Origin of the sequence: Streptomyces sp. PsTaAH-137 (assembly GCF_003259365.1) — a bacterium.
In the GTDB taxonomy this organism is placed as follows: domain Bacteria; phylum Actinomycetota; class Actinomycetes; order Streptomycetales; family Streptomycetaceae; genus Streptomyces.
In genome coordinates this window covers 1-112,654 of the sequence record NZ_QLLY01000010.1, presented here as the reverse complement: position 1 = coordinate 112,654, position 112,654 = coordinate 1, and the positions used below count along the sequence as shown (strand labels likewise).

The 112,654-nt window shown below is 72.0% G+C and carries 107 protein-coding genes; 56 read left to right on the top strand and 51 right to left on the bottom strand.

The features are described from left to right. Positions 1-97 precede the first annotated feature (97 nt). On the bottom strand, positions 98-790 hold the full coding sequence (locus K377_RS22765) for a metal-dependent transcriptional regulator (protein ID WP_111665324.1): 693 nt from the start codon (positions 788-790) through the stop codon (positions 98-100). A 226-nt stretch (positions 791-1,016) separates the two neighbouring features. Between K377_RS22765 and K377_RS22760 the strand changes: the two genes are divergently transcribed. Continuing rightward, entirely contained in the window at positions 1,017-1,784 is a 768-nt protein-coding gene (locus K377_RS22760) for an SIS domain-containing protein (RefSeq protein ID WP_111665323.1), read from the top strand. A gap of 149 nt (positions 1,785-1,933) precedes the next feature. Here the strand turns inward: K377_RS22760 and K377_RS22755 are convergent, their stop codons facing one another. From K377_RS22755 to K377_RS22740, 4 genes are all read right to left on the bottom strand, one after another. After that, entirely contained in the window at positions 1,934-3,268 is a 1,335-nt protein-coding gene (locus tag K377_RS22755) for a PAS domain-containing protein (protein WP_111665322.1), read from the bottom strand. Positions 3,269-3,710: 442 nt separating this feature from the next. Then, positions 3,711-5,300 carry a transporter gene (locus K377_RS22750; RefSeq protein WP_111665321.1) on the bottom strand — a complete coding sequence of 530 codons (1,590 nt, stop codon included), beginning with the start codon at positions 5,298-5,300 and terminating at the stop codon, positions 3,711-3,713. Further along, the gene (locus K377_RS22745; protein WP_111665320.1) at positions 5,297-6,085 is read right to left on the bottom strand and encodes an ABC transporter ATP-binding protein; all 789 of its coding nucleotides are present in this window, start codon (positions 6,083-6,085) and stop codon (positions 5,297-5,299) included. The genes K377_RS22750 and K377_RS22745 overlap by 4 nt, the downstream gene beginning before the upstream one ends. A gap of 58 nt (positions 6,086-6,143) precedes the next feature. After that, the gene (locus K377_RS22740; RefSeq protein WP_375605944.1) at positions 6,144-6,854 is read right to left on the bottom strand and encodes a bifunctional DNA primase/polymerase; all 711 of its coding nucleotides are present in this window, start codon (positions 6,852-6,854) and stop codon (positions 6,144-6,146) included. A 303-nt stretch (positions 6,855-7,157) separates the two neighbouring features. On the opposite strand from K377_RS22740, the gene K377_RS22735 reads away from it, so the two are divergent. Both K377_RS22735 and K377_RS22730 read left to right on the top strand, forming a co-directional pair. Further along, entirely contained in the window at positions 7,158-8,543 is a 1,386-nt protein-coding gene (locus K377_RS22735) for a transcriptional regulator (RefSeq protein WP_111665319.1), read from the top strand. Positions 8,544-8,719: 176 nt separating this feature from the next. After that, complete coding sequence (locus K377_RS22730) at positions 8,720-10,240, top strand: hypothetical protein (protein WP_111665318.1); 1,521 nt, start codon at positions 8,720-8,722, stop codon at positions 10,238-10,240. Positions 10,241-10,304: 64 nt separating this feature from the next. Here K377_RS22730 and K377_RS22725 read toward each other — a convergent pair whose 3' ends face one another. Continuing rightward, positions 10,305-11,600 (bottom strand): ABC transporter substrate-binding protein, encoded by a 1,296-nt coding sequence (locus K377_RS22725; protein ID WP_111665317.1) that lies wholly within the window; start codon positions 11,598-11,600, stop codon positions 10,305-10,307. 117 nt (positions 11,601-11,717) lie between these two features. Between K377_RS22725 and K377_RS22720 the strand changes: the two genes are divergently transcribed. Together K377_RS22720 and purU are read left to right on the top strand one after the other, a co-directional pair. After that, complete coding sequence (locus tag K377_RS22720) at positions 11,718-12,218, top strand: hypothetical protein (RefSeq protein ID WP_111665316.1); 501 nt, start codon at positions 11,718-11,720, stop codon at positions 12,216-12,218. A 70-nt stretch (positions 12,219-12,288) separates the two neighbouring features. Continuing rightward, positions 12,289-13,167 (top strand): formyltetrahydrofolate deformylase, encoded by an 879-nt coding sequence (gene purU, locus K377_RS22715; RefSeq protein WP_111665315.1) that lies wholly within the window; start codon positions 12,289-12,291, stop codon positions 13,165-13,167. A gap of 287 nt (positions 13,168-13,454) precedes the next feature. Here the strand turns inward: purU and K377_RS22705 are convergent, their stop codons facing one another. Then, positions 13,455-14,678 (bottom strand): zf-HC2 domain-containing protein, encoded by a 1,224-nt coding sequence (locus K377_RS22705; protein ID WP_181512628.1) that lies wholly within the window; start codon positions 14,676-14,678, stop codon positions 13,455-13,457. A gap of 68 nt (positions 14,679-14,746) precedes the next feature. Next, positions 14,747-15,322 (bottom strand): sigma-70 family RNA polymerase sigma factor, encoded by a 576-nt coding sequence (locus tag K377_RS22700; protein ID WP_111665312.1) that lies wholly within the window; start codon positions 15,320-15,322, stop codon positions 14,747-14,749. 347 nt (positions 15,323-15,669) lie between these two features. Between K377_RS22700 and K377_RS22695 the strand changes: the two genes are divergently transcribed. Both K377_RS22695 and K377_RS22690 read left to right on the top strand, forming a co-directional pair. Further along, positions 15,670-16,050 carry an STAS domain-containing protein gene (locus K377_RS22695; RefSeq protein ID WP_111665311.1) on the top strand — a complete coding sequence of 127 codons (381 nt, stop codon included), beginning with the start codon at positions 15,670-15,672 and terminating at the stop codon, positions 16,048-16,050. Between the two features lie 142 nt (positions 16,051-16,192). Further along, positions 16,193-16,696, top strand: coding sequence for an EF-hand domain-containing protein (locus K377_RS22690; RefSeq protein ID WP_111665310.1), 504 nt, complete (start codon positions 16,193-16,195; stop codon positions 16,694-16,696). A gap of 58 nt (positions 16,697-16,754) precedes the next feature. Here the strand turns inward: K377_RS22690 and K377_RS22685 are convergent, their stop codons facing one another. Next, the gene (locus K377_RS22685; RefSeq protein WP_111665309.1) at positions 16,755-18,290 is read right to left on the bottom strand and encodes a class I adenylate-forming enzyme family protein; all 1,536 of its coding nucleotides are present in this window, start codon (positions 18,288-18,290) and stop codon (positions 16,755-16,757) included. Between the two features lie 213 nt (positions 18,291-18,503). On the opposite strand from K377_RS22685, the gene K377_RS22680 reads away from it, so the two are divergent. The 4 genes from K377_RS22680 to K377_RS22665 all read left to right on the top strand — a co-directional run bounded on the left by K377_RS22680 (position 18,504) and on the right by K377_RS22665 (position 22,659). Continuing rightward, positions 18,504-19,697 carry an amidohydrolase family protein gene (locus K377_RS22680; protein WP_111665308.1) on the top strand — a complete coding sequence of 398 codons (1,194 nt, stop codon included), beginning with the start codon at positions 18,504-18,506 and terminating at the stop codon, positions 19,695-19,697. 5 nt (positions 19,698-19,702) lie between these two features. Continuing rightward, positions 19,703-20,842 (top strand): acyl-CoA dehydrogenase family protein, encoded by a 1,140-nt coding sequence (locus K377_RS22675; protein WP_111665307.1) that lies wholly within the window; start codon positions 19,703-19,705, stop codon positions 20,840-20,842. A 7-nt stretch (positions 20,843-20,849) separates the two neighbouring features. Next, positions 20,850-21,728: an acyl-CoA dehydrogenase family protein gene (locus K377_RS22670; protein ID WP_111665306.1), complete on the top strand. Its 879-nt coding sequence runs from the start codon at positions 20,850-20,852 to the stop codon at positions 21,726-21,728. Between the two features lie 442 nt (positions 21,729-22,170). Further along, the gene (locus tag K377_RS22665; protein WP_181512623.1) at positions 22,171-22,659 is read left to right on the top strand and encodes an ATP-binding protein; all 489 of its coding nucleotides are present in this window, start codon (positions 22,171-22,173) and stop codon (positions 22,657-22,659) included. Between the two features lie 234 nt (positions 22,660-22,893). Here K377_RS22665 and K377_RS22660 read toward each other — a convergent pair whose 3' ends face one another. Further along, positions 22,894-23,820, bottom strand: coding sequence for a cyclase family protein (locus K377_RS22660; RefSeq protein WP_111665305.1), 927 nt, complete (start codon positions 23,818-23,820; stop codon positions 22,894-22,896). A gap of 138 nt (positions 23,821-23,958) precedes the next feature. Here K377_RS22660 and K377_RS22655 point away from each other — a divergent pair, with 138 nt between their 5' ends. Genes K377_RS22655 through K377_RS22640 form a run of 4 tightly spaced genes read left to right on the top strand, consistent with a single transcriptional unit; the run spans position 23,959 to position 28,381 of the window. Then, positions 23,959-24,873, top strand: a complete 915-nt coding sequence (locus K377_RS22655) for an SDR family oxidoreductase (protein ID WP_111665304.1) — start codon at positions 23,959-23,961, stop codon at positions 24,871-24,873. Positions 24,874-24,901: 28 nt separating this feature from the next. Continuing rightward, positions 24,902-26,086: an acyl-CoA dehydrogenase family protein gene (locus K377_RS22650; protein ID WP_111665522.1), complete on the top strand. Its 1,185-nt coding sequence runs from the start codon at positions 24,902-24,904 to the stop codon at positions 26,084-26,086. Continuing rightward, positions 26,083-27,132, top strand: a complete 1,050-nt coding sequence (locus K377_RS22645; RefSeq protein ID WP_111665303.1) for an alcohol dehydrogenase catalytic domain-containing protein — start codon at positions 26,083-26,085, stop codon at positions 27,130-27,132. Before K377_RS22650 ends, K377_RS22645 begins: the two co-directional genes overlap by 4 nt. Before the next feature lie 19 nt (positions 27,133-27,151). Next, a complete protein-coding gene (locus tag K377_RS22640; protein WP_111665302.1) occupies positions 27,152-28,381 on the top strand; it encodes an MFS transporter in 1,230 nt (409 codons plus the stop codon). Positions 28,382-28,403: 22 nt separating this feature from the next. On the opposite strand, the gene K377_RS22635 is transcribed toward K377_RS22640, so the two are convergent. After that, the gene (locus K377_RS22635) at positions 28,404-29,396 is read right to left on the bottom strand and encodes a GlxA family transcriptional regulator (RefSeq protein ID WP_111665301.1); all 993 of its coding nucleotides are present in this window, start codon (positions 29,394-29,396) and stop codon (positions 28,404-28,406) included. 71 nt (positions 29,397-29,467) lie between these two features. Here K377_RS22635 and K377_RS22630 point away from each other — a divergent pair, with 71 nt between their 5' ends. Beyond that, positions 29,468-30,775, top strand: coding sequence for an MFS transporter (locus tag K377_RS22630; protein ID WP_111665300.1), 1,308 nt, complete (start codon positions 29,468-29,470; stop codon positions 30,773-30,775). A gap of 334 nt (positions 30,776-31,109) precedes the next feature. On the opposite strand, the gene K377_RS22625 is transcribed toward K377_RS22630, so the two are convergent. Next, positions 31,110-31,718 (bottom strand): flavin reductase family protein, encoded by a 609-nt coding sequence (locus tag K377_RS22625; protein WP_111665521.1) that lies wholly within the window; start codon positions 31,716-31,718, stop codon positions 31,110-31,112. Between the two features lie 128 nt (positions 31,719-31,846). Here K377_RS22625 and K377_RS22620 point away from each other — a divergent pair, with 128 nt between their 5' ends. Continuing rightward, positions 31,847-32,326 (top strand): HPP family protein, encoded by a 480-nt coding sequence (locus K377_RS22620; protein WP_111665299.1) that lies wholly within the window; start codon positions 31,847-31,849, stop codon positions 32,324-32,326. A 22-nt stretch (positions 32,327-32,348) separates the two neighbouring features. On the opposite strand, the gene K377_RS22615 is transcribed toward K377_RS22620, so the two are convergent. The 5 genes from K377_RS22615 to K377_RS22595 form a co-directional block, all read right to left on the bottom strand. Next, a complete protein-coding gene (locus tag K377_RS22615) occupies positions 32,349-33,152 on the bottom strand; it encodes an enoyl-CoA hydratase/isomerase family protein (protein WP_111665298.1) in 804 nt (267 codons plus the stop codon). A gap of 240 nt (positions 33,153-33,392) precedes the next feature. Next, positions 33,393-35,615, bottom strand: a complete 2,223-nt coding sequence (locus K377_RS22610) for an acetate--CoA ligase family protein (protein ID WP_111665297.1) — start codon at positions 35,613-35,615, stop codon at positions 33,393-33,395. A 211-nt stretch (positions 35,616-35,826) separates the two neighbouring features. Next, positions 35,827-36,462, bottom strand: a complete 636-nt coding sequence (locus tag K377_RS22605) for a glyoxalase (RefSeq protein ID WP_111665296.1) — start codon at positions 36,460-36,462, stop codon at positions 35,827-35,829. 71 nt (positions 36,463-36,533) lie between these two features. After that, positions 36,534-38,045: an FAD-dependent oxidoreductase gene (locus K377_RS22600; protein ID WP_111665295.1), complete on the bottom strand. Its 1,512-nt coding sequence runs from the start codon at positions 38,043-38,045 to the stop codon at positions 36,534-36,536. A gap of 657 nt (positions 38,046-38,702) precedes the next feature. Then, complete coding sequence (locus tag K377_RS22595) at positions 38,703-39,860, bottom strand: NAD(P)/FAD-dependent oxidoreductase (RefSeq protein ID WP_111665294.1); 1,158 nt, start codon at positions 39,858-39,860, stop codon at positions 38,703-38,705. Positions 39,861-40,022: 162 nt separating this feature from the next. On the opposite strand from K377_RS22595, the gene K377_RS22590 reads away from it, so the two are divergent. From K377_RS22590 to K377_RS22580, 3 genes are read left to right on the top strand one after another with little or no spacing between them, the layout of a single operon-like run. Continuing rightward, on the top strand, positions 40,023-40,472 hold the full coding sequence (locus K377_RS22590) for a DoxX family protein (protein WP_111665293.1): 450 nt from the start codon (positions 40,023-40,025) through the stop codon (positions 40,470-40,472). Further along, complete coding sequence (locus tag K377_RS22585; protein WP_111665292.1) at positions 40,472-40,894, top strand: Zn-ribbon domain-containing OB-fold protein; 423 nt, start codon at positions 40,472-40,474, stop codon at positions 40,892-40,894. The genes K377_RS22590 and K377_RS22585 overlap by 1 nt, the downstream gene beginning before the upstream one ends. Positions 40,895-40,934: 40 nt before the next feature. Then, a complete protein-coding gene (locus tag K377_RS22580) occupies positions 40,935-41,825 on the top strand; it encodes a GNAT family N-acetyltransferase (RefSeq protein ID WP_111665291.1) in 891 nt (296 codons plus the stop codon). A 344-nt stretch (positions 41,826-42,169) separates the two neighbouring features. Here K377_RS22580 and K377_RS22575 read toward each other — a convergent pair whose 3' ends face one another. Further along, positions 42,170-42,847, bottom strand: a complete 678-nt coding sequence (locus tag K377_RS22575; protein ID WP_111665290.1) for a pyridoxal 5'-phosphate synthase — start codon at positions 42,845-42,847, stop codon at positions 42,170-42,172. Between the two features lie 133 nt (positions 42,848-42,980). Between K377_RS22575 and K377_RS22570 the strand changes: the two genes are divergently transcribed. After that, entirely contained in the window at positions 42,981-43,403 is a 423-nt protein-coding gene (locus tag K377_RS22570) for a hypothetical protein (RefSeq protein WP_111665289.1), read from the top strand. Positions 43,404-43,443: 40 nt separating this feature from the next. Here K377_RS22570 and K377_RS22565 read toward each other — a convergent pair whose 3' ends face one another. Beyond that, the gene (locus K377_RS22565; protein WP_111665288.1) at positions 43,444-44,022 is read right to left on the bottom strand and encodes a dihydrofolate reductase family protein; all 579 of its coding nucleotides are present in this window, start codon (positions 44,020-44,022) and stop codon (positions 43,444-43,446) included. A 117-nt stretch (positions 44,023-44,139) separates the two neighbouring features. Further along, complete coding sequence (locus tag K377_RS22560) at positions 44,140-45,309, bottom strand: acetyl-CoA acetyltransferase (RefSeq protein WP_111665287.1); 1,170 nt, start codon at positions 45,307-45,309, stop codon at positions 44,140-44,142. Positions 45,310-45,425: 116 nt separating this feature from the next. On the opposite strand from K377_RS22560, the gene K377_RS22555 reads away from it, so the two are divergent. Next, positions 45,426-46,637, top strand: a complete 1,212-nt coding sequence (locus K377_RS22555) for an acyl-CoA dehydrogenase family protein (protein ID WP_111665286.1) — start codon at positions 45,426-45,428, stop codon at positions 46,635-46,637. Further along, on the top strand, positions 46,637-47,119 hold the full coding sequence (locus K377_RS22550; protein ID WP_111665285.1) for a nitroreductase family deazaflavin-dependent oxidoreductase: 483 nt from the start codon (positions 46,637-46,639) through the stop codon (positions 47,117-47,119). Before K377_RS22555 ends, K377_RS22550 begins: the two co-directional genes overlap by 1 nt. Before the next feature lie 100 nt (positions 47,120-47,219). On the opposite strand, the gene K377_RS22545 is transcribed toward K377_RS22550, so the two are convergent. Then, positions 47,220-47,867 carry a TetR family transcriptional regulator gene (locus K377_RS22545; protein WP_111665284.1) on the bottom strand — a complete coding sequence of 216 codons (648 nt, stop codon included), beginning with the start codon at positions 47,865-47,867 and terminating at the stop codon, positions 47,220-47,222. A gap of 173 nt (positions 47,868-48,040) precedes the next feature. Between K377_RS22545 and K377_RS41735 the strand changes: the two genes are divergently transcribed. From K377_RS41735 to K377_RS22525, 3 genes are all read left to right on the top strand, one after another. Further along, positions 48,041-48,892, top strand: coding sequence for a VOC family protein (locus tag K377_RS41735; protein WP_161195083.1), 852 nt, complete (start codon positions 48,041-48,043; stop codon positions 48,890-48,892). Positions 48,893-49,032: 140 nt separating this feature from the next. Continuing rightward, the gene (locus K377_RS22530) at positions 49,033-51,405 is read left to right on the top strand and encodes a PQQ-binding-like beta-propeller repeat protein (protein WP_111665281.1); all 2,373 of its coding nucleotides are present in this window, start codon (positions 49,033-49,035) and stop codon (positions 51,403-51,405) included. An 86-nt stretch (positions 51,406-51,491) separates the two neighbouring features. Continuing rightward, complete coding sequence (locus K377_RS22525; protein ID WP_309252243.1) at positions 51,492-52,025, top strand: hypothetical protein; 534 nt, start codon at positions 51,492-51,494, stop codon at positions 52,023-52,025. Here the strand turns inward: K377_RS22525 and K377_RS22520 are convergent. The 3 genes from K377_RS22520 to K377_RS22510 form a co-directional block, all read right to left on the bottom strand. Next, complete coding sequence (locus tag K377_RS22520) at positions 52,022-52,795, bottom strand: enoyl-CoA hydratase/isomerase family protein (protein WP_111665280.1); 774 nt, start codon at positions 52,793-52,795, stop codon at positions 52,022-52,024. The genes K377_RS22525 and K377_RS22520 overlap by 4 nt on opposite strands. Then, positions 52,792-53,244: a Zn-ribbon domain-containing OB-fold protein gene (locus K377_RS22515; RefSeq protein WP_111665279.1), complete on the bottom strand. Its 453-nt coding sequence runs from the start codon at positions 53,242-53,244 to the stop codon at positions 52,792-52,794. The genes K377_RS22520 and K377_RS22515 overlap by 4 nt, the downstream gene beginning before the upstream one ends. A gap of 160 nt (positions 53,245-53,404) precedes the next feature. Continuing rightward, positions 53,405-54,556, bottom strand: coding sequence for a lipid-transfer protein (locus K377_RS22510; protein ID WP_111665278.1), 1,152 nt, complete (start codon positions 54,554-54,556; stop codon positions 53,405-53,407). 119 nt (positions 54,557-54,675) lie between these two features. On the opposite strand from K377_RS22510, the gene K377_RS22505 reads away from it, so the two are divergent. Continuing rightward, positions 54,676-56,241, top strand: a complete 1,566-nt coding sequence (locus tag K377_RS22505; protein ID WP_111665277.1) for a FadD3 family acyl-CoA ligase — start codon at positions 54,676-54,678, stop codon at positions 56,239-56,241. Here K377_RS22505 and K377_RS22500 read toward each other — a convergent pair. Continuing rightward, entirely contained in the window at positions 56,216-56,875 is a 660-nt protein-coding gene (locus tag K377_RS22500; RefSeq protein WP_111665276.1) for a nucleoside/nucleotide kinase family protein, read from the bottom strand. The genes K377_RS22505 and K377_RS22500 overlap by 26 nt on opposite strands. A 37-nt stretch (positions 56,876-56,912) precedes the next feature. Next, a complete protein-coding gene (locus tag K377_RS22495) occupies positions 56,913-57,671 on the bottom strand; it encodes a DUF4232 domain-containing protein (RefSeq protein WP_111665275.1) in 759 nt (252 codons plus the stop codon). Between the two features lie 175 nt (positions 57,672-57,846). Here K377_RS22495 and K377_RS22490 point away from each other — a divergent pair, with 175 nt between their 5' ends. Next, on the top strand, positions 57,847-59,079 hold the full coding sequence (locus K377_RS22490; RefSeq protein ID WP_111665274.1) for a helix-turn-helix transcriptional regulator: 1,233 nt from the start codon (positions 57,847-57,849) through the stop codon (positions 59,077-59,079). 28 nt (positions 59,080-59,107) lie between these two features. On the opposite strand, the gene argS is transcribed toward K377_RS22490, so the two are convergent. Both argS and K377_RS22480 read right to left on the bottom strand, forming a co-directional pair. After that, positions 59,108-60,874, bottom strand: a complete 1,767-nt coding sequence (gene argS, locus K377_RS22485; RefSeq protein ID WP_111665273.1) for an arginine--tRNA ligase — start codon at positions 60,872-60,874, stop codon at positions 59,108-59,110. A 385-nt stretch (positions 60,875-61,259) separates the two neighbouring features. Then, positions 61,260-61,664 carry a PA14 domain-containing protein gene (locus tag K377_RS22480; RefSeq protein ID WP_309252242.1) on the bottom strand — a complete coding sequence of 135 codons (405 nt, stop codon included), beginning with the start codon at positions 61,662-61,664 and terminating at the stop codon, positions 61,260-61,262. Positions 61,665-61,743: 79 nt separating this feature from the next. Between K377_RS22480 and lysS the strand changes: the two genes are divergently transcribed. After that, complete coding sequence (gene lysS / locus K377_RS22475) at positions 61,744-63,567, top strand: lysine--tRNA ligase (RefSeq protein ID WP_237551642.1); 1,824 nt, start codon at positions 61,744-61,746, stop codon at positions 63,565-63,567. A 75-nt stretch (positions 63,568-63,642) separates the two neighbouring features. On the opposite strand, the gene K377_RS22470 is transcribed toward lysS, so the two are convergent. The 3 genes from K377_RS22470 to K377_RS22460 all read right to left on the bottom strand — a co-directional run bounded on the left by K377_RS22470 (position 63,643) and on the right by K377_RS22460 (position 67,099). Continuing rightward, positions 63,643-65,028: a DUF2637 domain-containing protein gene (locus K377_RS22470; RefSeq protein WP_111665270.1), complete on the bottom strand. Its 1,386-nt coding sequence runs from the start codon at positions 65,026-65,028 to the stop codon at positions 63,643-63,645. Between the two features lie 143 nt (positions 65,029-65,171). Further along, positions 65,172-66,077, bottom strand: coding sequence for a DUF3558 domain-containing protein (locus K377_RS22465; RefSeq protein ID WP_111665269.1), 906 nt, complete (start codon positions 66,075-66,077; stop codon positions 65,172-65,174). 161 nt (positions 66,078-66,238) lie between these two features. Beyond that, entirely contained in the window at positions 66,239-67,099 is an 861-nt protein-coding gene (locus tag K377_RS22460) for a DUF3558 domain-containing protein (RefSeq protein ID WP_111665268.1), read from the bottom strand. Between the two features lie 191 nt (positions 67,100-67,290). Here K377_RS22460 and K377_RS22455 point away from each other — a divergent pair, with 191 nt between their 5' ends. Continuing rightward, the gene (locus K377_RS22455; RefSeq protein WP_111665267.1) at positions 67,291-68,484 is read left to right on the top strand and encodes an RtcB family protein; all 1,194 of its coding nucleotides are present in this window, start codon (positions 67,291-67,293) and stop codon (positions 68,482-68,484) included. Between the two features lie 72 nt (positions 68,485-68,556). Here the strand turns inward: K377_RS22455 and K377_RS22450 are convergent, their stop codons facing one another. After that, entirely contained in the window at positions 68,557-69,447 is an 891-nt protein-coding gene (locus K377_RS22450; protein ID WP_111665266.1) for an NADP-dependent oxidoreductase, read from the bottom strand. Between the two features lie 144 nt (positions 69,448-69,591). Between K377_RS22450 and K377_RS22445 the strand changes: the two genes are divergently transcribed. Next, a complete protein-coding gene (locus K377_RS22445) occupies positions 69,592-69,999 on the top strand; it encodes a helix-turn-helix domain-containing protein (protein ID WP_111665265.1) in 408 nt (135 codons plus the stop codon). A gap of 53 nt (positions 70,000-70,052) precedes the next feature. Here K377_RS22445 and K377_RS22440 read toward each other — a convergent pair whose 3' ends face one another. Continuing rightward, on the bottom strand, positions 70,053-70,505 hold the full coding sequence (locus K377_RS22440) for a hypothetical protein (protein WP_111665264.1): 453 nt from the start codon (positions 70,503-70,505) through the stop codon (positions 70,053-70,055). A gap of 85 nt (positions 70,506-70,590) precedes the next feature. On the opposite strand from K377_RS22440, the gene K377_RS22435 reads away from it, so the two are divergent. Genes K377_RS22435 through K377_RS41730 form a run of 3 tightly spaced genes read left to right on the top strand, consistent with a single transcriptional unit; the run spans position 70,591 to position 71,908 of the window. Then, positions 70,591-70,926 carry a YnfA family protein gene (locus K377_RS22435; protein ID WP_111665519.1) on the top strand — a complete coding sequence of 112 codons (336 nt, stop codon included), beginning with the start codon at positions 70,591-70,593 and terminating at the stop codon, positions 70,924-70,926. 51 nt (positions 70,927-70,977) lie between these two features. Next, entirely contained in the window at positions 70,978-71,745 is a 768-nt protein-coding gene (locus K377_RS22430; RefSeq protein ID WP_111665263.1) for an SDR family NAD(P)-dependent oxidoreductase, read from the top strand. Continuing rightward, positions 71,735-71,908 carry a hypothetical protein gene (locus tag K377_RS41730; protein WP_181512621.1) on the top strand — a complete coding sequence of 58 codons (174 nt, stop codon included), beginning with the start codon at positions 71,735-71,737 and terminating at the stop codon, positions 71,906-71,908. Before K377_RS22430 ends, K377_RS41730 begins: the two co-directional genes overlap by 11 nt. A 309-nt stretch (positions 71,909-72,217) precedes the next feature. Here K377_RS41730 and K377_RS22425 read toward each other — a convergent pair whose 3' ends face one another. Continuing rightward, a complete protein-coding gene (locus tag K377_RS22425; protein ID WP_111665262.1) occupies positions 72,218-73,015 on the bottom strand; it encodes a helix-turn-helix domain-containing protein in 798 nt (265 codons plus the stop codon). A 109-nt stretch (positions 73,016-73,124) separates the two neighbouring features. Here K377_RS22425 and K377_RS22420 point away from each other — a divergent pair, with 109 nt between their 5' ends. Beyond that, positions 73,125-74,222 carry an LLM class flavin-dependent oxidoreductase gene (locus K377_RS22420; protein ID WP_111665261.1) on the top strand — a complete coding sequence of 366 codons (1,098 nt, stop codon included), beginning with the start codon at positions 73,125-73,127 and terminating at the stop codon, positions 74,220-74,222. Then, a complete protein-coding gene (locus tag K377_RS22415; RefSeq protein WP_111665260.1) occupies positions 74,219-74,875 on the top strand; it encodes a CE1759 family FMN reductase in 657 nt (218 codons plus the stop codon). The genes K377_RS22420 and K377_RS22415 overlap by 4 nt, the downstream gene beginning before the upstream one ends. On the opposite strand, the gene K377_RS22410 is transcribed toward K377_RS22415, so the two are convergent. Then, on the bottom strand, positions 74,858-76,189 hold the full coding sequence (locus K377_RS22410) for a hypothetical protein (RefSeq protein ID WP_111665518.1): 1,332 nt from the start codon (positions 76,187-76,189) through the stop codon (positions 74,858-74,860). The genes K377_RS22415 and K377_RS22410 overlap by 18 nt on opposite strands. Before the next feature lie 343 nt (positions 76,190-76,532). Next, positions 76,533-77,843 (bottom strand): glycosyltransferase family 4 protein, encoded by a 1,311-nt coding sequence (locus K377_RS22405; RefSeq protein WP_111665259.1) that lies wholly within the window; start codon positions 77,841-77,843, stop codon positions 76,533-76,535. A gap of 197 nt (positions 77,844-78,040) precedes the next feature. Between K377_RS22405 and K377_RS22400 the strand changes: the two genes are divergently transcribed. The 3 genes from K377_RS22400 to K377_RS22390 are packed head-to-tail and all read left to right on the top strand — an operon-like array spanning position 78,041 to position 81,072. After that, positions 78,041-78,724: a response regulator transcription factor gene (locus K377_RS22400; protein WP_111665517.1), complete on the top strand. Its 684-nt coding sequence runs from the start codon at positions 78,041-78,043 to the stop codon at positions 78,722-78,724. Beyond that, a complete protein-coding gene (locus tag K377_RS22395) occupies positions 78,721-80,160 on the top strand; it encodes a HAMP domain-containing sensor histidine kinase (RefSeq protein WP_111665516.1) in 1,440 nt (479 codons plus the stop codon). The genes K377_RS22400 and K377_RS22395 overlap by 4 nt, the downstream gene beginning before the upstream one ends. A 45-nt stretch (positions 80,161-80,205) precedes the next feature. After that, entirely contained in the window at positions 80,206-81,072 is an 867-nt protein-coding gene (locus K377_RS22390) for an LLM class flavin-dependent oxidoreductase (protein WP_111665258.1), read from the top strand. A 3-nt stretch (positions 81,073-81,075) separates the two neighbouring features. Here the strand turns inward: K377_RS22390 and K377_RS22385 are convergent, their stop codons facing one another. Together K377_RS22385 and K377_RS22380 are read right to left on the bottom strand one after the other, a co-directional pair. After that, entirely contained in the window at positions 81,076-81,597 is a 522-nt protein-coding gene (locus K377_RS22385; protein ID WP_375605948.1) for a DinB family protein, read from the bottom strand. Continuing rightward, on the bottom strand, positions 81,579-82,016 hold the full coding sequence (locus K377_RS22380; protein ID WP_111665256.1) for a hypothetical protein: 438 nt from the start codon (positions 82,014-82,016) through the stop codon (positions 81,579-81,581). The genes K377_RS22385 and K377_RS22380 overlap by 19 nt, the downstream gene beginning before the upstream one ends. 382 nt (positions 82,017-82,398) lie before the next feature. On the opposite strand from K377_RS22380, the gene hemL reads away from it, so the two are divergent. The 7 genes from hemL to ccsB all read left to right on the top strand — a co-directional run bounded on the left by hemL (position 82,399) and on the right by ccsB (position 90,152). Then, entirely contained in the window at positions 82,399-83,724 is a 1,326-nt protein-coding gene (gene hemL, locus K377_RS22375) for a glutamate-1-semialdehyde 2,1-aminomutase (protein WP_111665255.1), read from the top strand. After that, positions 83,721-84,413: a histidine phosphatase family protein gene (locus K377_RS22370; protein WP_111665254.1), complete on the top strand. Its 693-nt coding sequence runs from the start codon at positions 83,721-83,723 to the stop codon at positions 84,411-84,413. The genes hemL and K377_RS22370 overlap by 4 nt, the downstream gene beginning before the upstream one ends. A gap of 185 nt (positions 84,414-84,598) precedes the next feature. Then, the gene (locus tag K377_RS22365; RefSeq protein WP_111665253.1) at positions 84,599-85,897 is read left to right on the top strand and encodes a hypothetical protein; all 1,299 of its coding nucleotides are present in this window, start codon (positions 84,599-84,601) and stop codon (positions 85,895-85,897) included. 66 nt (positions 85,898-85,963) lie between these two features. Further along, positions 85,964-86,584, top strand: a complete 621-nt coding sequence (locus K377_RS22360; protein ID WP_111665252.1) for a TlpA disulfide reductase family protein — start codon at positions 85,964-85,966, stop codon at positions 86,582-86,584. Further along, a complete protein-coding gene (locus K377_RS22355) occupies positions 86,581-87,354 on the top strand; it encodes a cytochrome c biogenesis CcdA family protein (RefSeq protein ID WP_181512620.1) in 774 nt (257 codons plus the stop codon). Before K377_RS22360 ends, K377_RS22355 begins: the two co-directional genes overlap by 4 nt. Positions 87,355-87,357: 3 nt before the next feature. Beyond that, positions 87,358-89,067, top strand: coding sequence for a cytochrome c biogenesis protein ResB (locus K377_RS22350; RefSeq protein ID WP_111665251.1), 1,710 nt, complete (start codon positions 87,358-87,360; stop codon positions 89,065-89,067). Then, positions 89,064-90,152, top strand: coding sequence for a c-type cytochrome biogenesis protein CcsB (ccsB, locus tag K377_RS22345; RefSeq protein ID WP_111665250.1), 1,089 nt, complete (start codon positions 89,064-89,066; stop codon positions 90,150-90,152). Before K377_RS22350 ends, ccsB begins: the two co-directional genes overlap by 4 nt. Before the next feature lie 52 nt (positions 90,153-90,204). On the opposite strand, the gene K377_RS22340 is transcribed toward ccsB, so the two are convergent. Continuing rightward, a complete protein-coding gene (locus tag K377_RS22340) occupies positions 90,205-91,182 on the bottom strand; it encodes an isopenicillin N synthase family oxygenase (RefSeq protein WP_111665249.1) in 978 nt (325 codons plus the stop codon). A gap of 99 nt (positions 91,183-91,281) precedes the next feature. Between K377_RS22340 and K377_RS22335 the strand changes: the two genes are divergently transcribed. Next, positions 91,282-92,547 carry a PucR family transcriptional regulator gene (locus K377_RS22335; protein ID WP_111665248.1) on the top strand — a complete coding sequence of 422 codons (1,266 nt, stop codon included), beginning with the start codon at positions 91,282-91,284 and terminating at the stop codon, positions 92,545-92,547. Here K377_RS22335 and K377_RS22330 read toward each other — a convergent pair. The 6 genes from K377_RS22330 to K377_RS22305 form a co-directional block, all read right to left on the bottom strand. Continuing rightward, positions 92,496-93,086: a TetR/AcrR family transcriptional regulator gene (locus tag K377_RS22330; RefSeq protein ID WP_111665247.1), complete on the bottom strand. Its 591-nt coding sequence runs from the start codon at positions 93,084-93,086 to the stop codon at positions 92,496-92,498. The two genes, K377_RS22335 and K377_RS22330, sit on opposite strands and share 52 nt — an antisense overlap. Positions 93,087-93,280: 194 nt before the next feature. Beyond that, positions 93,281-94,249: a zinc-binding dehydrogenase gene (locus K377_RS22325; protein ID WP_111665514.1), complete on the bottom strand. Its 969-nt coding sequence runs from the start codon at positions 94,247-94,249 to the stop codon at positions 93,281-93,283. Continuing rightward, positions 94,132-95,715 carry a cytosine permease gene (locus K377_RS22320; protein WP_146614753.1) on the bottom strand — a complete coding sequence of 528 codons (1,584 nt, stop codon included), beginning with the start codon at positions 95,713-95,715 and terminating at the stop codon, positions 94,132-94,134. The genes K377_RS22325 and K377_RS22320 overlap by 118 nt, the downstream gene beginning before the upstream one ends. Positions 95,716-95,820: 105 nt before the next feature. Continuing rightward, the gene (locus K377_RS22315) at positions 95,821-96,279 is read right to left on the bottom strand and encodes a nucleoside deaminase (protein WP_111665246.1); all 459 of its coding nucleotides are present in this window, start codon (positions 96,277-96,279) and stop codon (positions 95,821-95,823) included. Between the two features lie 15 nt (positions 96,280-96,294). Continuing rightward, on the bottom strand, positions 96,295-97,686 hold the full coding sequence (locus tag K377_RS22310; RefSeq protein ID WP_111665245.1) for a cytosine permease: 1,392 nt from the start codon (positions 97,684-97,686) through the stop codon (positions 96,295-96,297). Between the two features lie 87 nt (positions 97,687-97,773). Then, positions 97,774-98,160 (bottom strand): PLD nuclease N-terminal domain-containing protein, encoded by a 387-nt coding sequence (locus K377_RS22305; protein ID WP_111665244.1) that lies wholly within the window; start codon positions 98,158-98,160, stop codon positions 97,774-97,776. Between the two features lie 102 nt (positions 98,161-98,262). Between K377_RS22305 and K377_RS22300 the strand changes: the two genes are divergently transcribed. Continuing rightward, positions 98,263-99,723 (top strand): menaquinone biosynthesis decarboxylase, encoded by a 1,461-nt coding sequence (locus tag K377_RS22300; RefSeq protein WP_111665243.1) that lies wholly within the window; start codon positions 98,263-98,265, stop codon positions 99,721-99,723. Then, entirely contained in the window at positions 99,720-100,625 is a 906-nt protein-coding gene (mqnP, locus tag K377_RS22295; RefSeq protein WP_111665242.1) for a menaquinone biosynthesis prenyltransferase MqnP, read from the top strand. The genes K377_RS22300 and mqnP overlap by 4 nt, the downstream gene beginning before the upstream one ends. Before the next feature lie 119 nt (positions 100,626-100,744). Here mqnP and K377_RS22290 read toward each other — a convergent pair whose 3' ends face one another. Continuing rightward, on the bottom strand, positions 100,745-101,500 hold the full coding sequence (locus K377_RS22290; RefSeq protein WP_111665513.1) for a hypothetical protein: 756 nt from the start codon (positions 101,498-101,500) through the stop codon (positions 100,745-100,747). 60 nt (positions 101,501-101,560) lie between these two features. Further along, entirely contained in the window at positions 101,561-102,181 is a 621-nt protein-coding gene (locus K377_RS22285; protein WP_111665241.1) for a rhomboid family intramembrane serine protease, read from the bottom strand. A 97-nt stretch (positions 102,182-102,278) separates the two neighbouring features. Here K377_RS22285 and K377_RS22280 point away from each other — a divergent pair, with 97 nt between their 5' ends. The 3 genes from K377_RS22280 to mqnE all read left to right on the top strand — a co-directional run bounded on the left by K377_RS22280 (position 102,279) and on the right by mqnE (position 104,762). Further along, entirely contained in the window at positions 102,279-102,968 is a 690-nt protein-coding gene (locus tag K377_RS22280) for a UbiX family flavin prenyltransferase (protein ID WP_258395100.1), read from the top strand. A 112-nt stretch (positions 102,969-103,080) separates the two neighbouring features. Continuing rightward, entirely contained in the window at positions 103,081-103,536 is a 456-nt protein-coding gene (locus tag K377_RS22275) for an Lrp/AsnC family transcriptional regulator (RefSeq protein WP_111665240.1), read from the top strand. Positions 103,537-103,598: 62 nt separating this feature from the next. Continuing rightward, positions 103,599-104,762, top strand: a complete 1,164-nt coding sequence (mqnE, locus tag K377_RS22270; protein WP_111665239.1) for an aminofutalosine synthase MqnE — start codon at positions 103,599-103,601, stop codon at positions 104,760-104,762. A gap of 209 nt (positions 104,763-104,971) precedes the next feature. On the opposite strand, the gene K377_RS22265 is transcribed toward mqnE, so the two are convergent. Further along, positions 104,972-105,493, bottom strand: coding sequence for a GNAT family N-acetyltransferase (locus K377_RS22265; RefSeq protein ID WP_111665238.1), 522 nt, complete (start codon positions 105,491-105,493; stop codon positions 104,972-104,974). 136 nt (positions 105,494-105,629) lie between these two features. Between K377_RS22265 and K377_RS22260 the strand changes: the two genes are divergently transcribed. From K377_RS22260 to K377_RS22250, 3 genes are all read left to right on the top strand, one after another. Next, complete coding sequence (locus tag K377_RS22260; protein ID WP_111665237.1) at positions 105,630-105,923, top strand: DUF4229 domain-containing protein; 294 nt, start codon at positions 105,630-105,632, stop codon at positions 105,921-105,923. A gap of 382 nt (positions 105,924-106,305) precedes the next feature. After that, positions 106,306-107,634 carry a dicarboxylate/amino acid:cation symporter gene (locus tag K377_RS22255; protein WP_161195082.1) on the top strand — a complete coding sequence of 443 codons (1,329 nt, stop codon included), beginning with the start codon at positions 106,306-106,308 and terminating at the stop codon, positions 107,632-107,634. A 213-nt stretch (positions 107,635-107,847) separates the two neighbouring features. Further along, on the top strand, positions 107,848-108,435 hold the full coding sequence (locus K377_RS22250; RefSeq protein ID WP_237551654.1) for a TetR/AcrR family transcriptional regulator: 588 nt from the start codon (positions 107,848-107,850) through the stop codon (positions 108,433-108,435). Here the strand turns inward: K377_RS22250 and K377_RS22245 are convergent. Together K377_RS22245 and K377_RS22240 are read right to left on the bottom strand one after the other, a co-directional pair. Then, positions 108,424-109,272 (bottom strand): MaoC family dehydratase, encoded by an 849-nt coding sequence (locus K377_RS22245; RefSeq protein WP_111665236.1) that lies wholly within the window; start codon positions 109,270-109,272, stop codon positions 108,424-108,426. The genes K377_RS22250 and K377_RS22245 overlap by 12 nt on opposite strands. Positions 109,273-109,615: 343 nt before the next feature. Continuing rightward, positions 109,616-110,932: a 3-oxoacyl-ACP reductase gene (locus K377_RS22240; RefSeq protein ID WP_111665235.1), complete on the bottom strand. Its 1,317-nt coding sequence runs from the start codon at positions 110,930-110,932 to the stop codon at positions 109,616-109,618. Positions 110,933-111,001: 69 nt separating this feature from the next. On the opposite strand from K377_RS22240, the gene K377_RS22235 reads away from it, so the two are divergent. Then, positions 111,002-112,324 (top strand): acetyl-CoA C-acetyltransferase, encoded by a 1,323-nt coding sequence (locus K377_RS22235; RefSeq protein ID WP_111665234.1) that lies wholly within the window; start codon positions 111,002-111,004, stop codon positions 112,322-112,324. An 8-nt stretch (positions 112,325-112,332) separates the two neighbouring features. Here K377_RS22235 and K377_RS22230 read toward each other — a convergent pair. Continuing rightward, a partial coding sequence (locus K377_RS22230; protein ID WP_111665233.1) for a hypothetical protein occupies positions 112,333-112,654 on the bottom strand: 322 nt, incomplete at its 5' end.

Below are 112,654 nucleotides of genomic sequence, written 5' to 3'. Positions count from 1 at the left end.
CGCGGAGGTTGACGCCGGCCCCCGGATCGTCGCCGCACGGGCTACCGCAGCCGCACCGGGCGCACTCGGCACACCCGGCGCAGTGGACGTACGCGGATCAGCGCTTGGCCACGAACACGTGCGAGGCGACCTCGGACTCCAGCTCCGCCGCCTCACCGCTGCTGCCCACGAGCACCCCGCCCGGCGACTGCGTCACGCTGACCACCGAGCCGGGCTGCACGCCCGCCCGGCGCAGCGTGTACATCAGCTGCGCGTCCGTCTGGATCGGCTCGCCGATGCGGCGGACGACGACGGTCATGCCGTCCCCGCTCGCGTCCAGATCGGCGAGCGAGACCATGCCCTCGTCCAGGAACGGGTCCGCGCCGTCCTTCTCGCCCAGCTCCTCCAGGCCCGGAATCGGGTTCCCGTACGGCGACTCGGTCGGGTGGCGCAGCAGCTCCAGCACGCGCCGCTCCACCGCCTCGCTCATCACGTGCTCCCAGCGGCAGGCCTCCGCGTGCACCTGCTCCCACTCCAGGCCGATCACATCGACCAGCAGACACTCGGCGAGCCGGTGCTTGCGCATGACGCGCGTCGCCAGGCGCCGCCCCTCGTCGGTCAGCTCCAGGTGCCGGTCGGCGGCGACGGCGACCAGGCCGTCCCGCTCCATCCGGGCCACGGTCTGGCTGACCGTCGGGCCGCTCTGGTCGAGCCGCTCGGCGATCCGGGCGCGCATGGGGACCACACCTTCCTCCTCAAGCTCGAGGATGGTGCGGAGGTACATCTCCGTGGTGTCGATCAGTCCGGACATACGTGCCCCTCGTATAGCTGTGTAGCTACGCGGCAGCCCCGCTGGCTGGCCGCACAGCGCGTGCGCTGGCCCTGACACCAATTCTGACGCATACCGCTGACAACCGTGCCGCGCCAGGGGAACCCCGGGGAAACAAGGGGTCCGGCGCGCTCCGGGGGTGTATTGACAGAGCCCTGGTCCAGACCGCACGGTGATCCGCGACACCGAGACCCAAGGGGCTACGCCGATGAGCGACAGCAGCACACTGGCCGCGCAGTACCTCGACGCCTCGATCGCCCTCCTGGAGCGGGTCAGGGACGAGGAGGCGGGGAACATCGAAGCGGCCGGCACCCTGCTCGCCGACACCGTGACCGCGGGCGGGCGCCTCTTCGCGTTCGGCGCGGGTCACTCCTCGCTCGCCGCCCAGGACGTCGTCTACCGCGCCGGAAGCCTCGCCCTGATGAACCTGCTGGCCGTGCCCGGCGCGGTCGGCGTCGACGTCATGCCGGCGACGCTCGGCTCGGCTCTGGAGCGGGTGGACGGGCTCGCGGCCGCCGTCCTGGACGCCAGCCCCGCCAAGGCCGGCGACGCCCTGGTGATCATTTCCCTCTCGGGGCGCAACGCCCTGCCGGTCGAGATGGCGGTCAACGCCCGCGCGCTCGGCCTGAAGGTCATCGGCGTGACCTCCCTGTCCTACGCGACCGGGCCCGACGCCCCCACGTCCCGGCACGCCTCGGGCACCTTCCTGCGCGACCACTGCGACGTGGTCCTGGACTCGAAGATCGCCGTGGGCGATGCCGAGCTGACCTACGAGGGCGTCGACGCACCCTTCGCCTCGGCCTCCACCGTCACGACCAGCGCCCTGATGCAGTCCACCCTGGCCACCTGCGCCGCCATCCTCGCCGACCGCGGCGTGCAGCCCCCGCTGCTGCGCTCGGGCAACGTGGACGGCGGCCACGCCTGGAACGCGAAGGTCTTCGCCGAATACCGGGACCGAATCTTCTACCAGCACTAGACCGCGCGGCGCCCCTGAGCGAGCGCAGCTCGCTCCAGGGGCGCGGGGAACTGCGCGAGAAGCGGCCACCGGCCCGCGGACGTGGTGCGACCCAGGGGCGCGGGGAACTGCGCGACCAGCCACGACGGCGCCGCACCCGGGACGACGGCTCAGCCCGCCAGATCGACCGCCCCCGCGATCAGCGCGGCCACGCTCTCCGCGTACATCGCGTCACTCCGTTCGAACCGCACCCGGCTGCCGCCCCGCAGAAACGTCACCACCCCCAGCGTCCGCCCCCGGCTGCGCAGCACCGCGCACAGCGCGTACCGGCTCCCCTCCGGCCACTGCCGCCCCGCGGCCCAGGCCACCTCGTCCTCGGTGCTCGCGGCAGCGGCCCGCACGGAACCGGCCCGCTCCACGCACTGCACCGCCGGATGCCCCTCCCCGTACCGCACCGGCAGCGCCCCGCGCGTCACCAGCAGCCCGGGCCCGCCGGACGGCGTCGCGGCGGCCCGCACCAGCCGCACCGGCTCCTCGCTCACCAGCAGATCGACCACGGCATGATCGGCGAACCCGGCCAGGGCGAAGTCCAGGTGCACCGTCGCCGCCTCGGCCGGATCCTCGCACTCGGCGGCGGCCCGCGCGGCCCGGTGCAGCTGATGCGCCCGGAACCGCAGCTGCGCGGCCTCCTGCTCGGTGTGCTTGGCCTCCGTGACGTCCTGGAACAGCCAGCCGACCCCGAGCGGCACCGGCTCCTCCGCGAGCGGCGAGGCGAGCCGCACGAACCCGCTGCGCCAGCACCGCCGCTCCTGCTTCCCGTCGGGCACCCGCACCGTCACCCACACCTCCATCGGCGACGGCGGCGCCCCCTCCGACAGCACGTGCGCGAGCGCGCCCTCCAGCTCCTCGACGCCCTGCGAGATCAGCTCGCCCAGGGGCCGCCCGAGCACGGCGGTGCGCCCGGAGCCGAGCGCCCGCGCCGCGTGCGCGTTGACCACGGCGGGCCGCAGGTCGGCGTCGACGAGCACCACACCCCACGCGGCGTCCTCGAACAGCGCCTCGCTCAGGGCGATGGACCGCTCCAGGTCGATCTGCGCGTGCACCTCGCTGAAGGCGCAGTACACCCCGGCGGGCTTCCCGTCGGACCCGCGTACGGCGGCGGACTGGGTCCGTACGAGAACCCGGCCGCCCTCCTTGGTGACGAGGGCGAACTCGTGGACCTGCCGCCCCGACGCGTGCATGGCGGCCAGCAGCCGCTCCTGGACCTCCTCGGCGTCGGCGGGCCGCACGGCCCACCCCGCGAACCCCTGCCGCCCGACGGCCTCCGCCGCCGACCAGCCGAGTATCCGCTCGGCCTCGCGGTTCCAGTGGGTCACCACCCCGTCGGCGTCGAACGCGCACAGCGCGGCGTCCATCCCGTCGAGCAGCGCGGCCAGCAGATCGGCCCCGTCCGGCTCGTCGGGCCCGAGCTCATCTGTGGTTCCACTACGCCGTGAAGCACTCACCTGGCACCCCCCGCAGGCTGTGTCGGCGTCCTGCTCAGATCATTCAACTCGAACGTGACGCATCCCACATGGAGTTCTGTCAACTTCGGAGAAATCGAGCGGCAGATGGAATCAGGTGAACACACGGGTCCAGCATGCAGTCCTGGACCGCGCTCCGCGCAACCCCCGACCGGGGCGTGAAAAACCGGTTGAGCGTGCTCCGGGGGCTCCCTAGGCTGTGTCGTACAGACTGAAAGGAGGTGGTTCGGAGCATGTATGCACACCGGACGTCTGAGGTGACTGCGGGCTAGAGCCCGACGTCGCATCACGTATTCGGCGCCGGACCAGCCGGCCCAATTCCACGCAGTCACCCGACCCGCGAGCTGCCGGTACGTCCGGCCGGCTTCCACCCGTCTCGACGGGGGAACCACGGCTCGCGGGTCGCCTGCGTCCCAGGGCCCGGTCAGCCCTTGCTGACCGCCGCCAGGATCTCCGGCAGCCGGTCCGCCGTGCGCGGGGCCGCGAGGCGCAGGCCCAGGACGGTGAGCGCGGCGCCGTAGACCGCTCCGGCCGGGAGCAGGGTCCAGGCCCAGGAGTCCGCGCCCGTCGCGTGCAGGGCGATCGTGAGCGCGATGACGGGGGCGCACAGCAGTGCCGCCGCGACCATGCCGCCGAAGATCGCTATCCAGGCGAGCCCCGCCTGACCGGGCGCCACGTTCTTGTAGCCCTCCTGCGGGATCGAGTAGGGGAAGCGGGCCGAGGTCCAGGCGCCCGTCGCGAGCATCGCGCCGAGCAGGGCGAAGGACAGGCCGAGCGTCTCCGGCAGGGCGTGCCAGGCGCCGAGCAGCGCCGTCGTGACGACCGTGACCAGGGCCGCGTACGGGAGGGTGATCAGCAGCAGCGCCAGCGTGCGGGCGCGCAGTTCGGCGTAGGCGTCGCGGGCGTCGGAGATGGTCATCGCCACCATCCAGAACGCCGAGGTGTCCTGGCCGAACTGGTTGTACATCTGGATGCCGAGCATCCCGGCGGCGAAGCACGCGAAGTAGACCGAGCCGGTGCCCTGGAGCGCGTTGAAGACCGGCACGATCAGGCCGATGGCGAGCGAGGTGACCCAGGCCGCCTTGGTCTTCGGATCGCGCCAGACATAGCGCAGGCTGCGCTCCATGACGGCGCCGGTGCGGCCGCCGGGGAGCAGCCGCGGGCCGGTGCGGCGGGTGCGCCGGGTGGGCTCCGAGGTCTGGAGGGTGGAGCCGTCGGGCGAGGTCATCAGCCGGTCCAGGGCCCGCCGCCAGAGCAGCAGCAGGCCGGCCAGTGCGGCGGCGCAGAGCGCGAGTTGGGCGACGGCCGTGCCGTACGCGCCCCTGCCCGCCGAGTCCACCGCGCCGACCGCCGACGCGGGCGGCACCCAGCGCAGCACCCGCCCGGTGGGGTCGAGGGCGTCGATGCCGCCCGCCGAACCCAGCTTCTGCACGCCGAAGTTGACGAGCTGGGCGCCGACCGCGATGACGAGGCCGCTGAGCACGGCGAGGTCGCGGCCCTTGCGGCTGGTGAGCAGCCGGACGTTGGCGGCGGCCACCGTGCGGGCCAGCGCGACACAGGTGAGCAGGGCGAGCGGGACGGCGACGACGGCGGCCACCGCACCGGCCGGGCCGCGCGCGGCCGCGTACCCGGCGCCCCCGAGCACGCAGAGCGTGAACAGCGGCCCGATGCCGACGAGCGAGGAGACCAGCAGCCCGCGTACGAGCGGGTCGGTGCGCAGCGGCAGCATCACCAGCTTCGTCGGGTCCAGGGTCTCGTCGCCGCTGGGGAAGAACAGCGGGAACACGGCCCAGCCGAGCGCGAGCAGCAGGGTGAGCAGGACGCCGACGGTGCCCGCGTGCGCGTTCCCGTGCAGCAGGATCAGGCCGAGCAGGACCAGCGCGGTGAGCAGCAGCACGAGGGCGGCCGAGCCGAGATAGGCGGCCAGGCGTCCGCCGGACTGCCGCAACCCGTTGCGCAGCAGGGCGAGTTTCAGCCGGACCAGCGTCCCGGTGAGGGGCGCGGCGCCGGTCACGCCGGGGTCCCGGGCTGGTTGCCGAGCCAGTCGAGCGTGCCGCCGTCGGCCCGCCCCTGCGCCCCGACCAGTTCCAGGAACGCCTCCTGGAGCGATCCGGCGGAGCCGCGTACGTCGGCCAGCGGCCCCTGCGCCCTGATGTGTCCGGCCGCCATCACCGCGACCCAGTCGCACAGCGACTCCACCAGCTCCATGACGTGCGAGGAGAAGACGACGGTGGCCCCGGACCGGGTGAACCGTTCGAGGACGCCGCGGATGGTCTGCGCGGACACCGGGTCCACGCCCTCGAACGGCTCGTCGAGGAAGAGGACTTCGGGGTTGTGGAGGAGCGCCGCGGCGAGGCCGATCTTCTTGCGCATGCCGGTGGAGTAGTCGACGACCAGTTTGTGCTGGGCGGAGGCCAGATCGAGGACGTCCAGCAACTGCCCGGCCCGTTTGTCGACCTCGGCGCCGGGCAGCCCGCGCAAGCGCCCGGTGTAGGCGAGGAGTTCGCGCCCGGAGAGCCGCTCGAAGAGGCGCAGGCCCTCCGGGAGCACGCCGATCCGGGCCTTCACCGCCGCCGGATCGGCCCAGACGTCGTGGCCCGCGACCTGGACGGTGCCCCGGTCGGGTCGCAGGAGTCCGGTGACCATGGACAGGGTCGTGGTCTTGCCCGCGCCGTTCGGCCCGACCAGGCCGATGAACCGGCCCGCGGGAAGCGCGAGTTCGATCCCGGCGACCGCGGTCTGCCGTCCGAAGGACTTCCAGAGGTCATGTACGCGTACGGCCGCCGCTGGCTCGGTCATGGGTGAACCCTATGCGGGGCGGGACCCGGCCTCCGGCAGGCGCCGCGCCGACAGGTCCTTACCGGCGCCCGCTCTCGCGCCCGCACGCGTACGCCAGGGGCGAGATCAGCTCCTCGGCGTCCGGCAGCCAGCGGTTGGCCGCGGTCGGCCTGCACGCCCACTGCACGGCGCCCTGGCTGCCGAAGCGGGTCGGGGGAGCGGCGACGAAGGCGCCCTCGCCGAGCGCGACCAGATCGAGGGAGGCGGGCGGCCAGCCCAGTTTCCGTACGAGGTCGGGGACCTTCAGGGTGGCGCCGGGCAGGACGAAGAACTGCATGCGGCGGTCGGGGGTGCAGGTGACCGGGCCGAGGGTCAGCTCCATGCGCTCCATGCGGGCCAGGGCGAGAAACCCGGCCGTCTCGGGGACGTCGATCGCGTCGAACGTACGGCCCGTGGGGAGGAGGATCGAGGCCTTGGGCTGCTTCGACCACACGCGGCGGGCGACGGTCGCGCTGCCGGTCGCCTGGGTCGCCCAGTCGTCCCGCGCGGGGTGCGCGCCGGGGCGCGCGCACTGGCGGTCGTCGCACGAGCAGCGCTGGACGCCGTCGTCGAACTCCAGCCAGGTTCCGGGGAACACGTCCCAGTGCCGTTCCTCCGCATAGCGTACGGCGGTGTCGAGCAGGGATTCGCCGCGCTGATTGGGGATCTGTCCTGAAGCCGTGACAGGGCCGGGGCTGACGGGGCCGACGGGTGAGGTGACGTCCGAGGTGCCTGCGATGGTCTCTTCCACGTCGTTCTCAACTCCCGCCCTTCCCTCGGGTTACGGGCGCACGTAAGGAGGAGGAGGGAGCATCGTTCCCGCATGTGGGGCGCATGGGTGCATGGGTGGGGGCGCGCATGGGCAGCGGCAGCGGGGGCCGGGTAGCCAGGGACCAGAAAGCGAGGGCGAGGGGGAGAACACCCGCGAGGGTTATGCATTTAGTACCCGTTTGTGTTGCATCTTCCGTTTGTCCACCGGGCATTGATCCATCCGATGCCAGTGACGATCTGACGACCTAGTGACCAGGATCCTGGGGACAGCAGGGGGTACGCCATGGCCGCACGGCCACTCGTAGCGCGACAGCCCAACGAACGGCTGCAGGCACTCATCCAGGAGGCGGGCTGCTCCAACGCCGGCCTCGCCCGCCGGGTCAACATGTGCGGAGCGGAGCACGGCCTCGACCTGCGCTACGACAAGACATCCGTGGCCCGCTGGCTGCGCGGCCAGCAGCCGCGCGGGCGCGCGCCGGGGATCATCGCGGAGGCGCTCGGGCGCAAACTCGGCCGGACCGTCACGATCGACGAGATCGGGATGGCCAACGGCAAGAACCTCGCGTCCGGCGTCGGACTCCAGTTCTCGCCCACCGTGCTCGGCGCCATCGAGCAGGTCTGCGAGCTGTGGCGCAGCGACGTGGGCCGCCGGGACTTCCTCTCCGGCTCGTCCGTCGCCTCCTCCGCGCTGGTCGAGCCCAGCCGCGACTGGCTGATCTCGGTGCCGGACTCGCAGGTGGCCCGCACGGCAGGCCCGCGCGTCGGCCCGTCCGACGTGGCGGCGGTCAAGGCGATGACCCAGGCGCTGACCGACCTCGACCACCAGTACGGCAGCGGACATGTGCGGCCCGTCGTGGTGCACTACCTGAACAGCGTGGTCAGCGGGCTGCTCGCGGGTTCCTACCGGGAGGCCGTGGGGCGTGAACTGTTCGCCGCCGTCGCCCGGTTGACGGAGCTGGCCGGGTACATGGCCGTCGACACCGGCCAGCCGGGCCTCGCCCAGCGCTACTACATCCAGGCCCTCAGGCTGGCCCAGGCGGCGGGGGACCGCGGTTACGGCGGGTACGTACTGGCCGCGTCCATGAGCCACTTGGCGGCCCAGCTCGGCAATCCGCGCGAGATCGCCCAGCTCGCCCGCGCGGCTCAGGAGGGGGCGCGCGGGCGTGTGACCCCGCGCGCGGAGGCGATGTTCCACGCCGCCGAAGCGCGCGGCCACGCGCTGCTCGGGGACGCGCGGTCGGCGCAGAGCGCGGGCGGCCGGGCGCTGGCCGCCATGGACCAGGCCGACGCGCACTCCGGCGACGACCCGGCCTGGATCGCGCACTTCGATCCGGCCTACCTCGCCGACGAACTCGCCCACTGCCACCGGGATCTGGGGCAGGCGCGGGAGGCGGCGCGGTGTGCGCAGGAGTCGCTGGACGGCCATCCGCAGTCGCGGGCCAGGCGCCGCGCCATCGGACTCGTGCTGCTCGCGACGGCGCAGGTGCAGCAGCGCGAGGTGGAACAGGCCTGTCACACGGGACTTCGGGCCGTCGAACTGCTCGGCACGCTGCGCTCGAACCGCGGCGCCGAGTATCTGGACGACTTCAAGGAACGGCTCGAACCGTTCCGTGAGGAGGCCGTGGTGCGGGAGTTCGGGGCGCGGGTGGAGCTCCAGGCCGCCGCGTAGGGACGGGCGCGCGGGGCCCGGTGCTTAAACAGCGCCGGGCGGGTCGGTTTTGTTACTCCTGTCACGGGGGAGGCTCCTCAGATTTGAGCTGCGTAGCACGGGCGTGCGAGGACCCGGTAGCGTGAGCCGACGATTCCGCAATCAGTTATGGTCCCCCATCCGTAGTAGGAGTCCCGGTGACGCAGCAGAGCGGACAGAGCGGGCGCGACGAGAGTCCGCACCTTCCGCAGGCCCGGCAGGCACGCGAAGGTGTCGTGCTGCCTGCCGACGGCGGTGAGCCCCTGTTGCCGGGCACGTTCGGCGACCAGACCGCGCCCGGAGGGCCCGCGGGGCCGGCCGGCGCCGGCCCCTGGGGGCAGCCGTGGGGCCCGGAGTCCCAGCAGGCCCAGGCGGCCCAGCCGATGCCGACGTACGAGTGGGGGCAGCCGTCCGCGCAGCCCCCGGTCGCGCCCCCGCAGCAGCCCGCGGGCGCGCTGCCGCCGCACCAGCAGCCGCCCGCGCAGGCGCTGCCGCAGCAGTACGGCCAGGCCGGGCCGATGCCGCCGGCCGCGCCGCAGGGCGGGTACGACGGCGACGCCACGCAGTACATCGCCCCGCAGGGCGCGGCCGACGCCACGCAGTACATACCGCCGCAGGGCGCCGGAGACGCGACGCAGTACATACCGCCGCAGACCGGCGCGTCCCCGCTGCCGCCGGAGGCCCCGGCCGACGCCACGCAGTTCCTCGGCCGCGCCGTGCAGCAGTCCCAGCAGCAGCCGATGCCGGGTGCCATGCCCGGCGGCGACGGCGACGCGACCCAGTACATCCCGCCGGTGCCCGGCCAGCCGCAGGCCGCGCCCTACGGCATCCGCCCCGGCGCCCCGGGCGACCGGCAGCCGCCCGCCGAGTTCGACGCGCTGTTCCGTACGGAGCCCGAGGGCCCGGCCGCGTCCACCCAGCAGATGCCGCGGTTCGACCCGCACGCCCAGCAGACCCCGTCCGCGCAGCAGGCCCCGCAGGGCGGGTACGTGCCGCCGGTGGAGCCGCAGGGCTACGCGCCCGCGCCCGCCTCGCGCGGCAAGTCCCGCACGGGGTCGAAACTGCCGCTGATCGCGGCGGTCGGCGTGGGCATTCTCGTCCTCGGGATCGGCGCGGGCGCCCTGCTCAGCGGTGGTGACGACGACAAGAAGTCCGACACCACCACGACGGTCTCGGACTCCTCGTCCGCGCCCGCCGAGTCCGGGGCCCCGGCCGCCGACCCGGCCAAGGAGCAGGCCGTCGCCCTCGACAAGCTGCTCGCCGAGTCCAACAACAGCCGGTCCGCCGTCGTACGGTCGGTCGCCAACACCGGCGCCTGCAAGGAACTGCCCACCGCCGCGAAGGACCTGCGGGCCGCGGCGCAGCAGCGCAACGACCTGGTGACCAAGCTGGGCGCCCTGTCCGTGGACAAGCTGCCGCAGAACGCGCAGCTGACCGACGCGCTGACCAAGGCCTGGAAGGCGTCCGCGTCGGCGGACAGCCACTATGCGGCCTGGGCCGACCAGGTCGAGGCCAACAAGAAGCTCTGCCACAAGAACCGCGCCAAGGCGACACCGCAGCAAAGGGCCGGGAACACGGCCAGCGGCACGGCCTCCCAGCAGAAGGCCGTCGCCTCGAAGCTGTGGAACGCGATCGCGTCCAAGTACGGACTGACCACGCGGTCGCCGATCCAGCTCTAGCGCCGGGAACGGGAAGGGGGGCGCGGGGCCGACGGCCCCGCGCCCCCCTTCCCGTTCCCCGGTGTCAGTCGGCGTCCGCCAGGGTCTTCGTCACATCCACCGACGCGGAGCGCGTCGCCACCAGCCGGCCGTCGCGCACCTGCTGGAACGTGACCCGCGCGTTGACGAGCCGGGGGTAGCCGCCGGCCGCCGACATGTGGTCGTAGTCCCAGCGCAGCGCCGGTGTGAGGCCGCCCGTCGTGACCTTCAGTCCCTTGTCGAGGGTCCGGCGCACGGTGTCCGACGTCACCTCGCCGTCGCCGATCGCCTCGACGACCTGGCGCAGCACGGTGTACGCGATCCAGGTGGTCTGCACGCCCGCGTCCGCCGGGTCGATGCGGTTGTCGCCGAAGGCCTTCTCGTTGATCGCCTTCTTCATGCCGTCCCAGCGGCTGTCGTTCGTCGCCGGGTACCAGCCGGTCACGTACGCCCCTTCGTAGGCGCTCTTCGCGCCGCCGGAGCGGTCGATGACGGACTGGTCGACGCTGCCGAGCACGCTGGCCGTGCGGACCTTCGGATAGGTGTCGCTCAGCCGCCGGAACGAGTCGAAGAACGTGTTCGTCCGCTCGCCGAGCGCGGCCACCACGCACCCCTCGCCGGACGTCACCGCGCTCGCCGTGCTCAGTGCCTCGACGGCCTGGGCGTTGTAGTCGGTGGCGTCCTCGGCGGCCCGCAGATCGGTGGCCGCGGGGCGGTCGCGCCGGGCGAGGCCGGTGTTCATCACGGAGACGAGTTCGTCACCCGCGACGGTGTCGGGCCGCACCAGGACGGTACGCGCGCACTTGTCGGCGAGTTGCTGCCCGTTCCCGGCGAGCAGGGCGGCCTGGCCGCCGTTGACCGGGTAGGACAGCGGGCTGGTGAACTCCGATTCGGACACCCCGTAGCCGCCTATATAGGGGATGCCGGCCGATTCGAGCGTCGACATGAACGAACGCCCGTACTGGCTGTAGGAGCCGACGACGGCGACGGCGTGCTGGTCGACGGCCTTGCGGGCGCATTTCGCGGCGCCCACGCTGTCGTTGTGGTCGTTGCAGGTCAGCACCTTCAGCGGGTGGCCGTCGAGGCCGCCGTTCGCGTTGACCCAGCGCGCGTACGCATTGGCCACGGCCGGCATGCCCGGCTGGTTCGTCGCCGCGGTCTTCACCGGCGCCCAGGTCATCACGGTGACCGGCTGGTCGCCGGAGCCCCCCGTGACTCCGGCGACCAGGCCGCAGCCGGCGGCCAGGGTGGTGCCCGCGACGAGGGTGACGACCTTCCCGAACAGGGTGAAGGTGCGCTTGACGGTGGTGGGGAGAGGGCGCTCGCGGCCCGTGCCGGTCATGATCCCGCACGATTCCTCCGCCTTCCCAACCAGGCGGTGACCAGCGGTCAACGCCTGGTGACGCGCAGGTGAATTACGGGGGGCGGTCGGCGCGCCCCGGGGCGGCACGTACGATCGATGACCGTGCAAAGCTCGGAGAAGTCTTCCCGCCGCGACCGTCGCTCCACGAGGATGGGCGGTATGCCACTCAACGACATGCCGTGGTGGCGCTGGCGCAGCAATGTGCGCTCCGCGCTGCACATGCTCTCCGACCCGTCGTTCCAGCGGGACGTCTGGCTGGCCGGTGTCGACGGGTACGGAGACGTGACCGACGCCGTCTACCGCCTCGTCGAGGACACCTGGCTGGACAACTGGTCGGCCGAGAAATACGTCGGAACGATTTTCCGGGACGCGCGGGAGGCGGCGCTCGTCGACTCCGCGGTGCTCAAGGTGCTGCGCATCATGCACCAGGTCGGGCCCGACGCCCCGGTCTCCGTGTACCTCCAGCACGAGGCGTGGCCGGACGCGGTGCAGGCGGCCCGCGAGGCGCACGTCCAGCTCGCCACGAGCGACGGCGAGGAGCCCGACACCGCCCCGCGGACCCTGGAAGTGCTGCGGATCATGACCCGGGCCGCCTGAGCGACCCGGTGCCTGTCCGGCCACCGGGACAGTGGGTCGGCGAGGGGCGCGGTGTGCGAACCTTGCCCCTATGAACGCGCAGTCCGCAGCCGCCGCCGGTCCCGATCAGTACGTCCTCACCCTGTCCTGCCCCGACAAGCAGGGCATCGTGCACGCCGTGTCGAGCTATCTCTTCATGACCGGCTGCAACATCGAGGACAGCCAGCAGTTCGGCGATCACGACACCGGGCTGTTCTTCATGCGGGTCCACTTCAGCGCGGACGCGCCGGTGACGGTGGAGAAGCTGCGGGCCAGCTTCGCCGCGATCGGTGACTCGTTCCACATGGACTGGCAGATCCACCGGGCCTCGGACCGGATGAAGGTCGTCCTGATGGTCAGCAAGTTCGGCCACTGCCTGAACGACCTGCTCTTCCGGGCCCGGATCGGCGCGCTGCCCGTCGACATCGCCGCCGTCGTCTCCAACCACACGGACTTCGCCGAGCTGGTCGCCTCGTACGACATCCCCTTCCGGCACATCCCCGTGACGAAGGACACCAAGGCCGACGCCGAGGCGCAGGTGCTCGAACTGGTGCGGGCCGAGCAGGTCGAGCTCGTCGTGCTCGCCCGGTACATGCAGGTGCTCTCCGACGACCTGTGCAAGCAGCTCAGCGGGCGCATCATCAACATCCACCACTCGTTCCTGCCGAGCTTCAAGGGCGCCAAGCCGTATCACCAGGCGCACGCGCGCGGTGTGAAGCTGATCGGGGCCACGGCGCACTACGTCACCGCCGATCTCGACGAGGGGCCGATCATCGAGCAGGAGGTCGAGCGGGTCGGGCACGATGTCACGCCCGATCAGCTGGTGGCCATCGGTCGTGACGTGGAGTGCCAGGCGCTGGCGCGGGCCGTCAAGTGGCACGCTGAACGCCGAATCCTCCTGAACGGCCGCCGCACCGTCGTCTTCGCCTAGCCCCGTCCTCTTCCGGGTGCACCACCGTCGTGGCTGGTCGCGCAGTTCCCCGCGCCCCTAAAGGCATGCGTTTCGTCGTCGGCTGACGGCCGGCGGGGCTTCTCGCGCAGTTCCCCGCGCCCCTGAAGCGAGCTCCGCTCGCCCAGGGGCGTCAAGGGGAGGCTGCGCGCAGCGCATGCCTCAGGGGCGCGGGGAACTGCGCGACCAGCCACGACGGTGGTGCACCCGAAAAACGACCCAGGGGCGCGGGGAACTGCGCGGCCAGCCCCCGCCGGGCCGCAGGTGGGCTACATGCGGCTCAAGGCGGCTGTTGCTCGGAGGACGTCGCGGATGGCTGTGCGGTCGCCGAGTTGGCCCGCGGCCGCTTCCTCCGGGGAGACGTGGCCGGCGGCCAGGCGGCAGAACTCCACGCCGTCCAGCGCGACATGAGCCACCTCACGCTCGGCGGACCCCACGCCGGTCGGCGAGTCCAGGGCGATCAGCCACTCCCCGCCCCCGGCCCCCTCGACCTCCAGCCGAAGACTGCGCCCGGGTACCTCGTCACCGACCGGCGCGGCGAGCCCGGCCCGCCGGCGCCCGGCGAGAGAGACGGGCAGCATGCGCGCGGCCAGATCGATCATCCGGTTCAGATGCCGGGGCGACGGAGCCGCGTACGGATAGTCGACGGCATCCGCGATGTCCCCGGCATGCACCCAGCACTCGAAGGCCCGGTCGATCATGGCGTCCCGGAGGGGGAGGGAGAAATCCCCGTACGAGACCGGGAGTTGGCCGGTGCCACCGGCGCCGGACCCGTCCTCCCCGGCGAAGGACACGGTACGGATCACGGCATGCGTCTGGTCCCGCCACGGCGCCCGCACGGCACGCGTCGGCGGGAAGTACGAAGCCCTCCAGTACGCCTCGGTGCGCTCCAGCGGCCCCAGCCCGTCCCGGCCCGCGGGCCCGACCGGATCGTCGAGCCCGAGGGACCGGGCGACGAGGCCGTCGACGGAGGTGAGATGGGAGATGACCCCGGCGACGGTGGTCCGGCGGCTGACCTGCTCGTCGCCCTCGTACCAGCGCAGCCGCACCGGAGCGTGCCACTCCGGGTCGCCGAAGTCCTGGAGCAGGGCGTCGAGCCGGGCGGTCTCGGCGTCGTACGGGGTCGTCCAGGCGGGGACGGGGATGCGCGCGGGACGCCGGGAGAGGCAGCCCTCCAGGACGCGGGCGCGGAGCATCGGGTCGAGGTCGAGGGACTCCTCGGGGTGCAGCAGCCCGACGGCGTCCCGCAGCCGCAGCGCCTCCTCGGCGCAGGTGCCGCACTCGTCCAGATGATCCTCGACGGCGACGGCCTCCTCGGGCGAGCAGGCGGCCAGCGCCCAGGCGCCGAGCAGTGACTTGAGCACGCGGTGCTCCAGGACGAGCGGGACGGGTGCGGGCACGTCGGGCAGCGGGCCCCCGGAGTCCTCGACGGAGCTGCGCGGCGTCGGTATCCGGGCCGCCGCGTCCGCGGCCCCGCCGGTCTGCCCCGGCATGCCGGGCTTGTCGGGCTCGTCGCCGAACGGGTCGTACGGGTCGTGGCGGTCCGGCCCGCCCGCCCCGCTCACGCCGGCCTCCCGTAGCCACCGCTGGGCGGGGTGCCGCTGTCGTGGGCCGTGGACAGCAGTTGCAGTCCCAGGCGCAGCCGGCGGCGCGCCTCGTCCTCGGTGACGCCGAGGTCGGCGGCGGTCTGGCGGTAGTCACGGCGCTGGAAATAGGCCAGTTCGAGCGCGGCGCGCAGCGGAGCGGGCATGGACGTGACGATGTAGTCGGCGCGGGCGGCGGCGGAGGCGCGGCGCACCTTGCGCTCCAGGTCCTCGGTGGTGCCCCGGCCGCTGCGCACGAGCGCCGCGGACTCGGTCTGCCGCAGCCGCTGCACGGCGTGCCGGTGGACGAGCGTGGCGATGAAGGAGCGCAGCGGGCCCGACTTGGGGTCGTAGGCCTCCGGGTTCTCCCAGATCTGGGTGAACACCTCGCGGGTGACCTGGTCCGCGGCGTCCTCGTCGTCCAGGACGCGGTGGGCCAGGCCGTGCACCAGGGATGCGAAACGGTCGTACAGCTCTCCGAGCGCCGCGGCCTCGCCGTGCGCCAGACGCTGCTGCATCCTCCGGTCCCAGCGGGACGGAGTGTCCTTGGGCATGGAGCCCCCTCACCGGCTGCCCGTACTTCTGCTGCTCGTGTACTGCTCTTTCCGAGTTGCGTGCCTCTTACCCGAATGTAGTCCGCGTCACCGACAACGCACGCCCCTTTGCGGCATTGTGCGCCTCCGGCGGCCTCAGGTGATAAGGAGCCGGAACCCCGGCAGGGGTACGGGGACCGGCGTCTGACCGATTTGCCTGTGAAGCGACCGGCTCGGTCTTAACAGCGTCATATGTGATAGGTGTGCGGGGGTGTTTCAGCGCGGTGCGGACGGGCAGCCGCGCTTGAAGAAACGTAGGCGAATATTCCGGATCTAGGCAGAAGTGAAGTGACGTCGAGCGAGAGGCGATGAGCGTGGTGCTCAATGTGACCGAGGCGCCCCAGGGCGACTGGGCTGTCGTGCGGGTCTCGGGCGAGATGGACCTCGTGACGTCCCCCGCGCTGCGGCAGCAGGTGCACGACGCGGTCGCCGACGGCCGGCGCAGTGTCGTGCTCGACCTCTCCGACGTGTTCTTCTGCGACTCCAGCGGAGTGGGCGTGCTGATAGCCGCCCGCAGGCTGATGCGCTCGTGCCAGGGACAGCTGCGGCTGATCCTGCCCGCGCGCGGGGCCGAGGACGGCTCGCACGTGAACCGGGTGCTCGCGGCGCTCGGCGTGCGGCGGCTGTTCGAGGTGTACCCGGATGTGGCGGCCGCGGTCGACGACGACGCGCAGCCGCTGTCCGCCTAGCAGGCAGCCGTGTGACCCGGCCGGCATATGTCGCGGAACTTCTCCGGTCCTGCCACAAACCTGCACTTCGGGCCCCCTGCACCGCTGTTCGACGTACGCTCGCAGGCGTAGGACCCATCGACGTGAGAGGCGGCTCATCAGCATGGACGAGCGGAGGATCGCGGCCCGGTTCGCCGGCTTCGACCAGGACGGCAACGGATACATCGACCGCGAGGACTTCTACGCCGCCGCGAAGGCGCTGCTCGCCGAGTTCGATGTCACGGCGCGCTGCGACAAGGGGCAGGACCTGTTCGCCGGGGCCGAGGCGTTCTGGCAGGGCATGGCCGGGATCGCCGATGTCGACGGCGACCAGCGGGTGACCCGGAGCGAGTTCGTCACCGGGGCCGTGAAGCGGCTGCGGGACAATCCTGAGCGGTTCGCCGAGATCGCCCGGCCGTTCCTGCGCGCCGCGATTGCTCTGGCCGAGCCGGACCGGGATGCGGGTGGGGTCGGGGTCGCCGGTGCTGAGCGGGTGTTGCGGGCGCTCGGTGTCGAGGGAGATCTTGCCGCTCAGGCCGTTGCCTCGTTGGACGGGGACGGGGACGGGCGGGTTTCCGAGGACGAGGCCGTTCGGGGGTTCGCGCTGTATTTCACTGTGCCGGAGTGATGCGGTTCGTCCTTCGGGCGCGGCGCCGTCCTGGCTGGTCGCGCCGTTCCCCGCGCTCCTAGCGGGGCGCGAAGCGCTCCCTGAGTTTGTACTTGAGGACCTTGCGCAAGGCGTCGTTGCGGGGGAGGGCCTCCACCGTTTCCAGTTGTTCCGGGAGTTTGAAGGTGGACAGGCCCTCGGCGCGCAGGTAGGCCGTCGCCTCGGCGAGGGTCAATTCCTCGGCTCCGGGGCGTAGTTCCAGTACCGCGCAGACCCGTTCCCCCCGCTCCGGGTCCGGCAGGCCGATGACCGCCGCGTCCTGGACCGCGGGGTGGGCGTGGAGGAGGTCCTCGATCTCCTTCGCCGAGATGTTCTCGCCCTTGCGGATGATGATGTCCTTCGCGCGGCCGGTGAGGACCAGGTGGCCGGTGGGCAGGACGTGGCCCAGGTCGCCGGTGATGAGGAAGCCGTCCGCGTCGAAGGCGTCCGCCGACTGGGCCGGGTCCAGGTAGCCCTGGCAGACGGCTTCGCCGCGCAGCCGCACCTCGCCGTCGACACCGGCGGGGACCGGGGCGCCGTCTCCGTCGACGATCCTGATCTCCATGCCCTCGGGCGGGCGGCCCTCCGTCGTCGCGAGGTTCTCCGTGGTGTCGTCCGGGGCGCCCATCGTGATCATCGGGACCTCGGTCATGCCGTAGCCGTGCGTGAGCTGGACCTCCATCTCGCGGACCACGGAGTGGTAGACCTCCGGCGGCTTCGGGGCGCCGCCGCCCGCGAGGAGCCGCAGGCTCGGGATCACCTTGTGGTCCGGGTCCTTGCGCTGCTCGGCCAGGAACATGGAGTAGAACGCCGTCGAGCCGCCCGCCACCGTCACCCCGTGCCGCCGGTACTCGGCCAGCGCGTCCGGCAGCGCGAACTGCTCGAACAGCACGGCCGGGAAGCCGTAGAGGAGCAGCATCACCGTGTAGTCGGGGCCCGCTATGTGCGCGTAGGGGAAGGCCATCGAGCCGACGTCCGACTCCGACAGGTGCAGCGCGTGGGCCAGGCAGGAACCGCCCGCGATCAGTGAACGGTCCGTGTGGAGCACGCCCTTGGGGTCGGACGTGGTGCCCGAGGTCCAGTAGATCCAGCGGACGTCCGTGCCGGATGCGGGGGGTGCGGGGAGGAGCGAGGGGTCGGCCTCGGGCAGGTTCTCGTACGCCTCGAAGACGCCCTTCGCGCCGAGGCGGTGGGCCATCTCGGTGTGGTCGAAGCCCCGCCAGACGCCCGGCGTCGCGAAGAACTCCGCCTTCGACTCGCGCAGCGCGAAGCCGACCTCGCGGTCCCGGTAGAACGGGATGACCGGCGTCTGGGTCGCCCCGATGCGGGCCAGCGCGAAGGTGAGCAGGGCCGTCTCGATGCGGGTCGGCAGCTGCCAGGCCACGACGGTGCCGGGGCGGACCCCGCGCTCGTGCAGGCCGGCCGCCACCCGCTCGGCCCGGTCGCGCAGCTCCCCGAAGGTCAGGGCGCGGTCGCCCTGGAGGAACACCGGGCGGTCGGGGGTCAGGGCGGCGCGGCGTTCGACCAGTTCCCAGAGCGTGCGGGAGTCGCCCAGGGCGTGTGCGGTGTCCGTCATCTGCGTACCCCTTCGAGCCGGGATCGTAACTGACGACCTGTCAGATGTGAGGGAGAGCGTAAGTCCGTGCTTCTTGTCGGTCCAGGGGTGCGGGGCTAGCCTGACATCTGACGGGTCATCAGAAACGGAGGGATCGCACGGCTCGCACGGCTGGTACGGACCGTGCGCCGCGTGCGGACCGTTCGGATCGTTCGATGGAGGGGCTCAGCACTCATGACGGAACTGCCGCGCATCGTCAGCGTCGACGACCATGTGATCGAACCGGCCCATCTCTTCGAGACCTGGCTGCCGGCCAAGTACCGCGACAAGGGCCCCAAACCGCTCACCGCCGGAATCGGTGAACTCGCCTACGTGGCGGGCAAGTACCAGATCACGATGGACCCCGACGGGCCGCCGACCGACTGGTGGATCTACGAGGACCTGAAGTTCCCGTACAAGCGCAACATCGCGGCGGTCGGCTTCGATCGGGACGACATGACGCTGGAGGGGATCACCCGCGAGGAGATGCGGCGGGGGTGCTGGGACCCCAAGGCGCGCCTCGCGGACATGGACCTCAACCACGTCGAGGCGAGCCTGTGCTTCCCGACCTTCCCGCGCTTCTGCGGGCAGACCTTCGCCGAGGCGCACGACAAGGAAGTGGCCCTGGCCTGCGTGCGCGCCTACAACGACTGGATGGTCGACGAGTGGTGCGGGGACAGCGGCGGGCGGCTGATCCCGCTGTGCATCATCCCGCTGTGGGACGTGGAGCTCGCCGTCGCCGAGATCCGGCGGAACGCCGCGCGCGGGGTGCGCGCCGTGACGTTCTCCGAGATCCCCACCTACCTGGGTCTTCCGTCGATCCACTCCGGGTACTGGGACCCGTTCTTCGCCGTGTGCCAGGAGACCGGGACCGTGGTCAACATGCACATCGGGTCGTCCTCGCAGATGCCCGCCGCGTCCCCCGACGCCCCGCCCGCCGTCCAGGCCTCGCTCAGCTTCAACAACGCCATGGCCTCGATGATGGACTTCCTGTTCTCGGGCGTCCTCGTCAAGTTCCCGACGCTCAAACTCGCCTACAGCGAGGGCCAGATGGGCTGGATCCCGTACGCGCTCGAACGCGCCGACGACGTCTGGGAGGAGCACCGGGCGTGGGGCGGGGTCCGCGACCTCATCCCCGAGCCGCCGTCCACGTACTACTACCGGCAGATGTTCTGCTGCTTCTTCCGCGACAAACACGGCGTCGCCTCGCTGGACGTCGTCGGACGCGACAACGCCACCTTCGAGACCGACTACCCGCACGTCGACTCGACCTTCCCGAACACCAAGGAGGTCGCCCTCGACCACGTGAAGGGCCTCGACGACGAGACGGTCTACAAGCTGATGCGCGGCAACGCCATCCGCATGCTCGGCCTCGACCTGGACCGGTAGCCCCCGTGGACCTCACGTACACGGAGGAGGAAGAGGCGTTCCGGGCGCGGCTGCGCCGGTGGCTGGGCGGGGTGCTGCCCGCGCTGCCGCCCAAGCCGTCGCCCGGCGACTGGCCGGGACGGCGGGCCTACGACACCGGCTGGCAGCGGCGCCTGTACGACGCCGGGTACGGGGACGTGCACTGGGACGCCTCGCCGACCACCCGGCTGATCTTCCTGGAGGAGACCGAGCGGGCGGGCGCCCCGTACGTGGGCGCGAACTTCGTGGGGCTGCTGCACGCGGGCCCCACCATCGCCGCCGAGGGCACGGCCGCGCAGCGCGAGCGGTGGCTGACGCCGGTGCTGCGCGGGGACGAGGTGTGGTGCCAGGGGTTCAGCGAGCCCGGCGCCGGATCCGACCTGGCGTCCCTGCGGACGCGGGCGGTGCGCGACGGCGACGCGTACGTGATCACCGGCTCGAAGATCTGGACCTCGCACGCCGAGGTCGCCGACTGGTGCGAACTCCTCGTGCGCACCGACCCGGCGGCCGCCAAGCACCGGGGGATCAGCTGGCTGGCCATGCCCATGGACGCGCCGGGCATCACCGTACGGCCGCTGCGCACGCTGGCGGGCTCGACGGAGTTCGCGGAGATGTTCCTCGACGAGGTGCGGGTGCCGGTGGGCAACCGGGTCGGGGAGGAGAACGACGGCTGGCGCGTGACCATGGTGACCCTGTCGTTCGAGCGGGGGACCGCCTTCGTGGGCGAGGTCGTCGCCTGCCGCCGGGTCCTCGGCGAACTGGCCGCGCACGCGCGCAAGAGCGGCCGCTGGGACGACGCGGTGCTCCGCCGCGAACTGGCCCTGCTCACGGCCGAGTTCAGCGCGCTGTGGCGGCTCACCCAGTGGAACGTGAGCGAGGCGCAGGCCGGCGGCGGGGTGCCCGGGGTCGGCGGGTCCGTCTTCAAGCTGCGGTACTCGCACGCACGGCAGCGGCTCTACGACGTCGCCGCCGGAGTGCTGGGCGGCGCGGGCGCGCTGGACGCCGGGCACGAGTGGACGCTCGACCGGCTGTCGTCGCTGTCGTACACGATCGCCGCCGGTACCTCGCAGATCCAGCGCAACATCGTCGCCGAGCGCATCCTCGGCCTTCCCAAGGGCGGACGGTGAGCGGGCCGTGCACTTCCAACTGACCGAGGATCAGCGGGCCTTGCGGGACGGTACGCGCGCGCTGCTGGCCGGGCGGTTCGGGCGCCAGGCGCTGCGGGCCGCCGTGGACTGCGAGGGGTCCTCGCCCGCGCTCGACCGGGAGCTGTGGCGCGAGCTGGGCGCGGCCGGGCTCTTCGGTCTGTGCCTGCCGGAGGAGTCGGGCGGGGTCGGGCTCGGGCTCGCGGAGGCGGTGCTCGTCTTCGAGGAGTGCGGGCGGGCGCTGGTGCCGGGCCCGCTGGTGGCCACCTTCCTCGCGGCGGGCGAGGTCCCGGGCGCCGCGTCGGGCGAGACGGTCGTCACGGCGCCGTACAACGGGCTCGTGCCGTGGCTCGACGCGGCGGACCTGGTGCGCGGCGACGCGGCGGGCGCCGAACCGCTGACCGCGCCGGTCGACCCGCTCACCCCGCTGCACCGGCTGCCCGGCGGCGACCGGACGCGCCCGCCGTGGCAGGCGACCCTCCTGTACGCGGCCGAACAGCTCGGCTCGGCCGGCCGCACCCTCGGCATGGCGGTTCAACACGCCCGGGAACGCGAGCAGTTCGGACAGCCCGTCGGGGCCTTCCAGGCAGTGAAACATCTGTGCGCAGAGATGCTCGTACGGGTCGAAGTCGCCCGTGCGGCGGTGTACGCGGCGGCCGTCACCGGGGACCCCGTGGAGGTCGCCGCGGCCGAACTGCTCGCCGACGAGGCCGCCGTCCAGGGCGCCCGCGACTGCCTCCAGGTGCACGGCGGCATGGGCTTCACCTGGGAGGGAGACGTGCATCTGCACCTGAAGCGGGCCTGGACGCGCGCCGAGTTGGCCGGCCGGGCGCGGGACGCGGAGGAGACGCTCGCGGCGTCGCTGTGACACGCCGACGGCACGCCCTGCCGAGAGGTGCACGCACAGTGACGGTGTGTTGATATCGGGTTGTGTCCTTCGCGGGGCTCGTCACGCGGTGGAGTCGGTCTCCGGCTCCGGTACCTTGTGGCAGATGCGAGTGGTGCTGAACCCGGGCGACAGTGCCGGTGTTGCCTCCGAGGCGGCTCCGGGGCAGCGGATGCGCGCCGCTCGCAGCCCATGGCGGTGCATCACGCCCGCCTGTTCGACCCCCCGCAAGGCGCGTCGCACAGTATGCCGTACGGGTACTCCTTCGCGCTGGAATATGCCCGAAGCGCTTGTTGGGGTGACTGTACGTCAACCATGCTGTGCAGCAAGGGGGTCACGGTCCGTGATCTCCCGCAAGGGCCAGCAAGGTCAGTGGCGCGAGGCAGAACTCCAACGGTCCCGCCGGATTCGGATGGTGTGAGCGGTGCAGGTGCTTCAGGTTCAACTGGAGGTCGGGGCCGACCCCGCCGAGGTGGGGCGTGCCCGCAGGTGGGCACGGCAGTGTCTCGCCGGCTCGGGCGTGGATCCCGACGAGCCGGCCGCCGAGACGATGATCCTGCTCGTCTCCGAGCTGGTGACCAATGCCGTGGTGCACACCGGGCGTCCCGCCGTGCTGCGGGTGGCGCTGCCCCGGGCCGGGGGAGCGTGTCCGGGCACGGTGCGGGTGGAGGTCGCCGACTCCAGCGCCCGCCCGCCGGCGCCCCGGCACGCGGCGGGCGAGGAGACGAACGGGCGGGGTCTCGAACTCGTCGACGGCCTCGCCGACCGGTGGGGCTGGCGCCCCGAGGGCGCGGGCAAGGCCATCTGGTGCGAGATCGACCGCTGTTCCTCCGCCGCCGGGATCGGCTGGTCCGCGGGTGCGGGGGCCTCTGCGCCGGGTGCGCTCCGGCCCAGTGCTTCTGTGAGCGCCTGAAGATTGTGCGCATTAACCGCAAATACCCGTACGGCCGTTGACGTCGCGTGTCCGTTTAGTCACGCTTGTGGGTGGCGATTCGCCGCGAGGGGACGTCGAGGGCCCTTGTGACGGGGGCCCTCGGCGAGGACTTCCGGGTCCGCCTCGGGGGTGCGGATTCATTGCGGGGTGCGGGCTTCGCCGTGGCTGGTCGCGCCCCGCGGCGGAGCCGCTGATGGATGCAGCCCCGCGCCCCTAGAAGACGGCCACCGGGGCTACGGGAGTACCCGTCGCGCCCTTGAAGGGCTCCGGCATCGCCGAGAGCAGGAAGCTGTAGCGGGAAAGTTCTCCACAGGCTGTGGACAGAGATTCCAGGTTCCAGTTCTGGCCCTGGAGCATGCCCATCTCGACCAGGTCGAGGGCGTGCACCGGGAGCCACAGGTTCTCGATCTCCGGCGGGAAGATCTCGAAGGTCAGGGTGTCGTCGGCGACCGCCGCCACGTCGCGGGCGTGGAACCACTCCGGGGTGCGCACCGACAGTCCCGGCGACGGATAGCCGTAGCCGTGCTTGTCGCCCGCCAGGTAGACCTGGATCTGGCCGGTGCGGACCAGGACGATGTCGCCGGAGCGCACCTCCACGCGGCCGAACTCGGCCGCCTCGTCGAGGTCCTGGGGGGTGACCGCGTGGTCGCCGGGGAGCCGGTCCAGGCCCTTCGCCGCCGCCACGTCGAGCAGGACGCCGCGCGAGACGATGTACGGGGCCTTGTCGATGCCGCCGAACTCGGCGCCGCCGTGCGCGGTGATGGTGTCCGCCGGGCGGCCGTTGTAGAGGCGGCCCGAGTGCGACACGTGCGTGAGGGCGTCCCAGTGGGTGGCCGCCTGGAGTCCCATGGTCACCGCGTCGTCGCTGCACGCCACCGTGCCGGGGCCGAAGATCTCCTGGTTGATCTGGACCATGGAGTGGAACGGGTTGATCCGGCCCGGGATCAGGCCCGACTGGACCCCGTCCTCCTTCAGGGGCAGCGCGAGGGGCACGCGGCGGCCCGTGCGGACCTCGGCGGCGGCCGCGCGGACCACCTCGTCCGTGACCAGATTGAGGGTGCCGATCTCGTCGGCCTCTCCCCAACGCCCCCAGTTGTTCACGCGTTTGGCGATGTCGTGGAACTCGGCGGGCAGGGACATCGGGCCTCCCGGGTGTCGGGTGCTGCTGTGTGTCAGGTCTTGTGTGCCAGGTCTTGTGTTCCGGTATCTGACGGGTCGTAGAATCCGTCCGAAGGCAAAATCTAACGGGTCGTCAGAAACCGCGGGAAGGGGCCGGGCATGGGGAACTTCTTGGCAGGCAAGGTCGTCGCCGTGACGGGGGCGGGGCGCGGCATCGGGCGGGCCGTGGCGCTCGCGTGCGCCGCCGAGGGCGCCAAGGTCGTCGTCAACGACTACGGGGTGTCGATCGAGGGCGGCGAGCCGACGAGCGAGGTCGCGCTCGGCGTGGTCAAGGAGATCGAGGCGGCCGGCGGGGAGGCCGTCGCCGTCGCCGACGACGTGTCGACCATGGCCGGCGGGCAGCGCGTCGTGGACACCGCCGTGGAGGCGTACGGGCGGATCGACGGGGTGGTGTGCGTCGCCGGGATCCTGCGCGAGCGGATGCTGTTCAACATGTCCGAGGAGGAGTGGGACCCGGTCGTCGCCACCCACCTGAAAGGCACGTTCACCGTGTTCCGGGCCGCCTCCGCCGTCATGCGCAAGCAGGGCACGGGCACCCTCATAGGCTTCACCAGCGGCAACCACCAGGGCTCCGTCGCGCAGGCCAACTACAGCTCGGCCAAGGGCGGCATCATCTCGCTGGTCCGCAGCGCCGCGCTCGGGCTGCACAAGTACGGGGTGACCGCCAACGCGGTGGCCCCTGTCGCCCGTACGCGCATGTCGGCCAACGTCCCCATGACGCTGAAGGAGATCGGCGAGCCCGAGGACGTCGCCGCGTTCGTCGTCTATCTGCTCAGCGACCGGGCCCGCGAGGAGAAGATCACCGGCCAGGTGTACACCGTGGCCGGGCCGAAGATCGCCGTGTGGGCGCAGCCGCGCGAGCTGCGCGCCGGGTACGCCGAGGGCGGGTCCTGGACGCCGGAGAAGATCGCCGACTTCCTCCCCGGCGCCGTCGGCACCGACCCGATGCCGCTGCTCGCCCAGCTGGAGGAGATGGCCCGGGCGGCCGCCGCCAAGGAACGGCCCAATCAGTAGACCGATCAGCGAAGGCGGGGTGGCGGGCGTGGAGTTCGGGTTCGGGGACGAGGACGAGACCTTCCGGAGCGAGGCGCGGGCCTGGCTGGCCGAGCACATCCGGGCACATCCCGGGATCGCCGGGCGCGGCGGGCCGGGCAGTGAGCACGAGGCGGCCGGTGAACGGCGCGCCTGGGAGAAGGAGTTGGGCTCCGGCGGCTGGATCGGGCTCGGCTGGCGCGAGGGCGGCTACGGCAACCGGGTCGCGACCCTCACCCAGCAGGTGGTGTGGGCCGAGGAGTACGCGCGCGTGCGCGCCCCGGGCCGCTACGGGCACATCGGCGAGAACCTGCTCGCCCCCACGCTGCTCGCCCACGGGACCCGGGAACAGCGGCAGCGGTATCTGCCGCCGATCGCGCGCGGCGAGGAGCTGTGGTGCCAGGGCTACAGCGAGCCCGGCGCGGGCTCCGACCTCGCCTCGCTGCGCACCTCGGCCGCGCGGGACGGCGACGGGCGGTGGCGGGTCAGCGGCCAGAAGGTGTGGACGTCCCTCGCGCACCAGGCCGACTGGTGCTTCGTGCTCGCCAGGACCGAACCGGGCTCGCGGCGCCACCACGGGCTGTCCTTCCTCCTGGTCCCCATGGACCAGCCCGGCCACATCGACGTACGGCCCATCCAGCAGCTCACCGGCACCAGCGAGTTCAACGAGGTGTTCTTCGACGGAGCCGTCGCCGCCGACGTCGTGGGCGGCGAGGGCAACGGCTGGCGGGTCGCCATGGGGCTGCTCGGCTTCGAGCGCGGGGTGTCCACGCTGGCCCAGCAGGTCGGCTTCCAGGAGGAGTTGAACACCGTCGTACGCGACGCGGTCGCCTCCGGCGCGGTGCGGGACCCCGTGCTCGCGGACCGGCTCGTACGGCTCTGGGCCGAGCTGCGGACCATGCGGTGGAATGCGCTGCGCACCCTCGGCGGCGCCGAGGACGCGGGCGCCCCGAGCGTCGCGAAGCTGCTGTGGGGCGGCTGGCACCAGCGGCTCGGGGAGCTGGCGCTGCGGGTGCGGGGCGCCGCCGCGGCCGCCGGGCCGCACGACTGGGCGCCCGGCGCGCCGTACCAACTCGACGAGCAGCAGCGGCTGTTCCTGTTCAGCCGGGCCGACACGATCTACGGCGGCTCGGACGAGATCCAGCGCACGATCATCGCCGAGCGCGTGCTCGGCCTGCCCAGGGAGGCGTTGTGAGGGGTGTGGTGTTCGACGGCCGACAGACCGTCGTGGTCGACGACCTGGAGATACGGGACCCGGGACCCGGGGAGGTGCTGGTGGACGTCGCCGCTGCCGGGCTGTGCCACAGCGACCTGTCGGTGATCGACGGGACCATCCCGTTCCCGAGGCCGGTCGTGCTCGGGCACGAGGGGGCCGGGGTGGTGGCGGCCGTGGGCGCGGGGGTGACCCATGTGGTGCCCGGCGACCATGTCTCGCTCTCCACCCTCGCCAACTGCGGCACCTGCGCCGAGTGCGACCGGGGGCGGCCGACGATGTGCCGGCGGGCCATCGGGATGCCGCAGCAGCCGTTCTCGCGAGGCGGTGAGCCGCTGTACCAGTTCGCGTCGAACTCCGCGTTCGCCGAACGGACCGTGGTGAAGGCTGTCCAGGCCGTCAAGATCCCGCCGGAGATCCCGTTGACCTCCGCCGCGCTGATCGGGTGCGGGGTGCTGACCGGGGTCGGCGCCGTGCTCAACCGGGCGCGGGTCGACCGCGGGGACTCCGTCGTCGTCATCGGGACCGGCGGGGTCGGGCTCAACGTGCTGCAAGGGGCCCGGATCGCGGGGGCCCTGCGCATCGTCGCCGTCGACTCCAACCCGGCGAAGGAGGAGGTCGCGCGGCAGTTCGGCGCCACCGAGTTCCTGACCGACGTGGGCGCCGTGCGCGAGGTGCTGCCCGACGGGGCCGACCACGTCTTCGAGTGCGTGGGGCGGGTGGAGCTGGTGCGGGCCGCCATCGATCTCCTCGACCGGCACGGGCAGGCCGTGCTCCTCGGGATGCCGGCCGCCGACGCCGAGGCGTCGTTCGTGCCCGCCGCCCTCTTCCTGGACAAGTCCGTGCTGGGGTGCCGGTACGGGTCGTCACGGCCGCAGCGCGACATCCGGCTGTACGCCGACCTGTACGCCGAAGGGCGCCTGCTGCTGGACGAGTTGGTGACGCAGACCTACCCGGTGGAGGACTTCGGCAAGGCGGTGGCCGACGCGGAGGCGGGCCGGGTGGCTCGGGGGGTGCTGACGTTCTGAGTGCCTCTACGGTCGGGGCATGAGTTATCGACTGCTGTTCCGCGGGTCAGGCACCTCGGTCCTGTCCTGGGCGCTCGTCGCCGTCTGCGCGCGGATGCCGGTCGCCATGGCGCCGCTCGCGCTCGTCTTCCTCGTACGGGAACGGCCCGGCGGCTACACGCTGGGCGCGGTGCTCGCCGCCGGCTATGTGATCGGCGAGATCGTCGGAGCGCCGCTGCTCGGCATGCGGATGCGGGCCGAGCGCGCCAGACCCCAGCTGGCGGCCGGGCTCGTGGTGGGCGCGTGCGGGTTCGGCGCGCTCGGGGCGCTGCACGGGGCGCCGCCCTGGCTGCTCTGGGTGTTCGCCTTCGTCGCCGGGGCGGCGCCCGGGGCCGCGCCGGGCGCGCTGCGGGCGCTGCTCACCGGCCTCGCGCCGGAGCGGGCCGTCCGGCAGGCGATGTCGTTCGAGTCCGTGCTCTCCTTCGGGGTGTGGGCGCTGGCCCCCGCGGTGACGGCGGGGCTCGCGCTGTCCGTGGCGCCGTGGGTGCCGCTGATGGTGGCCTGCGGGCTCATGGCGCTCTCGGTGCCGGGGCTGTGGCTGCTGCCCGTCGGCTGGGCACCCGCCTCCGGCGGTGAACAGCGGCCCGGCGTGCGGGTGTTGCTGCGGGCCTGGCCCGTGTACGTCACCGGCGCGGCGAGCATGTCGCTGCTCGCCATGGCCGAGCTGATCCTGCCCGCGCTGCTGGAGCAGCGGGGCATCGGAGTGGGTCTGGCCGGGCCGCTGCTCGCCGGGTTCTCGGCCGGGTCGGCCGTCGGGGCGTTCGTGTACGGGCTGCGGGCGTGGCCGGGGCGGCTGGCGACGCAGGGCCTCGTGCTGGTGCTCGGGGTCTCGGGGTGTGTGGCCGGGATCGCGCTCGTGCCGTGGGCGGGGGTGATCGCGGCGGGGCTCGTGGTGGCCGGGGTGCTCCAGGCCGGGGCGATGCTGACGCGGAACCTGATGCTGCGGGAGGTGCTGCCGTCGGGGGCGCTCGCGGCGGGGTACTCCGTCATGTACGCGGCCGTGGGGGCCGGGTACGCGGGGACCGGGTCGCTGGCGGGGGCGCTGCTGCGGGTGGTGTCGCCCGGTGGGGCGGTGCTTGCGGGCGTGGGGGTGACCGTGGTGCTCGGGACCGTGGGGTTCTTGGGGGAGCGGCGGGCGCGTGTGCCGGGCGAGGCGCCGTCCCCGAGCCGCGGTCGGCGGAGCTTCTCGCGGAGTTCCCCGCGCCCTTGAGGCAGGCGGCCTCCCCGCCCGGTCAGTTCGTGGCGCGGAAGGTGCGGCGGTAGGTGGTGGGGGTCACTCCCAGGGCGGACTGGAGGTGCTGGCGCATGGACTGGGCGGTGCCGAATCCCGATTCGGCGGCGACCTGGTCGATGGAGAGCGACGAGGACTCCAGCAACTGGCGGGCACGCTCCACGCGTTGGCGCGTGAGCCACTGACCGGGACTGACCCCGGCCTCCTCCCGGAAGCGCCGGGTGAACGTACGCACCGACATGGCCTCCTGCTCGGCCATGTCGCGCAACTGGATCGGCTCGTGGAGATGGGCCAGCGCCCACGCGCGGGCCGCGACGGTGGTCGCCAACTGAGGCTCGGGCACCGGCCGTTCGATGTACTGGGCCTGCCCGCCGTCCCGATGCGGCGGAACGACAGTGCGCCGTGCCACGTCGTTGGCGACGGCCGCGCCGTGGTCGCGGCGCACGATGTGCAGGCACAGATCGATCCCGGCCGCGACCCCCGCCGAGGTCAGGACGTCGCCGTCGTCGATGAACAGCACATCGGGGTCGACCCGCACCGAGGGGAACATCCGCTGGAACTCGTCGGCGTCCGCCCAGTGCGTGGTCGCGGGCCGCCCGTCGAGCAGCCCCGCCGCGGCCAGCACCCAGCTGCCGGTGCAGATGGAGACCAGCCGGGTCCCGGGCCGGATCCGGGCCAGCGCCGCCGCGAGATCGGGGGGCAGCCGCCCCTCCTCGTACACCGGGCCCAGCTCGTACGAGGCCGGGACCAGCACCGTGTCCGCCTCCGCCAGCGCCTCGGGGCCGCGCTCGACCAGGATCGAGAAGTCCGCGTCCGTCTCGACCGGCCCGGCCGACCGGACCCCGCAGGTCTGCACCTCGTACAGCTCCTCGCCGGAGGAACCGCGGGCGCGGCCGAAGATCCGCTGCGGGATGCCGAGCTCGAAGGGGATCACGCCGTCGAGGGCGAGCACGACGACGCGGTGCCGGGGGGTCGGTGCGGCGGTGGCGGTCATGGCCCGATTCTAGCGAAGCCTGTCATTCGGGCCACTGTTCCGGCCGGATCCGGTGCCCGAAGCTGTCTGTCGTGACCACGACGCAGACTTCCGAACCCCTCGACACCCCCACCGGGGCCGCCGCCGGACGGCCGGGCTCCCGCTGGGCCTGGGCCGCCGCCGCGGTCACCTTCGTGACGATCATCGGGGCCGCCGCCTTCGCCTCGCTGCCGGGCCTGCTCATCGAGCCGCTGCACACCGAGTTCCACTGGTCGCGCGGCACCATCGGCTTCGCCGTGTCCGTGAACCTCGCGCTGTACGGGCTCACCGCGCCGTTCGCCGCCGCGCTCATGGACCGCTTCGGCATACGCAAGGTCGTGGCGGTCGCGCTGAGCGTCATCGCGCTCGGCTCGCTGCTCACCGTATGGATGACGGCGGCCTGGCAGCTCGTGCTGTTCTGGGGCGTGCTGGTCGGACTGGGCAGCGGTTCGATGGCGCTGGCCTTCGCCGCCACCGTCACCAACCGGTGGTTCGTCGCCCGGCGCGGTCTCGTCACCGGCATCCTCACCGCGGCCGGCGCCTCCGGGCAGCTGGTCTTCCTGCCGCTGCTCTCCTGGATCGTCGAGAAGCACGACTGGCGGCCCGCCGCGGTCACCGTCGCGCTGTCGGCCCTCGCCGTGGTGCCGTTCGTGTGGCTGCTGCTGCGCGACCATCCGGCCGACGTGGGGGTGCGTCCGTACGGGGCCGAGGCGTTCGTGCCGAAGCCCGCGCCGGTGACGGGGGCCGCGCGGCGGGCCGTGACGGTGCTCCTCAAGGCGGCCAGGACCGGGCCGTTCTGGCTGCTCGCCGGCACCTTCGCGATCTGTGGCGCCTCCACGAACGGGCTGGTCAAGACGCACTTCGTGCCCGCCGCGCACGATCACGGGATGCCGGTGACCGCGGCGGCGTCGCTGCTCGCCGTCATCGGGGTGTTCGACGTGGCCGGGACGATCGCTTCGGGCTGGTTCACGGACCGCTTCGAGGCGCGGCGGCTGCTCGCCGTGTACTACGCCCTGCGCGGGGTCTCCCTGATCTTCCTGCCGATGCTGCTCGCGCCGTCCGTCCATCCGCCGATGCTGTTCTTCATCGTGTTCTACGGCCTGGACTGGGTGGCCACGGTGCCGCCCACCATCGCCCTGTGCCGGGAGCACTACGGGGAGGACAGCGCGATCGTGTTCGGCTGGGTGCTTGCCTCGCACCAGGTGGGGGCCGCCGTGGTGGCCTTCCTGGGCGGGGTCGCCCGGGACGTCTTCGGGTCGTACGACGTGGTGTGGTACGCGTCGGGGGGCCTGTGCGCGGCCGCTGCGCTGATGGCGCTGGTGATTCGCCGGGGGGCCGGGGCGCGGGTGGCTGCCGCCTGAGGCCGTGGTGGGGCGCGGCTCTCGTCGTGGCGGGGCGCGCAGTTCCCCGCGCCCCTGGGTTGTTCGTTGGGTGCGGGCCGGTGGCCGCTTCTCGCGCGGTTCCCCGCGCCCCTGAAGGCATGCGCTTCGCGCGCCTTCCCCTTGAGGCTGCGCTCCGCGCGTCTCCCGATGGGGGCAGGGGTGGCGCGCCTCTCCACCGGGGTGCCGCGCGGGGTGCGCCTCTGTTGATGAGATGGCGCACGCAGTGCGCATCTCAGGGGCGCGGGGAACTGCGCGACCAGCCACGACGGTGGCGAGCTTGACGAACCGCTGCGTGAGAAGCGGGCACCGGTCGTCAGTCCTCCAGGGTGGCGAAGTGGCCCCGGTGGAAGAGGAGCGGGGAGACGGGGGGTGTGGGGGCGGACAGGGCCGTGATGCGGCCCACCACGATCAGGTGGTCGCCCCCGGTGTGCACGGCGTGGATCGTGCAGTCGATCCAGGCCGCGGCGCCGTCGATGCGGGGCGAGCCGGAGACCGGTGCCGCGTCGTAGGACACCCCCGCGAACTTGTCGGCCCCGCTCACCGCGAACCCCCGGCACAGCTCGCTCTGCTCGGCGGCGAGGACGTTCACGCAGAAGGTGCCCGCGCGGGCGATGCGAGGCCACGTCGTCGACGTACGGGCCACCATGAACGCCACCAGCGGCGGATCCAGGGAGAGCGAGGCGAAGGACTGGCAGGCGAAACCCGCCGGGCCGTCCGGGCCGGTCGCCGTGATCACCGTGACGCCGCTCGCGAAGGTGCCGAGCACCCGGCGGAACTCGGCCGGGTCGACCGGCGCCCGCTCGTCGTCGCCGACGGCGCGCAGATCCGGGCGGGGCAGCGCCTCCACGGGCCCGGACGAGGTGGGGGAGCCGACGGACCTGAGGTACCGGACGACGGTGGCCGCCATTCCTGCGTGTCCCATCATGGCGACATTGAAGCTGACGGACCGTCAGATAGGAAGGGGTGTGCCGGAGAGGCAAGAGATTCCAGTTTCAATCAACAGTTTGTTTATGCTCGCCGGGACCCGCCCGACCTGCACGGAGTACCCGAGTGAGCACCCCGACGCCCCGCCCGCACCCCCTGCACGCCCTGCGCGCCACCACCTTCGCGATCGGGGCGCTGCTGCTCCTGGCCGGGGTCGGGGTCCTGCTCCACCAGCCGTTGCTGATCCCGCCGCTCGCGGCCAGCGCCGCCCTGGTGCACGGTGCTCCGGGGCTGCCGATCTCCCAGCCGCGCAACCTCGTCGGCGGCCAGCTCCTCGCCGCCTGCGTCGGCTTCGCCACCCACGCGGTGACCGGCAGCACCACCTGGGGCGCCGCCGTCGCGGCCGGGCTCTCGCTGGGCGCGATGATGCTGACCCACCTGTCGCACTCGCCGGCCGCCGCGACCGCCGTGATCGTGGTGCTTCAGGGGCCGTCCCCGTGGCCGTTCCTGCCGCTGCTCGCGCTCGCCACCGTGCTGCTCGTGGCCATCGGGATGCTGCCGGGGCGCATCGGGGGCCACGCGGTGCGGTATCCGCTGGCCTGGTGACCGAGGGGCGGGGAGCCCTGGTTCACCTGCCCTCGTACGTGGGTGAGCGCCGCTCCACGAAACTCGCCACGCCCTCCTGCGCGTCCCGCGTCGTCATGTTGATCTCCTGGGCCGTCGCCTCCGCCGCGAACGCGGTCGCGCGGTCGCTGTCCAGGGAGGCGTTCACCAGGTGCTTGGTGAGGGCGAGGGCGCGGGTCGGGCCCGTGGCGAGGCGTTCGGCCCACTCGCGGGCCGTCTTGGCCAGGTCGGCGTCCGGGACGACACGGTTGACCAGGCCGAGGGCTTGGGCCTCGGTGGCCGGGACCGCGTCGCCGAAGAACATCAGCTCCTTGGCGCGCTGGGGGCCGATCAGGCGGGGGAGCAGGTAGGCGCCGCCGCCGTCCGGGACCAGGCCGCGGCGGGCGAACACCTCGATGAACCGCGCCGACTCCGCCGCCAGGACCAGGTCGCAGGCCAGCGCCAGGTGGGCGCCTATGCCGGCTGCGGTGCCGTTGACGGCGGCGATCACCGGTTTCTCGCAGTCGAGGATCGCGGCGATGAGGCGCTGGGCGCCCTGTCGGATGGTGCGGGCCACGTCGCCGGGGATGCGGTCGGTTGTGGTGGGGGCGCCTCGTAGGTCGGCGCCCGCGCAGAAGCCCTTTCCTGTGGCGGTGACGACCACCGCGCGGGTGGTGGGGGTGGTGGTGGCTTCTTCGAGCAGCGCGATGACGCGTTCTCGTTGGTCCCAGGTGACGGCGTTCATGGCCTCCGGCCGGTTGAGGGTGATCCAGGAGACGCCGTTCTCGACGCGGTGCAGTACCTGTCGGTCCAGGGGTACGTCTGTCATGCGGGGTCCGTTTCAGGTGCGGGTCGGATGGGGTGGGGCCTTCGTCCGCGGGCCGGTGGCCGCTTCTCGCGCAGTTCCCCGCGCCCCTGAGATGCGCACTTCGTGCGCCATCTCATCAACGACAGAGGCGCGGCGGGGCCGCAGCCTCTGTAGGGGAGGCTGCGCGCAGCGCATGCCTCAGGGGCGCGGGGAACTGCGCGATCAGCCACGACGGTGGCGCGCCCGCAGGACGGGGTGCTGTCACCGGCACACCGCCAAGGCGTCCAGCGCCACGGCGCCCTGCCCGCGTGGCAGCACCATCAGCGGGTTGATGTCCAGTTCGGCCAGGTCGGAGCCGAGTTCCAGAGCCATGCGCTGCACCCGTAGGACGACCTCCACCAAGGCGTCGATGTCCGCCGGAGGCGCCCCCCGGACCCCGTCGAGAAGCGCCCGCCCCCGCAACTCGTCGAGCAGCGCCCGAGCCTGGTCCTCGCCGAACGGCGGCACCCGCACCGCGGTGTCCCGCAACACCTCGACCAGCACCCCGCCGAGCCCCACCGTCACGGTCGGCCCGAACAGTTCGTCGTGGGTGACGCCGACGACCATCTCCACGCCCCGCTCGACCATCTGGCAGACGAGGACCCCGTCCAAGTCGATTCCCTCGTACCGCGCGATGTCCGTCAGCTCCCGGTAGACGTCCCGTACCTGGCTGGCCGAGGTCAACCCCACCTTCACCAGGCCCAGTTCGGACTTGTGGGCGAGCTGCGGCGCCGACGCCTTCATGACGACCGGGTAGCCGACCTGGGAGGCCGCGCGGACTGCCGCCGCGGCGCTGGTCACCAACTGCTCGCGCGGGACACGGATCCCGTACGCGCGCAGCAGCTGCTTCGCCGCGTGCTCGCTGAGTTGGTGCCCGGGCCGCATCAGGTTCTGCGCCTTGCGGAAGGAGGGGGAGGGCCCGCGCGGGGCGTCCTCGAACGGGGAGCGGTAGCGGGCCGTGAAACGGTGGTGGTCGAGATAGGCGCGGACGGCCCCGATGCAGTTGCCGAAGGTACGGAAGGTCGCGACCCGGGACGAGCCGAGCAGCGTCTCCCGGTAGGCCGGCTCGGTGCCCACCGGCGAGCCCCACACCACGCAGATCAGCTTGTCCGTGCGCTCGGCCGCGTCGACCAGGTCCTGCGCCAGCTTGTCGCTCATCGGCGGGAACGGGCCGGTGATCGGACAGATCAGCACCCCCACCGACGGGTCGTCGAGGATCGCGTCGATGATCTTCGGGCCGCGCCAGTCGCCGACCGGGTGCCCGCCGTTGTCGACGGGGTTGGCGACGTTCAGGTACTCCGGTATCCACTGGTGCAGCTCCGCCTGCTTGGCGGCGGAGAGGGCGGGGAGGGTGAGCCCGGCCGCCGTGGCGAGGTCGGAGAAGTGGGCGCCGGTGCCGCCGGAGATGGAGTAGACGACCACGCCGTCGGCCTTCGGCGGCCTGGCACGGGCCAACAGGGCGGCCGTGTCCTGGAGTTCGTCGAGACCGTCGACCCGGATCACGCCGAACTGGCGCATGGCCGCGTCCACGACCGTGTCCGCCCCGGTCAGCTTCCCGGTGTGGGAGGCGGCGGTGCGGGCGCCCGTCTCGGTGCGGCCCACCTTCACGGCGACGACCGGCACCCCCTCGCGCGCCGCCCGGTCCGCGGCGAGCAGGAAGGAACGGCCGTCCTTGAGCCCTTCCACGTAACAGGCGATGGCGCCGACCTCGGGCCGCTGGGCGAAGTACGAGATGAAGTCGGAGGTCTCCAGATCGGCCTCGTTGCCCGTGGGTGCCCAGTGCGAGAGCCGGATGCCCAGCTCCTGGAGGGTGAAGACGGGCCGGCCCTGGTGGCCGGACTGGGTGATCAGCGCGATCGCCGGTCCTTCGAGGTCGTCGCGGAACTCCTCGAAGGCGTTGAGGTTGGTGTTCGGGCCGAGCAGCCGCAGCCCCGAGCGTTCGACCGCCGTCGCGAGGCGGGCCTGCGCGGCGGCGCCCTCCTCGCCGGTCTCGGCGAACCCGGAGGCGAAGGCGACCGCGAACTTCACCTTCGTATCGGCCAGTTGCTCGATGACGGGCAGCGGATCGGCGATCAGCAGCACCGCCAGGTCCACCTGCTCCGGCAGGTCCGCGACCGACGCCGAGCAGGGCAGCCCGAAGACGGTCGCCCGGGTCGGGTGCACCGGGTACAGGCGGGCGCCGACCCGCTCGGCCCAGGCCATCAGCTGCCGGGTGATCCCGGTGTTGGGCCGCCCCTCGGCGTCCGAGGCGCCGACGACGGCGACGGACTCGGGCCGGAAGAACCGGTCCAGGTCCACCACGTCGGCGTGCAGCGGACGGCCGCTGACGTCCACGTCGTCGGAACCGGCCCTGCCGTGCACGGCGGGGCCGGGCTGCTCTCCGCAGGCGATCACGCGGGCCCGGCGGGAGTCGGTGGTCAGAGTGCCGTACGTCGATCCAAGCATCGCTCCGCCCGCTCCTCCTGTGTGACAGCAACGACTGAGGCCCGAGGCTCCGGACCGTAACTGACGCACTGTCAGATTACTGAACTGACGCTCCGTCAGGAACAGGGCTGCACGCAAAGGCTGGGTGGGGCGGGCGGTTCGCCGGCTCCTGGAGACTCTTCCCAGCGGGCGGGGCGCTCAGTGCGGCGGGGGAGGAGTCCCTACCGGAGCTTCACTTCCCGCCCTCCCAGACGAACCCGTCCAGGTCGGTGAAGGACGCGCCCGTGCCGTTCACGACGATGTGGTGCGCGCCCGTGCCGTCGTCCGTGACACCGAGGTCCTTGGCCAGGCCGCGGCGCTTGTAGAGCGCCAGCTTGACGGGACCGGCGCCGGGGGCGAACTCGGCGTACTTGCCGCCGAAGCTCTTGGCCACGCTCAGGCCCCGCTCGACGTAGAACTGCTTGGTCGCCTTCACGTCCTCCACCCCGAGCAGCAGGACGAAGTCGTCGATCTCGCGGGTGGCCGGGCCGGTGTCCTTCTTCGCGGAGGTCGCGATCTTCCAGATGGTGCCGTCGGGGGCCCGGACCACACCGCCGTAGCCCCACAGGGACTTGGTGGCGGGCTTGAGGACCGTGGCGCCGGCGTCCACGGCGGCGCCGACGAAACCGTCGACGGTGGCCGGTCCGGACACCGTGAGCGCCAGGGTGAAGCCGCGGAAGCCGTCGGCGGGCGCCTCGCACTTCTGGAGGCGTACGTACGCGTCCACGCCGAAGGCGCTGTAGAAGGCGGTGGCGGCCTCGACGTCCGCCACCTCCAGGGTGACGGAGGTGAGGGCGACGGGGGCTGTGGTGGAAGCGGTGGTTGCCATGCCTCAGACGCTAGGCGGGGCACGGCCGCCACCGCTTCTCGAATCCTGACCGGTTGTCCCGGGACCGGCCGCTACAGGGCCGCGGCCACCTCCTTGGCCACCCGCTCACCGGAGCGCACCGCGCCGTCCATGTACCCGCACCAGTACGCCGACGTCTCCGTGCCCGCCCAGTGGATCCCGCCCACGGGCGTGCGCAGCGCGGCGCCGTACTGGGTGAGGACGCCGGGCGGCGCGTAGGCGACCGGGCCGCCGCGCGAGAAGCCCTCGTTGTCCCAGCGCTGGAGGACGAAGCCGGTGGGGCTCGCCGCCTTGTCGCCGAAGTACGTCACGTAGTCCTTCAGGACCGCCGCCTTCACCTCGGCCTCGGACAGGCCGTCGTTCGCCCGCATCCGGTCCGCCTCGATGAAGCCCATCAGCGCGCCGTAGGAACCGTCGGGCGGCGAGTTGTCGAAGGAGGAACGGACGGTGCCGGTGTCGCTGACGACCTGCCCGTTGAGCCCGTCCGCCCGCCAGAACGGGGTGTCGTACACCGCGATCGCCTTGCCGATCGAGCCCATCGGCAGCCGCTGGGCGAGCTGGTCGCGGGCGGCCGGGAGCAGCGGGTCGAAGTCGATGCGGGCCGCGAGCGGCGGCGGGACCGCGACCACGACACGGCTCGCGGTGACGGTGACGCCGTCGGCCGTGACCGTGTACCGGCCGCCTGCGCCCCGGGTCACCTTCCGCACGGGCGAGGAGAGCCGGACCGTGTCGCCCAGGCGTGCCGCCAGCTTCAGCGGGACCTGCTGCGAACCGCCCACGAAACGGGTGGCCTGCGCGCCGTCCGCCGTCTCCGTGAGGCGCTCCAGGGTGCCCGGCGTCGACTCGTTGCCCGCGCTCGCGATGTAGAACAGGACGTAGAGCAGGGAGAGTTCACGCGGCTGCGCCGAGAAGACCGAGGTGCAGGCGACTTCCAGGAGGAAGCGCGCGGAGGGGATCACCGCGTTGGCGCGCAGCCAGGTCTCGAAGGTCTGGCGGTCCCACTCCTCGGCCTTCGGCGCGGTCCAGGGCGCCTCGACCGGGACCTTCTTCGCCATGTCGTCGAGCAGGGCCTGCACGGCGGCGGCGTTGGCGAGGCCCGCCGCGTCGATCGGCGGGACCGAGCCGAGGAGGCCGTCGGTGGCGTACGGGGTGCGCTTGCCGTCCTTGTAGAGGACGTTCTTGCCCGTGTTGTACGTCGGGAACGTCTCGACCCCGAGGTCGTCGGCGAGGGCCCTGATCCGGTCCTGGGTGGGGCCGATGAACTCGCCGCCGCCCTCCGTGGTGCCGCCGTTCGGCAGCTTCAGGTTCACGACCCGGCCGCCGACGCGGTCCCGTGCCTCCAGGACCAGGACCTTCTTTCCGGCGGCGGTCAGGTCGCGGGCCGCCGTGAGGCCGGCGAGGCCGCCGCCGATGACGGCGACGTCGACGTCGACATCTACGGACCGGGTGTCCGCGGCGCGGGCCGTTCCTGTGCCGGTGGCCAGGAGGGTGGTGGCCGCCGCGCCGCCGAGGAGGGCGTGGCGGCGGGTGAGGTCTTTGTTGAGCGGGTGTCTTTCGCGTGGCATTGCGTTGTACTCCGTCTCGCTCGTGGTGACCGGTGTTTTCCGGGGTCCGGACATCGGGCGACGACCGGCGGGGCTTCCCCCGGGTTGCCGTTCGTCTGCGACCCGGTGGCCGCTTCTCGGGCAGTTCCCCGCGGTCCGGGGTTGTTTGTCGTGTGCGCCCCGGTGGCCGCTTCTCGCGCAGTTCCCCGCGCCCCTGTCGGGTTGTCTCTCGGGTGCGCCACCGTCGTGGCTGGTCGCGCAGTTCCCCGCGCCCCTGAGGCATGCGCTTCGCGCCGCCTCCCCTCGAGGCTGCGCTCCGCGCGCCTCCCGATGAGGCGGCCACGGTGCGCGTCTCTGATGTCCCGGCGGTGGCGCGCCTCTCTGGTGACCCAGCGGGGGTGCGCCTCTCTTGATGAGATGGCGCACGAAGTGCGCATCTCAGGGGCGCGGGGAACTGCGCGAGCAACCACGACGGTGGCGCGCTCGAAGAACGACCTAGGGGCGCGGGGAACTGCGCGGCCAGCCACGACGGTGGCGCGCGTGAAGAACTGCCTAGGGGCGCGGGGAACTGCGCGATCAGCCACGACGGTGGCGGGCCCGGGAGACGGCCCAGGGGCGCGGGGAACTGCGCGAGGGGGCGGCACCGGGGCGCGCACGGTCGGGGGGCGCGGGTGGTGGTCAGACGTGTTTGGCCACCGCCCTGCCGATGCGGTCCGCGTCGCGGGCCATTTCGCGGAACATGCCGGAGATCGGATTCGTGTAGCCCTGGAAGTAGAGACCGGGCAGAGGATGCGGAGTACGAGGGCGGCCGGTCGCCGGGTCCAGGGCGCCGTCGAGGTGGCCGACCAGATTCTCCAGGCCCTGGCGGTAGCCGGTCGCCGCGATCACCGTGTCGGGGGTGAGCCGGGTGCCGTCGGCGAGGACCACCGTGTCACCGTCGAACGACGCGACGGCGCCGACCGGTTCGACCTTCCCGCGCTGGACGGCGTCGATGAGCCCGACGTCCTGCACCGGGATGGACCCGTCCCGCACGCGCGAGTACAGCCCCGTGTCCGGGCGCGGCAGACCGTGGGCGGAGAGGTCGGGGACGCTCAGCTTCCCCAGCGGCTCGGCCAGCCGGTCCACCAGGGACACCGGCAGCCGGCGGCAGAGGATGCCGGTGAGCTGGGCGGGCCAGCCGAGCGTGGAGCGGCGCACGATGTGCGGGGCGGTGCGCACGGCGAGCCGGACCCGGGCGGCGCCGCCCTCGGTCAGGTCGACGGCGATCTCGGCGCCGGTGTTGCCGACGCCGACGACGAGGACGTCCTGCCCGGCGTACGGGACCGGGTTGCGGTACTCGCTCGCGTGCAGGAGCCGCCCGGTGAACTCCGCCCGGCCGGGCCAGTCGGGCAGCCGCGGGGTGTGGTTGTAGCCGGTGGCGACGACGACGGCGTTCGACGTCAGCTCGCGGCCGCCGGTGGCCCGCAGGTGCCAGCCCGTGCCGTCGGCGGTGCGCTCGACGCGTGTCACCTCGACGCCGGTCACCACCTCCAGATCGTGGAACTCGGCGTACTTCTCCAGGTACCGCACGACGTCGTCGCGGGAGACCCAGCGGCCGAAGCGGCGCGGGATGGGCAGGCCGGGCAGCGCGGACAGGCGGCGCGTGGTGTGCAGGTGGAGCCGGTCGTAGTGGGCGCGCCAGGAGGCCCCGACACGGTCCGACTTCTCCAGCACGACGGCGCGTACGCCGTGTGCCTTCAGGCTCGCGGCGGCGGCCAGGCCGCCCGGGCCGCCGCCGATGACGTACACCGGGGGGCGTTCGTGGCTGCGGGCCGGCGTGGGGTGGGCGTCGGTCATGAGCGGAGCGTAGATCGACGTTCCGGTTGATGGGGTCCGGTCAAAGAGGAAACCGGTTGCGGATTGATCACGGGGTTTCGGGGGTCGTCCGCGCCCTTGCGGGCGGGTGCCGGATGCGGTGAACTGACGTACCGTCAGATACGCGAGGAGGGGCCGGACTTCATGAATGCGATGGGCCTCAGTGGGGCCGAGTGGCTCGCCGTGCTGCGGATCGGGCTCGGCCTGTGGTGGCTGGAGAGCTGGCGGCACAAGGACAAGAAGGGCTGGTTCGAGCGCGGCACCGGGATCGCGTGGGCCGCCGACGTCGCGGGCAAGCACAGGTGGAACGCCGTCCGCAGCGGCTTCGACGTCGTCGTGAAGCCGCGACCGAGGACCATGGCGTACGTGGTCGTGTACGCCGAACTCGCCCTGGGACTCGGCCTGGTGCTGGGGTTCCTGACCCCGGTCGCGCTGGTCGGCGGGCTGCTCCTGAACCTCCTCTACTTCACGCTCATGATCCACGACTGGGCCGAGCAGGGGCAGAACGCGATGATGGCGCTGATCTCGGTCGTCGCGCTCTTCGCGATGTCCTGGCAGACCTGGTCGCTCGACCACGCGATCGGACTGTTCTGATGGGGACGCGGTACGACCTGCCCGACGTCGACGCCTTCACCCGGCCCTACTGGGAGGCCGCCGCCGAGGGCACCCTGCTGCTGCGGCACTGCGCGGGGTGCGGGCGCGGCCACCACTATCCGCGCGAGTTCTGCCCGTACTGCTGGAGCGAGGACGTCCACTGGCGGCCCGCCTCGGGCCGGGCCACCCTCTACACCTGGTCCGTCGTCCACCGCAACGACCTGCCGCCCTTCGGCACCCGGACCCCGTACGTCGCCGCCGTCGTCGATCTCGCCGAGGGGCCGCGGATGATGACCGAGGTGGTGGAGTGCGGGGAGGACGCGTTGCGGGTGGGGCTGGAACTGGAGGTCTGCTTCCGCGCGGACGGGGACGGTGAAGACGGGGTGACGGTGCCGGTGTTCCGGCCGGTGGCGGGCGGTTAATGCGGGTGCGGGGGATCGCGGGCGTCGCCATCATGAGCGGATGACGCCCCTCGCACCTGCCCACGCTGCCGCCGGGACCTGGGAACTCTTCACGGATCCTGGGGAGTTCGACCGAGCCGCCGGACCCTATCTGCGCTCCGATCCGGCCCTGCACACCGTTCAGCTGACCGTGACCGCCGGGCTGCTCGCCGACGAGGCACGCTTCCAGGGGGTGGAGGCGAGGTTCGGCGTGTGGCGGGACGGGGCCGGGCAGGTGGCGGGCAGCTTCCTGTGGACGCCGCCGCATCCGCTGACCGTGAGCCCGCTGGGGGAGGAAGCCGCCGAGGGGCTGGTCGCCGCGCTCGACGGTGCCGCGCCGAAGGGGGTCGGCGGTGTTGTCGAGGGGGCGGAGGCCGTCGCCCGGGCCTGGGCACGGCGGCGTCCCGGGGGCGCCGTCGAGCAGCGGTTCGCGCAGCGCCTCTATCGGCTCGGCACCCTCACTCCGCCTCGGCCCGGCCCCGCCGGGCGGGCGCGGGTGGCCGACTCCGGTGACCTGGAGCTGCTCATCGGCTGGATCCAGGACTTCCACGAGGCCGTCGGCGACGAGTCCGATGCCGAGCGCATCGCGGGTGTGATCGAGGGGCGCCTCTCCTACGGCGGGCTCACCCTCTGGGAGACCCCCGACGGCACTCCGGTCTCGCTCGCGGGTGTTCAGCGGCGGACGGCGGGGTCGGTGCGGGTGGCTCCTGTCTTCACGCCTGAGGAGCGGCGCGGGCGGGGTTACGGTGCCGCCGTCACCGCCGAGGTCAGTCGGGCCGCGGTGGCGGGCGGCGCCGACGAGGTGGTCCTCTTCACGGACCTCGCCAACGAAACGAGCAACGCCCTCTACCAACGTCTCGGCTACCGCCCGGTCCGTGACTTCGCGGTCTGGGCCTTCGCGGAGGGGGTGTGACGGGTTCGTCGCCGAGTGCGGCTCACGTCGTGGCTGGCCGCGCAGTTCCCCGCGCCCCTGAAGGCATGCGCTGCGCGCAGCCTTCCCCTGAGGCAGCCGCCGGCGCGCCTCCCGAGAAGGCACCGCCGACGCGACTCTCCACCCGGGTGCCGCGCGCGGGGTGCGCCTCTCTTGATGAGATGCCGCACGAAGTGCGCATCTCAGGGGCGCGGGGAACTGCGCGGCCAGCCACGACGGTGGCGCGCTCGGAGGACGGCCCAGGGGCGCGGGGAACTGCGCGAGAAGCGGTCACCGGGCCGCACGTGAAGAACAACCCAGGGGTGCGGGACCCCGCCCGGCGTCGGTCACGGCCACAAGAGTTCCTTGCGCCAGGCATCGTCGGTGCGGCGGTACCTGAGGCGGACGTGGCGCCGGCGCGCGTCCCCCTGGAAGAACTCCACCTCGTCCGGCTGGAGTGAGTACGCCGTCCAGGACGGCACCGGTGCGTCCGGCTCGTGCCCCGCCCGCTCCCACGCGGCCTGCGACTCCCGTTCCAACTCCGCCAGGGAAGGCAGCACTTCACTCTGCCGCCCGGTCAGCGCAGCGGCGAGCGCTCCGGTCGAGCGGGCGTGCAGATCGGCCTGGGCCACGGCGGAGGGCGCCGTGCGGACGGGGCCGCGGACCCGGACCTGCCGGCCCTGCACCGGCCAGTAGAAGCCGAGCGCGGCGTAGGGGCGGGCGGCCAGCTGGCAGCCCTTGGCACTGCCGGAGTGCGAGGCGAACGTCCAGCCGTCGGCCGCGTCGGCGCCGTGCAGCATCACCGTACGGACATCGGCCCGCCCCTCGGCGTCGCTGGTGGCGAGCGAGGGGGTGTGCGGCTCGGTCTGCCCGGCCGCCACGGCCGCCGCGAACCACTCCACGAACAGCGGGAGCGGTTCGGCGGGCGCGGCCGCGGGGTCGAAGGCGGGCAGCTCGGTGTCCCAGACGCGCAGGGAACGCAGCAGGGCTTCGAGGTCGGGGCGGGGCGGGAGGTCCGGGGTCATGGGGCGATTGTCCCTCGGAGGCCCGTCACGGGTCGGGCTCGCCACAGGGCCGGACGATCTTCCTTCGTTCAGGCCTACTTGGCCGTCGGCGGCCGGTGTTACGGTTCCGTCGACCGAGATACGGGGGTATCAAGTGATCACGGCTGTCGCGACCTTCATATTCGTTCTGCTGGCGCCACAGATGGAGTGGTACGCGAACATTCCCTTCCTTCTCGTCGTGGGTGTCTGTCTCCTCGCGGACGCGGCGTCGAAGAAGAGGCGCGTCCGGTTCTTCGCCCTCGTCTACCTCCTCCTCGTGGACGTCGCCGTGCCCTACGAGGCGAGCCGCAAGGACGGCTGGAACTGGGTCGTGTGGGTCGACATGGTTCTGCTGCTGGTCGTGACCCTCCTGTCAGTGGGGCTGGCCCGCACGGCCAGTCAGGAGAACGCCGCCGGAGCCCGCCCGGCCCCCTTCTCGGTGGCCCCCAACCGGCCGCTCGCCGCGCCGCGCCGGCACACGGCCCGCGTGGAAGCCCTGCGCCGTCAGGCCGAGCGGGCCAGGTCCCGCCGCCGCTGACCGGGCGGCGCGACAGACAGGACCGGCCGCTCGCGGAGCGTCACGCGCCCCCCACCACATCGAACACCTGCATCTGTACCCCGTTCGCATAAGCCGCCTGCTCCACCAGCTTCAGCTTCCGGGTGTCCTGGTCCGCGGTGCTGAACAGGCGCTTGCCCGCGCCGAGGAGGACGGGGAAGACCAGGAGGTGGTAGCGGTCGATCAGGCCCGCGTCGGAGAGGGCGTGGTTCAGGGCGATGCTGCCGTGGACGATGATCGGGCCGCCCTCGGTCTCCTTCAGCGCGGCCACGTCGTCGAGCGACCGCAGGATCGTGGTCGGGCCCCAGCCGGAGACCAGCGCGTCGTCGGTGAGGGTGGTCGAGACGACGTACTTGGGGAGGTTCTTGTAGTCGCCGAACTCCTCCATGGCGGGCCACACCGGGCTGAACGCCTCGTAGCTGGCCCGGCCGAGCAGCATCGCCGACGCCTCCTTCTGCTCGCGGCCCTTGATCTCGAAGGCCTCGGGCACGAAGTCGATGCCCTTGAACGTCCAGCCGGCGTTGCGGTAGCCGCTCTCTCCGCCGGGGGCCTCCATCACGCCGTCGAGGGAGACGAAGGCGGTGCTGATGAGCGTACGCATGGGGCTTCTCCTGGTTTCTCGGCCGGTCGCGCCGTCTGGCGGGCCTCGGCATCCTCAGCTCCTACGCCCATGATGACCGCCGCCGACAAAGAAACTCATCGGTGAGTGCGCCGGCCCTCACTCCCGGCCCAGCACCACCGTTCCGGACGAGCAGAACCAGCCGCCCGTTCCGGAGGCCACGGCGAGGGCGGGCAGTGAGCCGTCGGGCCTGCGCACCTGGTGGCCGCCCGCCTCGCCGCGCAGCTGCCGCACCGCCTCCACCAGCAGGAACAGTCCGCGCATCCCGGGGTGCTGGGCGGACAGGCCGCCGCCGTCCGTGTTCGTCGGCAGCTCGCCGTCGCGCAGCAGCCGCCCCTTCTCGACGAAGGCGCCGCCCTCGCCCTTGGCGCAGAAACCGAGGTCTTCGAGGGTCACCAGCGTCATGTACGTGAAGGCGTCGTAGATCTCCGCGATGTCGATCTCGGCCGGTGACACCCCCGCCCGCTCGAAGGCGAGACGGCCGCTCACCGCCGCCGGGGAGACCGTGAAGTCGTCCCACTCCGACATCGTGGTGTGCGAGACGTGTTCGCCCGTGCCGAGAATCCAGACGGGGGCCGTCGCGCAGTCCGGCACCAGGTCCGCGGCGACCATCAGCACGGCCGCGCCGCCGTCGGAGCGGATGCAGCAGTGCAGCTTGGTGAACGGGTCGGCGATCATCGGCCCGGCCAGCACCTCGTCGACCGTGATCGGGTCGCGGAACATCGCGTCCGGGTTCGCCGCCGCGTTCTGCCGGGCCTGGACCGCGACCTGGGCGAGCTGGTCCAGGGTGGTGCCGTACTCGTGCATGTGGCGGCGGGCCGCCATCGCGTACTTGGCGATGAGCGTGTGCCCGTACGGAACCTCGAACTGGAGCGGGCCGCGGGCGCCGAAGGACAGGTTCGAGGTGCGCCGCCTGGCCTTGATGTCGGCGCGGGCCGTCGAGCCGTAGACCAGGAGGACGGCGCGCGCGTGCCCGGCGGTGATGGCGTCCGCCGCGTGCGCCGCCATCACCTCCCAGGTGGAGCCGCCGACCGAAGTGGAGTCCACCCAGCGGGGTTTGAGCCCCAGGTACTCGGCGACCTCGACCGGTGCGAGCGTGCCGAGCCCGGCGCTCGCGACTCCGTCGATGACGTCGGGGGTGAGCCCCGCGTCGGCCAGGGCGCGGCGGGCGGCCTGGGCGTGCAGGGCGTAGGGGGTGGCCTCGTCGACCCGGCCGCAGTCGGAGAGCGCGATGCCCGTGATGGCGACCTTGTTCTGGGAGCCCGTCATGAATCTGACGGTACATCAGATAACTGGGAGGTGGGCAGAGGGAATCGGGAGGCGGAAATCTCTGGGCATGCGCGGCCCCGCGCTCTAACATGACGCCCCGTCAGAAAGGGGCCCGCATGGACGCCACGTTCACCGAGGAACAGCAGGAGATCCGCCGTACCCTGCGCGAACTCACCACGAAACGCTGCACCCCGGACGACGTCAAAGCCGCCACCCGCACCCCGGCAGGCCACGACCTCGCCCTGTGGGGCGCGCTCGGCGCCGAGCTCGGACTGCCCGGCCTGGCGCTGCCCGAGCGGTACGGCGGGGTCGGCGCCACCGTCACGGAACTCGCGCTCGCACAGGAGGAGTTGGGGCGGGCCCTGGCGCCCTCCCCGCTCTTCGCGACCTGCGGACTCGCCGCCCCGCTGATCGCCGCGCTCGGCACCGACGCCCAGCGGGAAGCGCTGCTCGCGCAGATCGCGGCCGGCCGCCTCGCCGCCGCCCTCGCCGTCCCCGGCACCGGCCTGGCCACGGCCCTCGGCCTGGTCGCGGAGAACACCGGCGACTGGGCGGGCGGCGGGCGCGCGGGCGGCGTCCAGGCCCGCCGGGCGGACGGCGCCTGGCACCTGTACGGGCAGGCCGAGCAGGTCCTCGACGGGCACAGCGCGGGCCTCCTCCTCGTCGCCGCGCACACCGGCGGCTTCGCCCGCTCCCGGACCCTGCTGTTCCTCGTACGGGAGGACGCAGCCGGACTCGTCCGCACCCGGCAGACCTCGCTCGACGAGACCCGGCCACAGGCCCGCCTCGAACTGCGCGATGTGCCGGCCGAGTTGCTGGGGGAGGAGGGCGGTGACGTGCCCGGCGCGCTCGCCGCCGTCGGGGACACCGCCGCCACCCTGCTCGCCGCCGACGCGGTCGGCGCCGCCGACCGGGCCCTGGAGCGGACCGTCCAGTACGTCAAGGAGCGCGAGCAGTTCGGGCGGCCCATCGGCTCGTTCCAGGCGGTCAAGCACCGGCTCGCCGATGTGTACGTGACCGTGCAGGCCGCGCGCTCCGCCGCGTACTACGCGGCCTGGGCGGCCGGGGACACCGGGGACACCGGGGGCACGGGCGGTGAGCGGGCCGGCGGGCTCGCGCTCGCCCAGGCACTGGAGGCGCTGCGCACCGCCGCCGCCGAGGCCGTCCAGCTGCACGGCGGCATCGGCTTCACCTGGGAGCACGACGCCCATCTGTACCTGAAGCGGGCCGCGGGCGACGAGCTGCTCTTCGGGCCCGTGCACCTGCTGCGGGCCCGCGCCGCGCAGACCGCCGGGCTGTTCGGCCCGGCCGCCGCGGTGAGCGCCTGATGGCGGCGCCGGGGCTCCGGCTCGTGCAGAAGGTGTCGTCGACCAGGACGTTCGCCCGGCTCGCCCCGCACGTCATTCCGGCGATGGACCGCACCGTCCACCGGCTGACCAGGGGAAAAGTGCTGCTCAGCGCGCAGATGCTGCCCGGTGTCATCCTCACCGCCCGCGGCGCCCGCAGCGGCCTCGAACGGCGTACACCGCTCGCCTGCATGCCCGAGGAGAGCGCGGGGACCTGGCTGCTGATCGGGTCGAACTTCGGCCGGCCCGGACATCCGGCGTGGACCGCGAATCTGCTGGCCCACCCCGACGCGGAGATCAATTGGCGCGGGAAGGACATTCCGGTCACCGCCCGGCTGCTCAACTCGGCCGAACGGAAGGAGGCTTGGGCGGCGGCGCTGAGATTCTGGCCGCCCTATGCCGCGTATCAGGCCCGGATCGACCGGGAGATCAGGCTGTTCCGGCTGGAGCGGCGCACGCCCTGACGCGGGCGAGTACGGGAGACCGGCTCCAACGGCAACGGCGGCGGCTCACGCTGATCACGCGAACCGCCGCCGTCCGACAGGACCGGGGAAAGAAGTGCCGTTACTTCGTCGGCTTCTTTCCGGTCACGCCCAAGTGGACCAACAGCGCCAGGTTCGGCTTCAGTTCGGCCTGCTTGACGCCCCAGGTCTGGAAGCCCTTCTGGTGCGAGGCGACCGCCGCGAGCATCGCGACCAGTGAACCCGCCACCGCGGCGGGGCTCACGTCCTTGTCGACCTTGCCCTTGTCCTGAAGGTCCTTCACCGCGTCGGCAAGGGAGTTGTTCACCGAGTTCAGGATCTTCATGCGGAGCTTGTAGAACCGCTTGTCGCCCTCGGCCGCACCGAGGTCGACGACGCGCAGAATCGCGTCATTCTTGCGCCAGAACTCCAGGAACCCGTCCACGAGTTCCTGCGCGGTCGCCCAGCCGGCCTTGCCGACCCAGGAGCGGTCGGCCACGAGACCGGTCAACTCGGCCCCTTCGGCCGCCATTTGCTCGGCGATCTCCAGGACGGCGCCCTCGACGTCCGGGAAGTACTGGTAGAAGGTCGCGGGCGAAGTGCCCGCCTTTCGCGCGACATCAATGACTTTGACGTCCCGGTAGGGCGAGGAGCTGAGCATCTCGCCGAGGCAGTCGAGCAGCTTCTGACGTGTCGCCTGACCACGCCGTCCGGCCACACGACCGTCGACGGTACGTACTTGTCCTGTCATGCCGTCAGCTTACCGAGGGGTGATCGGAGCGCGATCTGGCCGACTGCAAATGGGGTTGGAGCCCATGAAACGGGACCGGTCACCGGTCGAAACCGGTACGAGCGACGACCGGATCTGGCCATTCGTACGAATGTGAACAGTGGGGCCCTGACCTGCGTGGCTAGCGTGCCGCCATGGCCCCCGTACGCAGCGCGTTCCCGGAAGGCGCCCCGTGCTGGGCCGACGTCCAGCTGCCGGACGTCGAGACGGGCAAGCGCTTCTACGGCGATCTCTTCGGCTGGACCTTCGACGAGGGCGCCGGGGCCGAGCGGGGCTACTACACGGCGGCGTACAGCGCGGACCGGGCCGTCGCCGCCCTCGCCCCCCTGTTCGGCGGCGCGGGACCGGCCTGGACCGTGCATTTCGCCGTCCGGGACGCCTACGCCACCGCCGCCCGGGTCACCCGCTCCGGCGGCCGGGTGATCACCGGCCCGCTCTCCCTGGGCACGGCCGCCACCATGGCGCTCGTCACCGACCGTGACGGCGGGATCTTCGGACTGTGGCAGGCGGGCAGCGACCTCGGCTTCGAGGTGGCGGGGGAGCCCGGCGCCTACTGCTGGACGGAGCTGGTGGTCCGGGACACCGCACGCGCCGACGCCTTCTACGAGACCGTCTTCTCGTACGCGGCGGAGGACGCGGCCGAGGACGCAGCCGGGGACGCAGCCGAGAACCCAGCCGAGGACGCAGCCGGGGACGCGGCCCGTGACGGGGTCGTCGGGGGTACCCGCGACGGGCTGCGGCTCTGGGCGCCCGCCGGGACCGTCCCGTCCCCGACCACCGCGGTCGCCGGCCGCCGCGCCTCCCCCGGCACGCCGCTGACCGGGCGTTTTCTCGTGCACTTCGGCACCGCGGAGCTGGAGGCCACCACCGCGGACGCCCTCCGGCTCGGCGGCGAGATACGGGTTCCGGCGCACCCGACCGGGTCCGGCAGGGTGACCGTGCTCGCCGACGACCAGGGCGCCCTCTTCGCCCTGCGGGAGGTGTGAGACACCCCGATGTGCCCCCGGGTTCGCAACCGGGGCCCCGGACAGGAAGAATCGGGGTGCGTGCCGCCGTAGCGCTTCGGTGGTGAGACGCTGTCGGGGGCCGTGAGTGCGGTGGCCCCGTACGGGGAGGTGGCAGGCGAGTGGTGGATCAGCTGACGCAGCACGATCCGAGGCGGATCGGTCCGTTCGAGGTCCTGGGACGGCTCGGCGCGGGCGGCATGGGTCTGGTCTATCTGGCACGCTCGGCCTCGGGCCGGCGCGTGGCGATCAAGACGGTGCGCACGGAGCTCGCCGAGGACCAGCTGTTCCGGGTCCGGTTCACGCGCGAGGTCGAGGCGGCCCGGGCGGTGTCCGGCTTCTACACGGCGGCCGTCGTCGACGCCGATCCCCGCGCGGCCGTGCCGTGGCTCGCCACCGCGTACGTGCCCGCGCCCTCCCTCGAAGAGATGGTGAACGACTGCGGGCCGCTGCCCGCCCAGGCGGTGCGCTGGCTGGCGGCCGGTGTCGCCGAGGCGTTGCAGTCCATCCACGGCGCGGGCCTGGTCCACCGCGACCTCAAGCCGTCGAACGTCCTCGTCGTCGAGGACGGCCCGCGCGTGATCGACTTCGGCATCGCGTCCGGCGTCTCCAACACCCGCCTCACGATGACGAACGTGGCGGTGGGCACGCCCGCCTACATGTCGCCCGAGCAGGCGAAGGACTCCCGCAGCGTCACCGGCGCGAGCGACGTGTTCTCGCTCGGCTCCACTCTCGTCTTCGCCGCGACCGGCCACGCGCCGTTCCACGGGGCGAACCCGGTGGAGACCGTCTTCATGCTGCTGCGCGAGGGCCCCGACATCGAGGGCCTCCCCGACGAGCTGCGTCCGCTGATCGAGTCCTGCATGAAGATGGAGGCGGGCCTGCGCCCGTCCCCGGCCGACCTCCAGGCGCAGCTCGCCCCGCACCTCTTCGGCTCCGGCAGCGACGACAGCGGCACCGCGTCCGCGTGGCTGCCCGAGCGGTCCGTCGCGATGATCGAGTCCCGGCGCGGCAGCCGCACCGTGGTGCGCCCGCAGGCGTCCCGCGGCCCGGGCCCGATGCCCGCGATGCCGCCGCAGCCGCCCCCGTCACCCGTCTCCACAGACGGCTGGCGCGGCTCGCCCGTCGCGTCGCCGGTCGCCGCCCCCGCCGGGCCCGGCCGCGCCGCCGACGGGCCGGTCCACCTCGCCGGGGCGCAGGTGCCGATCGGCCCCGGCCCCCGGGTCGCCGACGCCCGCGCCGCCGCCGTGCAGGCGCCGCCCGCCGAGTCCGGGCTCGCCGCGTCCTGGTCCCGCGGGAAGCCGTCCGTGAACGGTTCGCCCGATCCGGTGGTGCCCGCGCCCACCCCCGCCCCCGCGGAGGGCCCGGCCGGCTGGCGCCCGTGGCGGTTCCGCATGTCGAACGACGTGTGGGGCACCCCCAAGGTCGCCGGCGACCTCGTCTACGTCACCTCCTTCGAGGTGCACGCCCTCGACACGGCCACCGGACGGCGCCGCTTCAAGACCCGCGACGTCGCCTGGTCGCTGACCGTCGCCGACGGCATCATCCACGCCTCCGACGGCCCGACCCTGTGGGCCCTCGACGCCCGCGAGGGCTCCGACCTGTGGCGGCTCCAGACCGACGCCTGGGTCTACTCCGTCCAGGCCGGCCACGGCACCGTCGTCACCGGCACCCGCGGCGGCGGCGCCCAGGCCCGCGAGGCCGTCAGCGGCGACCCGCTGTGGGAGCTGACCGGCTGCCAGACCGACTTCGAGACGCCCGAGGCGGGCCCCGTCGTCCACGAGAACACCGTCTACGTGTGGCAGGACGCGCGGCTGCGCGCCCTGGAGGCCCGCTCCGGCGAGGAACGCTGGTCGTACCCGGTCGGCGACGCCGCCTCCTGCGGCGGAGTGCCGGTCCGGCTGACCCCCGCCGACGACGGATACGTGTACGTCGCCGCCGGCACCCGGGTCCTCGCCATCGAGGTCGCCACCGGGCAGGTCCGCTGGCACTTCGAGGCACCGGCCGTCTTCCTGAGCCCGCCCGCGTTCGTGCCCGGGCCCGCCGTCACCGGAGGCGGGGTCTACCTCGTCGACCACCACGGCACGGTGTACGCGCTCGACGCCGCCGACGGCCGCGACCGCTGGCGCATCGCGACCGAGGCCCGGCCCTCGGCCGTGGACCCGGTCCTCGTCGCGCGCGGCCACGTCCACGTGGGCAGCGGGCAGGGGCTCTACACGCTGGACGCCGTGACCGGCACCCCGAAGTGGCGGTTCCAGGCCGGCGGGGACATCGTCGGCTCCCCGGTCGTCGCCGACGGCCGGATCCACTTCGGCTCGACGGACCACCTGCTCTACACGCTGAAGGCGGACGACGGCCGGCTGCGCTGGAAGCTGGCGACCGGCGGCGAGATCACCGGAACGCCCGTCGTCACCGACGGCGTCGTCTACGCGTGCAGCAAGGACCGCTGCGTGTACGCGCTGGACGCGGAGAAGGGGACCGGGACCAGCCGTTAGCAACGAGCCGGTCACCGGGGGCGTCCCCGCGTGCCGTGCCGGGTATGGTGCCCGGCGTGATGATACGGGGACGCAGGATTCTGAGGTTGACGGCCGTCGCGGCGGTGGTGGTGCTCGCCCTGACGGGATTCTCCAGGGGACACGGCCGCCACCACAGCAGTAGCAGCGGCGGGGGCGGGTGCAGCAGCTCGTCGCAGGACCACGACAGTTCGTCGAGCAGCACATCGGGCGGAACGTCCGGATCCTCGCACTACGACGACGATGACGACGATTCCTACGGCAGCGGCGGCTCCACGTGGCGGCCGCGCCACCGCTCCACGCCGTCGCCGACGGGCAGCGGAATCTCCGTGCGGGAAGGCACCGCGCGCCTGATCACCTGCGCCACCGCCACGGCGCGGTACGCCACCGTCGAGGTCACCAACCCCAACGGCAAGGCCGTGCGCTTCGATGTCCACGTCGCCTTCGTCGACTCCTCCGGCGGCACGGTCAACGCGCTCTTCCACGAGGTCAAGGTCCCGGCGAACGGAAAGGTCACCACGAAGGTGCCGGTCGGCGGCGACCGCCCGGACGCCGTGGTGGACCACTGCGAGGTCGACCCCGAGGCGCTGCTGCACACCTAACGCGTCGTATGGCCGCCCTGCGCACGGGAGTTGAACAGCTCCGCCTGACGGTCCGGCGGCAGATTGCCGAGCGCGATCAGGTGCGGGGCCTGTGCGAAGGCGCGGTCGCGGGCCGCCTCCGTCGCCGCCCACACCGCCCGCACGGTGCCCTGCACCGCCTCGGTGGGGTGCGCGGCGACGGTCTCCGCGCAGCGCACGGCCGCCGCCAACGCCCCGCCGGGCGCGGTGACTTCGCTGACCAGGCCGGTCTCGTACGCCCGCCGGGCCGACATCCGCTCCGCCGAGCCGAGCAGCGCGAGCCGCGCCACCTCGCCCGGCGGCATGCGCTGTGCCAGGTACACCGACTCGTAGGCGCTGACCATGCCGTACGTCGTGTGCGGGTCGAAGAACGTCGCCGTCTCGTCGGCGACGGCGAACTCCGCCTCGCCCAGCAGGTAGAACGCGCCGCCGCACGCCATCCCGTTCACCGCCGCGATCACCGGCTTCCACAGGTCGTTGGCCTTCGGGCCGACGGTGAGCAGCGGATCGTCCATGGAGTACGGGGACGAGGGCTGCGGGACGGTCAGGTCGCGGTCGATGCCCGTACAGAAGGCGCGGTCGCCGGCGCCGGTGAGCACGACGGCCCGGACGGTGTCGTCGTGCCGGAACTCCCGCCAGACGGCGCCGAGTTCGGTGATCGTCGCCCGGTCGAGGGCATTGTGGCGGTGCGGGCGGTTCAGGGTGACCACGGCCACCCCGGTCTCCTCGTCGCGGGTCACGTCGAGCGTCATGGCCGCTCCAGGACCCAGCGGGGGACGTGCACGCCGTCGATCTCCGTGAACACGGCCTGGACCTTGGCGCCGATCCGCAGCCGGTCCTGGGGGACCGAGTTCAGAGGGGCGTCGGGCGACGTGACGAGGTTGCCGACCAGGCGGATGCGGGGGGCTTCCGCGAGTTCGACGATGATCGCGTTGTAGGGGGCCAGTTCGGCGTAGGCCGGGAGGAGCGGGGGGTGCGGGATCACGTACGACCAGATGCGGCCCCTGCCGCTCATCTTCCGCCACTCGGCGTCGAAGGACTGGCAGTGGGGGCAGCAGGGGCGGGGCGGGAAGCGCAGTTCCTTGCATTCGGGGTCGGCGCAGGCCTGTATGCGCAGTTCGCCTCGGGCGGCGTAGTCCCAGAAGGGGGCGCCGTCGTCGTCCGTGAGCGGGGTGAGCAGGTGGGGCTTCGCGTCTGCCATGGTGCGGCTCCTTCGCCGGTGCAGGTTGTGGGTGGTTGCTCGCGCTCACGCGGCGGAGCCGCATATCGATACAGCCCCGCGCCCCGCCGTCTTGGGCAATCTGCCGCCAAGGGCGGCAGGGTGGGCAAGGCGGCCCCCCAGCGCCGGGTGCGCGTCCGGGCTAGTTCCGCAGCAGCACCGCTGAGGTGGGCACCCCCTCGCCCGCGGTGACCAGGCAGGTGGCGGCGTCCGGTACCTGGGCCGTGCTCACCCCCCGGAGCTGCTTCACGCCCTCGTTGATCAGGTTGAAGCCGTGGACGTACGCCTCCGAGAGGCCGCCGCCGCCCGTGTTGACGGGGAGGCGGCCGCCGATCTCCAGGGCGCCGCCCTCGGTGAAGGCGCCGCCCTCGCCGCGACCGCAGAACCCGTACCCCTCCAGGGACAGCGGAATCAGCGGCGTGAACGCGTCGTAGATCTGGGCGACGTCCACGTCGTGCGGGGTGAGGTCGGAGTTCTTCCACAGGTGGCGCGCGGCCGTCCAGGCGGGCCCGGTCAGCGGGTCGTCGTTCCAGTAATTGACCATGCCGTGGTGCTGGGCGGGCAGCCCCTGCGCGGCCGCGTGGATGTAGACGGGCTTGTGCCGCAGGTCCCGCGCGCGCTCGGCGGAGACGATGACGCAGGCCAGCGCGCCGTCCGTCTCCAGGCAGTTGTCGAAGAGGCAGAGCGGCTCGCTGATCCAGCGGGCGTTCATGTACATGTCCCGGGTGAGCGGGCGCTCGTACATCATGGCGGCCGGGTTCTGGTTGGCCCGGTTGCGGCAGGCGAGGGCGACGTTGAAGAGGTGGTCGCGGGTGGCGCCGTACTCGTGCATGTAGCGGCGGGCCAGCATGCCGATCTCGTCGGCGGGCCGGAGCAGTCCGAACGGCCGCGTCCACTGTGCGGGCGTGGGGAGTTGGACGGCGGTGTTCTTCCACGGGCGCGGGCCGCTGCCGCGCTTGCGGGAGCGCCAGGCGACGCCCACGCTCGCCTGGCCGGTGGCGATCGCGGCGGCGAGATGGGCGAGCGTCGCGCACGAACCGCCGCCGCCGTAACCGACCTTGGAGAAGAACGTGACATCGCCGGCGCCGACGGCCTTGGCCACCTCGACCTCGTCGGTCTCCTCCATCGTGTACGAGGCGAAGGCGTCCACCTCGGACGCGGCGAGGCCCGCGTCGTCCAGGGCGGCCAGGATCGCGCGGCACGCCAATGTCTTCTCGGATTCGGGGAGTTGTTTGGCGAACGCCGTCTGTCCTATTCCGGCGATGGCCGTCGCGTCCTTGATGCTGCTCACCATGGCACCCCCGCCTGTGCAACCTGTGCACCTGGATCTCTGGGCTGACAGCGCGTCAGGCTACAGCTAATCTGACGGATAGTCAGCTACGGGTCGGGTACGGCGTTGTGGGAGGTCGGTCGATGAACGCGCAGACGTGGGGCACCATCCCGGGACTGATCAGGGACGCGGTCGATCGCTATGCCGGACGCGAGGCCGTCGTCGACGGACGCACCCGCATCACGTACGCCGAACTGGGCGGGCGTGTGGAACGGGCCGCGGCGGCCTGCCTGGCCTCCGGCGTCGAACCCGGCGACCGGGTCGCGCTCTGGGCCCCCAACACCCTGGACTGGATCGTCTCCGCGCTCGGCGCGGTCAGCGCGGGCGCCGTCCTCGTCCCCCTGAACACCCGCTTCAAGGGCGCCGAGGCCGCCGACGTCCTGGCCCGCTCCCGGGCCCGGCTGCTCTTCGTCACCGGCACCTTCCTCGGCACCTCCTACGTCGCCTCGCTGCGCCGCGCCCAGGAGGCCGGCGCCGAACTCCCGCACCTGCACGAGGTGGTGGTGCTCGCCGACACCGCGCCCGACGCGCCCGGCTACCGCACCTGGAAGGAGTTCCTCGCGGCCGGGGAGAAGGTCACCGCCGGAGAGGTGGGCAAGCGGGCGGACACCGTCGCGGCCGCCGACGCCTCCGACATCATCTTCACCTCGGGCACCACCGGCCGCCCCAAGGGCGCCGTCATCACCCACGAACAGACCCTGCGCGGCTACGAGATCTGGGCGGACCTCGCCGGGCTGCGCGAGGGCGACCGCTATCTGATCGTGAACCCGTTCTTCCACACCTTCGGCTACAAGGCGGGCATCATCGCCTGCCTGATGCGCGGCGCCACGATGATCCCGCAGCCCGTCTTCAACGTGGACACGGTCCTCGCCAACATCGCCGCCGAGCGCATCTCCGTCCTCCCCGGACCGCCCACCCTGCACCAGTCGCTGCTCGACCACCCGGCGCGCGACGCCCACGACCTGTCGGCGCTGCGCGTGGTGGTGACCGGCGCCGCCGTGGTGCCGCTGCGACTGGTCGAGCGGCTGCGCGGGGAGCTGCACGTCGCCACCGTCCTGACCGCGTACGGCCTCACCGAGGCCAGCGGCATCGTCACCATGTGCCGCCGCGGCGACGCCCCCGAGACCATCGCGTCCACCTCGGGCCGGGCCATCCCCGGCACCGAACTGAAGGTGGCGGCGGAGCCCGGCGAACCCGGAGAGATCCTGGTCCGCGGCTTCAACGTCATGCGCGAGTACTTCGAGGACGCCGCCGCCACCCGCGAGGTCATCACCGAGGACGGCTGGCTGCACACCGGCGACGTCGGCGTCCTCGACGACGGCGGCAACCTGCGCATCACCGACCGCATCAAGGACATGTTCATCGTCGGCGGCTTCAACGCCTACCCCGCCGAGATAGAGCAACTGCTCGGCGTCCACCCCGACGTGGCCGACGTGGCCGTGGTCGGCGTCCCCGACGGGCGGCTCGGCGAGGTCGGCAAGGCGTACGTGGTGCGGCGGCCGGGCTCTGTCCTCACCGGCGACGACCTCATCGCGTGGGCCCGCCGCGAGATGGCCAACTACAAGGTGCCCCGGACCGTCCAGTTCGTCACGGACCTGCCGCGCAACGCCTCCGGCAAGGTGCTCAAGCAGGAGCTGCGGGCGGGCTGAGCCGTCCGGTAGCGATGTCCACGACCAGGTCCGCCCGCGCGCGGCCCGGCGCCACCCGGCGGGCGTTCGCCTCGTCCGAGCGCTCCACCCAGGCGCGGGCCCCGTCCGGGGTCTTGCCGAACTCCACGTGCCGGGCGACCAGCCGCTCCACCCGTACCGTGTCGTCGACCGCCACCCACCACACCTCGTCGAGGTGCGGGCGGACCGCCGTCGACCACGGCTCCTCGTCCAGGAGGAGGTAGTTCCCCTCGGTCACGACCAGCGGCACGCCCGGCGCCACCGGCAGCGCGCCCGCCAGCGGCTGCTCCAACTCCCGCTCGAAGGACGGCGCGTAGACCGTCTCGCCGTGGCCCGGCCCCCGCAGCCGGGCGAGCAGGGCGCCGTACCCGTACGCGTCGAACGTGTCCGGGGCGCCCTTGCGGTCCGCGCGGCCCAGCCGGCGCAGCTCCGTGTCGGCCAGGTGGAAGCCGTCCATGGGGACCAGCGCCGCGTCGGCGCCGAGCGCGCGGACCACGGCCTCGGCGAGCGTGGACTTCCCGGCGCCCGGCGGGCCCGCGATGCCGAGCACGCGGCGCGGGCCGCCCCGGGAGACGAGGGCGCGGGCGCGGGCGGTCAGCTCATCGACGTACGGCATGGGACGAGCCTTTCACGGGCGTCATCACGGGAGGGCGTCACCACTGGACGGCGTTGTCCAGGTCCTGCTGCCAGTACGTGACCTTCAGCGAGTCGTCGATGTAGGCGCCGTCGGCGGGCAGCGCCGGGTGGGCGGTCGCGGGCAGCGAGCCGCTCATGGAGCGGGGCTGGAACATCACCTCCAGGCTCTTCTCGGTGTGGCCGTGCTTGCCGCTGCCGTCGGCGGCGGACAGCAGCACCGCCGCGTAACCGGACTCACCGGGGGCGAGGGTCACCACGGCCTGCGGCTGGGAGTCCTCGACGACCGGCGGCACCGACTGCGCCTCGCCGAAGCGGACGACCGGGTAGCCGTACAGGTAGCAGGACTTGGAGCCGGTGTTGGTGACCGTGAGCAGCATGTGGTTGATGGGCCGGGTCAGCGGGGCCGCGACCGTCCTGGTGTTGGCGCCCGAGCAGGTGACCGGCTTCGCGGCGGCCGCCGTGCCCGCCGGGGCCTTGGTAGCGGTGCCGCCCGAGGTCTTCGACGTCGTGCCCGAGCCCTTCGAGCCGGAGTCCGAGCCGGTCTTCGCGTCGTCGCCGGAAGGCGCCTTCGACGCGTCCTTCGATGCGTCCTTCGACGCGTCCTTCGACGCGTCCTGCGCGCCGGTCGAGGAGGACGCGACGGGGGAGGAGGCGCCCGAGGCGCCCTCGTCCTTGACGCCCGATCCGTCGTCGCAGGCGGTGAGCGAGAGCGCGGCGATCGCGACGGTCGCGGCGGCGGTCAGCAGGCGGGTGCGGGAGGTGCGGATGCCGGTCATTGGTTGAGCCCCTTGGGAGTTCGGGTCGGTGTGGTGCTTGGATGACCCAGAGCCTGCGGGGTGATCCGTCCCAGGTGCCACAACCAACCGGTAGTTCGGCACGCTGGAACGCTGAAACGGGCTCTGACCTGGGGGAACACTGGTCCCCTGGAACGCCGGAACGGGACGCGGGGGCATGGAGGAACGGGTGTCTGGAGACGGGTTCGCGCAGCTGCTGCGGGAGTTGAAGGACCGTTCGGGGCTGAGTTACGGCGTGCTGGCGAAGCGGCTGCACATGAGCACGTCGACCCTGCACCGCTACTGCAACGGCACCGCGGTGCCCACCGATTACGCACCCGTGGAACGGCTCGCCCGGCTCTGCAAGGCCGCCCCCGAGGAACTGGTGGAGCTGCACCGGCGGTGGATCCTCGCGGACGCGGCACGCGGACGGAAAGCAGACCCCGCCCCCGCGCCCGAACCCGTACCGGAGCCGGACGAGGAGGCCGTCGCGCACCCCGGTCCCGTCACCGCATCCCGCAGGCGCACCGCCGTCATCGCGGGCATCGCGGTCGCGGCCGTCACCGGGGCCGTGGTGCTCGCCGTGAACCTCGGCGGCGGGGGCGGCGGTGACGCGGACCGGCGGCAGGCGGCCGAAGCCACGGCCGCCGGGCGGACCGGCGCGGACCGTGACCCGTCGGCGTCCGCCACGCCGTCACCCTCCGCGAGCCCCTCGAAGAAGACGAAGCCGTCGGCGTCGGCGACCACGTCCGCACCGTCGTCCACCGCCGGATCCGGCGGCGACGCCAAGGGCCCGGACAGCGGCGGCGCGGCCCCGCTGAACGTCAACACCCGCCCCTACGTCTACGACAGCCCGTGCAGCCAGCACTTCCTCGTCGACAGCGAACCGGCCCAGGTCGGCCCGCCCGCCGGCGAACAGGACGCGACCCGGTGGGCCGCCGCCTACGGCGCCGTCTCCTCCGGCGAGCAGGAGGTCGCGCTCACCGTGCAGGGCAGCGGCGCGCGGACCGTCGTCCTGGAGGCGCTGAGCGTCCGCGTCGTCTCCAAGTCGGCGCCGCTCGCCTGGAACGACTACGCGATGGGCAGCGGCTGCGGCGGCGGCGTCGACACCAAGTCCTTCGACGTCGACCTGGACGACGGCAGCCCCGCCGTCACCGTCAAGGGCGGCCAGCGCGACTTCCCGTACAAGGTGAGCGAGTCCGACCCCGAGGTCTTCTACGTCGTCGCCCACACCAAGGCCCACGACGTGCGCTGGGAACTCACCCTCGAATACTCCAGCGGCGGCCGCCACGGCACCGTCCGCGTCGACAACGGCGGCACCCCGTTCCGCACCAGCGGAAACGCCGGACGCCCCGGCTACGACTATCCCCTCGGCGGCGGCGAATGGATCGCGCGCCAGGAACAGCAGTAGAGCCGGGGCGTCCGGGCGTACGCCGCCGTCAGAGCTTCTCGGGGGTACGGATGCCGAGGAGCGCCATGCCCTGGTGCAGGGTGCGGGCCGTGAGGTCGCACAGGAACAGCCGGTTCTCGACCTGCTCGGGCGTCTCGGCCTTGAGGACCGGGCACTGGTCGTAGAACGTCGTGTAGAGCGACGCGAGCTGGAACAGGTACGCGGCCAGCTTGTGCGGCGCGTACTCGGCCGACGCCTCGAAGACCGTGTCGCCGAACGCGTCCAGGTGCAGGCCGAGCGCCCGCTCCGCCGGGGCCAGCGCGATCTCCGGGTGCGCGACCGGGGCGGCGCTGTCGCCGGCCTTCCGCAGGATCGACTTGATCCGCGCGTACGCGTACTGGAGGTACACGCTGGTGTCGCCGTTCAGCGACACCATCTGGTCCAGGTCGAACTTGTAGTCCCGGCTCGGCGACGTCGACAGGTCCGCGTACTTCACGGCGCCGATGCCGACGTACCGCCCGTTCTCGACGATCTCCTCCTCGGTCAGGCCCACCTTCTCGGCCTTCTCGCGGACGACGGCCGTGGCCCGCTCGACGGCCTCGTCGAGCAGGTCCTCAAGCCTGACCGTCTCGCCCTCACGCGTCTTGAACGGCTTGCCGTCCGCGCCGAGCACCGTGCCGTAGCCCATGTTGTGGGCCGTGACCTCGTCGCTCAGCCAGCCGATCCGCCGCGCCGTCTCGAAGACCATCTTGAAGTGCAGGGACTGCCGTACGTCCACGACGTAGATCAGCGACGTGGCGTGCAGGTCGGTGACCCGGTTCCGGATCGCGGAGAGGTCGGAGGCCGCGTAGCCGAAGCCGCCGTCCTTCTTCTGCACGATCAGCGGGACCGGCTGGTCGTCCTTGCCCTTGATGTCGTCGAAGAACACCACGAGCGCGCCCTCGGAGCGGACCGCGACACCGGACTCCTCCAGGAGCCTGGCCGTCTCGGCCATCATGTCGTTGTACGCGCTCTCCCCGACGATCTCGTCGTCGCGGATCTCCATGTCGAGCTTCTCGAAGACCGAGTAGAAGTAGACCTTCGACTCGTCGACGAACCGCTGCCACAGGTCGAGCGTCTCCTTGTCGCCGCTCTGGAGCGCCACGACCCGCTTCCGCGCCCGCTCCTTGAACTCCTCGTCGGAGTCGAAGACGGCGCGCGACGCCTTGTACACCCGGTTCAGGTTGCTCATCGCCTGCTCGCCGTCCACGTCCGCCGCCGGGGCGAGGGTGTCCGGGTTCTCGATCAGGTACTGGATGAGCATGCCGAACTGGGTGCCCCAGTCGCCGATGTGGTGCCGGCCGATCGTCTGCTCGCCGGTGAAGTCGAGCATGCCGCGCAGGGCGTCGCCGATCACCGCGGAGCGCAGGTGGCCGACGTGCATCTCCTTCGCCACGTTCGGCTGGGCGTAGTCGACGACGCTGATGCCCGGGGTGGCCTTCGTGGGCACGCCGAGCCGGTCGCCGTCGGCGGCGCGGGCCGCGAGCGTCTCGGTGATCGCCTTGTCGGTGACCGTGACGTTCAGGAAGCCGGGGCCCGAGACCTCGACGTCGGCGAGCAGGTCGCCGTTCTCGATCGCCGCGACGACCTGGGTGGCCAGCTCCCGGGGGTTCGCCTTGGCCTTCTTGGCGAGCGCCAGGATCCCGTTGGCCTGGTAGTCGGCCCTCTCGCTACGTCGCAGCAGCGGGTCCGCGCCGCTCGCCTCCGGCAGGGCCGAGGTGAGGGCGGCGGTGAGGCGCTGGTTGACGCTGGCGGTGATGGACGTGACCGGGGCCATGGGTATGGGCTGCCGTTCTGGTCGGGGCTGTTTGATGGTCCCGCCAGTATCCCACGGGGCCGCAAACCGGTTTCCCGGCCGCGGAGCCCGGCCGCGCAGTTCCCCGCGCCCCTAGGTGGTCTCTCACGCGCGCCACCGTCGTGGCTGGTCGCGCAGTTCCCCGCGCCCCTGAAGCGAGCTCCGCTCGCCCAGGGGAAGGCTGCGCGCAGCGCATGCCTTCAGGGGCGCGGGGAACTGCGCGGGAAGAGGCCACCGGCCGGTGGACGAGGTGCGGCCCAGGGGCGCGGGGAACTGCGCGACCAGCCCCCACCGGCCCGCAGCCGGGCGCCTGCCCGGAGACCCCGGTCGCGCCCGACCGGAGCAGGTAGGAGTCCGGGGAGGCGGTTCAGGACAGCGTGGTGCCCGCGTCCCCGGTGTTCTTCCACTTGTCGACCTTGCGCACCCCGTCCACGTACAGCCGCAGCCCGTCCGTGCCCGACAGGCGGTACTCGAAGCAGCCGCCCGAGCCGAAGTCACGGGTCAGCGACCAGCGCACGGAGAAGTTGTTCGTGGCCATCCCGGAGAGCGGCGCGCCGGTCCAGTTCTGGTCGACCGTGGTGTCGCAGTCGGTCTTCTTCGGGGTGCCCGAGAAGCTGGTGTTCGAGTAGAACGTCCGCTTGAACGTGGTGTCGCCGCAGGTCACGGCGGCATGAGCGGCCGGGGCCGCGAGCAGTGCGCCGCCCAGCGGAAGGGCGAGCGCCAGACCGGCCGCCGCGGTACGGCGCCCGGCCACGAATCTGTCAGTGATCACGCTGACAGGACCCTCGTGAAGGGCCCGGGGTTGTACCGATGGGCAATCCGTTTTCCGTCGCCCCGCGGTAACTGGGACAATGGCGTCGACGCGGAGCGCACCGCGTACCCCGAAACAAGAGAAGGACCGACTGACCGTGGCCCAGAGCACGAGCACGGACACCCAGGAGACCGTCGAACACACGGACTGGGTGTCCCGTTACGCGGACGATGTCATCGCCGAGTCCGAGCGTCGTGCCCCGGGCAAACCGGTCGTCGTCGCCTCCGGCCTCTCCCCGTCGGGCCCGATCCACCTGGGCAACCTGCGCGAGGTCATGACCCCGCACCTGGTCGCCGACGAGATCCGCCGCCGCGGCCACAGCGTCCGGCACCTGATCTCCTGGGACGACTACGACCGCTACCGCAAGGTGCCGAACGGCGTGCCCGGCACGGACGCCTCCTGGGCCGAGCACATCGGCAAGCCGCTGACCTCGGTCCCGGCCCCGGCCGGCTCGGCGTACCCGAACTGGGCGGAGCACTTCAAGGCCGCCATGGTCGCGGCCCTCGCGGACCTCGGCGTCGAGTTCGACGGCATCAGCCAGACCGCGCAGTACACCTCGGGCACGTACCGCGAGCAGATCCTGCACGCGATGAAGCACCGCGGCGACATCGACGCGATCCTCGACCAGTACCGCACCAAGAAGGACACCGGCAAGAAGCCGCAGCAGAAGAACCAGAAGCCGGTCGACGAGGCCGAGCTGGAGGCCGCCGAGGGCTCCGGCGCGGCCGACGAGGACGACGGCAGCAGCGGCGCCGGCTACTACCCGTACAAGCCGTTCTGCGGCGAGTGCGGCAAGGACCTGACCACCGTCACCTCCTACGACGACGACACGACGGAGCTGTCCTACACCTGCACCCTGGACGGCTTCACCGAGACGGTCCTCCTCTCGGAGTTCAACCGCGGCAAGCTGGTCTGGAAGGTCGACTGGCCCATGCGCTGGGCCTACGAGGGCGTCATCTTCGAGCCGTCCGGCGTCGACCACTCGTCGCCGGGCTCGTCGTTCCAGGTCGGCGGCCAGATCGTCGACCGGATCTTCGGCGGCAAGCAGCCGATCGGCCCGATGTACGCGTTCGTCGGCATCTCCGGCATGGCGAAGATGTCCTCCAGCAAGGGCGGGGTCCCGACCCCGGGTGACGCGCTCCAGATCATGGAGCCGCAGATCCTGCGCTGGCTCTACGCACGCCGTCGGCCCAACCAGTCGTTCAAGATCGCCTTCGACCAGGAGATCCAGCGGCTCTACGACGAGTGGGACAAGCTCAGCGGCAAGGTCGCGGACGGCTCCGCGCTGCCCGCCGACGCCGCCGCACACACCCGCGCCGTCGGCGTCGCCGGACGCGAACTGCCGCGCACGCCGCGGCCGCTGCCGTACCGCACGCTCGCCTCCGTCGCCGACGTCACCGCCGGGGACACCGAGCAGACCCTGCGCATCCTCTCCGAGCTCGACCCGGAGAACCCGGTCACCGACCTCGTGACGGTGCGGCCGCGGCTCGACAAGGCCGAGACCTGGATCACCAAGTACGTGCCCGCCGAGTCCCGCACCATCGTCCGCACCGAGCCGGACACCGAGGCGCTGGCCGCGCTCGACGAGGCCTCCCGCGCCTCGATCCGGCTGCTGCTCGACGGGCTCGACTCGCACTGGTCGCTGGACGGGCTCACCCACCTCGTCTACGGCGTTCCGAAGGTGCAGGCCGGCTTCCCCGCCGACGCCACCCCCAAGGAACTCCCCGCCGAGATCAAGGGCGCCCAGCGCACCTTCTTCGCCCTGCTCTACGACCTCCTGGTCGGCCGCGACACCGGCCCGCGCCTGCCCACGCTGCTCCTCGCGGTCGGCGCGGACCGCGTCCGCAAGCTCCTGTCGGCCTGACACCCGCCGCACGGAACGCGCCCCTGGAACGAGCCTCGCTCTTCCAGGGGCGCGCCCGTATCGGGACCCGTGCCGCTACGCGATGTGGTCGTCCACGAACTCCGCGTTCAGGCGCTTGCTGAACATCTCGTGGTAGCGGGCCAGATCACGCTGCGAGAGCCGACTGCCGTAGGTCGCCTCCACGTTCGCCTGGAACGCGCCCGGCGTCGGCATGCCCTCACCCTGTATCGAGTACCGGAACACCTGGTACAGGTCTTCGTCCGACGGCGCCGACGGCTGCGCCGCCCCGTCGCCGAGCTGCCGCGTCCCGCCGGCCCCGTTCGGCACCGGGAACTCCGGCTCGGGCTCGGCCGGGGCGGACGGCTCCGGCTCCGCCGCGCGCGGGTGCGGGACCAGGAGCTGCTGCGGCGCCTCCTCCTGCACGGGCCGCGGCTCCGGGCCGTGCACCGGCGCCGCGGGCGGCACGAAGTCCGGGTCGTAGCCGCCGTGGTACTCCACCGCCCGCTGCTGCGCGAACCACTGGCTCGCCTGCGCGTCCGCCTCGGGGTCGGCCCCCGGGGCCTCCGGGTGCTGCTGGGGCCCCGGCTGCGCCTGCTCGGGCTGCTGGGGCTGCTGGGGATGCTGAGGGGCAGGCTCCGGCCGGGACTGCTGCTGGGGCTCCGGCTGCTGCGCCTGCTCCTGTTCCTGCGCCTGCTCCTGCATCCGCTCCTGCGGGGCCGATGCCTCCAGTTCGGCGGTGGCGGCCCGCGGTGCGGGCGGCAGCAGCTGAGGCTCGATACCGGCCGCCGCGAGCCCCGCCGGAGCGGTCTCCGCCAGCGGCACCCCGTACCGCGCGAGCCGCAGCGGCATCAGCGACTCCACCGGAGCCTTGCGCCGCCACGCCCGCCCGAACCGGGACCGCAGCCGCGCCTGGTACACCAGCCGCTCCTGCTCCAGCTTGATCACGGCCTCGTACGAACGCAGCTCCCACAGCTTCATCCGGCGCCACAGCAGGAACGTGGGCAGCGGCGACAGCAGCCAGCGCGTGATCCGCACGCCCTCCATGTGCTTGTCCGCGGTGATGTCCGCGATCCGGCCGATGGCGTGCCGGGCCGCCTCCACCGACACCACGAACAGGATCGGGATGACCGCGTGCATGCCGACGCCCAGCGGATCCGGCCAGGCCGCCGCGCCGTTGAACGCGATCGTCGCCGCCGTCAGCAGCCACGCCGTCTGCCGCAGCAACGGGAACGGAATGCGGATCCAGGTCAGGAGCAGGTCCAGCGCGAGCAGCACACAGATGCCCGCGTCGATGCCGATCGGGAAGACATAGGAGAAGTTCCCGAAGCCCTTCTGGATCGCCAGCTCGCGCACGGCCGCGTAGGAACCGGCGAAACCGATGCCCGCGATGACGACCGCACCCGCGATCACCACACCCGCGAGTATCCGGTGCGTCCGAGTCAGCTTCAGTGGCGCTGCCACTCCAGTTCCCCTCCCAGTTCGGCTTGTTGCGCCCCTCAGACTGGCACATGCGTGCGGACCGCTGTGGGCCGGTACGCCGGGAGCCCGGCTCCCAAAAGGGGCCGGGCTCCTCAAACCGCAGGCAAATGCCGGGCGGCCGACGGCTACTTGTCCTTGTCGTCCTTGGCGGAGGCCGACGCGGACGGCGACTTCGAAGCGTCCTTCGAGTCCTTCGAGTCCTTCGAATCCTTGGAGTCCGACGCGTCCTTGGAGTCCTTCGAGCCGGACGACGCCGACTTCGACGCGGACGCCGACGGGGAAGCGCTCTTGCCGGACGACACCGTGCCCTCGACCGCGGCCACCGCCTCCCGCGCCGCCTTCTCGGCGTCCTTCGACAGCTCGTCCGCGTCCGGCGTCTTCTCGCCCGCGAACCCCGAACCGTTGTAGCTCACCGTGACGACCACGTTGTCGACGCGCGAGACGACCGTCTGCTGCTTCGACGTGACGTCCTTCTTCTTCTCCTTGTACGCGCTGTCGAAGCGCACCAGCGTCGCCTCGTCACCCGTCCCGGAGAGCTCGGACGTCTTCAGCTTCTTCGCGCCCACGCTCGCCTGGGCGTCCTTGACCTGCTTCGCGTAGAACGCGGACGCCAGGTCGTCGCCGCTGCCCCGGTTCACGTCCGAGTCGAAGCGGACCATCGACAGGTTCAGCCAGCGGTACTGGGAGCCCTTGACACCATTGCTGTCCAGGCTCGACCAGGAGCAGCTGTCCCGCGTCGACTCGCCGTCGGACGACCCGGACTTGCTCTTGCCCTCGGGCACCAGGTCCTTCAGCGTCTTCTTCGAGAACGCGTCGCACGCCTTCGGCAGGGACTTGTACGTCGCGGCCCGAACCTTCTTCGCCGCCTCCCCCGCGGTGGACGCGGACGCCTTCGCCCCGGAGGACGCCTTGTCCGTGGCGCTCGCGTCGTCGGAACCCGAGTCGGACGAGCAGCCGGCGACGACGAGAACGACCGGCACGGCGGCGGCGCAGGCGAGTATGCGGGTGAGTCGCTTGGTCGGACGGTGCATGGTTCCTTCACTGGGACGCGGACAGAGGCACGGACCGGACACGCGACCACCGGTCAACCTTCAACCGGTCTTCACGAACCCGGGCCCGATGGGCCACCGTACGCGCTGTCCGACCCGCACGCCTCGCCTTCCCGGGACCGGCCCCGGCCGCCCGGGCGGCCCTACTCGCCGAACTTTCCGACCAGCTTTTGTGCCAGTTCCTGCGTCCTGTCCTGCATTTCCTTGCTGTCCGGCGCATCGCCGGAGGCCGCCGGCTGTGCCTCGTACGCGACGGTCACCACGACGTTCGACGTGCGGAACACCACAGTCACGGTCCGGGTCGGCGAGGCCGTCGGCCCGGCCTGCTCGTCGTTCAGGAACGCCTGGTCACCGAGGCCGTCGAGCAGGCGCGGCCGCAGATCGGCGGGTGACGTGGAGTCCGACGGCGAGCCGGAGCCGGGCGATTCCGGCGATTCAGAGGATTTGCCGGACTTGCCGGTCTTGGCTGCCTTCGAGGTCGAGGAGGACGGCGACGACGAGGACTCCGCGCCGCCGGGCTCCGCCGTGTCCGTCACCGTGCCCGGATCCGCGAGATCCGCCTTCTCGGCCTCGTCGGCGAAGACCTGCTCCGCCGACGAGTCGTCGCTCACCGCGGAGTCGTACGACACCACCCGCTCGAAATCCAGCGTCAGCCGGTGCGCGCCGCCCGCGGCCGAGTCGTCCTTCCAGCGGCACCCGACCCGGCGCCCGGTGTCGAACGTGGTCGTCGCCACGCCCTCGTACGCCCTGTCCCGCTGGTCCTCGTCCGCGATCTTCGCGATCCCCGGCAGCATCGTGTCCAGCATGCTCTGCTCGGGCTGGCCGCACGGCTCCGGCAGAGTGCGGTACTTGCCCGGCTTCGCGGCGGTGGCGGACACGCTGGGGTCGCCCGGCTTGGAGTCGTCGGTGGCGCCGTCGTCGGCGGTGCTTCCGCTGCATCCGGCCAGCAGCGCCGTCAGAAGGACGGCGACACCCGGCACGTACGCGTACGACTTCCGCTGCACCCTGGGGCTCCTTACTGGGCTGACGCCGGGTTATTCGATTGCCGCGACAGGGCGGCCGGTGGTGCCATGTCTATCGCACGCATCGCCGTGGACGCCGGTCCGGCATCCGATTTGTTGACCTTGGCTCCGGTATTTGCGTTTCCCTACTTCTTTTCACGTAGGGCCAACTGTCGAGTACAACGGGGGATTTCATGTCATTCGTAGAGGTACCTGGAGCGAAGGTCCCGATCCGCATGTGGGCCGACCCGGCCACGGTCGAGGACGCCGCGATGCAGCAGCTCCGCAACGTGGCGACCCTGCCCTGGATCAAGGGCCTCGCCGTCATGCCCGACGTGCACTACGGCAAGGGCGCGACGGTCGGTTCCGTCATCGCGATGCAGGGTGCGGTCTGCCCGGCGGCGGTCGGGGTCGACATCGGCTGCGGGATGAGCGCGGTGAAGACGTCCCTGACCGCGAACGACCTCCCCGGCGACCTGTCCCGCCTCCGCTCGAAGATCGAGCAGGCGATCCCGGTGGGCCGCGGCATGCACGACGACCCGGTCGACCCGGGCCGGATGCACGGGTTCGCCACGGCGGGGTGGGACGACTTCTGGGGGCGGTTCGAGGGGGTCGCCGACTCGGTGAAGTTCCGCGAGGGGCGGGCCGTGAAGCAGATGGGGACGCTCGGGTCGGGGAACCATTTTGTGGAGCTTTGTGTTGATATGTCCGATTCGGTGTGGCTCATGCTGCACTCCGGTTCCCGCAACATCGGCAAGGAACTGGCGGACCATCACATCGGCGTGGCCCAGAGCCTCCCGCACAACCAGAACCTGGTCGACCGCGACCTGGCCGTCTTCATCTCGGAGACCCCGCAAATGGCGGCGTACCGCAACGACCTGTTCTGGGCGCAGGAGTACGCCAAGTACAACCGCTCCATCATGATGGCGCTCTTCAAGGACGTGATCCGCAAGGAGTTCAAGAAGGCCAAGCCGGTCTTCGAGCCGGAGATCAGCGCTCACCACAACTACGTGAGCGAGGAGCGGTACGACGGCATGGACCTGCTCGTCACCCGTAAGGGCGCGATCCGCGCGGGCTCCGGCGAGTACGGCATCATCCCGGGCTCCATGGGCACGGGTTCGTACATCGTGAAGGGCCTCGGCAACGCGGCCTCCTTCAACTCCGCGTCGCACGGCGCGGGTCGGAAGATGAGCCGGAACGCCGCGAAGAAGCGCTTCTCGACGCGCGACCTGGAAGAGCAGACGCGGGGCGTGGAGTGCCGTAAGGACTCCGGCGTCGTGGACGAGATCCCCGGCGCGTACAAGCCGATCGAGCAGGTCATCGAGCAGCAGCGGGATCTGGTGGAGGTCGTCGCGAAGCTGAAGCAGGTCATCTGCGTCAAGGGCTGAACGGTCCGGTACGGGGGGCGTGTCGGGGCCGGTCCACTCGGACCGGCCCCGTGCCGTACCCGCGCCGCCGCATCAGGGCACCAGCACCAGCCGCCCCCGCACCCCGCCCTCCGCGAGGCGGGTGTGGGCCTTTGTCGTGTCCGTCAGGGGGAAGGTCTCGGCTACCCGGGCGGTCAGGACGCCCTCGTCGGTGAGGCGGGCCAGGGTGGTGAGTTGGGAGCCGTTCGCCGTCACCTCGACCGATGACGTGCGGATTCCGCGTTCCGGGGACGGGGCCGCGCCGGGGATGACGCCCACGTACGCGCCGTCGTCCCGGACCCAGGCGAGGGCGTCGGCGCCGATGAACGCCGCGTCGAGGACCGCGTCCACGGGGGCGGGGGTCGTGCCCCGGGCCACGAAGGACGTCGCGCCGAAGGAGCGGGTCAGGGCCTCGTCGGCCTCCGACGCGTACGCCGTGACCTGGATGCCGCGGTGGGCGGCGAGCTGGATCGCGTAGCCGCCGACCGCGCCGGCCGCGCCGGTGACCAGGAGCGACTGGCCCGGCTCCAGGGCGAGTCGGTCGAGGGTCTGAGCGGCCATGAGGGCGTTGAGGGGGAGGGCCGCCGCGTGGACCGGGTCCAGGGAGGCGGGGGCCTTCGCGACCGCGCCGGTGTCGACGACCACGTACTCGGCGTGCGTGCCGAGCTGCTTGAACCGGCCGTGGTGCAGGGCGATGACCTCGTCGCCCACCTGCCACTCGGTCGCGTCGCCCACCGCGTCGACGGTTCCTGCGACGTCCCAGCCGAGGCCGAACCGCTGCCCGGCGCCGCCGAAGATCCCGGAACGCACGCCCGCGTCGACCGGGTTGAGGGCGGCCGCGGCGACCTTGATCCGGATCTGGCCCGCGCCCGGTGCGGGGCGCTCGACCTCCACGATCTCGACCGCTTCCGGGCCGCCGAACGTCGTGACGACTGCTGCTCGCATGACAACTCCCGTGTTCTTCAAGTCGGTTGGTGCGGATGCTGTGCGCTTTCCTTTCCGCAGTGATGACTTTATGGAGTGCTACTCTCTTTCAGTAAGTACGTACCTGAAGGTGCGTAACACGCTGGGGAGTACGGGGGGTCGGTCATGGCGACGACGACGGCGGCGCAGCGCCGCGAGCAGGCGCGGTTCGCGTACGACGCGTTCCTGCGGGAGTGCCCGACCAATCAGCTGCTCGCGCGGCTGAGCGACAAGTGGGTGAGCCTGGTCGTGGCCGCGCTCGCTGGGCAGGACGGGCCGATGCGGTACTCGGATCTCGGCCGGAGGATCGCGGGTGTCAGCCAGAAGATGCTCACGCAGACGCTGCGTTCCCTGGAGCGGGACGGGATCGTGGCGCGGACGGTGACGCCGTCGGTGCCGGTGCGGGTCGACTACGAACTGACCGCGCTGGGCCGGAGCCTGGGCGGTCTGCTCGTCGCGGTGAAGGACTGGGCGGAGACGCACATGGACGAGGTGGCCGTGGCGCGGGAGAGTTACGACGCCCAGCCCCAGTAGGGGGCATCAGGCGTCAGAGTCCTTGAGGGGTCTGCTGAAGCCTTCAGAAGTCTTCAGAAGTAGTACGTGTCGCCCGTGTCCAGGACCAGCACCTCGTGGCGGTTGTTGTCGGGGTTGTGGTCGGCCGGGCCGCCCGTCCACACGGTGTCGAGACGCACGGTCACCTCGGTGGGGCGGGTGGCGAGGCGGACGTCGACGGTGAGCGGGGTGCCGAGGGCCGCCGCGGGCAGGGCGCCGGTGCGGCAGTCGACGGTGCGCGGGCCGGTGCGCAGGCAGGCGGCGGGGAGGCCGGGCTGGGCATCGGTGAGCGGGGCGGACCAGGCGATCCTGAGGGTGGTGTCGGGGACGTCGGTGGGGCCGTGGTTCTCGGGGGTGAGGGCGACGGTGACCCGGTCGCCGGCCATGGTGACGCTGCCGTGGTGGGCGAGGTCGGCCTCGGCCGGGGCGGTGCCGCCCGGTGGCAGGAGGAGGACGAGGGCGGGGGCGAGAGCGAGGGCCGGGTGCACGGCTGACCTCCGGTTGCGCGGGGACGGTGGGCCGATTTATCCCACGTGCGGGGCGCGGTGACACGTGCGTGACACCCTGTGGCGCATGACCGTCGCTCGTTCCGTGTTCCTGTTCGTCCTCGCCGCGCTGTTCGAGATCGGTGGCGCCTGGCTGGTGTGGCAGGGGGTGCGTGAGCATCGCGGGTGGGCGTGGATCGGCGCCGGGGTGATCGCGCTGGGGCTGTACGGGTTTGTGGCGACGCTCCAGCCGGACGGGGAGTTCGGGCGGATCCTGGCCGCGTACGGCGGGGTGTTCGTGGCGGGGTCGATCGCGTGGGGCATGGTCGCCGACGGGTACCGGCCGACCCGCTGGGACGTGGCCGGGGTGCTGATCTGCCTGGTGGGGATGGCCGTGATCATGTACGCCCCGCGGGGGGAGTGAGCCTGCGTCGTACGCTGGCACCAGCCGTCCGTCGAGCCTTCAGGAGCAGTCATGGCCCCCGCCCCCGCATCCCGTATCGCCGTCGTCACGGGCGCGAGCAGCGGCATCGGTGCCGCGACGGCCCGGCAGCTGGCGGCGGCCGGGTACCGGGTGGTGCTCACGGCCCGCCGCAAGGACCGGATCGAGGCGCTGGCCGAGGAGATCAACGGCGCCGGGCACCAGGCCGCCGCGTACGCCCTGGACATCACCGACCGGGCGGCGGTGGACGAGTTCGCGACGGCCTTCAAGACGGTCGGCGTGCTGGTGAACAACGCGGGCGGTGCGCTGGGTGCCGATCCGGTGGCCTCGGGTGACCCGGAGCAGTGGCGCCAGATGTACGAGACGAACGTGATCGGCACGCTGAACGTGACGCAGGCCCTGCTGCCCGCGCTCACCGCGTCCGGTGACGGCACGGTCGTCGTCCTCTCCTCGACCGCCGGGCACGGTACGTACGAGGGCGGCGGCGGTTATGTGGCCGCGAAGCACGCCGAGCACGTGCTGGCGGAGACGCTGCGGCTGGAGATCGTCGGTACTCCGGTGCGGGTCATCGAGGTGGCGCCCGGCATGGTGAAGACGGACGAGTTCGCGCTGACGCGGTTCGGGGGTGACGAGGAGAAGGCGGCGAAGGTGTACGCGGGGGTGGCCGAGCCGCTGACCGCGGACGATGTCGCCGACACGATCAGCTGGGCCGTGACCCGTCCGCCGCACGTGAACATCGACCTGCTCGTGGTCCGCCCGCGCGCCCAGGCGTCCAACAGCAAGGTGCACCGTGAGCTCTGAGGCGCCGGATCCGCTGGATGTCCTCCAGCGTGAGTTCGATCAGCGCCGGCTCGCCGAGGAGAAGAAGGGCGAGCGGTACATGTGGTGGTACCTGGGCTACTTCCTCTTCGGCATCCACATCGTGGCCTTCGTGATGATCTACGCGATCAGGCACGCGGGGTAGTAGGCCCGTAGATCGTCTGCGGCTCCGGTGGGGGCTGGTCGCGCAGTTCCCCGCGCCCCTGGGACGTCTTTCGGGCGCGGCCCGGTGGCCGCTTCTCGCGCAGTTCCCCGCGCCCCTGAGGCATGCGCTTCGCGCAGCCTCCCCTTCAGAGGCTGCGGCTCCGCCGCGCCTCTGTCGTTGATGAGATGGCGCACGAAGTGCGCATCTCAGGGGCGCGGGGAACTGCGCGAGAAGCCCCACCGGAGCCGCAGACGACGAACGACCCAGGGGCGCGGGGAACTGCGCGGGAGGAGGCCTCCGGGCCGCGGCCTAGTTGGACGGGTAAGCCGTCGGAGACACGCCCAGGGTTGCCGTGAAGTCGCGGACCAGGTGGGCCTGGTCCGCGTAGCCCAGGTCGGCGGCGAGGGCGGCCCAGTCGACGGCGTCGTGGTGGGCGGCGGCCTCCACGGCCTCGTGGATCCGGTAGCGCAGCACGCACCACTTCGGGCTGACCCCCACGTACCCGGCGAACAGCCGCTGGAGCGAGCGCACCGAAAGCCCCTCCTCGCGGGCCAGACCGGCGACCCGGTGCACGGCGCGCTCGGCGCGGATCCGGGCGACGAGGCCGCACGCGAGCTCGGCCCGCGGGTCGGGGGCGGCCGGGGCGAGGGGCAGCAGGTAGGCGTCGAGGGCGGCGGCCCGGTCGCGGTCCTCGGCGGGGCCGACGACGGCGGCCGGGTCGGTCGCCGGGAACACATCCGCGTACGGCAGCACCCGGCCGGTCCACGCGGAGACCGGCTCGTCCGGCGCGAAGGGCCGGAACATGCCGGGCCGGAACTTCACCCCGCACACCCGCCCGCGCCCGCCGATCTTGCGGGTGTAGAGGCCGGGCGCCCAGACGCCGGTCAGCTCCCCGTACGGCGGGCCGTCCGCCTCGTCCCACTGGAACGTCAGGTTCACCGAGGGGTGGGCGAGGACGTGCGAGGCGTAGGGGGCGTCCAGGTCCCAGTCGATGAACCAGTAGTTCTGCACGTACGGGCGCAGGGCGGGCGCGGGCTCGTGGCGGCGGAAGCGGACGCGGGTCAGCAGCGCGTCCGGGTCGACGATCCCGCGGGTGTCACGCTCCATGCCCGGATCGTACGGCGGGGCACCGACAGCGGCCGGGGGAAATAAGTGCGGCGGGGGCACTGTTCCAGGGGTATAGTTGAAGCGTCAACAACCTGGAAGGTGAGCAGCCATGCAGTTCGGGATCTTCACCGTCGGCGACGTCACGGTCGACCCGACGACCGGGCGTGCCCCGACCGAGCACGAGCGGATCAAGGCGATGCTGGCCATCGCGCTCAAGGCGGAGGAGGTCGGCCTCGACGTCTTCGCGACCGGCGAGCACCACAACCCGCCGTTCGTCCCGTCCTCCCCGACGACGATGCTCGGCTACATCGCGGCCCGCACCGAGAAGCTGGTGCTCTCCACCTCCACCACCCTGATCACCACCAACGATCCGGTGAAGATCGCCGAGGACTTCGCGATGCTCCAGCACGTCGCGGACGGCCGGGTCGACGTGATGATGGGCCGCGGCAACACCGGGCCGGTCTACCCGTGGTTCGGCAAGGACATCCGCGACGGCATCGACCTCGCCATCGAGAACTACGCCCTGCTGCGCCGCCTGTGGGACGAGGACGTCGTGACCTGGAAGGGCAAGTTCCGCACGCCGCTCCAGTCGTTCACGTCCACGCCCCGCCCGCTCGACGGCGTCGCGCCGTTCGTCTGGCACGGCTCCATCCGCTCCCCGGAGATCGCCGAGCAGGCCGCGTACTACGGCGACGGCTTCTTCCACAACAACATCTTCTGGCCCGCCAGCCACACCCAGCAGATGGTGAACCTGTACCGCCAGCGCTACGCCCACTACGGGCACGGCACCCCGGAGCAGGCCATCGTCGGCCTCGGCGGCCAGGTCTTCATGCGGAAGAACTCGCAGGACGCGGTGCGCGAGTTCCGCCCGTACTTCGACAACGCGCCGGTCTACGGCCACGGCCCGTCCCTGGAGGACTTCACCCGGGAGACGCCGCTGACCGTCGGCTCGCCGCAGGAGGTCATCGACCGGACGCTGTCGTTCCGGGACGTCGTGGGCGACTACCAGCGCCAGCTGTTCCTGATGGACCACGCGGGCCTGCCGCTGAAGACGGTCCTGGAGCAGCTCGACCTGCTCGGCGAGGAGGTCGTGCCGGTGCTGCGCAAGGAGTTCGCCAACCAGCGCCCGGCGAACGTGCCGGACGCGCCCACCCACGCGGCCCGCGTCGCCGCCAAGGCCGACGCGCCTGAAGGGAGCGCGAAGTGAAGCTCGTCGTCGTATCGGCGGGACTGAGTTCTCCCTCGTCCACCCGGCTGCTCGCCGACCGGCTCACCGCGGCGACCCTGCACCGGGTCGACGCGGAGGTGGAGGTCATCGAGCTGCGCGACCTCGCCACCGAGATCGCCCAGCACTTCGTCACCGGCTTCCCGCAGGCCAGGCTCGCCGCCGCGCTCGACGCGGTGGCGGCCGCCGACGGCCTGATCGCCGTGACGCCGGTGTTCGCGGCCTCGTACAGCGGACTGTTCAAGTCGTTCTTCGACGTCATCGACAAGGACGCGCTGACCGGCAAGCCCGTGCTCGTCGCCGCGACCGGCGGCACCGCCCGGCACTCGCTGGTGACCGAGCACGCGCTGCGTCCGCTCTTCACGTACCTGCGCGCCCTCGTCCTGCCGACCGCCGTGTACGCGGCGTCGGAGGACTGGGGCGAGGAGGGTCTCGCCGCCCGGATCACCCGTGCGGGCGGCGAGCTGGCCCGCTTCATGGGCCCGACGGTCGCCGACGCCGGACCCGACGTCGACACCGCGGCCGCGATCGCGCCCCGTTCGCTGACCGGCGCGATCACGTCCGTGGACCCGGCCGACGGGTTCCAGGTGACTCCCTTCGAGCAGCGGCTCGCGGCGCTACGGCCGGCTGACTAGCCGCAGCGCGGCCGGCTCCGGTGCCTTCCACGCGGTCCAGCCGTGGGTGCCGGGCAGGACGTACGGGGTCCAGTGCCGGGCGTAGTCGGGCGGCAGGGTGCCCCGCGGTGTGAGCAGCGCCGTGGGGACCTCGGCCGCCCGGCGCAGCAGCTGCGCGCGGGTCGTGGAGGTGTTGTTGCCCTTGATCTGGGCGGAGGCGCAGCCCGCCGCGTAGCCGATGGGCAGCGCGCGCGGGCCGGTGACCAGGCAGGGCGGGGTGAGGCCCAGGGTGCGCAGGCCGTTGGCGGCGGCGACGTAGCGGGCGTCGGTCGTCGCGGTGGCGGCCACGACCCGTTGCAGCACGACGAACTGGGTGACGATCTGCGCCGCGACGAGGACGACTGCGGCGACCGCCAGTGTCCTGCGGCGCTTCAGGCGCCGCAGCAGCACCGCGACGGGCAGCGCGAGCAGCGCGTACGACGGGAGCAGGAAGCGCGGCGCGGAGTAGCCGATGAGCAGCAGGTACGACGCGCTCAGGGACGCCGCGCAGGCCACCGGGAGGACGGTCGGCGCGAGCCGCCGCTCGCGCCGGGCCACCAGCACCGCGGCCACCGCGAGCAGCGGCAGGACCAGCCACCACAGGGCGAGTCCGGGCTGGTCCGGGGCGCCCGCCGTGCAGGGGCGGCACAGCAGCGGGCCGTTCACCGCGCGCCAGGCCGTGCCGAAGTTCGGGTGCAGGCCCATGTCGCCCTCGGTGGCGCTGGACACGTGCAGCCGCTCCAGCACGCCGCCCCAGCGCAGATACGCCTCGACGACCCACTGGGCGAGTCCGGCCGCCAGCCCCGCGGCCAGCCACGGCAGGGCGCGCCTGTGTCCTCGTACGACGAGGGCGTACGCGGCGAGCGGCAGCACCAGCCACACCGCGTCCGGCGCCCGGAACAGGGCCACCGCGGCGACGCACAGCGCCGGCTGCCAGGTGCCGCCGCGCAGGAACCAGCCCACGGCGCCGACCGCGCCGAACGCCACCCACAGGTTGGGCATGGCCATCGCCCCGGACAGCACGCTGATCCACAGGCTGCCGAAGAGCAGGGCGGCGAAGGCGGTGGTGCGGGCGCCGACCAGCGGGCGCCAGACGCGGAACGCCGCGTAGAGCGCGGCGGCGGACAGCACGGCGAGCACGGCGCGCAGGGCGAGCGGTCCGGCGCCGGCCGCGACGAACGGCGCGGTCAGCAGGCTGGTCCCGCGCGAGCGCGGCGCGCTGAAGAACACGGCCGGATTGCGCGGGTCGTACTGGGAGACGTAGACGGACTCGTCCCATCCGAGGCCGTGGCCCAACTGTGGGACGACAAGGGTGAGTTGGGCGACTGCGTAGAGTGCGGCGACGGCCGTGAGCCAGACGTCGGGGCCCGGGGTACGCCGGTCACGGGAACGGCGTGCCCCGGGCCTGGTGCGCGGCGGAGCCGGGGCCGCCGCCGACACGGGTCCCGCGGCGGCGAGGGCGAGGGTTCCGGCCGCGAGTGGGGGGCGGAGGACGGACCGCCACCGACTTTGTCGGCCCGTCCTCCGCCCCTCGGGGGCCCGTCGCCACCGGGGACCGGGGGCCGAGGGCCCCGCCGGGACGGGCGTCTGGGTGGGCGGTGCGCTGGAGTGGTGCGTCGCAGGCGTGGGCATCGTTCCCCTACGGTGTCCGGGGCCGTGCGGCAGTGCCCCCGGCCCGGTGACCTCGGCCTTCATGGCGTGTCCCCTCTTGTCCGCGGGAGTGCGTCCCGCGTACCGAACGGGCTTTTCTGCGCGCCCAGTTGACGGCCCGGCCGCGCAGCCGTTGCCCTGCACGACGTCGTTTCGTCGCCCTGAGTTGGGTGAAAAGCAAGCCATAACGGGCGACGATCGGCTCCGGGTCGTAGCGGTGCGCGGACTCCAGCGCGGCCGTGCCCATCGCCCTGCGGAGCGTGTCGTCCTCGATCAGTTCGACCATCGCCTCGGCGAGCGCCCGCGCGTCCCCGACCGGCACCAGGCGCCCGTCGTGCCCGTCCGTGATGATCTCGCCGGGCCCGAGCGGCGCGTCCGTGCTCACCACCGGGACCCCGCAGCGCATCGCCTCCACCAGCGTCATCCCGAACGACTCGGCGTCGGAGGCGCTCACCACGATCGACGCCTTGGCGAACTCCGGCTCGATCGGCGACACGGCGCCCATCAGCCGGGCCCGCCCGGTCAGTCCGAGCCCGGCCACCAGGGTCCGCAGCCGTTCCTCCTGCGCGCCGCCGCCGTAGATCCGCAGCTCCCAGCCGGGCTCCTTCGCCGCCACCGCGGTGAACGCCTCCAGGAGCAGGTCGTAGCGCTTGCCCGGGGCGAGCCGCCCGGCCGCCGCGATGATCTTCGAGGTGCCGTCGGACGGCGGGACCGGGGCGGGCGGCACGATGTTCGGCACGGCCAGCACCCGCACCCCCGGCAGCGCCATCCGCGACCGGTAGACCGCCGCGTCCTCCTCGGTCACCGTCACGACCGCGTCCAGCCGCCGGTAGTGGCGGGCCAGCACCGCGCGCAGCTTCTTGGTGTGCGCGTCGTGCCGCAGGTGCTCCTGCGCGACCCGCAGCGCCCGCTTCGGGCCCCACTTCGCGAGATAGACGTTGATGCCGGGGCGGGTGCCGATGACGACATCGGCGTCGCAGTGCTGCTCCAGGTAGGCGCGTACCCGCTGGTCGTGCAGGAGCGTGTACTGCTTGTGGCGCTTCTCGGCGGCCGGGAAATCCCGGGCCGGTTCGCGGAACGCGGGCAGCGCGCTGTCGGCGCTGTCCGCCCGGCCGTCCACGAGCGGGACGAGCCCGATCCGCGGGTCCACCGGGAAGCGCGGCGTCTCCCGGTGCCGGGACATCGAGACGATCTCCACCTCGTGGCCGCCGTGCTCGACGAGCGCGGCGGCGAGGTTGAGCGTCGTGCGCACCGTGCCGCCGATGGCGTACACGTTGTGCAGCAGGAACACGATCTTCATGCGTACTGCCTTCCCCGGCTTGTCCCCAATGTCCGGGAGGAGCCTGGCCGGATCAGGTAAGCCGCCCGTCCGGTGGGGGTGAGAGGCAAGTAAGAAGCCCTTTGGCGGACGGCTGATCAGGCGATGCGCACCCGGCCCGGGGGCACACTGGCGGGGTGTCGCAGACCTCTCCGCTCCCCCCGGCCCCCGCTCCGACCGTGCTGCTCGCCGAGGACGACCGACCGATCCGCAACGCCCTGGAACGCGCCCTGGCGCTGGAGGGCTATGTGGTCACGGCCGTCGCCGACGGTGTCGAGGCGCTCGCCGCGGCCCACCGCTCCCGGCCCGACGTCCTCGTCCTGGACGTGATGATGCCGGGCATCGACGGCCTCCAGGTCTGCCGGGTGCTGCGCGCCGAGGGCGACCGCACCCCGATCCTGATGCTGACGGCGCTGGTCGAGACCCCGGACCGGATCGCGGGCCTCGACGCGGGCGCCGACGACTACGTGGTGAAGCCCTTCGACGTCGAGGAGGTCTTCGCCCGGCTGCGCGCCCTGCTGCGCCGCGCCGCCCCGGTGCCCGAGGAACCCTGCGACGACGGCCGGCAGGTGACCGCCGCCGATCTGCGCATCGACCCGGCCGCCCGGCGCGCGTGGCGCGGTGCCCGCGAGCTGGAACTCACCAGGACCGAGTTCGACCTCCTGGAACTGCTGGTCCGCAACAGTGGCATCGTCCTGGACCACGCCACGATCTACGACCGGATCTGGGGCTACGACTTCGGGCCGGGCTCGAAGAACCTCGCGGTCTACGTCGGCTATCTGAGGCGCAAGGTGGACGAGCCGGACGGGGTGCCGCTGATCCACACGGTCAGGGGCGTGGGCTACGTGCTGAGGGAGGGCTGAGGGTGAGTCCCGCCTCGCGGAGCCTGCGCACGAAACTGGCCCTGTCCTTCGCGGCGGTCGCGGCCGGGGTGACGGCGCTCGTCGGGTTCCTCTCCTACGACTCGGCGGCCCGCCTGGTCCGTGTCGACCAGGAGGCCGTCTTCGACCAGGTCGTCCACGGCCTGCGCCAGCAGGTGCGCCAGGAGGCGCTCACCGCGGACGACTTCAGCTCCGGCGACGCGGACCACGACGGTCCGCGCGACGATCTGACGCGGCCGGTCGGCACCGACATCCAGGTCCTCGGTCCGGGCGGCACCGTCACCGACCGGGGCAACCCGCCGCTGCCCGTCGAGGCCGACGACCGGCGGGTCGCCGAGGCGCGCGAGGCGGGCCTGCTCTCCGAGGACGAGGACGTGGAGATCGACGGCGACGCGTACCGCCTCGCGACCGTGTCCCTCGGCGGCGGGCGCGGCGCGGTGCAGGTCGCGCAGGAGTTCAGCGATACCGAGGACCTGCTCGCCGAGCTCCAGCGGCGCACCCTGCTGTACGCGGCCGCGGTCGTCGTCGCGGCGGGCCTGTTCGGCTGGTGGCTGGCGCGCCGGGTCACCTCGCGGCTGATCCGGCTCGCGCAGACCGCCGAGGACGTGGCGTCGACCGGCAGGCTGGACGTCGCGGTCCCGGTCACCGGCGGCGACGAGGTGGGCAGTCTGGGCCGCTCCTTCGACCGGATGCTGGGCCGGCTCGCCCGGTCGGTGGAGGACCAGCGGCGCCTGGTGCAGGACGCGGGCCACGAGCTGCGCACGCCGCTGACCTCGCTGCGTACGAACATCTCGCTGCTGCACCGCATCGGCGAACTGCCGCCCGACGCCCGCCGCGAACTCGTCGCCGACCTGGGCCAGGAGTCCCGCGAACTCACCGACCTGGTCAACGAGCTGGTGGAGCTGGCGGCCGGCAAGGAGGACGACGAACCGGTCACCGAGGTGGCGCTCGCCGAGACCGCGGAGGACGTCGCGAAGCTGGCCCGGCGCCGCACCGGCCGCATGATCACCGTCCACGTGGACGGCCCGCCGGACCTCGACACCACGATCACCGGCCGCCCCGCCCAGTTGCAGCGGGCCCTGTCCAACCTGGTGGAGAACGCCGCCAAGTTCGACACCGGTGGCACCGCCCCCATCGAGATCGTCGTCACCCGGCTGTCGGGCGTCGGCAGCGGGGTGCGCGTGGAGGTCCTCGACCGCGGTCCCGGCATCGCCGACGCCGACGCGGACCGCGTCTTCGACCGCTTCTACCGCGCTCCGGCCGCCCGCAGCCTGCCCGGTTCGGGCCTCGGTCTGTCGATCGTGCGGGAGGTCGCGGCGGCCCACGGCGGTGTGCCGTTCGCCGCGCGGCGAGACGGCGGGGGAGCGGTGATCGGGTTCGTGGTCAAAGGAGTCGGGAGCGGGGACGGGCAGCGCTGAACAACCCCGTGGCGGCCGTGCCGCGCGCCGGTCACCATGACTTTCATGCGCTTCTCCGTGAACATCCCCAACTTCGGCGACTTCGCCGACGCCCGTACCGTCGCGAGGACCGCCGCCGCGGCCGAACAGGCGGGCTGGGACGGTCTGTTGATCTGGGACCACGTGGTCCACGACAAGCAGGTGCAGCGCGGCAAGCCGTTCGGCGACCCGTGGATGCTGCTCACCGCCGCCGCCCTCGCCACCTCCCGGATCCGGCTCGGCACCCTGCTCACGCCCGTGCCCCGCTACCGGCCCGAGCAGCTGGCCCGGCAGGTCGCCACCCTGGACGCGCTCAGCGGCGGCCGCGTGGTCTTCGGGGCGGGGCTCGGCGGGCCCGCCGAGGACGAGTACGGCAGCTTCGGCGACACCGTCGACCGCGCCGTGCACGCCGAACGCCTCGACGAGGGACTCGACGTGCTCACCCGCTACTGGTCGGGCGAGACCGTCGACCACACCGGCGCCCACTACCGCGTCCACGACACCCAGTTGCTGCCCGCGACCGTCCAGCGGCCCCGGCCGCCCGTCTGGATCGGCGGCTTCTGGCCGAACCGCCGCCCGATGCGCCGCGCGGCCCGCTGGGACGGCGCCGCCCCGCTCTTCACCGACGCCCTGCACGGCGTACCGCCGCACCCGGACCGGCTGGCCGAGGTCGTCGCGTACGTCCGGGAGCACCGGGACGCCCCGGGCGAGGACTTCGAGATCGTCGTCGGCGGCCTCACCCCCGGCGACCGGGCCAAGGCCCTCGACATCATCGGCCCGCTCGCCGACGCGGGCGCCACCTGGTGGGACGAACGCCAGCTCCAGGACGGCGGCTTCATCGACTCGTACGAGGCCGTGCTGCGCCGCATCGAGGCGGGGCCGCCGCGACGGTGACCCTCAGGTGAGGACCAGCCAGCGGCGTCCGTCGAGGAGTTCGCGGGCCGCGTCGAGATGGCCGGCGTGGCACGCCGTCTCGGTGATCACGTGCAGCAGCAGTTCGCGCAGGGTGTGCAGCCGGTAGTCCGAGTCGAACAGATGGGCGGGCCACCAGGCGGGCGGGTCGTCCGGGGCGGCGGCGGTGATGACGGCGTCCGCACGCCGGGTCGCCGCGCGGTAGGCGTCGAGCACGTCGGCGGCCGTCGCGTCCGCGGGCACCTGCCAGGAGTCACCGAGACCGTCGATGGAGGCGATGACGTCCGGCTCGCCGAGGAACACGGCCCGGAACCAGAACCGCTCGACGTCCAGGGTCAGGTGCCGGAGCAGGCCGAGGCAGGACCAGCCGGAGGGCAGTACGGGCTTGCGGAGGGCCTCGTCGTCGAGCCCTTCGAGGATGCCGAGCACGTGGCGGCGCTGCCCGGCCAGGACGGCGAGCAGAGTCTCCGTCTCCGTGCCCGGCGCGGTCACGGCCACACCAGGCAGTACGCCTGATGCCCGGCGTCGTGCAGACGGTGGCTGAAGTCCTGCCATTCGTGGAGCAGTTGGTACACATTGAACGCGTCGCGCGGGCCGCCCCGGTCGGGGACCGTGGACCAGATGAACGCCGCCGCGCCGACGGCCTCCTCGCCCACCCCGCGCAGCGGGTCGACGACCGTCATCGGCAGCTTCACCACCGCGTAGTCGGGATGGAGCACGACCAGCTCCAGCGGCGGGACCTTGTGCAGGGGTATGCCCTCGATGCCGGTGAGGACCATCGCGGCCATCGTCTCCGGCTTGATCTTGGTGAACATGCCGCCCATGCCGAGCTCGTCACCGCCGAGCTCCTCGGGACGCATGGAGATCGGGACACGGGCCGCCGTGGCGCCGTCGGGCGCGCCGAAGTATTTGTACGTCACCCCCACCCGGCCACCATTCCCGCTTCCGCTCCCCACCAATGGCTCCCCGCGGTCGTCGCGTCGGTGCTTTCCCCGCCGGGCACGCCGGGGGCCCAGGTCGTCGGTCCCCTCGCCCAGTCCGCCGCCACCGCGATGCATATCTCCACCCGACTGCTGTTCTCAGGGCGCCAGGGCCCTTTTCTAGGCCGCGCGACCGCCGACGCGCAACCCGATCATCGTGTCAGTGACCTCCCCCACGGTCATCCGCCGAAACGTGCCGACGGAACAACTGCGCGAGCGCGGCCCCCACCACCCGTACAGATGCCGTGCAGAGTTCTGACAGTGCGAGTCTAGGCCGCGACGGGTCCGCGCGGAGGGGACCGAGGACACGGGCCGTACGCTGAGAGGCATGGCAGAGGCGAACAACACCCCCTATCCCTATGAGGCACCCGTTTCGCAGGGGCTCTTCGACCGTGCGTCCGTCGTCACCCCCGGTGGCGTGAACTCTCCGGTGCGCGCGTTCCGAGCCGTGGGCGGTACGCCCCGTTTCATGGTGTCCGGTACCGGTCCGTATCTGACGGACGCCGACGGTCGCGAGTACGTCGACCTCGTGTGCTCGTGGGGGCCGATGATCCTCGGCCATTCACACCCCGAGGTCATCGCGGCCGTGCAGGAGGCCGTCGCCCGCGGCACCTCCTTCGGCACGCCCGGTGAGGGCGAGGTCGCGCTCGCCGAGGAGATCGTCGCGCGGATCGAGCCCGTCGAGCAGGTGCGTCTGGTGTCCTCCGGCACCGAGGCGACCATGTCGGCGATCCGGCTGGCCCGCGGCTTCACCGGCCGCGCCAAGGTGATCAAGTTCGCCGGCTGCTACCACGGGCACGTCGACGCGCTGCTCGCCGCCGCCGGTTCCGGCGTCGCCACCTTCGGCCTCCCGGACACCCCCGGCGTCACCGGCGCCCAGGCCGGCGACACGATCGTCCTGCCGTACAACGACATCGAGGCGGTGCGGGCCGCGTTCGCCGCGCACCCCGGCGAGATCGCCTGCGTGATCACCGAGGCCTCGCCCGGCAACATGGGCGTCGTGCCGCCGCGCGACGGCTTCAACGCCGGGCTGAAGGAGGCGTGCCGGGAGAACGGCGCGCTGTACATCTCCGACGAGGTCATGACGGGCTTCCGCACCTCGAAGGCCGGCTGGTTCGGCGTCGACGGGGTCGTCCCGGACCTGATGACGTTCGGCAAGGTCATGGGCGGCGGCTTCCCCGCCGCGGCGTTCGGCGGCCGCGCCGACGTGATGGCCCACCTCGCCCCGGCGGGCCCGGTCTACCAGGCGGGCACCCTGTCCGGTAACCCGATCGCGACCGCCGCCGGTCTCGCCCAGCTCCGGCTGCTCGACGACGCCGCGTACGCCAAGGTCGACGCGGTGAGCGAGCAGCTCCGTACGCTCGTCTCGGACGCGCTCACCAAGGAGGGCGTCGCCCACCGGGTGCAGAACGCGTCGAACATGTTCTCCGTGTTCTTCACCGACGGCGAGGTCCGGAACTACGACGACGCGAAGGGCCAGGAGTCCTTCCGCTTCACCCCGTTCTTCCACTCGATGCTGGAGCAGGGCGTGTATCTGCCGCCGTCCGCGTTCGAGTCCTGGTTCGTCTCGACCACCCACGACGAGCGGGCGGTCGAGCGCATCGCCGCCGCGCTCCCGGCTGCCGCCCGCGCGGCCGCGGAGGCCACCGCATGAGCACCCCCAAGAGCGACAGCGACATCACCGTCGTCCACCTGATGCGCCACGGCGAGGTGCACAACCCGGAGGGGATCCTGTACGGGCGGCTGCCCGACTACCACCTCTCCGAGCTGGGGCGGCAGATGGCCGACCGGGTCGCCGAGCACCTCTCGGCGCGCGACATCACGCATGTCGTCGCCTCCCCGCTGGAGCGGGCGCAGGAGACGGCGACGCCGATCGCCAAGGCGCACGGCCTCGGCCTCGACAGTGACGACCGTCTCATCGAGGCGGGCAACGTGTTCCAGGGCAAGACCTTCGGCGTCGGCGACGGCGCGCTGAAGAATCCGGACAACTGGAAGCACCTCGTCAACCCGTTCAAGCCGTCGTGGGGCGAGCCCTACGTCGAGCAGGTCGTCCGCATGATGGGCGCGCTCGACGCGGCCAAGGACGCGGCGCGCGGCCACGAGGCGGTGTGCGTCAGCCACCAGCTGCCCATCTGGATCGTGCGCTCCTTCGTCGAGAAGCGGCGGCTGTGGCACGACCCGCGCAAGCGGCAGTGCACCCTCGCCTCGCTGACGACCTTCACCTACCGTGGCGACAAGATCGTCTCGGTGGGCTACAGCGAGCCGGCCATCGACCTCGTCCCCGCCCACCTGCGGGCCGGGGCCAAGCCGGTGAAGGGCAAGGACAAGGCGTTCGGCGCCTGACCTGTGAACGCGCGAAGGGCCGCCGGCCGCGGCGGCCCTTCTGTGTTTCCCCTCTGCTTCGGCCGTCTGCCACACCAAAACACCCCAAAAGCGTCGTAATTCCAGGAACCCGCGTGTCCCGCACGCCCTCTAAGGGGGTGCCGCCCTGTGAATGGGTGGCTGAGTGCGAAGAGCAAGGGGACGGTATGCGCGACGTCAGCCGCAGGGGACTCATCGGCATGGGAGCGGGCGCGGCCGCCGCGGCCGCGCTGGCCGGCTGCGGCTCGGGGTCGGGCGACGCGCCGTCGACGGTGCGGGGTGAGTCGCACAAGCCGGGTCACCCCGGAGCGCCCAAGCAGCCGTCGGTGAAGCCCATCGGCGACGGCTCGACCGCGTACACCGGCAAGCAGCCCAGGCAGCCGCGCGCACCCGAGAAGCTCGAACCCGGCCAGAAGCCGCCGCAGTTCGTGATCTTCTCCTGGGACGGCGCGGGCGAGGTGGGCAACGGCCTGTTCCCGCGCTTCCTCAAGCTCGCCGAGGACCACGGCGCCCACATGACCTTCTTCCTCTCCGGGCTCTATCTGCTGCCGGAGTCGAAGAAGCGCCTGTACCACCCGCCGAACAACGCGGTCGGCGCCTCCGACATCGGCTACCTCACCGACGAGCACATCAAGGCGACGCTGAAGTACACCCGGCAGGCCTGGCTCGAAGGCCACGAGATCGGCACGCACTTCAACGGCCACTTCTGCGTGGGCAGCGGTACCGTCGCCAACTGGACGCCGGAGCAGTGGCGCAGCGAGATCGACCAGGCCAAGTCGTTCGTCCAGAACTGGCGGACGAACTCGGGCTGGACGGACCTGCCGCCCCTGCCGTTCGACTACGACAAGGAGCTGGCCGGCGGCCGCACGCCGTGCCTGCTCGGCCAGGACAACCTGCTGCCCACCGCCCGCGAGCTCGGCTGGCGCTACGACGCGTCCTCGCCCGGCGGCCGCCAGCGCTGGCCCGAGAAGCGGATGGGCGTCTGGGACCTGCCGCTCCAGGCCGTCCCGTTCCCCGGCCGCTCCTTCGAGGTGCTGTCGATGGACTACAACATGCTGGCGAACCAGTCCCACAACTCCACCCGCGCGCCCTCGTACAACTACCCGGGCTGGCGCAAGCAGTCGACGGCCGCGTACATCGCCGGGTTCGACCGCGCGTACCGGACGAACCGGGCACCGTTCTTCATCGGCAACCACTTCGAGGAGTGGAACGGCGGCATCTACATGGACGCCGTTGAAGAAGCGTTCAAGCACATCGCGGCCACCGCCGAGAAGGACAGTGACGTGCGCCTCGTCTCCTTCCGGCAGTTCGTCGACTGGCTGGACGTCCAGGACCCCGAGGTGCTGGACAAACTGCGCACGCTCGACGTCGGGCAGCGGCCGGCGCAGGGCTGGCGGACGTTCCTGGAGAAGCCCGGGACGGTCACGGGGAAGCACCACGAAAAGAGCGGCACAAACCACTCCTGAAGTGGGCTTTTCCCGTCATGAGGGGGGTGCGAAAGATCCCTTGAACGGACATGCGAAACTTTTCACATGAGTGCCGCCTGCCGCGCCCCCCGCATCGCCGCGACCACGCGCCGCGCCGCCAAGCTGACCGTAGGAGCCGCCGTGGCGGCCCTGGTCCTGACGGCGTGCGGCAATGGCGGCGTCTCCGGCGGCGGGGACAACACCAACTTCGTGACGGGCACGGGCGGCATCGCCACCGTCGAGAAGGGCGAGCGGTCCCCGGCCCCCGACCTCACCGGCAAGGACCTCAACGGCGACAAGCTGACCCTGTCCGCCTACAAGGGCAAGGTCGTCGTCATCAACGTCTGGGGCTCCTGGTGCCCGCCCTGCCGCGCCGAGGCCAGGTACTTCGCGAAGGCCGCCGAGCGGACCAAGGACCAGGACGTCCAGTTCCTCGGCATCAACACCCGGGACCCCGACAGCGGCCCGGCCAAGTCCTTCGAGAAGGACTACGGCATCACGTACCCGAGCTACTACGACCCCTCGGGCAAGCTGCTGCTCCAGTTCAAGAAGGGCACCCTCAACCCGCAGTCCATCCCGTCCACGCTGGTCATCGATCGTGAGGGCAACATCGCGGCGCGCTCCCTGCGGGCGCTCAGCGAGAAGAACCTCGACAAGATGATCGACCCCGTGATCGCGGAGAAGTGACCGAGGTGTCCCTCACACTCGCCGCCGGCGGCATCGGTGGCACCGTCGAGAACGGTGCCCTGGTGGTGGCCCTGCCGATCGCACTGCTCGGCGGGCTCGTCTCCTTCTTCTCCCCGTGCGTCCTGCCCCTCGTCCCCGGTTACCTGTCCTACGTGACCGGTGTCAGCGGCACCGACCTCGCCGAGGCCCGACGCGGGCGGATGGCGGCGGGCGCCGGTCTCTTCGTCCTCGGGTTCACCGCCGTCTTCGTGTCCGGCGGCGCGCTCTTCGGCTTCTTCGGCCAGACGCTCCAGGAGTACCAGGGCGTCCTGACCAAGATCCTCGGAGTCCTCATGATCGTCATGGGGATCTTCTTCATGGGGCTGATGCCCTGGATGACGCAGCGTGAGTTCCGCATCCACAAGCGCCCGGTGACCGGTCTGGTCGGGGCGCCGATACTGGGCGCACTGTTCGGCATCGGCTGGACCCCGTGCATCGGCCCGACGCTGGCCTCCGTGAGCACCCTGGCGATGGACCAGGGGAGCGCGGGCCGCGGCGCCCTGCTGATGGTCGCGTACTGCGCCGGACTCGGCGTCCCCTTCGTGCTCGCCGCGATCGCCTTCCGCAAGGCGCTCGGCGCCTTCGGCTGGGTGAAGCGGCACTACGCCTGGGTGATGCGCATCGGCGGCGTCATGATGATCCTGACCGGCGTTCTGCTGCTCAGTGGGGCGTGGGACAGCCTCGTACAGCAGATGCAGACCTGGTCCAACGGCTTCACGGTGGGAATCTGATCGATGAGCAAGACAAACACCCCCGAAGAGGCCTCTGAGCAGGAGGCCGTGGCCCAGCTCAGCACGGCCCCGCAGGAGGACCGCACCCCCGGCTCCGCCAAGTTCGGTGTCATCGGCTGGGCCCGCTGGTTCTGGCGGCAGCTGACCTCCATGCGGGTCGCGCTGATCCTGCTGTTCCTGCTCTCGCTCGCGGCGATCCCCGGCTCACTGATCCCGCAGTCCGGCACCGACCAGATGAAGGTCGACGCGTTCAAGAAGGCCCACGAGCACCTCGGGCCGGTCTACGACAAGCTCGGCCTCTTCCACGTCTACAGCTCGGTGTGGTTCTCCGCGATCTACATCCTGCTGTTCGTCTCGCTGATCGGCTGCATCATCCCGCGCACCTGGCAGTTCGTCGGCCAGCTGCGCGGCCGCCCGCCGGGTGCCCCCAAGCGCCTCGACCGGATGCCCGCATACGCGACCTGGCGCACCGAGACCGGTGCGGACGAGGTCCGCGAGGCCGCGCTCACGCTGCTGAGGAAGCGGCGCTACCGCTCGCACGTCGCGGGCTCCGCCGTCGCCGCCGAGAAGGGCTATCTGCGCGAGGCCGGCAACCTGGTCTTCCACATCTCGCTGATCGTGATGCTGGTCGGCTTCGCCACCGGACAGCTCTTCAAGTCCGACGGCACGAAGCTGATCCTGGAGGGCGACGGCTTCGCCAACACCCTCACCCAGTACGACGACTTCTCCTCCGGCAACCTCTTCGACAAGGACACCGGCCTCGAACCCTTCAGCTTCACGCTCAAGGACTTCACGGGCACGTACGAGCGCAGCGGTCCCAACAAGGGCACCGCGCGCACGTACAAGGCCGACGTCGTCTACAGCGAGGGTGCCGACGGCAAGGAGAAGAACGCGACCATCAAGGTCAACGAGCCGCTGAAGATCAACGGCACCAAGGTCTTCCTCTCCGGCCACGGCTACGCGCCCGTGGTCACCGTCCGCGACGGCAAGGGCAAGGTCGTCTCGAAGCAGGCGGTACCGCTGCTGCCGATCGACTCCAACCAGACGTCGACCGGCGCGGTCAAGGTGATGGACGGCTACAAGAACGGGCAGGGGAAGAAGGAGCAGCTCGGCTTCAACGCCTTCTTCGTGCCGACCTTCGCGGGCTCAGGGAAGGGCGACATGTTCTCCCAGTTCCCGGCGCTCGACTTCCCCGTCCTGGCGCTCTCCGCGTACCACGGCAGCCTGGGCGTCGACTCCGGCATCCCGCAGAACGTGTACCAGCTGGACACGACCAACATGAAGCAGTTCAAGGACTCCAAGGGCGCGCTGCTGAAGAAGCGGCTGCTGCCCGGCGAGTCCATGAAGCTGCCGAACGGCGCCGGCTCGGTCACGTTCGAGAAGGGCGTCAAGGAGTGGGCGACCTTCGAGGTCGCCAAGCAGCCCGGCACCGACTGGGCGCTGATCGGCGCCATCGGTGCCATCGCCGGACTGGTCGGTTCCCTGTTCATCCAGCGCCGCCGCGTCTGGGTGCGGGCCACCACCGGCGACGACGGCGTCACGGTCGTCGAGATGGCGGGCCTGGGCCGCAGCGAGTCCGCGAAGCTCCCCGAGGAGCTGGGCGCACTCGTCGACAAGGTGCACGCCAGGGCGCCGAGCGCACCCGAACCCTCCGCAGATTCCGAAGACTCCGAAACCACCGCTGTTCCCGCCGCCGAAGGGGCTGAGAAGTGAATCTCGCCGCCGCCACCAACGAGAACCTGGCGCAAGTCAGCAACGTTCTCATCTACTCGTCGATGGCCGTCTATCTGCTGGCCTTCTTCGCGAACATGGCCGAGTGGATCTTCGGCAGCCGCAGCAAGACGGGCCGCGCCGCCGCCGCGCTGACCGCCCAGAAGCCGGCGAAGACGGCCGCCGCCCCGGCCGTGCAGGTCAAGAAGAACGGTTCCACCGCCGTCCTGGAGCGCCCGCAGGTCGTCACCCGCGCCGCGTCCGGCTCGCGCGGCGACGTGCCCGACGGCCCCGGCGCCTCCGGCGGCGACGAGCAGGGCGACCTCTACGGCCGGATCGCGGTGTCGCTCACCGCGCTCGGCTTCCTCATCGAGTTCTGCGGTGTCCTCACCCGCGCGCTGTCCGTGCAGCGCGCCCCGTGGGGCAACATGTACGAGTTCAGCATCACCTTCTCCACCGTCGCCGTCGGCGTGTACCTCGCCCTGCTGGCGATGAAGAAGAACGTCCGCTGGCTCGGCCTGCCGCTCGTCATCACGGTCCTGCTCGACCTCGGTCTCGCGGTCACCGTCCTGTACACGGCGAGCGACCAGCTGGTCCCGGCGCTGCACTCGTACTGGCTGTACATCCACGTGTCGACGGCGATCTTCTGCGGCGCCGTCTTCTACGTCGGCGCGGTCGGCACGCTGCTCTACCTCTTCAAGGACTCGTACGAGAACAAGCTGGTCAAGGGCGGCACTCCGGGTCGGTTCGCCACCTCGGTCTTGGAGCGGCTGCCCGCGTCGGCGTCCCTCGACAAGTTCTCGTACCGGGTCAACGCGGCCGTGTTCCCGCTGTGGACGTTCACGATCATCGCGGGCGCGATCTGGGCGGGCGACGCCTGGGGCCGCTACTGGGAGTGGGACCCGAAGGAGACCTGGTCGTTCATCACCTGGGTCGCCTACGCCTGCTACCTGCACGCCCGCGCGACGGCCGGATGGAAGGGCCGCAAGGCCGCCTACCTGGCGCTGATCGCGTTCGCCTGCTGGCTGTTCAACTACTACGGCGTGAACATCTTCGTCTCCGGCAAGCACTCCTACGCCGGAGTCTGAGCACCTGCGACAGAGGGCCGGTTCCTTCGGGAACCGGCCCTCACGCGTTCCGTCAGCCCACCGTGATCGCGTCCAGCTTCCCCCGCAGATACACGTGCGAGTCCACCGGCTCGTACGCCACCGTGCCCTTCGGCGCGGGCAGCGGTGCCACCGTCGTCGCCGGATCGCACTCGTAGAAGTAGACGAGCGACATCAGCTCCTCGGCGGGCGCGTCCGCGGGCGGCGGCAGCACGCGGTGGCGGCCCGAGCGCCAGCGGTCGCCGGTCCAGCGGGCCATCAGATCACCGATGTTGATGGTGAACGCCGCCGGGTCGAACGGCGCGTCCTCCCAGCCGCCCTCATCGGTGAAGACCTGGAGGCCGCCCTTCCCCGCCTGCCGGTCCAGGACGGTGACCGTCCCGAAGTCGGTGTGCGGGCCGATCCGGAACTGGCCCGGCTCCGGCCGGCCGACGACCTCCGTGCCCGGATACCAGTTGATGTTGAAGCCCCAGGTGGGCTGTGCCGTGTGCCGGGTGAAGAAGTCCGCGGGCTCGTCGAGCGCCACCGCCAGCAGGTCCAGGAGCTGATCGGAGAGCGTCCGCATCTGGTCCAGATACGTCTCCACCAGCGCGCGCAGCTCGGGCGACTCGGCCGGGAAGACGTTCGCGCCGGACCACTCGGCGGCGACCGCCGGGTCGTCGAACGCCGTGTCCGTGGCGAAGGAGAGCGACTCCTTCAGGTCGGGCGGGGTCTCGGTGCCCTCCGAGTAGCCGTTCGCCTCGGCGCCGGGACCGAGCCAGCCGCGCCCGCCGACCTTCACCGCGTACGGCTCCTTCGCGTCCGTCGGCAGCCGGAAGAAGGCGCGGGCCGCGTCCCGGATCCGGGTGCGCAGGCCCGGGGCGACGCCGTGGCCGGTGACCAGCAGGAAGCCGGCGGTGCGCAGGGCCTCGTCGACGGTGCGGGCGATCGCGGCGCGGGCCGCCGGATCGCCGGACAGCCACGGCTGGAGATCGATGGTCGGGATGCGGGGAGCGCCCTGCGGTGAGGTCATGCGTCCACTCTCGGGCCACGGAAACACCGGGGCAACGTGCGCCCCGTACTCTCCGGGCAGTCCCCACCCCGACGGATTGTCTGCCCCCGGGAGGCCCGCGTGCCCGCTCTCACGCTCCGCGAGATCCTGGCCCTCGACGGAGTCGCCGACGCCTCCCCCGAACTCCTCGCCGGGCAGGGTGCGTTGGACCGGCCCGTGCGCTGGGTGCACTCCAGCGAGGTGTACGAGGGCGCCGGCTTCCTGGACGGCGGGGAACTGCTGCTCACCAACGGCTTCGCCTTCCTCGGTGCCGATTCGGGAGCGCTGCGCCGGTACGTGCGTGAGCTGGCCGCCCGCGGGGTCGCCGGGCTCGCCGTGGAGGTGGGGCGGTCCCTGGAGCGGATGCCCGCCGACGTGGTGGCCGCCGCCCGTGAACTGGGGTTCCCGCTGATCGCGTTGCGCCGCGTCGTACCGTTCGTGCGGATCGCGGAGGCCGCCAACCGGGCCATCGTCACCCACGGCCTCACCGCCCGCGCCGTGCCGGTGGGACGGTCCGCCGACCACGCGGCCGCGCTGCTCGCCGACCTCGCCGAGGGGCAGGCCCTCAACCAGCCCGAGGTGGCGGCCCGTTCGGCGCTCGCCGGGTTCCGGCCCGGCCCCGGCGCCCGGCTCGTCGGCGTCTGCGCGCACGGCCCGCGGGCCGCCGCCCTCGCCGCCGTCGAGCGGGTCGCGGGCCGCCGCGGACTGCGCGCCGCGTTCCCCGGCGACGTGCTCGCGCTGCTCGTGCCGCCGCCGGGGCGGGACGCGGTGCGGGCCGTACGGGACGCGTTCCGTACGGCGGCCGGACCCGGGCTCACCATCGCCGTCGGGCACGCCGTGGGCGCCGACGACGGCTGGCTGCGCTGGACCGACACCCTCCGCGCGGCCCGTACGACGCTGGAGCTGGCCCTGACCGTGCCCGCGGCCGAACCGGCGTACGGGGACGGCCCGTTGGTGACCTCGGCGCGGGCCCTCGTCCTGGAGCGGGAGCTGACCCGCGGTGGCGTCGAGGCGAACCGGGAACGTCTCGCACGGCTCGTCGACCATGTCCTCGGCCCGCTCCTCGCCTGGGAGGCCCTGCACGGCAGCGACCTCGTGCGCACCCTGGAGGTGCATCTGCGGCACGGGTGCAGCCCGACGCGGACGGCCGCGCTGCTGCACATCGGGCGGCAGTCCCTCTACCAGCGCCTGGAGCGGATCGAGTCGCTGCTCGGCATCGAGGTGGGCGACCCGGAGCTGCTCGGCGAACTGCTCGCCGCCGCGTGCGCGGTCCGGGTCGTCGGTGCCCGCGCCGCTCAGGGCTCCAGCGAGCGCCAGATCCTGTCCGGCAGGACCCGGGCCGCCTGACCGAGGTCGACGTCGCCGACCGACAGCCAGCGCCGGGCGACGCCGACGACCGGGCCGAGCACCATGCTCTCGATCAACGGCGTGGGCAGGCAGGCGAGTTCACCCGACGCGACGTACCGCTCCAGCCAGGCCGCCAGCGGTGACAGGCGCGCCTCCTGGGTGTCGCGCAACTGCCGGGCCTGCGCCATGGTCAGCCGGTCCGCGTAGGAGGAGTGCAACAGCCGTGCCGCGTCCGGGTGTTCGCCGACGAAGGCGAGATAGGCCCGGACGGCCGCGGAGATGCCGGTGCGCGCCGTGCGGGACCGGGTCAGGGCCGTGCCCACGTCGTCGAGCAGCCGGCCGATCCAGCGCAGCAGCAGCGCGTTCATCAGCCCGTCGACGCTGCCGAAGTGGTGGTACAGGCTGCCCTGGCTCACCCCGCTGGACGTCGTGAGGGCCTGGACGGTCACACCGGCCTCGCCCGCCTCGGCATACACGGCGAGGGCCGTGTCGAGCAGGCGCTCGACCGTCTCCACGCCACGTCGTTGCTTGGAACTCATCGTGACAGTCAGCGTAAAGCACCATGTCAACGAGAGGTCTCCGGATGTGTTTCTAAAGTGAATATCTAGAAATTCACTCCAGTTTCCGGGCGTACTGCGTCACACTGATCGTGCCGGGGACGGGCCGGGGGCCGCTCCGGCGGGGGCCGTCGAGCGGCGCGGGGGACCGTTCGGCGGCCCGTCCCGTCATGGGCTCAGGGTGCGACGCGCAGCAGCAGCTTTCCCGTGCTGGTGCGTGAGGCCAGCGTCCGGTGCGCCTCGGCCGCGTCGCTCAGGGCGAATTCGCCGGTGACCGGCAGCTCGACGCCGGGTACGGCGAAGGCCCGTTCGGCCAGGGTGCGCAGCTCCTCGGGCGCGGTCTGCGCGAGGGTCAGGATCGAGAAGCCGGCCACGGACCGGCCGCCCGGGTACAGCTCGGGCTGGCCCACCTGCCAGGCGGGCGCCGACGAGGCGTTGCCGAAGGAGACCAGCCGGCCGAAGACGGCGAGCGTGTCCAGCGTCTCGCGCAGCACGTCACCCCCGATCGGATCGAGGGCCAGATCGACCCCGCGTCCTCCGGTCAACTCCCGTACGGACGCGCCGAATCCGTCGGCGAGCACCACGTCGTCGTAGCCGTACTTGCGGGCGTACTCGGCCTTCGCCCCGCCGGACACGACACCGATGACCCGGCCCGCGCCCGCCGCCCGCGCGAGCTGCCCGGTGACCGTGCCGACCCCGCCCGCCGCGCCCTGCACGAGCACCGTCTCGCCCTCGCGCAGGCGGCCCACGGAGTGCAGCAGCGCGTACGCGGTCGGCAGCACGGTCGGCAGGCTCGCGGCCGTCCGCAGATCCGTGCCGGCGGCGAGGGGGAAGACGACGGCGGCGTTCGCCACGGCGACCTCGGCGTAGGCGCCGCCCTCGGTGAGCGCGGCGACCTCCTGGCCGACGGTGAGCCCTTCGACTCCCGGGCCCAGGGCGCGAACCCGGCCCGACACCTCCAGGCCGGGCACGAACGGCAGCTGCGGTACCCGGTATCCCTCCAGGCGGGCCTTGTGGTCGGCGAAGTTCACGCCCGCGTACGCCACGTCGACGGACACCTGACCGGGCCCCGGCTCCGGGGCCTCGATCTCCGCCGTCCGAAGGACCTCGGGCCCGCCGTACTCCCCGAACCGCACCGCACGCATGGCGCGCACCCCGTTTCCGCAGCCACCGGTGTTCGTCGGGTGACGAACACTCGGACGGCTCGGACTGTACGACGCGGAGCGAACACTCGGCAAGCGATCGCGTACACCGCCGCGCTGACCGCGAACCCGGCGACGCACGTCACGTCCCCGAGCTCCGGCCATTTCTCCGCGGCCCAGCCCACGAACTTCTCCTGGTGCGAGAAGAGCGGTACGGAGACGGCCGCGCCCGTCAACAGGGCAGCGAAACCAAGCCAGTTGGTGAAGGACGGATCGGTGAGCCGCCCGGCGAGCTCCGCGTGGGCGACCTTGCGCATCCGCCACCGCTCCACCATCACGACACCCAGCCAGGGCGCGATCCAGTACGCGATCACCAGCAGGAACGCCTCGTACGCGGCGCCCGCGTCGGAGAGGGACGCCCAGGCCGCCGCCGTGCCGGCCAGGCCCGAGATCACCACGAGCGTCGAGCGGCCGAGCCAGGAGGGCAGCCGCAGCCCGAGCGAGGTGACGGACATGGCGGAGGAGTAGACGTTGAGGGCGTTGGCGGAGACCGCGCCCAGGATGATGGCGAGCAGCGTCAAGTTCCCCAGCCAGCCCGGCAGATGACCGGTGAAGGCGCCGGTCGGCGTGGCCCCCTCGGGCGCCGCGATCGTCGCCGACGCGACCCCGATCATGCCGACCGCGTAGACGGAGACGAAGAGGCCGAGCGCCGGGTAGAGGGCCGTCTTCCAGCGGGCGGCGGTGGCGGGCAGATAGCGCGAGTAGTCGGCCGCGTTCGGGTTCCACCCGGCCGCGTACCCCCACGCCGAACTGAACGCGAGCAGGAACCCGCCGAGGCCGCCGCCGGAACCGCCGCCCGAGAAGTCGGCCTTGCCGAACGTCCAGACGCCCGCGAGCAGGAAGACCACGGCGAGCACGGGCAGCGCGTACCGCTCGAAGGCGTGCACGAAGTTGTGGCCGATGAAGCCGATGGCGATCTCCGCCGCGACCACGAGCAGGAGCGAGGGCAGCGGGCGCAGCCCGGTCAGGGAGTTCAGCGCGAAGGCGGCGCTGACGCTGTTCACCGCGAACCAGCCGACCCCCGCCACGATCGCGTTGACCGTGCTCGGCAGCAGATTGCCGCGCCGCCCGAACGCGAACCGCCCGATCGCCATCTGCGGCACCCCGAACCGGGGCCCGTCCAGGCTCAGCACCCCGTGCGTGAGGGCGCCGACGGCGGTGCCGAGCAGCAGGGCCGCGGCGGCCTGCCAGAAGCTCAGGCCGAAGAACAGGACGGAGATCACGCCGATGTAGACGGTCGCGAACTCGATGTTGGGCGAGGCCCACGTCCAGATCAACTGGCGGGGGCTGCCGTGCCGTTCGGCCGCGGGGATCGGCTCGGACCCGGCCGTCTCGACGGCGATGACCTTGTCGCCGTACGCGGGCGGGGCCGCCGGAGCGGCGTCGGTGCTGGTGGAGGCGGTCGTCATGCCCCCTGAGTGTCCGGTGGCGGACGCGCCCCGCACAGGGGCGCACTGTCCGCTTCCGCAGGCGTGGCGGCGTACAGGATGTACGCCGCCACGCGGCACGGCGGGCTACTCGCCGATGTCACCGATGTCTTCGTGCCACAGCTCGGGCTTCGCGGCGATGAACTCCTCCATCATGCCCACGCACTCGGGGTCGTCCAGCAGCACGATCTCGACGCCGTGCTCGGCCAGCCAGTCGTGCCCGCCGTGGAAGGTACGGGCCTCGCCGACGATCACCCGCGAGATCCCGAACTGCCGCACCAGGCCCGAGCAGTACCAGCACGGCGAGAGCGTGGTGACCATGGTCGTGCCCTGGTAAGAGCGCTGCCGGCCGGCGTTGCGGAACGCGTCGGTCTCCCCGTGCACGGACGGGTCGGCGTCCTGCACCCGGCGGTTGTGGCCGCGCCCGAGGACGGTGCCGTCGGCGGAGTAGAGCGCGGCGCCGATCGGGATGCCGCCCTCGGCGAGACCGGCCTTCGCCTCCTCGACGGCGGTGGCGAGCCAGGTGCGGGCGAGATCGAGATCCATGACGTACGAGCCTTTCTATACGGGGGAGTTGCTACGGTCGCGCCGCCCGAGCAGCGCGTACAGACCCGCGCCGAGCACGAACCCGACCGGGCAGGTCAGGTCGCCGACGCCGGGCCACCGGTCCGGCACCCAGCCGACGAACAGGGTCTGGTTGGAGAACAGCGGGACGGACACGGCGACACCGGCGAGCAGCGCGATCAGTCCGGCGGACTGAGTGAACGTACGGTCCTGGAGGCGGTCGGCGAGCGCCGTGTCGGGCAGGGCGCGCAGCGCGTGCTCCATCAGGACGACGCCGAGCCAGGGCGCGATCCAGTAGGCGATGACGAGCAGGAAGTTCTCGAAGGCGTGCCCGGCGTCGGCGAGCGAGGCCCAGCCCGCCGCGGTGCCGATCGCGCCGACGACGGCGACCAGGGCGGCCCGGTTGAGCCAGCGCGGGAGCTTGAGGTCCAGGGAGGACAGGGAGACGGCGGCCGAGTAGACGTTGAGGGTGGCCGCCGCCATCGCGCCCAGGATGATCGCGACGAGGGTGAGCCTGCCGAGCCAGTCCGGGAGCTGCCCGGTGAACGCGTCGGTGGGGGAGGCGCCGGCGGGCGCGGCGAGCGTGGCGGAGGCCGCGCCGATCACGGAGACGACGGAGACCGAGACGAACAGGCCGAGCCCCGCGTACCAGGCGGTGGCCCGGCGCGAGGTGGACTCGGGGAGGTAGCGGGCGTAGTCCGAGGCGCACGGGTTCCAGCCCGCGGTGAAGCCGAAGCAGGCGGAGAAGGTCAGCAGGAACCCGCCGAAGCCGCCGCCCGAGCCGGACGAGGCGCCGAGGTCGGCGTCCAGGAAGATCCACACCCCGGCGAGCAGGAAGATCGCGCAGAGCACGGGGAAGGCGTACTTCTCGAACCGGTGCACCAGGTCGTGCCCGACATAGCCGATGACGACTTCCAGGACGACGAGGATCAGCAGGCTCGGCAGCGGGGCGAGCCCGGTCAGCGAGTTCAGGGCGAAGGCGCCGCCGACGGTGTTCACGGCGAACCAGCCGACCCCGGCGACGAACGCGTTCACCGCGGACGGCAGCGCGTTGCCCCGGAACCCGAAGGACAGCCGGCCGATCACCATCTGCGGGACGCCGAACCGCGGCCCGTCCGTCGAGAGCACCCCGTGCGCCAGCGAGCCGAGCCCGGCGCCGAGCACCAGCGCGGCGACGGCCGACCAGAAGCTCAGGCCGAACGCGGAGACGGAGAGCACCCCGATGAACACGGTGGCGAAGCCGACCTGGGGCGAGGCCCAGGTCCACAGCAGCTGGCGGGGCGAGCCGTGCCGGCGCTCGGGCGGCACGGGGTCGGCCCCGTGCTCCTCCACGGCTATCAGCTTCTCGGGCGGCGCGCTCTGGTCGGTGACATGCGGGGATCTGGACATGGGCCTTTACGGGGGCGAGGTGCGGAGGAGGTGGTTCCGCTTCCAGTGTGCGGGATGCCGGTCCCGCACCGGGCCCCGGTGCCCGCGTCAGTCCTTGGTGCCCTGCTCGCCCTCGCGGCGCCGCAGCTCCTCCTCGCGGCGGCGCAGGTCGGCCTCCCAGTCCTTGAGCAGCGCCTCGTCCTTCTTGTGGTCCTCCCGCAGGGAGGCGAGGAACTCGGGGTTGTCGTCCGGGGCGACGTACTGGGTGCGGTGGTTCCTGTGCCATTCCGACGGGGTGCGGCCGCCCTGCGGGGGCGTGCGCTGCTTGCCCGCGGCCAGCCAGGCGATCGGTCCGACGATCCAGAACAGCAGGATGATGAAGACCCAGGCGATCTTCGGGAGGTGCTTGGCCTCGTCCTCGGGTGTGTTCAGGCAGTCGATGAACGCGTAGATCGTCAGGGCCAGTGGGATCAGGAACATCAGGACCCGGAGCATGGTGTGCGCTTCCCCCAAGATGCGGCGAGCAAGATGCGGCGGGGAACCCATGCGGCCCCCCGGTGACGGGGCCAGGGTAGCGGTTGCCGGATACTGGAACGCATGGCTTACGACGATCTTCGCTCCCTGCTCCGGGCGCTGGAGCGCGAGGGCGACCTGCAGCGCATCAAGGCCGAGGTCGACCCGTACCTGGAGGTCGGTGAGATCGTCGACCGGGTGAACAAGGCCGGCGGCCCGGCCCTGCTCTTCGAGAACGTGAAGGGCTCCGCGATGCCCCTCGCGATGAATGTCTACGGCACCGACCGCAGGCTGCTGAAGGCGCTCGGCCTGAAGTCGTACGACGCGATCAGCGACAAGATCGGCGGCCTGCTCAAGCCCGAGCTGCCGCAGGGCTTCGTCGGGATGCGGGAGGCGTTCGGCAAGCTCGGCGCGATGACGCACGTACCGCCGAAGAAGGTGAAGTCCGCTGACGCCCCGGTGCAGGAGGTCGTCCTCACCGGCGACGACGTCGACCTCGACAAGCTGCCCGCGCAGTTCACCTGGCCCGAGGACGGCGGCTCCTTCTTCAACCTGGGGCTGACGCACACCAAGGACCCGGACACGGGCGTGCGCAACCTCGGCCTGTACCGCCTCCAGCGCCACGACAAGCGCACCATCGGCATGCACTGGCAGATCCACAAGGACAGCCGGAACCACTACCAGGTGGCCGCCAAGCGCGGCGAGAAGCTGCCGGTCGCCATCGCCTTCGGCTGCCCGCCCGCCGTGACCTACGCCTCCACGGCGCCGCTGCCCGGCGACATCGACGAGTACCTGCTCGCCGGGTTCATCCAGGGCAAGCGCGTCGAGATGGTCGACTGCAAGACCGTCCCGCTCCAGGTCCCGGCCAACGCCGAGGTCGTCATCGAGGGCTGGCTGGAGCCGGGCGAGATGCTGCCCGAGGGGCCCTTCGGCGACCACACCGGGTTCTACACCCCGCAGGAGCCGTTCCCCGCGCTGACCATCGACTGCGTGACCATGCGCAAGCGGCCGCTGCTCCAGTCGATCGTCGTCGGCCGCCCGCCGACCGAGGACGGCCCCCTCGGCCGCGCCACCGAGCGCTTCTTCCTGCCGCTGCTCAAGGTGATCGTCCCCGACATCGTGGACTACCACCTGCCCGAGTCCGGCGGCTTCCACAACTGCGCGATCGTCTCGATCGACAAGAAGTACCCCAAGCACGCCCAGAAGGTCATGAGCGCCGTCTGGGGCGCGCACATGATGTCGCTGACCAAGCTGATCGTCGTCGTCGACTCCGATTGCGACGTCCACGATCTTCATGAAGTCTCGTGGCGGGCGCTGGGCAACACGGACTACGCCCGCGACCTGATGATCACCGAAGGACCTGTCGACCACCTCGACCACGCCTCCTACCAGCAGTTCTGGGGCGGCAAGGCCGGGATCGACGCAACGAGGAAGTGGCCCGAGGAGGGCTACACGCGGGACGGGGGCTGGCCCGAGATGGTCGTCTCCGACCCCCGGACGGCGGCGCTCGTCGACCGCCGCTGGAAGGAGTACGGACTCAAGTGAGCAGCGCCTCAGCAGCGATCCCGCAGCAGCCGGGCCGGACCAGGGCGTTCCTGCGCCTGGTGATGATCGAGCACTCGGTGTTCGCGCTGCCCTTCGCCTACATCGCGTCGCTGACCGCGATGTTCGAGCTGGACAAGAACATCCACTGGGGGCGGCTGCTCCTGGTGACCATCTGCATGGTCGGCCTGCGCACGTTCGCGATGGCCGCCAACCGGATCATCGACCGCGAGATCGACGCCCGGAACCCGCGCACCGCCCACCGCGAGCTGGTCACCGGCGCGGTCTCGGTGAAGTCGGCGTGGACCGGCGCGCTGATCGCGCTCGTCGTCTTCCTGGGCGCGGCGGCCCTGCTGAACCCGCTGTGCCTGGCCCTGGCCCCCATCGCGGTCATCCCGATGGTCGTCTACCCGTACGGCAAGCGGTTCACGAACTTCCCGCAGGCCATCCTGGGCCTCGCCCAGGCGATGGGCCCGGTCGGCGCCTGGATCGCGATCACCGGCTCCTGGTCCTGGGACGCGGTCATCCTCGGCCTCGCCGTCGGCATCTGGATCGGCGGCTTCGACCTGATCTACGCCTGCCAGGACGTGGAGACCGACCGCGAGGTCGGCGTGAAGTCCGTCCCAGCCCGCTTCGGCATCCCGGGCGCGATCTGGGGCGCCCGCGCCTGCCACACCGTGGTGACGGCCCTCTTCGTCTGGTACGCCCTCGCGACGGGCGCCGGAGCCTTCTTCTGGCTCGGCCTGGTGATCGTCGCCGCCGCGTTCCTGTACGAGCACACGATCGTCAAGCCCCACGACCTGTCCCGCCTGAACCGGGCGTTCTTCCAGGTCAACGGCTTCATCGGAATCGCCCTGTTCGTGTGCGCGCTGCTCGACCTGCTGGTCCGAGGTCTGACGGTCTGACGGCCTGACCGTCTGACGGTCCGCGAAGGTACGTGGAGGAGGGCGGCGGCGCCCGGTGCGGCGCCGCCGCCCTCACGCGTCCCGGGCCATGGCGATCCTTCGGTGGGGCTCCGCCCCGGTCAGACCAGCTGCTGGGCGCCCCCGTCCGCCCGTAGCAGCCGCAGGAACGCCTTGAGGCCGGTGATGATCTCCTGGTTGTCCGTCAGCCGGTTCACCACCGATTCGAACTCGCGGCTCATGGCGTCCAGGCGCTGGTCGGTGCGGTCCGCGCGCTGGTTCGCCGAGATGCCGACCACGTCGAGCGCCTCGTGCAGCCGGGCGAGCGAGCCGTACGCCTCCTCCGCCATGTGCTCCAGGACCTTGTTGCCCCTCTTGAGGTCCGCGACCTCCTTGCGCACGGCGGCGATGTCGTCGCGCGGGTGGCGCACCTCGCGGTCGAGGGTGGTGAGCCGCCGGCGCAGGGCGGAGAAGTAGGAGCCCGCGGGCCGGAAGAACGTGCTGAGCAGATAGGCGCCCGCGAGCCAGTAGCCCGCCGTGCGGCCGGTGGCCACCGCGACGGCCACCGCGGCCACCGCCGTGAACAGGTGCGCGCCGATCGCCGTCCGCAGCATGACCTTGGCGATCCGGGCCGCCTCCGCGTCCCGGTCGGCCGGTACGGAGATCCCCTTCTCCCGGCTGACACCCGCCTCGTGCACCACGGAACGGGCCCGGAAGTAGAGATTCCACGGAACGGTCAGCAGCAGCACCAGCCACAACAGACACAGCGCGCCACCGACGGCGAGCAGCAGCGTCTCGGCAGGGACGCCGAGTACGTGGACCAGGACGAGGGCGACGACCGACGCCGCGCCGCACACCACCAGGTAACGGAGCTTCATCCCCTCACGGTGCGCCGCGGTGGGGAAGCGGCGCATGCGTACGGGTACTCAGCCGTGTACTCAGCCGGCGGGCCGGAGCTGCCTGGGCTGTCCCGGCGGTCTGCGCAGGGCGAACGCCGCGCCGACGCCCGCGATCAGGCCGATCAGATGGCCCTGCCAGCTGACCCCCTCGTTCGCCGGGGAGAGGCCCGCCAGGAACGTCGTACCCCAGTACGCCGCTATCAGCAGGCCGATCACGATGCCGAGGGGTCTGCGCTCCACGAACCCGCTCAGCACCACGAAGCCGAACAGGCCGAATATCAGTCCCGACGCGCCCGCCGTGTTCGTGTGGGCGGGTGCCACCAGCCACACCCCGACACCGTCCGCCACGATGATCAGCGCGCAGGCCAGGAAGAAGCGGCGCAGGCCGCTCAGCGCGGCGACGAAGCCGAGGACCAGCAGCGGCACCGAGTTCGCCGCGACGTGGGCGAAGCCGAAGTGGACGAAGGCCGCCGGGATCACATCGACCAGCTCGGAGGGCTCGCGCGGCACGATGCCGAAGCTGTCGAGCGCGTGCCCGGTCGCGACGTCGATCACCTCGAGCAGCCACAGCAGGGCCACCCAGGCGACCATCACCTTGCCCGCCGCCAGCGCGCGGTCGCCCGCGCTCCACTTCTTCTCCTGCCGCGCCTCGTACGCCATTCCAGCCCCGTCCCCCCGGACCCCGCCCGTCATGAGTCACAACGCCCGCGGCCCCTGCTCAAGTTCCCCCATGAGCATGCCGGATAGGCTCGGGTGTGTGGAGCACGTCAACGCAACCAGCCGCACGCCGTGGGTCGTCGGAGTGTCCGGCGCGTCCGGTACCCCGTACGCCGCCTCGGTGCTGCGCGCCCTGCTGCGGGCCGGCGAGGCCGTCGACCTGGTCGTCTCGCGGGCGTCGCGGCTCACCCTGCTCGACGAGACCGGCATCTCGTTCCGGGACGCGCACTGGCGCGAGGACCTGGGGGAGTGGCTGGCGCGGGGCGCGGACGGCAAGCCGGGGACGTTCACCGGCATCGACCTGAGCGACGTGCGGTACTGGGCCGCGGGCGATCTCGCGGCCGGTCCGTCCTCCGGGTCGTACCCGGTCAAGGGCATGATCGTCGTGCCCGCCTCGACGGCGTGCGTGGCCGGTGTCGCGCTCGGCCTGTCGAAGGACCTGCTCCAGCGCGTCGCCAGTGTGACGCTCAAGGAGCGGCGGCCGCTGGTCCTCACCGTGCGGGAGACACCGCTGAACGGGCAGACCCTCCGGCACCTCGTGACGCTGGACGAGGCGGGCGCGGTCGTGCTCCCGGCCGCACCGGCGTTCTACGCGGGGGCGACGCACATCCAGGATCTGGTGGACTTCGTCGCGGGGCGGACGCTGGACGCGGCGGGAGTGGCACACACGCTGTTCCGCCGCTGGGAGGGAGAGCTGGGGGGAGGCTCTCGCGAGGCTCGCGGCGAGTAGCGCGAGGGTTTTTCTCGGCCCGACTTTAGAACTTGCTGGGCGTTTTCCCCGCCAGCCTTGGATTCCACACATAGACTCGCGTTAACGCTGAATAATGAAAGGCTTTGGACCTATGGACGCCGTGGACAGGCAGCTCATCCAGGCCCTGCGCGAGAACGGCCGCGCCTCGTATGCGGAGTTGGGCCGTCTCGTCGGCCTGTCCGGGCCGAGCGTCACGGACCGCATCAACCGCCTGGAGGCGGCCGGCGTCATCACCGGCTACCGCGCCACCGTCGACTCGGCCTCGCTCGGCCTCGGCGTGATCGCCCTCATCGGCATCTCGCTCTCCGACGCGGCCGACCACGAGGACGTCGCGCACCGCCTGAAGGACCTGCACGAGATCGAGGACTGCTGGTTCATCGCGGGCGACGACTCGTACATGCTCAAGGTGCGGGCCAGCGACGTCGACGGCCTGGAGCGGACCATCCGCCGGCTCAGCGGCACCAAGGGTGTCTCCCGTACGCGCACGACGATCGTGCTGTCCACCAAGTGGGAGAACCGGGTCGGGGAGCTTCCCGAAGAGGTGTGAGCGGGCCTGTCGGCGCGACGGCGTACGGTGGGCGGAGGCTTTGATCGAGGAGAGGTACGGGCATGGACGCAGGGCTCAAGCGCGAGCTGGAGCAGAAGGTCGCCGACGGGGAGCGGCTGTCCCGCGAGGACGGCATCGCGCTCTACGACTCGGACGACCTGGCCTGGCTCGGCGGCCTCGCCCATGAGGTGCGCACGCGCAAGAACGGCGACGTCGTGCACTTCAACGTCAACCGTCACCTCAACATGACGAACGTGTGCACCGCCTCCTGCGCCTACTGCTCGTTCCAGCGCAAGCCGGGCGAGAAGGACGCGTACACGATGCGCATCGAGGAGGCCGTCAAGCTCGCCAAGGCGATGGAGTCGGAGAACCTCACCGAGCTGCACATCGTCAACGGCCTGCACCCGAACCTGCCGTGGCGCTACTACCCGCGCTCGCTCAAGGCCCTCAAGGAGGCCCTGCCGGACGTCGGCCTCAAGGCGTTCACGGCCACCGAGATCCACCACTTCGAGAAGATCTCCGGGCTCTCCGCCTCCGACATCCTCGACGAGCTGATCGAGGCCGGTCTGGAGTCGCTGACCGGCGGCGGCGCCGAGATCTTCGACTGGGAGATCCGGCAGCACATCGTCGACCACGACACCCACTGGGAAGACTGGTCGCGTATCCACCGGCTCGCGCACGAGAAGGGCCTGAAGACCCCCTCGACGATGCTCTACGGGCACATCGAGGAGCCCCGGCACCGCGTCGACCACGTCCTTCGCCTGCGCGAGCTCCAGGACGAGACCGGCGGCTTCCAGGTCTTCATCCCGCTGCGCTACCAGCATGACTTCGTCGACATGAAGGACGGCAAGGTCCGCAACCGCCTTCAGGAGCGCACGACGATGGCGACCGGCGCCGAGGCGCTGAAGACCTTCGCCGTCTCGCGTCTCCTCTTCGACAACGTCCCGCACGTGAAGTGCTTCTGGGTCATGCACGGGCTGCACACCACGCAGCTCGCGCTCCAGCACGGGGCCGACGACATGGACGGGTCGGTCGTCGAGTACAAGATCACGCACGACGCCGACAATTACGGGACGCCGAACAAGCTGACCCGCGAGGACCTGCTGGACCTCATCCGGGACGCCGGCTTCCGGCCCGTCGAGCGCAATACGCGGTACGAGATCATCCGCGAGTACGAAGGCGCCGATCCCGCTCGCCGCGATGAGCCGCAGCCGATGCGGGTCTGAGTTCTTCGGGGTTCGTCGGCGGGCCGCGCTTTCGGGGTCGTCGGCCGGGTGCCGCTCTCGTCGTGGCTGGTCGCGCAGTTCCCCGCGCCCCTGAGGCATGCGCTCCGCGCAGCCTCCCCTATGAGATGCCGCACGAAGTGCGCATCTCAGGGGCGCGGGGAACTGCGCGAGAAGCGGTCACCGGGCGTCAGCCGGGCGACAAGCCGGGGCTACAGCGGCAGCAGCATGTGGATGTCGTCGCGGTCGTCGCCCGGGGCCACCCGGATCGCGCCGGGGATGCGGCCGACCTCTTTGTAGCCGCACGCCGTGTAGAAGGCGTCGGCCCCCGTACCGCCCCGGCACGTGAGGCGCAGCGCCTCGATGCCCTCGAAGCCGAGCGCCGCCTCCTGGGCCGCGGCCATCAGTGCCCGCCCGTACCCCTTGCCCTGGTGGGAGGGATGGACCATCACGGTGTACAGCCACAAGTGATGCCGCATCAGACGGTGCGTGTTGAACGCCAGGAACACCGTGGCAGCCACCCGCCCCCCGGCGTCGCGCCCGACCAGCAACCGCACCCGCCCCTCCGCCATCCCGGCCAGATGCCGTACCAGCTCGGGCCGGATGTCGGCGGCGGTCACCGGAGGGACGAAGCCGACGGCCCCGCCGGCGTTCGACACGTCCGCCCACAGCGCGAGCACACCGTCGCGCAGGTCAGGGGTGACGGACGGGTCGAGTTCGAAGCGCAGGGACATGTCAGCGAGCGTAAAGGGTGACTTTCCCCGCACGGCCGTCGCGGCCCCCGGCGACTTCGGGCGCTTCTCCGCGTGCTTCACTGGAGGGGCGCTCGTCCTGTAAGAGGACCTTTTCGGAACGGAAGAGTGGATTGACATGCTCCGCTACACGCTGATGCGCCTCGGGATCTTCGTGGGCTGCTTCCTCGTCGTCTGGGGTCTCGTCGCCACCGGCATCGTCCCGCGCGGCCTGGGTGGCTCGAACTACCTCTGGATCATCCTGCTCAGCCTGGTGATCTCGGCGCCGCTCAGCTTCGTCCTGCTCCGCAAGGAGCGCGACCGCGCCTCCCAGAAGATCGTCGCCCGCGTGGACCGCGCGAAGGCGAACATGGAGGCCAGCCGCACCATGGAGGACGAGGCGGACGACGCCGCCCGCGCACGACGCGCGTAACTTACGTCACACGCAGACCCCCGCCCCGGCACCGTAACGGTGCCGGGGCGCCTGTGTTTTCAAGGTAAATACGGCTTAAGGGGCATACGTGCTGCGCGCCGGACCCAAAGAAGCCCTTTGATGTTCCCAAAGCGCCGGTGTTAACGTTCCCGACATGAAGACGACAGCCGCGCCCCGCATCACCACGAGCGTCCCGCTCGTGGAGCGCCTGCATGTCGATCTCTGCCGCTGCATGTCCGCGGCCTGTCGCGCCTGAGCGCACATCCCGATGCAGCGACGCCGTTGACCTCGTAACACGGTCGCCGCTCCCGTACGAAGCGAAGACTCGCTGCTTCCCGTACGTTCCCGCCTTGTCCCCGCGCGTCATCACTGGAGTGCTTCCGTGTCCGCGAACACCACCCCCGCCGACGCGAAGCCGGCTTCCCCGAAGTCCGGCTTCCGTATACCGAAGGTCCCGTTCTGGGCGCAGATCGTGGGCGGTCTCGTCCTCGGCGTGCTGCTCGGCTGGCTGGCCCGCAGCCAGGACATCTCCTGGCTCGTCACCACGCTCGACAAGATCGGCGGCATCTTCATCCAGCTCCTGAAGCTGGCCGTCGCCCCGCTCGTCTTCTTCGCGATCCTGGTGTCGATCACCAACCTGCGCAAGGTCAACAACGCCGCGCGCCTCGCGTCCCGCACCCTGCTCTGGTTCATGATCACGTCGCTGATCGCGGTCGCCATCGGCCTCGTCATCGGCCTGGTCACCAACCCCGGCTCGGGCACCGGACTGACGCCGAAGGACGGCGGCAAGCCGGAGCACGCGGGTTCCTGGATCGACTTCCTGACGGGCATCGTCCCGACCGACGTCATCACCCCGTTCACCGAGCTGAACGTCCTGCAGATCGTCTTCATGGCCGCCGTCGCCGGTATCGCGATCCTCCAGATCGGCGAGAAGGCCAAGCCGATCCTGACCCTGTCGGAGTCCGTCCTCGAACTCCTCCAGAAGGCCCTGTGGTGGGTCATCAAGCTGGCCCCGCTCGGCACCGTCGGCCTCATCGGCTACGCGATCGCCACCTACGGCTGGGACCTCATCAGCAAGTACGCGACCTTCACCGCGGACATCTACGTCGGCTGCGCCCTGGTCCTCTTCGGCGTCTACCCGCTGCTGCTCGCGACCGTCGCCAAGCTGAACCCGGTGCAGTTCTTCAAGGGCGCCTGGCCCGCCATCCAGCTGGCCTTCGTCTCCCGCTCCTCGGTCGGCACCATGCCGCTCACCCAGAAGGTCACCGAGCGCCTCGGCGTCCCGAAGGAGTACGCGTCCTTCTCCGTGCCGTTCGGCGCCACCACCAAGATGGACGGCTGCGCCGCGATCTACCCGGCGATCGCCGCGATCTTCGTCGCGCAGATCTTCGACATCAACCTCGGTGTCGGTGACTACCTGCTCATCGCCTTCGTCTCGGTGGTCGGTTCCGCCGCGACGGCCGGTCTGACGGGCGCCACGGTCATGCTGACCCTGACCCTGTCGACGCTGGGCCTGCCGATGGAGGGCGTCGGTCTGCTCCTCGCGATCGACCCGATCCTCGACATGATGCGCACGGCCACGAACGTCGCGGGCCAGGCGCTGGTCCCGGTGATCGTCTCCGCCCGCGAGAACATCCTGGACCGCGAGGCCTACGACCGGGCGACCTCGTCCCCGGTGGACGAGCCGCAGACGGTGGCCGTCGCCGCCTGACGCGTCCCCCGGCTCGCACCACCCGCCGCACCGTGCCCCGCCCCGGACCTCCGGGGCGGGGCACGGTCGTGTGCGGGGGCGGTCCGCCGGGGTCCGTAGGGTGAGGGGTGCACGACGTGTGGAGGAAAGGCGGCCGGGGTGGGCGGGGACGACAGCAGGGCTGAGGCGGTGGCGCGGCAGAAACGGCTGCCGCGGGCCGAGCGCGAGCGGCAGATGCTGGACGCCGCGGTGCGGGTGTTCGGCGAGCGGGGTTACCGGGCGGCCTCGATGGACGAGATCGCCGAACTGGCCGGGGTCTCCAAGCCGTTGGTGTACCTGTACCTGAACTCGAAGGAAGAGCTGTTCACCGCCTGCATCCGGCGGGAGGCGGCCGCGCTGATCGCCGCCGTGCGGGCCGGGGTGCGCGCCGACGCGGCCGCCGACCGGCAGCTCTGGGAGGGGCTCACCGCGTTCTTCACGCACACCGCCGAGCACCCCGACGGGTGGGCGGTGCTGCACAGCCAGGCGCGGTCGGGCGGGGACCCGTTCGTGGCCGAGGTCGGCGCCATGCGGGACGAGATCGTCGCCTTCGTGACGGCGCTGATCGCCGCCGCGGCCCGGGAGGCGCACGGCGATCCCGAACTCGCCGAGCGCGAGGTCACCGGGCTCGCCCAGGCGCTGGTCGGCGCGGCCGAGGCGCTGGCCGGCTGGGCCAACACCGACCGGTCCGTCTCCGCCGGGGAGGCCGCGACCACCATGATGAACTTCGCCTGGTCCGGGCTCGGCAATCTCATGGACGGGCGGCGCTGGTCAGCCCGTTAGCGCGGTGACCTCGCCGGTGAGGTGCAGGCGGTCGCCCCCGCCCGACCGCAGCTCGAACGCCGGGCCCCGCGCCGCGTACGTCACCGTGCCCGGCAGCAGCACCGGCGCCTTGAACCGTGCCTGTACGTGGACGGGCCCGTGCGCCCCGAACTCCGCCAGGCACCGGGCCACCGTCCACATGCCGTGCGCGATGGCGCGCGGGAAGCCGAAGGCGCGGGCCGTGAGCGGGTGCAGGTGGATGGGGTTCCGGTCGCCGGAGGCCGCGCCGTAGCGCCGCCCGAGATCCCCGGCGAGGCGCCACTCGGTGCCGCCCGGGAGCGGTTCCGCCTTCGGCTGTTCCTCCGGTGCCGGGGTGTCCGTCCTGTGCCGGGCCAGATAGGTACTGGTCGATTCCCATACGGGCGTCTCGCCGGTGTCGCCCGTGGGGCGCAGGCCGGTGACGACGACGGCCTCGGTGCCGCGGTGGTGGGGGCGCAGCTCGGGGATGGTGACGGTCAGTTCGTAGGTGCCGGCGGGGGACAGGTCCCGTTGCTGGGTGATCCCGATCGAGGTGTGCACCAGGCCGAGGAGCGGGAGCGGGAAGCTGCGGGCCGACATCAGGCGCATGGCGAGGGGGAAGCCCAGGATGTGCGGGTAGGTGACCGGGAGGTCGTCGCGGGTGGTGGGGTAGGCGCAGACGCGCTCGTACGCCGTGAGGTGCTCCGCGCGGACCTGTAGCTGCGTGATCCGGGACGTCCCGTGCGGGGGTGGGGTGTTGTCGGTGCCCCGGGGCCGCTTGAACGGCGACTGGAGCGCGCCGCGCAGCATCAGGGGGAGCAGGGGCGGGGGTGCGGTCATGGTGGCGGGTCCTTGGGGTGGTGGGGGCGGTTCGATTCCGTGCGGGGCCGGTGGGGGCTGGTCGCGCAGTTCCCCGCGCCCCTTTGTCGGTCGTCTTTCGTGTGCGGGCCGGTGGCCGCTTCTCGCGCAGTTCCCCGCGCCCCTGGAGCGTGCGCTTCGCGCTGCTCCTTCTGGGGTGCTCGGTCGGGTGCCGGTCTCGTCGTGGCTGGTCGCGCAGTTCCCCGCGCCCCTGAGGCATGCGCTCCGCGCAGCCTCCCCTATGAGATGCCGCACGAAGTGCGCATCTCAGGGGCGCGGGGAACTGCGCGGTCGGCCACGACGGAAACCGTGGCTCGGTGGAGCGTCAGGCTCCCAGGAGGCTCTGGCCGCAGACTCGGAGGATCTGGGCGTTGACGGCGGGGGACGCCGCGAACCATGACGTCGTCTCGGCGACGTCCACCGGAAGCCCGCCCTGGCCGAGGGAGTTCATACGGCGACCGGCCTCCCGGATGAACAGCGGAACGGCCGCCGTCATCTTGGTCTCGATGAACCCGGGCGCGACGGCGTTCACGGTGACCCCGTGCTCGGCCAGCGCACGCGGCGCCAGAGAACGGACCAGACCGACGATGCCGGCCTTGCTGGCGGCGTAATTGGTCTGCCCGGAGTTGCCCGCGATCCCGGCGATGGAGGCGGTGGCCACGATGGCCCCGCCGCGCCGCACGGCCCCGGCCTTGAGCAGCGAGTCGGTCGTGCGGAGCACACTGGCGAGGTTGACGTCGAGCACCGAACTCCACCGCTCGGCAGGCATGTTGACGAGCCGCCGGTCCCGGGTGATGCCCGCGTTGTGGACCAGGACGTCGAGCCCGTCGGGAACGAACTCGGCGATGCGCTCACCCGCGTCCCCGGCCGTGATGTCGAGAGGCAGCGCCCGCCCGCCCAGCCGCTCCGCGACCTTGGCCAGGTCGGCCTCGGCGGACGGCACGTCGAGCAGCACGACCTGCGCACCGTCGCGGACCAGCGTCTCGGCGACGGCCTCGCCGATCCCGCGCGCGGCGCCGGTGATCAGCGCGGTGCGCCCGGCGAGCGGGCGAGTCCAGTCCTCGGGAGTCGTCGACTCGGCGCCGGAACCGTCGACTTCGACGACCTGGCCGCTGACGTAGGCCGACTTGGGGGAGAGCAGGAAGCGCAGCGTCGACTCGGCGCCCGCCACCGGACCGGCGACCCGCACCAGGTTCACGGTCCGCCCGCGCCCGATCTCCTTGCCGAGCGAGCGGACGAAACCCTCCAGACCCTGCTGCACCGCGGCCTGGTGGTGGTCGTCGGCCGACGGCCGGGCGCCGAGCACGACGATCCGGCCGCCGGTCGCGACGGACCGTACGACGGGGTGCAGCACGGCGTGCACCTGGGCGAGCGCGTCGACATCGGCCACGGCGGTGGCGTCCACGACGACGGCGGCGGGCCGCTCCGCGGCGGCGACGACCGTGAGCCCGGTCCCGTCCAGCAGCGCCGCCAGCTCCTCCTCGTACGCGGACGAGCCCGCCGTGACGTGGAGCAACGGCCCTTCGAGGGTGGGGTGTCCGGCGGAGAAGCGGTGCAGCGGCGCGGGTTGCGGCAGCCCGAGGCGTTTGGTCAGGAAGCGGCCCGGGGCCGTGCCGGTGAAGTTCAGATAGCGGTCGGCCATTGTCCAACTCCCTGCTCGGTCGTAAATTTACTTCGGAGTAAGGTTACTCAGTAGTCAGGAGTTGTCGAGATGGCCCCAGCGAAAACCGCGAAAACCCCGGCGAGCCCGGCGGCGGGGGTGCCGCGTCGCGTCGCCGTCGTCGCGGGCAGCCGGATCCCCTTCGCCCGCTCCGACGGTCCGTACGCGACCGCATCCAACCAGGAGATGCTGACGGCCGCACTCGACGGCCTCGTGGAGCGCTGCGCACTGCAAGAGCCGGGCGCCGTCGGCGAGTTCGTGGCCGGAGCGGTCCTCAAGCACAGCCGGGACTTCAACCTGGCACGCGAGACCGTGATCGGCTCGAAGCTCGACCCGCGCACCCCCGCGTACGACATCCAGCAGGCGTGCGGCACCGGTCTGCAGGCCGTGATCGCCGCCGCCAACAAGATCGCCCTGGGTCAGACCGAGAGCGCGGTCGCGGGCGGCTCGGACACCGCGAGCGACGCCCCGCTCGGCGTCAACGACGACCTGCGCAAGATCCTGCTGGAGGCGCGCCGGGCGAAGTCCGCGGGCGCCCGGCTCAAGGCGCTCGCCCGGATCAGGCCCGGCCACCTCGTCCCCGACATCCCGCGCAACGCCGAGCCGCGCACCGGCCTGTCGATGGGCGAGCACGCCGCCGTCACCGCCCGCGCGTGGGGCGTCGCCCGGGAGGCCCAGGACGAACTGGCCGCCACCAGCCACCAGCGCCTCGCCGCCGCGTACGACCGCGGGTTCCTCGACGAACTCGTCGTGCCGTTCAGGGGACTTGAGCGCGACCAGAACCTCCGCCCCGGCTCGACCGTCGAGAAACTCGCCACGCTCAAGCCGGTGTTCGGGACCAAGGAGCCCGGCGCGACGATGACGGCGGGCAACTCGACACCGCTCACCGACGGCGCGGCCGTCGTGCTGCTCGCCAGCGAGGAGTGGGCCGAGGCGCGCGGCCTCGAACCCCTCGCCTACCTGACCGCGTACGAGACGGCCGCCGTGGACTTCGCCGGTCCGGGCGGGGACGTCACGCGCGAGGGCGGCGACGGGCTCCTCATGGCGCCCGCGTACGCCGTGCCCCGGATGCTGGAGCGGGCCGGACTCGGCATCGAGGACTTCGACCTGGTCGAGGTGCACGAGGCGTTCGCCTCGCAGGTGCTCGCCACCCTGGCCGCCTGGGAGAAGCGCGGTCTCGCCCCGGTCGACCGGGACCGGCTCAACGTCGCGGGGTCCTCCCTCGCCACCGGCCACCCGTTCGCCGCGACCGGCGCCCGCATCGTCGCCACCCTCGCCAAACTCCTCTCGGAGCGCGAGGGTTCGGGCCGCGGCCTCATCTCTGTCTGCGCCGCGGGCGGCCAGGGAGTGACCGCGATCCTCGAACGCGCCTAGGCCGTGTTTTAGAAGGTGCTGGTGTGCTGGGTGGGCTGTCCGGGAAAGTCGCGGGCGGCCATCCAGATCGTGAGATCGCGGGCGATCCGATCGATGCTGGCCTCTGTAGCGACGTCGTGTTCGCGGCGGGTAGTGTCGCGGCGGACGACCTCGTAGCCACCTTCGTCCAGGACCGCGACCGAGGTGAACCAGACCGGGTCTTCCTCGTCGGGCTGGATGACGACAAAGGTGTTGTCCGAGCCGTTGAGGTCGCCGATCAGCATGAACAGCGCGTCCTCGGACGGGTCCTCGATGTGGTCGCCGCTCTCACTCTCGGCCCGGTAGTACGCA

What these genes read in the sequence shown, in the direction of transcription:
- K377_RS22765 (WP_111665324.1), bottom strand. Translation starts at nt 790, where the DNA reads ATGTCCGGACTGATCGACACCACGGAGATGTACCTCCGCACCATCCTC.
- K377_RS22760 (WP_111665323.1), top strand. Translation starts at nt 1,017, where the DNA reads ATGAGCGACAGCAGCACACTGGCCGCGCAGTACCTCGACGCCTCGATC.
- K377_RS22745 (WP_111665320.1), bottom strand. Translation starts at nt 6,085, where the DNA reads ATGACCGAGCCAGCGGCGGCCGTACGCGTACATGACCTCTGGAAGTCC.
- K377_RS22735 (WP_111665319.1), top strand. Translation starts at nt 7,158, where the DNA reads ATGGCCGCACGGCCACTCGTAGCGCGACAGCCCAACGAACGGCTGCAG.
- K377_RS22725 (WP_111665317.1), bottom strand. Translation starts at nt 11,600, where the DNA reads ATGACCGGCACGGGCCGCGAGCGCCCTCTCCCCACCACCGTCAAGCGC.
- K377_RS22720 (WP_111665316.1), top strand. Translation starts at nt 11,718, where the DNA reads ATGACCGTGCAAAGCTCGGAGAAGTCTTCCCGCCGCGACCGTCGCTCC.
- purU (WP_111665315.1), top strand. Translation starts at nt 12,289, where the DNA reads ATGAACGCGCAGTCCGCAGCCGCCGCCGGTCCCGATCAGTACGTCCTC.
- K377_RS22705 (WP_181512628.1), bottom strand. Translation starts at nt 14,678, where the DNA reads ATGCCGGGGCAGACCGGCGGGGCCGCGGACGCGGCGGCCCGGATACCG.
- K377_RS22700 (WP_111665312.1), bottom strand. Translation starts at nt 15,322, where the DNA reads ATGCCCAAGGACACTCCGTCCCGCTGGGACCGGAGGATGCAGCAGCGT.
- K377_RS22695 (WP_111665311.1), top strand. Translation starts at nt 15,670, where the DNA reads ATGAGCGTGGTGCTCAATGTGACCGAGGCGCCCCAGGGCGACTGGGCT.
- K377_RS22690 (WP_111665310.1), top strand. Translation starts at nt 16,193, where the DNA reads ATGGACGAGCGGAGGATCGCGGCCCGGTTCGCCGGCTTCGACCAGGAC.
- K377_RS22685 (WP_111665309.1), bottom strand. Translation starts at nt 18,290, where the DNA reads ATGACGGACACCGCACACGCCCTGGGCGACTCCCGCACGCTCTGGGAA.
- K377_RS22680 (WP_111665308.1), top strand. Translation starts at nt 18,504, where the DNA reads ATGACGGAACTGCCGCGCATCGTCAGCGTCGACGACCATGTGATCGAA.
- K377_RS22660 (WP_111665305.1), bottom strand. Translation starts at nt 23,820, where the DNA reads ATGTCCCTGCCCGCCGAGTTCCACGACATCGCCAAACGCGTGAACAAC.
- K377_RS22655 (WP_111665304.1), top strand. Translation starts at nt 23,959, where the DNA reads ATGGGGAACTTCTTGGCAGGCAAGGTCGTCGCCGTGACGGGGGCGGGG.
- K377_RS22640 (WP_111665302.1), top strand. Translation starts at nt 27,152, where the DNA reads ATGAGTTATCGACTGCTGTTCCGCGGGTCAGGCACCTCGGTCCTGTCC.
- K377_RS22635 (WP_111665301.1), bottom strand. Translation starts at nt 29,396, where the DNA reads ATGACCGCCACCGCCGCACCGACCCCCCGGCACCGCGTCGTCGTGCTC.
- K377_RS22625 (WP_111665521.1), bottom strand. Translation starts at nt 31,718, where the DNA reads ATGGGACACGCAGGAATGGCGGCCACCGTCGTCCGGTACCTCAGGTCC.
- K377_RS22615 (WP_111665298.1), bottom strand. Translation starts at nt 33,152, where the DNA reads ATGACAGACGTACCCCTGGACCGACAGGTACTGCACCGCGTCGAGAAC.
- K377_RS22610 (WP_111665297.1), bottom strand. Translation starts at nt 35,615, where the DNA reads ATGCTTGGATCGACGTACGGCACTCTGACCACCGACTCCCGCCGGGCC.
- K377_RS22605 (WP_111665296.1), bottom strand. Translation starts at nt 36,462, where the DNA reads ATGGCAACCACCGCTTCCACCACAGCCCCCGTCGCCCTCACCTCCGTC.
- K377_RS22600 (WP_111665295.1), bottom strand. Translation starts at nt 38,045, where the DNA reads ATGCCACGCGAAAGACACCCGCTCAACAAAGACCTCACCCGCCGCCAC.
- K377_RS22595 (WP_111665294.1), bottom strand. Translation starts at nt 39,860, where the DNA reads ATGACCGACGCCCACCCCACGCCGGCCCGCAGCCACGAACGCCCCCCG.
- K377_RS22590 (WP_111665293.1), top strand. Translation starts at nt 40,023, where the DNA reads ATGAATGCGATGGGCCTCAGTGGGGCCGAGTGGCTCGCCGTGCTGCGG.
- K377_RS22585 (WP_111665292.1), top strand. Translation starts at nt 40,472, where the DNA reads ATGGGGACGCGGTACGACCTGCCCGACGTCGACGCCTTCACCCGGCCC.
- K377_RS22580 (WP_111665291.1), top strand. Translation starts at nt 40,935, where the DNA reads ATGACGCCCCTCGCACCTGCCCACGCTGCCGCCGGGACCTGGGAACTC.
- K377_RS22575 (WP_111665290.1), bottom strand. Translation starts at nt 42,847, where the DNA reads ATGACCCCGGACCTCCCGCCCCGCCCCGACCTCGAAGCCCTGCTGCGT.
- K377_RS22565 (WP_111665288.1), bottom strand. Translation starts at nt 44,022, where the DNA reads ATGCGTACGCTCATCAGCACCGCCTTCGTCTCCCTCGACGGCGTGATG.
- K377_RS22560 (WP_111665287.1), bottom strand. Translation starts at nt 45,309, where the DNA reads ATGACGGGCTCCCAGAACAAGGTCGCCATCACGGGCATCGCGCTCTCC.
- K377_RS22555 (WP_111665286.1), top strand. Translation starts at nt 45,426, where the DNA reads ATGGACGCCACGTTCACCGAGGAACAGCAGGAGATCCGCCGTACCCTG.
- K377_RS22550 (WP_111665285.1), top strand. Translation starts at nt 46,637, where the DNA reads ATGGCGGCGCCGGGGCTCCGGCTCGTGCAGAAGGTGTCGTCGACCAGG.
- K377_RS22545 (WP_111665284.1), bottom strand. Translation starts at nt 47,867, where the DNA reads ATGACAGGACAAGTACGTACCGTCGACGGTCGTGTGGCCGGACGGCGT.
- K377_RS41735 (WP_161195083.1), top strand. Translation starts at nt 48,041, where the DNA reads ATGGCCCCCGTACGCAGCGCGTTCCCGGAAGGCGCCCCGTGCTGGGCC.
- K377_RS22520 (WP_111665280.1), bottom strand. Translation starts at nt 52,795, where the DNA reads ATGACGCTCGACGTGACCCGCGACGAGGAGACCGGGGTGGCCGTGGTC.
- K377_RS22515 (WP_111665279.1), bottom strand. Translation starts at nt 53,244, where the DNA reads ATGGCAGACGCGAAGCCCCACCTGCTCACCCCGCTCACGGACGACGAC.
- K377_RS22510 (WP_111665278.1), bottom strand. Translation starts at nt 54,556, where the DNA reads ATGGTGAGCAGCATCAAGGACGCGACGGCCATCGCCGGAATAGGACAG.
- K377_RS22505 (WP_111665277.1), top strand. Translation starts at nt 54,676, where the DNA reads ATGAACGCGCAGACGTGGGGCACCATCCCGGGACTGATCAGGGACGCG.
- K377_RS22500 (WP_111665276.1), bottom strand. Translation starts at nt 56,875, where the DNA reads ATGCCGTACGTCGATGAGCTGACCGCCCGCGCCCGCGCCCTCGTCTCC.
- K377_RS22495 (WP_111665275.1), bottom strand. Translation starts at nt 57,671, where the DNA reads ATGACCGGCATCCGCACCTCCCGCACCCGCCTGCTGACCGCCGCCGCG.
- K377_RS22490 (WP_111665274.1), top strand. Translation starts at nt 57,847, where the DNA reads ATGGAGGAACGGGTGTCTGGAGACGGGTTCGCGCAGCTGCTGCGGGAG.
- argS (WP_111665273.1), bottom strand. Translation starts at nt 60,874, where the DNA reads ATGGCCCCGGTCACGTCCATCACCGCCAGCGTCAACCAGCGCCTCACC.
- lysS (WP_237551642.1), top strand. Translation starts at nt 61,744, where the DNA reads ATGGCGTCGACGCGGAGCGCACCGCGTACCCCGAAACAAGAGAAGGAC.
- K377_RS22465 (WP_111665269.1), bottom strand. Translation starts at nt 66,077, where the DNA reads ATGCACCGTCCGACCAAGCGACTCACCCGCATACTCGCCTGCGCCGCC.
- K377_RS22455 (WP_111665267.1), top strand. Translation starts at nt 67,291, where the DNA reads ATGTCATTCGTAGAGGTACCTGGAGCGAAGGTCCCGATCCGCATGTGG.
- K377_RS22450 (WP_111665266.1), bottom strand. Translation starts at nt 69,447, where the DNA reads ATGCGAGCAGCAGTCGTCACGACGTTCGGCGGCCCGGAAGCGGTCGAG.
- K377_RS22445 (WP_111665265.1), top strand. Translation starts at nt 69,592, where the DNA reads ATGGCGACGACGACGGCGGCGCAGCGCCGCGAGCAGGCGCGGTTCGCG.
- K377_RS22435 (WP_111665519.1), top strand. Translation starts at nt 70,591, where the DNA reads ATGACCGTCGCTCGTTCCGTGTTCCTGTTCGTCCTCGCCGCGCTGTTC.
- K377_RS22430 (WP_111665263.1), top strand. Translation starts at nt 70,978, where the DNA reads ATGGCCCCCGCCCCCGCATCCCGTATCGCCGTCGTCACGGGCGCGAGC.
- K377_RS22425 (WP_111665262.1), bottom strand. Translation starts at nt 73,015, where the DNA reads ATGGAGCGTGACACCCGCGGGATCGTCGACCCGGACGCGCTGCTGACC.
- K377_RS22420 (WP_111665261.1), top strand. Translation starts at nt 73,125, where the DNA reads ATGCAGTTCGGGATCTTCACCGTCGGCGACGTCACGGTCGACCCGACG.
- K377_RS22405 (WP_111665259.1), bottom strand. Translation starts at nt 77,843, where the DNA reads ATGAAGATCGTGTTCCTGCTGCACAACGTGTACGCCATCGGCGGCACG.
- K377_RS22390 (WP_111665258.1), top strand. Translation starts at nt 80,206, where the DNA reads ATGCGCTTCTCCGTGAACATCCCCAACTTCGGCGACTTCGCCGACGCC.
- hemL (WP_111665255.1), top strand. Translation starts at nt 82,399, where the DNA reads ATGGCAGAGGCGAACAACACCCCCTATCCCTATGAGGCACCCGTTTCG.
- K377_RS22370 (WP_111665254.1), top strand. Translation starts at nt 83,721, where the DNA reads ATGAGCACCCCCAAGAGCGACAGCGACATCACCGTCGTCCACCTGATG.
- K377_RS22365 (WP_111665253.1), top strand. Translation starts at nt 84,599, where the DNA reads ATGCGCGACGTCAGCCGCAGGGGACTCATCGGCATGGGAGCGGGCGCG.
- K377_RS22360 (WP_111665252.1), top strand. Translation starts at nt 85,964, where the DNA reads ATGAGTGCCGCCTGCCGCGCCCCCCGCATCGCCGCGACCACGCGCCGC.
- K377_RS22350 (WP_111665251.1), top strand. Translation starts at nt 87,358, where the DNA reads ATGAGCAAGACAAACACCCCCGAAGAGGCCTCTGAGCAGGAGGCCGTG.
- K377_RS22340 (WP_111665249.1), bottom strand. Translation starts at nt 91,182, where the DNA reads ATGACCTCACCGCAGGGCGCTCCCCGCATCCCGACCATCGATCTCCAG.
- K377_RS22330 (WP_111665247.1), bottom strand. Translation starts at nt 93,086, where the DNA reads ATGAGTTCCAAGCAACGACGTGGCGTGGAGACGGTCGAGCGCCTGCTC.
- K377_RS22325 (WP_111665514.1), bottom strand. Translation starts at nt 94,249, where the DNA reads ATGCGTGCGGTGCGGTTCGGGGAGTACGGCGGGCCCGAGGTCCTTCGG.
- K377_RS22320 (WP_146614753.1), bottom strand. Translation starts at nt 95,715, where the DNA reads ATGACGACCGCCTCCACCAGCACCGACGCCGCTCCGGCGGCCCCGCCC.
- K377_RS22315 (WP_111665246.1), bottom strand. Translation starts at nt 96,279, where the DNA reads ATGGATCTCGATCTCGCCCGCACCTGGCTCGCCACCGCCGTCGAGGAG.
- K377_RS22310 (WP_111665245.1), bottom strand. Translation starts at nt 97,686, where the DNA reads ATGTCCAGATCCCCGCATGTCACCGACCAGAGCGCGCCGCCCGAGAAG.
- K377_RS22305 (WP_111665244.1), bottom strand. Translation starts at nt 98,160, where the DNA reads ATGCTCCGGGTCCTGATGTTCCTGATCCCACTGGCCCTGACGATCTAC.
- K377_RS22300 (WP_111665243.1), top strand. Translation starts at nt 98,263, where the DNA reads ATGGCTTACGACGATCTTCGCTCCCTGCTCCGGGCGCTGGAGCGCGAG.
- K377_RS22290 (WP_111665513.1), bottom strand. Translation starts at nt 101,500, where the DNA reads ATGAAGCTCCGTTACCTGGTGGTGTGCGGCGCGGCGTCGGTCGTCGCC.
- K377_RS22285 (WP_111665241.1), bottom strand. Translation starts at nt 102,181, where the DNA reads ATGGCGTACGAGGCGCGGCAGGAGAAGAAGTGGAGCGCGGGCGACCGC.
- K377_RS22275 (WP_111665240.1), top strand. Translation starts at nt 103,081, where the DNA reads ATGGACGCCGTGGACAGGCAGCTCATCCAGGCCCTGCGCGAGAACGGC.
- mqnE (WP_111665239.1), top strand. Translation starts at nt 103,599, where the DNA reads ATGGACGCAGGGCTCAAGCGCGAGCTGGAGCAGAAGGTCGCCGACGGG.
- K377_RS22265 (WP_111665238.1), bottom strand. Translation starts at nt 105,493, where the DNA reads ATGTCCCTGCGCTTCGAACTCGACCCGTCCGTCACCCCTGACCTGCGC.
- K377_RS22260 (WP_111665237.1), top strand. Translation starts at nt 105,630, where the DNA reads ATGCTCCGCTACACGCTGATGCGCCTCGGGATCTTCGTGGGCTGCTTC.
- K377_RS22250 (WP_237551654.1), top strand. Translation starts at nt 107,848, where the DNA reads ATGCTGGACGCCGCGGTGCGGGTGTTCGGCGAGCGGGGTTACCGGGCG.
- K377_RS22245 (WP_111665236.1), bottom strand. Translation starts at nt 109,272, where the DNA reads ATGACCGCACCCCCGCCCCTGCTCCCCCTGATGCTGCGCGGCGCGCTC.
- K377_RS22240 (WP_111665235.1), bottom strand. Translation starts at nt 110,932, where the DNA reads ATGGCCGACCGCTATCTGAACTTCACCGGCACGGCCCCGGGCCGCTTC.
- K377_RS22235 (WP_111665234.1), top strand. Translation starts at nt 111,002, where the DNA reads ATGGCCCCAGCGAAAACCGCGAAAACCCCGGCGAGCCCGGCGGCGGGG.